Annotated in this window: 96 protein-coding genes and 3 tRNA genes (1 of these 99 running past the window's edge); 48 read left to right on the plus strand and 51 right to left on the minus strand. The window is 41.8% G+C overall.

Going from position 1 to position 115,343, the window contains the following annotated elements:
- Both MMU05_RS16760 and MMU05_RS23065 read left to right on the plus strand, forming a co-directional pair.
- Positions 1-2,667: DUF7507 domain-containing protein (locus MMU05_RS16760; protein WP_241142834.1), on the plus strand; the 2,667-nt coding region annotated here is incomplete at its 5' end.
- A 54-nt stretch (positions 2,668-2,721) separates the two neighbouring features.
- The gene (locus MMU05_RS23065) at positions 2,722-5,067 is read left to right on the plus strand and encodes an OmpA family protein (RefSeq protein WP_272493294.1); all 2,346 of its coding nucleotides are present in this window, start codon (positions 2,722-2,724) and stop codon (positions 5,065-5,067) included.
- A gap of 386 nt (positions 5,068-5,453) precedes the next feature.
- Here MMU05_RS23065 and MMU05_RS16775 read toward each other — a convergent pair whose 3' ends face one another.
- From MMU05_RS16775 to MMU05_RS16800, 6 genes are all read right to left on the minus strand, one after another.
- Positions 5,454-5,972 carry a pyridoxamine 5'-phosphate oxidase family protein gene (locus MMU05_RS16775; protein WP_241142835.1) on the minus strand — a complete coding sequence of 173 codons (519 nt, stop codon included), beginning with the start codon at positions 5,970-5,972 and terminating at the stop codon, positions 5,454-5,456.
- A 25-nt stretch (positions 5,973-5,997) separates the two neighbouring features.
- Entirely contained in the window at positions 5,998-6,609 is a 612-nt protein-coding gene (locus MMU05_RS16780) for a DUF4142 domain-containing protein (RefSeq protein WP_241142836.1), read from the minus strand.
- Between the two features lie 75 nt (positions 6,610-6,684).
- Positions 6,685-7,248 carry a hypothetical protein gene (locus MMU05_RS16785; RefSeq protein ID WP_241142837.1) on the minus strand — a complete coding sequence of 188 codons (564 nt, stop codon included), beginning with the start codon at positions 7,246-7,248 and terminating at the stop codon, positions 6,685-6,687.
- 186 nt (positions 7,249-7,434) lie between these two features.
- Positions 7,435-8,010, minus strand: a complete 576-nt coding sequence (locus MMU05_RS16790; protein WP_241142838.1) for a YciE/YciF ferroxidase family protein — start codon at positions 8,008-8,010, stop codon at positions 7,435-7,437.
- Between the two features lie 63 nt (positions 8,011-8,073).
- On the minus strand, positions 8,074-9,057 hold the full coding sequence (locus MMU05_RS16795) for a manganese catalase family protein (RefSeq protein ID WP_241142839.1): 984 nt from the start codon (positions 9,055-9,057) through the stop codon (positions 8,074-8,076).
- A 69-nt stretch (positions 9,058-9,126) separates the two neighbouring features.
- Positions 9,127-9,282 carry a hypothetical protein gene (locus tag MMU05_RS16800; RefSeq protein WP_241142840.1) on the minus strand — a complete coding sequence of 52 codons (156 nt, stop codon included), beginning with the start codon at positions 9,280-9,282 and terminating at the stop codon, positions 9,127-9,129.
- Between the two features lie 282 nt (positions 9,283-9,564).
- On the opposite strand from MMU05_RS16800, the gene MMU05_RS16805 reads away from it, so the two are divergent.
- Positions 9,565-12,051 (plus strand): S9 family peptidase, encoded by a 2,487-nt coding sequence (locus MMU05_RS16805; RefSeq protein ID WP_241142841.1) that lies wholly within the window; start codon positions 9,565-9,567, stop codon positions 12,049-12,051.
- Between the two features lie 179 nt (positions 12,052-12,230).
- Complete coding sequence (locus MMU05_RS16810; RefSeq protein ID WP_241142842.1) at positions 12,231-12,641, plus strand: OsmC family peroxiredoxin; 411 nt, start codon at positions 12,231-12,233, stop codon at positions 12,639-12,641.
- Between the two features lie 81 nt (positions 12,642-12,722).
- On the opposite strand, the gene MMU05_RS16815 is transcribed toward MMU05_RS16810, so the two are convergent.
- A complete protein-coding gene (locus tag MMU05_RS16815) occupies positions 12,723-13,403 on the minus strand; it encodes a potassium channel family protein (RefSeq protein WP_241142843.1) in 681 nt (226 codons plus the stop codon).
- Positions 13,404-13,791: 388 nt separating this feature from the next.
- On the opposite strand from MMU05_RS16815, the gene MMU05_RS16820 reads away from it, so the two are divergent.
- From MMU05_RS16820 to MMU05_RS16835, 4 genes are read left to right on the plus strand one after another with little or no spacing between them, the layout of a single operon-like run.
- Positions 13,792-14,559, plus strand: coding sequence for a DUF1538 family protein (locus MMU05_RS16820; protein ID WP_241142844.1), 768 nt, complete (start codon positions 13,792-13,794; stop codon positions 14,557-14,559).
- A 53-nt stretch (positions 14,560-14,612) separates the two neighbouring features.
- A complete protein-coding gene (locus MMU05_RS16825; protein ID WP_241142845.1) occupies positions 14,613-15,359 on the plus strand; it encodes a DUF1538 domain-containing protein in 747 nt (248 codons plus the stop codon).
- Positions 15,349-15,696 (plus strand): P-II family nitrogen regulator, encoded by a 348-nt coding sequence (locus MMU05_RS16830; RefSeq protein WP_241142846.1) that lies wholly within the window; start codon positions 15,349-15,351, stop codon positions 15,694-15,696. Before MMU05_RS16825 ends, MMU05_RS16830 begins: the two co-directional genes overlap by 11 nt.
- A gap of 18 nt (positions 15,697-15,714) precedes the next feature.
- Positions 15,715-16,107 carry a CBS domain-containing protein gene (locus MMU05_RS16835; RefSeq protein WP_241142847.1) on the plus strand — a complete coding sequence of 131 codons (393 nt, stop codon included), beginning with the start codon at positions 15,715-15,717 and terminating at the stop codon, positions 16,105-16,107.
- A 23-nt stretch (positions 16,108-16,130) separates the two neighbouring features.
- Here the strand turns inward: MMU05_RS16835 and MMU05_RS16840 are convergent, their stop codons facing one another.
- Positions 16,131-16,949 (minus strand): universal stress protein, encoded by an 819-nt coding sequence (locus MMU05_RS16840; RefSeq protein WP_241142848.1) that lies wholly within the window; start codon positions 16,947-16,949, stop codon positions 16,131-16,133.
- Positions 16,950-17,026: 77 nt separating this feature from the next.
- Positions 17,027-19,582, minus strand: coding sequence for a phosphoenolpyruvate carboxylase (locus MMU05_RS16845; protein WP_241142849.1), 2,556 nt, complete (start codon positions 19,580-19,582; stop codon positions 17,027-17,029).
- A gap of 246 nt (positions 19,583-19,828) precedes the next feature.
- Here MMU05_RS16845 and MMU05_RS16850 point away from each other — a divergent pair, with 246 nt between their 5' ends.
- The 9 genes from MMU05_RS16850 to MMU05_RS16890 all read left to right on the plus strand — a co-directional run bounded on the left by MMU05_RS16850 (position 19,829) and on the right by MMU05_RS16890 (position 27,053).
- Positions 19,829-22,138 carry a putative monovalent cation/H+ antiporter subunit A gene (locus tag MMU05_RS16850; RefSeq protein WP_241142850.1) on the plus strand — a complete coding sequence of 770 codons (2,310 nt, stop codon included), beginning with the start codon at positions 19,829-19,831 and terminating at the stop codon, positions 22,136-22,138.
- Positions 22,135-22,545, plus strand: coding sequence for a Na+/H+ antiporter subunit B (locus tag MMU05_RS16855; RefSeq protein ID WP_241142851.1), 411 nt, complete (start codon positions 22,135-22,137; stop codon positions 22,543-22,545). Before MMU05_RS16850 ends, MMU05_RS16855 begins: the two co-directional genes overlap by 4 nt.
- Position 22,546: 1 nt before the next feature.
- Positions 22,547-22,900: a Na+/H+ antiporter subunit C gene (locus MMU05_RS16860; RefSeq protein ID WP_241142852.1), complete on the plus strand. Its 354-nt coding sequence runs from the start codon at positions 22,547-22,549 to the stop codon at positions 22,898-22,900.
- Positions 22,897-24,420, plus strand: a complete 1,524-nt coding sequence (locus MMU05_RS16865; RefSeq protein ID WP_241142853.1) for a proton-conducting transporter transmembrane domain-containing protein — start codon at positions 22,897-22,899, stop codon at positions 24,418-24,420. The genes MMU05_RS16860 and MMU05_RS16865 overlap by 4 nt, the downstream gene beginning before the upstream one ends.
- Positions 24,417-24,896, plus strand: a complete 480-nt coding sequence (locus MMU05_RS16870; RefSeq protein ID WP_241142854.1) for a Na+/H+ antiporter subunit E — start codon at positions 24,417-24,419, stop codon at positions 24,894-24,896. The genes MMU05_RS16865 and MMU05_RS16870 overlap by 4 nt, the downstream gene beginning before the upstream one ends.
- Entirely contained in the window at positions 24,893-25,165 is a 273-nt protein-coding gene (locus MMU05_RS16875) for a monovalent cation/H+ antiporter complex subunit F (RefSeq protein WP_241142855.1), read from the plus strand. Before MMU05_RS16870 ends, MMU05_RS16875 begins: the two co-directional genes overlap by 4 nt.
- The gene (locus tag MMU05_RS16880; RefSeq protein WP_241142856.1) at positions 25,162-25,560 is read left to right on the plus strand and encodes a cation:proton antiporter; all 399 of its coding nucleotides are present in this window, start codon (positions 25,162-25,164) and stop codon (positions 25,558-25,560) included. The genes MMU05_RS16875 and MMU05_RS16880 overlap by 4 nt, the downstream gene beginning before the upstream one ends.
- Positions 25,561-25,562: 2 nt before the next feature.
- A complete protein-coding gene (locus MMU05_RS16885; RefSeq protein WP_241142857.1) occupies positions 25,563-26,705 on the plus strand; it encodes a lactonase family protein in 1,143 nt (380 codons plus the stop codon).
- Between the two features lie 156 nt (positions 26,706-26,861).
- Positions 26,862-27,053: a cold-shock protein gene (locus MMU05_RS16890; protein WP_009032438.1), complete on the plus strand. Its 192-nt coding sequence runs from the start codon at positions 26,862-26,864 to the stop codon at positions 27,051-27,053.
- 75 nt (positions 27,054-27,128) lie between these two features.
- Here the strand turns inward: MMU05_RS16890 and MMU05_RS16895 are convergent, their stop codons facing one another.
- Positions 27,129-28,214, minus strand: coding sequence for an o-succinylbenzoate synthase (locus tag MMU05_RS16895; protein ID WP_241142858.1), 1,086 nt, complete (start codon positions 28,212-28,214; stop codon positions 27,129-27,131).
- Between the two features lie 37 nt (positions 28,215-28,251).
- On the opposite strand from MMU05_RS16895, the gene MMU05_RS16900 reads away from it, so the two are divergent.
- Entirely contained in the window at positions 28,252-29,475 is a 1,224-nt protein-coding gene (locus MMU05_RS16900) for an S-adenosylmethionine:tRNA ribosyltransferase-isomerase (protein ID WP_241142859.1), read from the plus strand.
- A gap of 2 nt (positions 29,476-29,477) precedes the next feature.
- Here the strand turns inward: MMU05_RS16900 and MMU05_RS16905 are convergent, their stop codons facing one another.
- Positions 29,478-29,897, minus strand: a complete 420-nt coding sequence (locus tag MMU05_RS16905; protein WP_241142860.1) for a LytR/AlgR family response regulator transcription factor — start codon at positions 29,895-29,897, stop codon at positions 29,478-29,480.
- 69 nt (positions 29,898-29,966) lie between these two features.
- Positions 29,967-31,274, minus strand: a complete 1,308-nt coding sequence (locus MMU05_RS16910; protein WP_241142861.1) for a PAS domain-containing protein — start codon at positions 31,272-31,274, stop codon at positions 29,967-29,969.
- A 691-nt stretch (positions 31,275-31,965) separates the two neighbouring features.
- Between MMU05_RS16910 and MMU05_RS16915 the strand changes: the two genes are divergently transcribed.
- From MMU05_RS16915 to MMU05_RS16925, 3 genes are all read left to right on the plus strand, one after another.
- Positions 31,966-32,054: transfer RNA gene (locus MMU05_RS16915), tRNA-Ser, on the plus strand.
- A gap of 25 nt (positions 32,055-32,079) precedes the next feature.
- Positions 32,080-32,153: transfer RNA gene (locus tag MMU05_RS16920), tRNA-Pro, on the plus strand.
- 15 nt (positions 32,154-32,168) lie between these two features.
- Positions 32,169-32,250: transfer RNA gene (locus MMU05_RS16925), tRNA-Leu, on the plus strand.
- 20 nt (positions 32,251-32,270) lie between these two features.
- On the opposite strand, the gene MMU05_RS16930 is transcribed toward MMU05_RS16925, so the two are convergent.
- Positions 32,271-33,362 (minus strand): AI-2E family transporter, encoded by a 1,092-nt coding sequence (locus MMU05_RS16930; protein ID WP_241142862.1) that lies wholly within the window; start codon positions 33,360-33,362, stop codon positions 32,271-32,273.
- 56 nt (positions 33,363-33,418) lie between these two features.
- Positions 33,419-34,174 carry an NUDIX hydrolase gene (locus MMU05_RS16935; protein ID WP_241142863.1) on the minus strand — a complete coding sequence of 252 codons (756 nt, stop codon included), beginning with the start codon at positions 34,172-34,174 and terminating at the stop codon, positions 33,419-33,421.
- Between the two features lie 456 nt (positions 34,175-34,630).
- Between MMU05_RS16935 and MMU05_RS16940 the strand changes: the two genes are divergently transcribed.
- Positions 34,631-36,733, plus strand: a complete 2,103-nt coding sequence (locus tag MMU05_RS16940) for a M28 family peptidase (protein ID WP_241142864.1) — start codon at positions 34,631-34,633, stop codon at positions 36,731-36,733.
- Positions 36,734-36,867: 134 nt separating this feature from the next.
- Here the strand turns inward: MMU05_RS16940 and MMU05_RS16945 are convergent, their stop codons facing one another.
- From MMU05_RS16945 to MMU05_RS16955, 3 genes are read right to left on the minus strand one after another with little or no spacing between them, the layout of a single operon-like run.
- Positions 36,868-38,040 (minus strand): THUMP domain-containing class I SAM-dependent RNA methyltransferase, encoded by a 1,173-nt coding sequence (locus tag MMU05_RS16945; RefSeq protein ID WP_241142865.1) that lies wholly within the window; start codon positions 38,038-38,040, stop codon positions 36,868-36,870.
- A 48-nt stretch (positions 38,041-38,088) separates the two neighbouring features.
- Positions 38,089-38,922: a DUF4249 family protein gene (locus MMU05_RS16950; protein WP_241142866.1), complete on the minus strand. Its 834-nt coding sequence runs from the start codon at positions 38,920-38,922 to the stop codon at positions 38,089-38,091.
- Positions 38,922-41,312: a TonB-dependent receptor gene (locus MMU05_RS16955; RefSeq protein WP_241142867.1), complete on the minus strand. Its 2,391-nt coding sequence runs from the start codon at positions 41,310-41,312 to the stop codon at positions 38,922-38,924. Before MMU05_RS16955 ends, MMU05_RS16950 begins: the two co-directional genes overlap by 1 nt.
- Positions 41,313-41,421: 109 nt before the next feature.
- Between MMU05_RS16955 and MMU05_RS16960 the strand changes: the two genes are divergently transcribed.
- From MMU05_RS16960 to MMU05_RS17005, 10 genes are all read left to right on the plus strand, one after another.
- Positions 41,422-42,387, plus strand: a complete 966-nt coding sequence (locus MMU05_RS16960; protein WP_241142868.1) for a vWA domain-containing protein — start codon at positions 41,422-41,424, stop codon at positions 42,385-42,387.
- A 15-nt stretch (positions 42,388-42,402) separates the two neighbouring features.
- Entirely contained in the window at positions 42,403-43,251 is an 849-nt protein-coding gene (locus tag MMU05_RS16965) for a hypothetical protein (RefSeq protein WP_241142869.1), read from the plus strand.
- A gap of 211 nt (positions 43,252-43,462) precedes the next feature.
- Positions 43,463-44,641, plus strand: coding sequence for an acetyl-CoA C-acyltransferase (locus tag MMU05_RS16970; protein WP_241142870.1), 1,179 nt, complete (start codon positions 43,463-43,465; stop codon positions 44,639-44,641).
- Between the two features lie 133 nt (positions 44,642-44,774).
- The gene (locus MMU05_RS16975) at positions 44,775-45,872 is read left to right on the plus strand and encodes a toxin-antitoxin system YwqK family antitoxin (RefSeq protein WP_241142871.1); all 1,098 of its coding nucleotides are present in this window, start codon (positions 44,775-44,777) and stop codon (positions 45,870-45,872) included.
- An 82-nt stretch (positions 45,873-45,954) separates the two neighbouring features.
- Positions 45,955-46,890: a phosphoribosylaminoimidazolesuccinocarboxamide synthase gene (locus MMU05_RS16980; RefSeq protein WP_241142872.1), complete on the plus strand. Its 936-nt coding sequence runs from the start codon at positions 45,955-45,957 to the stop codon at positions 46,888-46,890.
- Between the two features lie 48 nt (positions 46,891-46,938).
- The gene (locus MMU05_RS16985; protein ID WP_241142873.1) at positions 46,939-47,316 is read left to right on the plus strand and encodes an STAS domain-containing protein; all 378 of its coding nucleotides are present in this window, start codon (positions 46,939-46,941) and stop codon (positions 47,314-47,316) included.
- 2 nt (positions 47,317-47,318) lie between these two features.
- The gene (locus tag MMU05_RS16990; RefSeq protein WP_241142874.1) at positions 47,319-48,233 is read left to right on the plus strand and encodes a ribonuclease Z; all 915 of its coding nucleotides are present in this window, start codon (positions 47,319-47,321) and stop codon (positions 48,231-48,233) included.
- Between the two features lie 35 nt (positions 48,234-48,268).
- Positions 48,269-49,075 carry a queuosine precursor transporter gene (locus tag MMU05_RS16995; RefSeq protein ID WP_241142875.1) on the plus strand — a complete coding sequence of 269 codons (807 nt, stop codon included), beginning with the start codon at positions 48,269-48,271 and terminating at the stop codon, positions 49,073-49,075.
- A 166-nt stretch (positions 49,076-49,241) separates the two neighbouring features.
- The gene (locus MMU05_RS17000) at positions 49,242-54,191 is read left to right on the plus strand and encodes a PKD domain-containing protein (protein WP_241142876.1); all 4,950 of its coding nucleotides are present in this window, start codon (positions 49,242-49,244) and stop codon (positions 54,189-54,191) included.
- The gene (locus tag MMU05_RS17005; protein WP_241142877.1) at positions 54,188-55,213 is read left to right on the plus strand and encodes a PorP/SprF family type IX secretion system membrane protein; all 1,026 of its coding nucleotides are present in this window, start codon (positions 54,188-54,190) and stop codon (positions 55,211-55,213) included. The genes MMU05_RS17000 and MMU05_RS17005 overlap by 4 nt, the downstream gene beginning before the upstream one ends.
- Positions 55,214-55,328: 115 nt before the next feature.
- Here MMU05_RS17005 and MMU05_RS17010 read toward each other — a convergent pair whose 3' ends face one another.
- The 6 genes from MMU05_RS17010 to MMU05_RS17035 form a co-directional block, all read right to left on the minus strand.
- Positions 55,329-55,934, minus strand: a complete 606-nt coding sequence (locus MMU05_RS17010) for a PDDEXK nuclease domain-containing protein (RefSeq protein ID WP_241142878.1) — start codon at positions 55,932-55,934, stop codon at positions 55,329-55,331.
- Complete coding sequence (locus MMU05_RS17015; RefSeq protein WP_241142879.1) at positions 55,924-56,367, minus strand: DUF1016 N-terminal domain-containing protein; 444 nt, start codon at positions 56,365-56,367, stop codon at positions 55,924-55,926. Before MMU05_RS17015 ends, MMU05_RS17010 begins: the two co-directional genes overlap by 11 nt.
- A gap of 612 nt (positions 56,368-56,979) precedes the next feature.
- On the minus strand, positions 56,980-59,052 hold the full coding sequence (locus MMU05_RS17020) for a prolyl oligopeptidase family serine peptidase (protein WP_241142880.1): 2,073 nt from the start codon (positions 59,050-59,052) through the stop codon (positions 56,980-56,982).
- A gap of 232 nt (positions 59,053-59,284) precedes the next feature.
- A complete protein-coding gene (locus MMU05_RS17025; protein ID WP_241142881.1) occupies positions 59,285-60,589 on the minus strand; it encodes a DUF2254 domain-containing protein in 1,305 nt (434 codons plus the stop codon).
- A gap of 319 nt (positions 60,590-60,908) precedes the next feature.
- On the minus strand, positions 60,909-61,448 hold the full coding sequence (locus MMU05_RS17030; RefSeq protein ID WP_241142882.1) for a hypothetical protein: 540 nt from the start codon (positions 61,446-61,448) through the stop codon (positions 60,909-60,911).
- 173 nt (positions 61,449-61,621) lie between these two features.
- Positions 61,622-62,635 (minus strand): PDDEXK nuclease domain-containing protein, encoded by a 1,014-nt coding sequence (locus MMU05_RS17035; protein ID WP_241142883.1) that lies wholly within the window; start codon positions 62,633-62,635, stop codon positions 61,622-61,624.
- A gap of 352 nt (positions 62,636-62,987) precedes the next feature.
- Between MMU05_RS17035 and MMU05_RS17040 the strand changes: the two genes are divergently transcribed.
- The gene (locus MMU05_RS17040; RefSeq protein WP_241142884.1) at positions 62,988-64,001 is read left to right on the plus strand and encodes an LLM class flavin-dependent oxidoreductase; all 1,014 of its coding nucleotides are present in this window, start codon (positions 62,988-62,990) and stop codon (positions 63,999-64,001) included.
- Positions 64,002-64,115: 114 nt separating this feature from the next.
- Here the strand turns inward: MMU05_RS17040 and MMU05_RS17045 are convergent, their stop codons facing one another.
- Positions 64,116-65,186 (minus strand): mechanosensitive ion channel family protein, encoded by a 1,071-nt coding sequence (locus MMU05_RS17045; protein ID WP_241142885.1) that lies wholly within the window; start codon positions 65,184-65,186, stop codon positions 64,116-64,118.
- A gap of 624 nt (positions 65,187-65,810) precedes the next feature.
- Here MMU05_RS17045 and MMU05_RS17050 point away from each other — a divergent pair.
- Positions 65,811-66,917: an AI-2E family transporter gene (locus tag MMU05_RS17050; RefSeq protein ID WP_241142886.1), complete on the plus strand. Its 1,107-nt coding sequence runs from the start codon at positions 65,811-65,813 to the stop codon at positions 66,915-66,917.
- Positions 66,918-67,095: 178 nt separating this feature from the next.
- Here MMU05_RS17050 and MMU05_RS17055 read toward each other — a convergent pair whose 3' ends face one another.
- The 13 genes from MMU05_RS17055 to MMU05_RS17115 form a co-directional block, all read right to left on the minus strand.
- Positions 67,096-67,461 carry a DUF2200 domain-containing protein gene (locus MMU05_RS17055; protein WP_241142887.1) on the minus strand — a complete coding sequence of 122 codons (366 nt, stop codon included), beginning with the start codon at positions 67,459-67,461 and terminating at the stop codon, positions 67,096-67,098.
- A gap of 134 nt (positions 67,462-67,595) precedes the next feature.
- Positions 67,596-70,301, minus strand: coding sequence for a phosphoenolpyruvate carboxylase (locus tag MMU05_RS17060; protein WP_241142888.1), 2,706 nt, complete (start codon positions 70,299-70,301; stop codon positions 67,596-67,598).
- A 269-nt stretch (positions 70,302-70,570) separates the two neighbouring features.
- Positions 70,571-71,641: a TolB family protein gene (locus MMU05_RS17065; protein ID WP_241142889.1), complete on the minus strand. Its 1,071-nt coding sequence runs from the start codon at positions 71,639-71,641 to the stop codon at positions 70,571-70,573.
- Between the two features lie 257 nt (positions 71,642-71,898).
- Complete coding sequence (locus tag MMU05_RS17070) at positions 71,899-73,605, minus strand: sodium:solute symporter family protein (RefSeq protein ID WP_241142890.1); 1,707 nt, start codon at positions 73,603-73,605, stop codon at positions 71,899-71,901.
- A 94-nt stretch (positions 73,606-73,699) separates the two neighbouring features.
- Positions 73,700-76,156 carry a PIG-L family deacetylase gene (locus tag MMU05_RS17075; protein WP_241142891.1) on the minus strand — a complete coding sequence of 819 codons (2,457 nt, stop codon included), beginning with the start codon at positions 76,154-76,156 and terminating at the stop codon, positions 73,700-73,702.
- A 373-nt stretch (positions 76,157-76,529) separates the two neighbouring features.
- Positions 76,530-77,684, minus strand: a complete 1,155-nt coding sequence (locus tag MMU05_RS17080) for an acyloxyacyl hydrolase (protein WP_241142892.1) — start codon at positions 77,682-77,684, stop codon at positions 76,530-76,532.
- Positions 77,685-77,809: 125 nt separating this feature from the next.
- Positions 77,810-79,018 (minus strand): tetratricopeptide repeat protein, encoded by a 1,209-nt coding sequence (locus tag MMU05_RS17085; protein ID WP_241142893.1) that lies wholly within the window; start codon positions 79,016-79,018, stop codon positions 77,810-77,812.
- A gap of 57 nt (positions 79,019-79,075) precedes the next feature.
- Positions 79,076-81,556 (minus strand): DNA gyrase subunit A, encoded by a 2,481-nt coding sequence (gyrA, locus tag MMU05_RS17090; RefSeq protein ID WP_241142894.1) that lies wholly within the window; start codon positions 81,554-81,556, stop codon positions 79,076-79,078.
- A gap of 92 nt (positions 81,557-81,648) precedes the next feature.
- Complete coding sequence (locus MMU05_RS17095; RefSeq protein ID WP_241142895.1) at positions 81,649-82,635, minus strand: hypothetical protein; 987 nt, start codon at positions 82,633-82,635, stop codon at positions 81,649-81,651.
- Positions 82,636-82,733: 98 nt separating this feature from the next.
- A complete protein-coding gene (locus tag MMU05_RS17100) occupies positions 82,734-83,228 on the minus strand; it encodes a hypothetical protein (protein ID WP_241142896.1) in 495 nt (164 codons plus the stop codon).
- A 151-nt stretch (positions 83,229-83,379) separates the two neighbouring features.
- Complete coding sequence (gene rpe, locus MMU05_RS17105; protein WP_241142897.1) at positions 83,380-84,030, minus strand: ribulose-phosphate 3-epimerase; 651 nt, start codon at positions 84,028-84,030, stop codon at positions 83,380-83,382.
- A 56-nt stretch (positions 84,031-84,086) separates the two neighbouring features.
- Complete coding sequence (locus tag MMU05_RS17110; protein ID WP_241142898.1) at positions 84,087-85,733, minus strand: S8 family serine peptidase; 1,647 nt, start codon at positions 85,731-85,733, stop codon at positions 84,087-84,089.
- Positions 85,720-86,406 (minus strand): hypothetical protein, encoded by a 687-nt coding sequence (locus tag MMU05_RS17115; protein WP_241142899.1) that lies wholly within the window; start codon positions 86,404-86,406, stop codon positions 85,720-85,722. The genes MMU05_RS17110 and MMU05_RS17115 overlap by 14 nt, the downstream gene beginning before the upstream one ends.
- An 82-nt stretch (positions 86,407-86,488) precedes the next feature.
- On the opposite strand from MMU05_RS17115, the gene trpF reads away from it, so the two are divergent.
- From trpF to MMU05_RS17130, 3 genes are all read left to right on the plus strand, one after another.
- The gene (gene trpF / locus MMU05_RS17120) at positions 86,489-87,115 is read left to right on the plus strand and encodes a phosphoribosylanthranilate isomerase (protein ID WP_241142900.1); all 627 of its coding nucleotides are present in this window, start codon (positions 86,489-86,491) and stop codon (positions 87,113-87,115) included.
- 19 nt (positions 87,116-87,134) lie between these two features.
- Positions 87,135-88,034, plus strand: a complete 900-nt coding sequence (gene hemF, locus MMU05_RS17125; RefSeq protein WP_241142901.1) for an oxygen-dependent coproporphyrinogen oxidase — start codon at positions 87,135-87,137, stop codon at positions 88,032-88,034.
- Positions 88,035-88,234: 200 nt separating this feature from the next.
- On the plus strand, positions 88,235-88,828 hold the full coding sequence (locus MMU05_RS17130) for a phosphatase PAP2 family protein (protein WP_241142902.1): 594 nt from the start codon (positions 88,235-88,237) through the stop codon (positions 88,826-88,828).
- A gap of 1 nt (position 88,829) precedes the next feature.
- Here MMU05_RS17130 and MMU05_RS17135 read toward each other — a convergent pair whose 3' ends face one another.
- Positions 88,830-89,423, minus strand: coding sequence for a riboflavin synthase (locus MMU05_RS17135; protein WP_241142903.1), 594 nt, complete (start codon positions 89,421-89,423; stop codon positions 88,830-88,832).
- A 124-nt stretch (positions 89,424-89,547) separates the two neighbouring features.
- On the opposite strand from MMU05_RS17135, the gene MMU05_RS17140 reads away from it, so the two are divergent.
- The 5 genes from MMU05_RS17140 to MMU05_RS17160 all read left to right on the plus strand — a co-directional run bounded on the left by MMU05_RS17140 (position 89,548) and on the right by MMU05_RS17160 (position 92,945).
- Positions 89,548-90,204: a protein-L-isoaspartate(D-aspartate) O-methyltransferase gene (locus tag MMU05_RS17140; RefSeq protein ID WP_241142904.1), complete on the plus strand. Its 657-nt coding sequence runs from the start codon at positions 89,548-89,550 to the stop codon at positions 90,202-90,204.
- Positions 90,205-90,285: 81 nt separating this feature from the next.
- The gene (locus tag MMU05_RS17145; RefSeq protein ID WP_241142905.1) at positions 90,286-90,819 is read left to right on the plus strand and encodes an acyl-CoA thioesterase; all 534 of its coding nucleotides are present in this window, start codon (positions 90,286-90,288) and stop codon (positions 90,817-90,819) included.
- Between the two features lie 227 nt (positions 90,820-91,046).
- Positions 91,047-91,586 carry a hypothetical protein gene (locus MMU05_RS17150; protein ID WP_241142906.1) on the plus strand — a complete coding sequence of 180 codons (540 nt, stop codon included), beginning with the start codon at positions 91,047-91,049 and terminating at the stop codon, positions 91,584-91,586.
- 2 nt (positions 91,587-91,588) lie between these two features.
- Complete coding sequence (locus MMU05_RS17155) at positions 91,589-91,912, plus strand: DUF3817 domain-containing protein (RefSeq protein ID WP_241142907.1); 324 nt, start codon at positions 91,589-91,591, stop codon at positions 91,910-91,912.
- Between the two features lie 10 nt (positions 91,913-91,922).
- Entirely contained in the window at positions 91,923-92,945 is a 1,023-nt protein-coding gene (locus MMU05_RS17160; RefSeq protein ID WP_241142908.1) for a hypothetical protein, read from the plus strand.
- 124 nt (positions 92,946-93,069) lie between these two features.
- On the opposite strand, the gene MMU05_RS17165 is transcribed toward MMU05_RS17160, so the two are convergent.
- From MMU05_RS17165 to alaS, 7 genes are all read right to left on the minus strand, one after another.
- Positions 93,070-95,523, minus strand: a complete 2,454-nt coding sequence (locus MMU05_RS17165) for a leucine-rich repeat domain-containing protein (protein WP_241142909.1) — start codon at positions 95,521-95,523, stop codon at positions 93,070-93,072.
- A complete protein-coding gene (locus tag MMU05_RS17170) occupies positions 95,510-96,349 on the minus strand; it encodes a hypothetical protein (protein WP_241142910.1) in 840 nt (279 codons plus the stop codon). Before MMU05_RS17170 ends, MMU05_RS17165 begins: the two co-directional genes overlap by 14 nt.
- A complete protein-coding gene (locus MMU05_RS17175; RefSeq protein ID WP_241142911.1) occupies positions 96,346-96,924 on the minus strand; it encodes a hypothetical protein in 579 nt (192 codons plus the stop codon). The genes MMU05_RS17170 and MMU05_RS17175 overlap by 4 nt, the downstream gene beginning before the upstream one ends.
- Before the next feature lie 24 nt (positions 96,925-96,948).
- Positions 96,949-97,422: a nucleoid-structuring protein H-NS gene (locus MMU05_RS17180; protein ID WP_241142912.1), complete on the minus strand. Its 474-nt coding sequence runs from the start codon at positions 97,420-97,422 to the stop codon at positions 96,949-96,951.
- 262 nt (positions 97,423-97,684) lie between these two features.
- Complete coding sequence (locus tag MMU05_RS17185; RefSeq protein ID WP_241142913.1) at positions 97,685-98,803, minus strand: peroxiredoxin family protein; 1,119 nt, start codon at positions 98,801-98,803, stop codon at positions 97,685-97,687.
- Position 98,804: 1 nt separating this feature from the next.
- A complete protein-coding gene (gatB, locus tag MMU05_RS17190) occupies positions 98,805-100,265 on the minus strand; it encodes an Asp-tRNA(Asn)/Glu-tRNA(Gln) amidotransferase subunit GatB (protein WP_241142914.1) in 1,461 nt (486 codons plus the stop codon).
- 83 nt (positions 100,266-100,348) lie between these two features.
- Positions 100,349-102,979: an alanine--tRNA ligase gene (gene alaS, locus MMU05_RS17195; protein ID WP_241142915.1), complete on the minus strand. Its 2,631-nt coding sequence runs from the start codon at positions 102,977-102,979 to the stop codon at positions 100,349-100,351.
- A gap of 118 nt (positions 102,980-103,097) precedes the next feature.
- On the opposite strand from alaS, the gene MMU05_RS17200 reads away from it, so the two are divergent.
- The gene (locus tag MMU05_RS17200) at positions 103,098-104,075 is read left to right on the plus strand and encodes a M23 family metallopeptidase (protein ID WP_241142916.1); all 978 of its coding nucleotides are present in this window, start codon (positions 103,098-103,100) and stop codon (positions 104,073-104,075) included.
- Between the two features lie 630 nt (positions 104,076-104,705).
- Here the strand turns inward: MMU05_RS17200 and MMU05_RS17205 are convergent.
- The 4 genes from MMU05_RS17205 to MMU05_RS17220 form a co-directional block, all read right to left on the minus strand.
- A complete protein-coding gene (locus MMU05_RS17205; protein ID WP_241142917.1) occupies positions 104,706-105,158 on the minus strand; it encodes a transposase in 453 nt (150 codons plus the stop codon).
- A 1,045-nt stretch (positions 105,159-106,203) separates the two neighbouring features.
- Positions 106,204-107,181: a hypothetical protein gene (locus MMU05_RS17210; protein ID WP_241142918.1), complete on the minus strand. Its 978-nt coding sequence runs from the start codon at positions 107,179-107,181 to the stop codon at positions 106,204-106,206.
- 19 nt (positions 107,182-107,200) lie between these two features.
- Positions 107,201-107,872 carry a hypothetical protein gene (locus tag MMU05_RS17215; protein ID WP_241142919.1) on the minus strand — a complete coding sequence of 224 codons (672 nt, stop codon included), beginning with the start codon at positions 107,870-107,872 and terminating at the stop codon, positions 107,201-107,203.
- Positions 107,859-108,401 carry an RNA polymerase sigma factor gene (locus MMU05_RS17220; protein WP_241142920.1) on the minus strand — a complete coding sequence of 181 codons (543 nt, stop codon included), beginning with the start codon at positions 108,399-108,401 and terminating at the stop codon, positions 107,859-107,861. The genes MMU05_RS17215 and MMU05_RS17220 overlap by 14 nt, the downstream gene beginning before the upstream one ends.
- A gap of 223 nt (positions 108,402-108,624) precedes the next feature.
- On the opposite strand from MMU05_RS17220, the gene MMU05_RS17225 reads away from it, so the two are divergent.
- From MMU05_RS17225 to MMU05_RS17240, 4 genes are all read left to right on the plus strand, one after another.
- The gene (locus MMU05_RS17225) at positions 108,625-109,758 is read left to right on the plus strand and encodes a helix-turn-helix domain-containing protein (RefSeq protein ID WP_241142921.1); all 1,134 of its coding nucleotides are present in this window, start codon (positions 108,625-108,627) and stop codon (positions 109,756-109,758) included.
- Positions 109,759-109,873: 115 nt separating this feature from the next.
- Positions 109,874-111,721 carry a carboxypeptidase-like regulatory domain-containing protein gene (locus tag MMU05_RS17230; RefSeq protein WP_241142922.1) on the plus strand — a complete coding sequence of 616 codons (1,848 nt, stop codon included), beginning with the start codon at positions 109,874-109,876 and terminating at the stop codon, positions 111,719-111,721.
- Positions 111,722-111,823: 102 nt separating this feature from the next.
- Entirely contained in the window at positions 111,824-112,735 is a 912-nt protein-coding gene (locus MMU05_RS17235; protein WP_241142923.1) for a M1 family aminopeptidase, read from the plus strand.
- A gap of 84 nt (positions 112,736-112,819) precedes the next feature.
- A complete protein-coding gene (locus MMU05_RS17240) occupies positions 112,820-113,005 on the plus strand; it encodes a hypothetical protein (protein ID WP_241142924.1) in 186 nt (61 codons plus the stop codon).
- 798 nt (positions 113,006-113,803) lie between these two features.
- On the opposite strand, the gene MMU05_RS17245 is transcribed toward MMU05_RS17240, so the two are convergent.
- Both MMU05_RS17245 and MMU05_RS17250 read right to left on the minus strand, forming a co-directional pair.
- Complete coding sequence (locus MMU05_RS17245; protein ID WP_241142925.1) at positions 113,804-114,052, minus strand: hypothetical protein; 249 nt, start codon at positions 114,050-114,052, stop codon at positions 113,804-113,806.
- Positions 114,053-114,354: 302 nt separating this feature from the next.
- On the minus strand, positions 114,355-114,867 hold the full coding sequence (locus tag MMU05_RS17250) for a DinB family protein (protein ID WP_241142926.1): 513 nt from the start codon (positions 114,865-114,867) through the stop codon (positions 114,355-114,357).
- A 132-nt stretch (positions 114,868-114,999) separates the two neighbouring features.
- On the opposite strand from MMU05_RS17250, the gene MMU05_RS17255 reads away from it, so the two are divergent.
- On the plus strand, positions 115,000-115,343 hold the beginning of the coding sequence (locus MMU05_RS17255) for a helix-turn-helix transcriptional regulator (protein ID WP_241142927.1). Its footprint extends 616 nt past the window's final position; 344 of the gene's 960 nt are visible here — the first part of the coding sequence; the start codon lies at positions 115,000-115,002; its stop codon lies beyond the right edge, outside the window.

Consider the following 115,343-nt stretch of genomic DNA (forward strand, 5'->3'; position numbering starts at 1 on the left):
TCTTTGGCACCTTTGGCCTCTGAGTCAATTGCTACTTCTTATACAGTAACTCAGTCTGATATCGATGCAGGAAAAGTCGACAACATTGCTTCCGCTGCTGTGGGTGCTGTGAATGTTTCTGCTTCCGAGTCGGTAACTGCAACACAAACTCCTGCCCTTTCCATCACCAAGACAGCAACCGAGTCAAGCTTCGCCGCTGTTGGGGATGTATTAAACTACAGCATTGTCGTGACCAATACAGGAAACGTGACTTTGAGCAATATTGCTGTGAGCGATCCATTGACAGGACTGAATACAACAATCGCTTCTTTGGCACCTTTGGCCTCTGAGTCAATAGCTACTTCTTATACAGTAACTCAGTCTGATATCGATGCAGGAAAAGTGGACAATACCGCTTCGGCTACTGTCGGTACAGTGAATGTTTCTGCTTCTGAGTCTGTAACTGCAACACAAGCTCCTGCCCTTTCCATCACCAAAACAGCAACCGAGTCAAGCTTTGCCGCTGTCGGGGATGTATTGAATTACAGCATTGTCGTGACCAATACAGGTAACGTGACTTTGGAAAACATTGCTGTAAGCGATCCTCTTACAGGTTTGAATACAACAATCGCTTCTTTGGCACCTTTGGCCTCTGAGTCAATCCCGACTTCTTATACCATAACACAGGCGGATATCGATGCAGGAAAAGTCGACAATATTGCTTCTGCTGCTGTAGGTGCTTTGAATGTTTCCGCTTCCGAGTCTGTAACTGCAACACAAACTCCTGCCCTTTCCATCACCAAGACAGCAACCGAGTCAAGCTTTGCCGCTGTTGGGGATGTATTGAACTATACAATTGTCGTGACCAATACCGGGAACGTGACTTTGAGCAATATCTCGGTTTCTGATCCGCTGACAGGTTTGAATACTTCTATTTCAAGTCTTGCACCTGGATCAAGCGAATCTATTCCGACTTCTTATACCGTCACACAGGCTGACATTGATGCAGGAAAAGTGGACAATACCGCTTCGGCTACTGTCGGTACAGTGAATGTTTCTGCTTCTGAGTCTGTAACTGCAACACAAACTCCTGCCCTTTCCATCACCAAGACAGCAACTGAGTCAAGCTTCGCCGCTGTCGGGGATGTATTGAACTATACCATTGTCGTGACCAACACAGGTAACGTCACCCTGAATAATATCTCGGTTTCGGATCCTTTAACCGGATTGAATACAACAATTGCTACTTTGTCGCCTTTGGCTTCCCAGTCAATCCCGACTTCTTACACTGTAACACAGGCTGATTTAGACAAAGGGTTTGTGACAAATAAAGCAACTGTTTCAGGTGTATCCACCAGCGATGAACCTATCGAAGAAAGTGATGAATTTACAGTCGAGGCTTCTGCAAACCCAAGTATTGAAGTAACCAAAACTGCAGATACAACCACTTTCTCAGAAATCGGTCAAGTCATTACTTATACCATCACGGTTAAAAACACAGGAAATATTACCCTGACCAACCTTGTGGTAAATGATCCATTGACCGGTCTGACTCAGGTAATCCCAAGTATTGCCCCAGGTCAAACTATCGCCATCAACACAGAATATGTCGTCCAACTTAAAGACCTTACTGCCGGCTCGATTACAAACAATGTGTCCGTAACAGGCAAATCTAAAGACGGTAACGACGTTGGAGGAGATGATTCTGTGACTATCGGTGCATCTTCCACACCAATAGATGCCATCGATGATGACATGGGAGAATATCCTGTAGATTATGGCGGTGTATTGGGCAACTTACTGACCAATGATCTTTTGGACAATAAGCCTGTTGTATATACTGACATCAACTTCGAATTCACCGAGTTGGCAGGCATAGTGGGTCTATTGATCGCCGAAAATGGAGAACTCAGCCTGATCCCGGGTCTGAATGAACCAGGAGAATACAGGCTGAAGTACACCCTCAGAGAGGCGTTGAATCCTACCAATAGTGATGAAGCGTTTGTGGTCTTCAAATTATTGGAAAATGAGGTTGACCTGAGTGTGACCAAGACTTCGAATGGGATCGAAATCTATGAAGGCGACGAATTTGAATACGAAATCCAAGTCAACAACCTAGGGGAAACAGATGCGGAAAATGTGGTCATTGTCGATGACCTTCCAAATGGACTGTCCTATATCAGAACTACCATTGAGGAAAGTAATCCGGGAACTGAAATTGACATCGCAGTCAATGGTTCCAAGATCACTTACACCATTGCCTTTTTCCCTGCGGGCCATTCAATTTTACTCAAAGTAAAAGTGAGGGCCAATGAAATCAACAGTGATAAAGCACTTCAGATCACCAATATCGTAAGTGTATCGTCCGATGAGGAAGATACCAACATGGATGACAACAATGATTCTGATGTCAACCAAATCCATCCGTTCTTTATCCCGACTGTCATCACACCAAACGGTGACGGTCTCAATGACAGGTTTGAAATCAAGGGTCTCGGAAAATTCGAAACCAATGACATCGTTATCTTCAATAGAAACGGAGACCATGTTTTTGAAAGGAAAGACTATAAAAACGATTGGTCTGCTGAAGGTCTTGTCGCCGGCACCTACTTCTTCGTGATGAAATCCACTGACCGCCAAGGTAAACTCCATGAGTTCCAAGGTTGGATTCAGGTAATAAAAAAATAAGCCCTAGTAATTCATTTATTGATAAAATATTCAACAATCGAAATGAACCTGATTATGAGAAAAATTTTGATAATAGCAGTTTTTGCATTGCTGACGGGCTTTTCCGCAATTCCCCTGCAGGCACAGAATAATTTGCTAAGGTATGCAGACAAACAGTTTGAACTGGAAAATTTCAGTCATGCGGCAGCGCTTTATGAGCAGGCCCACGACAGGAAGCCCAATTACGAAAATGCCCAAAAGGCTGCTTTGTCCTACCAAAAAATGCAGGAATATGATAAGAGCTTTGAATGGTGGAAAAAAACCATCAGCTACGAAGAGGCATCTAGGGAAGACTTTTTGAATTATCTGAGTTCGGCTATGAAAGCCGAAAACGGTATTTCTTCGGAAGAACTCCTGAAGGAAAGTCCCTTCAAAGAATCAGCATTCCCTGAAATTGATTTCGACAATATCAGAGAACTGAACAATAAAAAAGCAAATGTCAAACTGGTCCAACCAAAAGGAATTAACAGTGATGGCTCTGATTTTAGGTTAGCAGAAGATGCCACCGGTAATAAATATTTCACAAGTGACAGAGGCCCGGAAATCCCTACCGAGAAACCTGCAGTAAGGTTAGATGCCAAAAGCAATGTATTCAGTGAGGAAAAAAGTGACCTGAACGACAGGGAATTTTTTGGGATATACCGTTACTCCAACAGTGATGATCTGGAGAAAATGACCTTCGATGTACCGGGAGGACTTGTGTATTCAGATCCTACCTTGATGGAAAGTAAGAACCTTTTATTCTTTACCACCTTCAGAAATATCAGGAAAGTGAAGAAAACAAGGGAATTTGAAGTTCATCCCGAAATCTATTTCAGCAAAATAGCTGCAGATGGATCTCTTTCAGAAACGAAGGCTTTCCCAATCAATGATGCTACCAAACATGGTGTCATGCATCCTTTCATTGATGAGAAAGGGAAAAAAATCTTTTTCGCTTCTGACATGCCGGGCGGTTCGGGAGGGTTTGATCTCTATTATGTGACTTATGACGAGGCTATGAATTTTGGCAGTCCGGTCAACCTTGGCCCTGCTGTCAATACCAAAGAAGATGAAAGCCATCCTTTTATTTTGGGGGAAAAATTCCATTTTTCATCCAAAGGGCATCCTGGCTTGGGTGGCATGGATATTTTCCAGGCAACATACTCCGGCGGATCATTCAGCAACGTGGAAAATATGGGTGTTCCGTTCAATTCACCCAGAGATGATTTTGGCTATTATATCACACCAAAAGGAAAGCGCTATCTCTCTTCTGACAGAAAGGGAGGAATGGGATTGGATGACATCTATCTGATTGAAGACCTCAACAAATTCCTTTTGGCAAGGGTGATTGACTGTAATGGCAATGTTATTTCTGAAGAGTTTGAAACAACCTTGACAATCAAAAATCAAAACGAAAACCTGCCTACTAGAAGAGGCACTAAATCTGAGCTATTAGGAGACCTTCTTCCCGAAACAGATTATTCTTTGACGATCAGCAAGAAGGGTTATTTCAGAATCCATGACCATGACATCACCACAAAAGGATTGCAGGGAGATACTTTGAAAAGGGAATACAGACTTGCTCCAATTCCTTACAACATGCCTGTATTTGTCGATATCGTCTATTACGACCTGGACAAGTCCCAAATCAGAACCAATGCGCAACCAACGCTTGACAAAATCGCGGAGCTGATGAAAAAGTATAGCTTCATCGACCTCAAAGTCGGATCGCACACCGACGCAAGGGCAAGCAAAGAATATAATCAAGCTCTATCAGAAAGGAGGGCAGATGCCGTCAGAGATTATCTGGCAAAATTCAACATTCCTGAAAGCAGGGTTAAACTAAACTGGTATGGTGAAGAAAATCGTACCAATGACTGTGGTGATGGCGTGCCGTGTCCTGAACCGGAACACCAGCTCAACAGAAGAAGTGAATTGATATTGGAGGCTTTTCCTGATAAAAACGTCGATTATGACCTGCCTGCAGAGTTGATGGGCAAAGACATCTGTGATCCGGCAGCACTTTTTGAAGCGCTGAATCATGAGGTCCCTACCATATATTTTGACTTTGACAAAGCGAATCTCAGGCCGGTTCACAAAACGGAATTGGAACGGCTTGCCCTATTTCTCCAAAGAATGGGCGGCATGAACCTTCAGATTGAAGGACATACTGACCAGAGGGGTAATGAGGAATATAACATGAAACTTTCCGAACGCAGGGCAAAAGCTGTCATGGATTACCTCGTCAAAAGAGGTGTTGGATTAGACAGAATGAGCAGCGAATGGTTAGGCAAAACAAAACCTGTTCATGATTGTGGTGCAGTGCCTTGTACTGAGGACATGCATCAGATGAACAGAAGAACAGAACTCCATCTCAAATAATTTTAATAGGTTCTTATTTTTTAAGCTTTAATTGAAGAGTTATTCGAAAGAAAAAGAGTCTCCTTCTGGGGGACTTTTTTTATTTTCCCCTATCCTATCCAAAAACAAAAAAAGGGTGAATCCAGCAGTCCTTCGATTACTGGATTCACCCCTATTCCCTGATCAAACAGTGGATTTTTGCACCATTGTCTAACGCATGAGTAAAAAAGTATAAAAGAAATTTTGTATGGATGCAATTATGCCAGTAGATTGGATATCCATTAAAATTCTTGTCTGCGGACTGAAACGCCCGGTACATCCCTGCCCTACGACAGGCGGGGGTCTTCCGTCCCCACTGAAGCAGAAAATAGGGTTACTGGCAAAGAAGCCTACATCCACAAAAGGAATTACAAACTGTTCAGTATCAAAGTGCCTTCATTGCCTTCTACAAGGTTTTTTCCTGTCGCAGCTGAGGCCACCATTTTTAAGAAATTGATCATTTTATTTCCATCAGTATCCCAATAATAAGCGGTCGTTGGAATGACTTTTACGATTGAAATATTAGGATCTTCTTTCCCGCCGGGAAACCAGGCATTGAGAACAGGTGACCAAAGCTCTTCGATTTTTTCCCTGTCAAAGATCAACTCGGCCACACCGTTTACGATGAGAAAGCTGTCTTTTCCGGGATGTGAATAGAAAAGCTGAACATTTTTATCCTGTTCTATTTCCTTGTTTTTATCGCTATCCGCGTTGCTGAAAAACCAGATATTACCTTCATCACAAACTTTTTGAGTGCTCATAGGTCTGCAAGATGCGCCGTCATCTGTTTTCAGATTGGTACAAAACATACAGATATCTATGGCTTCGGCGAGTTCTCTCAATTTGAGTATTGCCTCCTCGTTTCCCATGTTTTTAATTCCACTCATTTTTTTCTGGTTTAAAAATTTAAGATTATAATTTATCACATTCCGCTTTACATGCTTTGGCGTGTTCAAGATGGGTTCTCATGGTTGGAAGCTTCTCGGCTGCCCAAGCTTTGATTTCTGCATCTTCTGAATCCGTGGCTGCTTTTTCAAATAATTCAATAGCATCCTCATGGTGCTCCACCATCATGTCACTGTAAGCTTTGCCAAAATCATTGCCTTCTTTTTCCATAAGGTCTTTTTGAGTTTCCATCGAATCTTCAGTAGCAGTAGCAGGGATGGCTACTGATTTTGATTGGGCCAAAGTATTCAATTCAGCAAGAGTTTTGGTATGATTTACTTCCATCATTTTACCCAGTTCTTTGACATGTGGATTAGTACCTTTTTCTTGGGCCAATTTTCCCAAGCTGATCTCTTCCAATTGAATTTCGGCTGCTGCCATCAAAAACTTCACGCCATTGTCATTGTCGATAACAACAATGGTTTCGTCGTCATTGGTAAGTCTAGATATGTTTTCTTCCTCAGCAACTTCCACTGAATCGGTGGTTTTGTTTTCTGAACAAGATGATGCAAAGAAAATGGTGCCTGCGACACAGATCGTATGCAGCAGGATGGATTTAATATTGATTTGAGTTTTCATAGTATAGTTTGGTTTAGTTTTTATAAAAGATGCAAGGGATCCGTTAAAACCCCTTGCAAAAAGTATTGTGATATTTTACCAGTGAATTTCTTCACCTCGGTTGGTTCTCCAGTTTTCTTCCAGGTACTTGGCATCTTCAGCATTTCTTGGAGTCACAGAAATGACCACATTGCCTTCTTCGATTCCTGATTCGTACAATTTTGCCCTGGCTTCAGGTATACCTGAACCTACCAAAGCACCGATTACACCACCTGCAAGTCCACCTGCACCGGCTCCTGCCAGTCCGGCAGCTATCGGTCCTGCTATCAAAATCCCAAGTCCTGGAATAGCAACACTGGTACCAATGGCAGCAATGACACCCACGATGGCTCCGATTGTTCCTCCAATGGCGGAACCTTTACCGGCATGCTCTGCTGCTTTGGTTCCGATTTCAGTTTCTTCGGCTACGTCATCTGCATAATGTGTTTTTCGGGTTTCGTCAGACATGATCAAATTGATGTCGTCTTTGGAATAGCCTCTTTCGTGAAGGGCATTGTAGGCATTTTCTGTACTTTCACGGTCTCTGAACATTCCTGTCAGGACTCTTTTCTCAGAAGTCGTATCATGTAGGACTTCATTTTCATAGCGTTGATTTTCCATTTTTAATTGGTTTAGTTTTATATGATTAGGATTGTAATTCTATTTTTTATTTGATCAGCTGCATTGACCCAAAAGAAAGTAGATGATGACAAAAACAACGATTGTCCCAAGGCATCCCCCACCCATTTTTTTTGCCCCTTAGCCGGCAATCAGGCCTTTGAAAATATTGTTCATGCTATTTTCAGGTTAAGCTACTTCCTCAGCTGCTTCGATGTTGACTGCGTCCATTGCGACATCGGATAATTTGAGGTCGGCTTCTTTTTCTTCCTGAAGGGTCGTTTCCAATAGTTCGGCGACTTTATCCAATCCCAAAGTTTCGGCAAACTGTCTCAGCGTGCCATAGGTCGCTATTTCATAATGCTCCACTTTCTGCGCTGCGGAAATGATCCCTGCATCACGCATTGAACCTTCCTCACATTCTTCCATGATACCGGAAGCCTCTTCAATCAGCCCTTCCATGGCGTCACATTTTTTTCCTTCCGCTTTGACTTTGATCAAAGAGAAAACCTCCACTAACCTGCTCAAATGGCCTTTGGTCTCTTCAAGGTGAGATGTCAATGCCTTTGTCAAATCCTCTGAAGTGGCATTTTTGATCATCTTTGGCATTGCTTTTACCAAAGCGTTTTCCGCCCAATAGATATCTTTCAATTGATCTTCAAACAACTTCATCAATTGGGATGATTGCATGGCTGACTTTTTTCCTGTTCCGGAACTTTCTGATCCTGATTCAGACTTTGGTGATGTGTTTTTCTTGTTTTCCATTTTTCTGTGGTTTTTTGGTTTTTGATTAAAATTTATTTTTAAATGCCGTTGGATATGCTTTTTCTATTTTGAAGAAATGCTGCTTTCCTGATGCTTTGATTTTTCTGTATCCTGGTATACAGACCAACTCATGATTCCATTCTTTGGGACAGTGGCTTTGTCAACTGTTTGCTTCCTTTCTGCACTCAATTCTTTATTTGCAGATTGGACAGATTTTTCTGTACGCTCAGTTCCTTTGGCTTTTTCATCTAATAGCCCATTGGTATCTCTGACATGTTGGAGCGGGTCCTCAATGGATTGCCATTCTTCGCCCATCAAAGGGCTTTTCCCTTCGTTCCAGGGACCTTTGAAGTCCTCTCCTTTGGACATGTTGAAGTATTTATTGCTGAATTTTGGATCGCTTTCCAAAATCCCGGGAGGAAAGTTTGGTTGGATGCTGTCCAAGGCTGCTTGGAACATTTGGAAATGGGCCACTTCCCTCGTCATCAGATACCTGAGCGACTCTTTGACGTAAACATCGTCAGTGAACTTCATCAGGTTTTCATACACCATTTTGGCGCTTGTCTCAGCACCGATATTTAGCCGCAAATCTGCGGTCAGATCACCCATTCCCATGATATAAGTAGCACTCCAAGGATTGCCGACACTGTCAGTCAGGGTAGGCGTCCCACCACTCACAATGAAAAAATGTGGATTGACCATGGCTTGATGGATGTAATCTTCCTTGGCCGCTGAGCCGTCAAGTACTTTGGTCAAATCAGATTCATCTGCAGCATTTTTCAATTCTCCATTGACTCCGGTAAGCAACATTTGGATCGTTGCACCGACAATCTCCAAGTGACTGAATTCCTCAGTGGCGATATCCATCAGCATATCATACTTGTCGGGCGCCGCTTTCCTGCAACCAAATGCCTGCACAAAATATTGCATGGCTGCTTTCAATTCCCCGTTTGGACCTCCAAACTGCTCGAGCAATAATTTTGCGAACCGAACATCGGGCTTGGAAACCCTCGCATTGAATTGTAATTCTTTTACATGATGAAACATATCTTTGTGGTTTAGTTAGTATGGGAGTGTTTGGTATAAATTCTAAAATTCCGGAATAAGTCATTCGCATTATTTCTTTTTAATCGCCGGCTCATCATTCATCTCGCCTATTATTCCCTTTTTCTTGCCGGAGTTATCTTCTTTCTTTTTTTGGTCGGGATTGTCATTCATTTTTGACAACACACCCTTATTGTTGCTTTCTATGTTTTTTTGGGTCTTTTTCATAGTCTTGTTTTTTATATTTTTGAAATTTAAACAGTACAAAAATGAGGTTTTAAACCTTAGAATATTTACACAGTATTATGATTATATTATAGAATTCACTTTTCAAAAACCTGTTAACCAATTTTTTAGCATGGTAAGTCATTGCCATGAATCAGGTAAAAAATTGTGCTTAGACGCCTCCATGCCTATTATTTTCAAAAAATAAGCTCCCAATTTTCCACCGACGGTTACCTATAAAATCGCACTTTCAATTAGTTTCGAATTCATAAACCAAATGGACTAATGAGAAAAATTTACCTGATTTGTTCCCTTATCATTATGGTGGGTTCCGCCATTGGACAGGAACTTCCCACAAAAGGCAACTATGAGCTTGCAGCGAGATTTTCGCCTGAAAAACTCAAAAGAATGATCTTCACCACTGAAGTGGATGCACATTGGCTGAAGAAGTCCGACAGGTTTTGGTATGAATATGAAACCACCTCCGGCAAAAACTGGTACCTCGTCAATCCTGCTACCAAAAGCAAAACCCAGCTTTTTGACAAAGACAAACTCGCTGCCGAGATATCCAAAATCGTCAGAGATCCTTTTGACGGTCAGCATCTCGATATCAGCAACCTCAAATTTTTGGAGGATGAAAACACCATCCAATTCAAGATCAAAAGCAGTCAGGATGTGCTAAAAAAAGATTGGGCAGAAATAAAGGCAAAAAACAAAAGCGCCAAGGATTCTCTTGAAAAGAAAACATTTGTATTCCGCTTTGGCCTGAATAGCCAACAACTGACTGAAATCAAAGATCCTGAAGAAGAAGCCAAAAGATTGGCTTGGGCCAATATCGCTCCTGATTCCTCCAAAATCGTTTTCGTAAAAAATGAAAACCTTTATTGGATGGACAAAGCCAACTTCAAAAAAGCCATCAAAGATGAAAAGGACAGTACCATCGTCGAAACCCAGATTACGACTGACGGAGAAAAAGACTTTGGCTACGGAAGCGGATTTGGAAGGGGCGATGACAATGTCGAGGAAGAAAAAAAGAAGAATGACAGAAAACGTGCAGGTATTCTCTGGTCTAGAAATTCTGCTGAATTTATCCTGACCAAAACAGACCAAAGAAAAGTCAAAGACCTTTGGGTCATCCACAATACAAGAGATCCAAGACCGACATTGGAAACTTACAAATATTCCATGCCGGGGGAAAAAGAACAGCCTATCTCCTACCTATTGCATTATTCATTTGGCACACAAAAAATGTCCAATCTTGAAACGGCCACCTATAAAGACCAGACTTTGGGGATATGGTCAGAAAGCTTCCCCGCCTCCGCAAGGGATGATGAGTTCAAGCCTGTCAAATGGCTGGGCGATGAGAACTTTTTCTATTTTTCCATCACCTCACGGGATTTGAAAAAAATAGATATCTGCAGGTGGAACATCAAAGAAGGGAAGAAAGAGGTCCTCATCGAGGAGCGAAGCAATACCTATATCGACATCGCCAAACCGGAAATTATTGCCAACGGTACTGAAATCATCCATTGGTCAGAGCGTGACGGTTGGGGACATTTTTATCTCTATGACATGAAAGGAAACCTAAAGAGACAACTGACTTCAGGTCCTTTCCATTCAGAAAATATAGTCCGTATCGATGAAAAAGGCCGATTCCTCTACTTCATGGCCAATGGCAAAGAAAAAGGAGAAGACCCTTACTATGAGCATATGTACAAAGTCAGTCTCAACGGTGGTGCGATTACACTGTTGAATCCGGGTGATTTCAACCACAGTACCTCGATGAATGACAAGGCTACCTTTTTTGTCAACAATTATTCGAGGGTAAATACGACTCCCGCTTCGGGGCTATATGATGCCCTTGGCAAAAAAGTAATGGACCTGGAAACAGCAGATTTGAGTTCACTTTTTGCTGCAGGTTATCAATTCCCCGAACCTTTCAAAGTCAAGGCTGATGACGGTATCACAGATTTATATGGCGTGATGTACAAGCCTTTTGACTTTGACAGTACAAAAACCTATCCCATCATCGAATATGTGTATCCTGGTCCGCAGACTGAAGCTGTCAACAAAGCTTTTGGAAGAGGATTGGACAGAACAGACCGATTGGCGCAGTTTGGTTTTGTGGTGGTCACGGTCGGCAACCGCGGAGGACATCCAGGCAGGTCCAAGTGGTACCACAACTATGGCTACGGCAACCTGAGAGATTATGGATTGGCTGACAAAAAGGCAACTATCGAGCAGTTGGCCGACAGACATGCTTTCATTGACAAATCCAAAGTCGGGATCCACGGACATTCCGGAGGCGGATTTATGTCTACAGCTGCAATGTTGGTATATCCTGATTTCTTCAAAGTGGCAGTTTCGAGTGCCGGAAACCATGAAAACAACATCTACAACCGTTGGTGGTCTGAAAAGCACCATGGTGTCAAAGAACAGATTTCACCAAAGGGAGACACCACTTTTGTCTACCAGATCGAAAAAAATCCCGACCTGGCCAAAAACCTAAAAGGAAGACTGCTACTCGTGACCGGTGATGTAGACAACAACGTCCATCCTGCCAACACCATCCGGATGGCCAATGCATTGATCAAAGCAAATAAGAGGTTTGACTTTATCATCCTTCCCGGTCAGCGCCATGGTTTTGGAGATATGACCGAATATTTCTTCTGGAGAATGGGCGACTATTTTGTACAGCATCTTCTTGGAGACAACACCCCTCCACCGGTAGATATGCTTGAAGTGCAAAGAGAAAAAGCATTGACCAAATAGGGAAAAACTCTTCTTTAACAATCCGGAAAATTAAGCCAAGGGAATCAGATGAGAATCTGGTTTCCTTGGCTTTTTTTTGAAATTTTATCCAAAAACATAAACCTTAAGTGCGCTCTTTGGTGTTAAGACTTAAATAATTTTCTACTTTTAAAATTTAAAATACTTTAAACCGAACTAACATGAAAAGAAAATCAACCGCCGTATGGCAAGGAACAGGCAAGGAAGGCAAAGGCCATCTTACCTCCCAATCAGGTGTTTTGGACAAAACCCAATATTCATTTTCATCCAGATTTGAGGAAGGTATCGGAACCAACCCTGAGGAATTGGTAGCCGCGGCCCATGCAGGATGCTTTGCGATGAAACTGAGTTTTAACCTTACCGGAGCGGAATTTCCACCAAAAGAACTCCATGTGGACGGCATCATTACCTTAGAAGAAGGTACAATCAAACAATCCAAATTGATACTCAAAGCTACTGTTGAAGGAATTTCCGAAGAAAAATTTGCAGAGCTGGTCAAAGACGCTGAGAAAAACTGTCCTATCTCAAAATTATTGAATACAGAAATTGTAGTGGAATACACCCTGAATTAATTAAGGGAAAGAAATCCAATCCCGCATTTTCCTCTATTCCGGATTTATCTATTCCTGAAATCTGAGAGAAATGCGGGATTTTTATTTTCTTGCCCTTGTTGGGGCGGAGGATACCAGCTTTGCAATTACCACTGCAGGGTACAAAATCCCAAAAGCCGATAAAAAAACAGATAACATTTTTGAGGAGATATTGCCCGGAAGCATGTCACCAAAACCAACAGTAGTCACGGTAACCAAGCTGAAATAAATATAATTACCAAAATCACGGTCTTTCCCCTCAAACTCCAAATTTCCTGAAATAGCATCTCCACTTGACAGTTGCATCAATTCAAATCCAAACGAACCCATCAGTGCTACAAGAAGGTAAATATTGATGGCGCCGATGACCCTGTAACGGTTGATCTCACTGTCACGGAACAGTAACCTGAAGTTGATAACCGTAAAAACCATCAGATTGAGGAGAATGACGACCCTTTCTTCGAAATAAAATTCAAAAGGATTGTCACTGAATCTTATAATTCGGAGTACAACATGGATGATAACCAAGGTGGCTGCAATGATAAAATACACCCTTTCCCTAGCCGAAATCATCCCGATTAAAAAAAGCATGATAAACATGGCATTTAGAAAATAGGTTGAATTCTCTTGCTTTTCTATCAAAATCGGTAAAAAAAAGACCGTAAACAAAAGCATCAACAGCAACGTGATGAATGAGGCATCTGACTTCCAGTATTTTTTGGATTTTTGAATTATTCCAGTCATCACTTTTAGTTTCAATTTGGATTACAGGCAAAATGTAGCTGATATTTATTTAATTCAAAAATCAGAAACCTCAATTCTTTCCTGTCGCTAACCTCCAAAAATCCCCTTCACCAACTTTGGACATAAATGGCATAAAACCAATTGCTTACTCTCCATTTCAACCATTATTACTATAATTTGACTTCAAGACTTAAAGGACAAGCGAATCCTAAAAACCCAAATCGTTCACCTTTACCGAGTTTGCTAAAATATCAGACTGAATCTAATCCATAGTGGGGGATTATCGCAGATTCAAAAAAATCTTTTAAACGGATCAAATTTTTCGTTTTTGAATCTTGATTTTTATTTTATCTTGGAAAGGCATAGTAGATAAAAATTAAGTTTCCTGATGAGAGATGCTTCAAAATATTTTAAGAAGTCTTACCATATTTTGAAATACTTATTTCTTAAACTTCGCTCTGCATTCATGGATTTGCTGCCTATCCTTTCTGTGGTCACCTTTTTCCAGTTGGTAATTTTACGTCAGCCTTTTCCCCATTTTGAAGAGATTGTTTTTGGCAGTATCCTGGTATTATTGGGACTCATGCTTTTTATTGAGGGACTCGAAATGGGTCTTTTTCCGATAGGTGGAAATATGGCTTTTGCCCTAACCAAAAAAGGGAGTGTCTTTTGGATATTGATTTTTTCATTTGCTTTAGGATTTTCTACAACCATTGCCGAACCTGCATTGATTGCTATTTCAAAGGAAGCGGCAAGGGTTTCTGCTGAAGCAGGCTTAATCGAAAATGCAGAAGGGTCTAGGGATTCCTATGCTTTAGGCCTGAGACTATGCGTTGCTTTTTCTGTTGGAATAGCTATTCTTATCGGTGTCTTAAGGATTCTTAAAGGTTGGCCCTTGTACTATATTCTTATCGGAGGCTATATTTTGGTAATGTTAATGACAATGATTGCTCCTAAAGAAATCATTGGAATTGCATACGATACAGGTGGCGTGGCTACTTCCACCATAACAGTTCCATTGGTCACTGCACTCGGAGTAGGATTGGCTTCAAGTATCAAAGGAAGAAATCCCCTTACAGATGGCTTTGGACTAATAGCGATTGCGGTAATGGTGCCCATGATATTTGTAATGGCTTATGGTTTATTTATTTATTAAAAGATAAAGCAAGCAAAATGGCAAATTGGCCTTTAGATTTTTTTAAGATTTTTATGGTTACCATTAGGGACGTTGCCCCTGTCGTCTTGCTTTTTGCATTCTTTCAGTTTTTCGTTTTAAAGCAGGTTGTCCCGAATTTAAAAAAGGTAATTTTTGGAGTGGTTTTGGTGATCATTGGTCTGGCTTTATTTCTGATGGGACTGGAAAAAGCACTTTTTCCTCTTGGAAATATTATGGCGATTCAACTTTCGGAGGCAAGTTTTATTTCAAAAAATTACCACGACCCATCTAGTTGGCTTGCCTATTATTGGGTTTATATATTTGCGGGAATGATCGGTTTTTCCACGACTATTGCCGAACCTTCTTTGATTGCTGTCGCTATCAAAGCCAACCAAGCTTCCGGCGGAACAATTAGTATCTGGGGTTTAAGAATTGTGGTTGCTATTGGGGTAGCTATTGCCTTGGTTTTGGGTACAATCAGGATTGTAACCGGTACTCCACTTTATTTGTATATTATCTTTGGATATATAATTGTAATGGTTCAGACACTTTTCTCCCCAAAAAAAATCATTGCTTTAGCCTATGATTCAGGAGGAGTGACTACCTCTACGGTCACGGTACCTTTGGTTGCAGCCTTAGGTATTGGACTTTCCAGTACTGTGCCGGGACGTAACCCCGCGATAGATGGATTTGGACTCATCGCATTTGCGAGTTTGTTTCCAATAATGACAGTACTTGCCTATGCCCAGATTTTGGAATTGAAAAACACTCTAAAAAAACCATCAAAAAATGAAATTTAAAATCATCATGGCCATGATACGGCCGGCTATCACAGAGAAAGTAGTGAATGCAGCAAGAGGTGCAGGTGCCACAGGAGATGTAGTCATCTCAGGCCGGGGGAGTGGTTCGCATGAATCAAAATCTTTTTTTGGACTGACTATTCAGGATCAGACTGAAATATTGATGTTTTTGGTAGAAGAACATGCGGTTGATACCATTTTGGAGGCCATTAAAATATCCGGAGAGCTCGATGAACCTGGACGGGGAATTGCCTTTGTCCTTAATGTGGAAAAGGTGGCAGGTTTAGAAAGTCAAATGGAAAAATTTAAAGAACAGGCGAAAAGTAAATATCTTTAAAAACAAAACTATCGTATTATGAATTCAAGTTCCAATAGTGCCAAAGATATCATGTCACATAAATTGGTATTTATAGATGGCCTAGATACAGCCGCAAATGCCATAGAAAAAATGAAGTCTCAGGGAGTAGATGCCTTGATTATCAATAAAAGAAACCAAAATGATGCTTATGGAATTGTCACAATCAAGGACATCATAAAAAAGGTTTACATCAAAGATCTGAAGCCCGAAGAAGTCAATATCTACGAAATAATGTCCAAGCCTGTCATTCCAGTCCCTGCCTTGATGAACATTCGGTACATATCCAGACTCATGTTGAGGGCTAAGATTAGTGTGGCACCTGTAGAACAAGATGGCGAACTTATAGGAGTAATCTCGTTTTCAAGCCTTTTCCATAATGGACTTTATTGATGCTTTTGGAGGATCAAATCTGCCTAGACGGGTAAAACTATCATCGGAATAGATCCATCAAATACCAATTCATTCACCATAAATTTCCTGAATAACTTATCGGTAAATGTTCTGCCACCCTTCTGAACAACCAAAAAATATTCTTTCTTTTCAGTAATAGAGGTTTTTATCTGGGAGAAAACATCCTCCCCTTTAAAAAGAACAAAGCGATTAACCAGATTCCCATATTCCTTACTGGTTAATTTTTTAAGGAAATTTTCAATTTCAACAATATTATCGTTTTCGCGCGCCACCGTCATAAATTCGATTGTATGAATGGATTTGGGAATAAATTTCAACAAAACCTCAAAGCCACGTAGGTTAAACTCAAAATTGGGATGTACACTGACCAATAATTTTGTTGGCTCAAAATTATCCAAAGACTTGGGTACGGCTATCACCATCCTGTTTAGGTATTCGATAACTCTATTGACTGTACTGCCTATAAAAATCTGTTTCAATGTACCTGAACCCTTCAAACCCATCATAACAATATCTAATCCGGCAGCATCCAGATTATTTTCCAAAAATTCAAGCAAGGGATTTTCGATTATTTCAAATTTGATGACGTTGAACTTATCAAAAACAGTATCCCTCAGTGTAAACCATTGCCTGGAAATTTCTCTTTGATGGTCATAGACAAGCTTTAGTCTCATATCATGATTGGCTAAAGTGGGAATCGGAATGGCCATTTGATGAATCACTATAATTTCCAAGCCATGCCATTCATTCAGTTTTTTTGCCAATAACAATTCAGACCTTGAGTATTCAGAAAAATCCAGAAGCACAAATAATTTCGGCATGGGGTCATCCTTTGATTTATATTTCAAATTAACAATAATAACCGAAAAATCCCGGCCTTTCAACCGGGATTCTTGACTTATGCTGCGTTTCTTGCCGCGTTGATGATGCCAAACATCGTCCGCAAAATCAGTTTTTGTAAGACCGGATCATCTTCTCCTTTGTCAAGCATGGTCTGTATCGCATATTGCTGAATGGTGATAACAGGAAGCACGATCTTTTCTCGGATAGCGATTGATTCCTTGGAAGTTGGATTATCCTGAAGCAAAGTATCCATCCCGGATACTTCACAAAGAAGCTTGATGGATCTTTGGTATTCTTCAAACATCAGGTTCCATAAATCGCTGTATTTGGGATTATCCTTGAGATAAGCTGTGGACTTATAAAACGACTTGGCCAGAGACTGCATGGAATTCCCAAGTAATGACCTGAAGAAAAGGGAGTCATTGTATAATTGTATGGCCTCAGGAAATTTGCCTGCATTTTTAAGTTCCTCAAGTGAAGCGCCTACTCCAAAGAATCCCGGTATATTCTGCTTCATCTGTGCCCAGGAACCTACAAAAGGAATAGCCCTTAAATCTTCAAATTTTAATCCGGTGTCTTTTCCTCTTTTCAACGGGCGGGAACCGATATTGACCTGTCCAAAATATTTCAATGGGGTCACATGCTCGAGATAAGGCAAGAATTGGGGGTGGTTTTTGAAGTCTCTGTAAAACTGGTATGAGAAATCGGCCATCTGATCAATCAAAGCCCGCTGACCTGCATTTAGGGTTTTCTCTGAGGAAGGATACAATTCATTTTCGATACCTGCACAGAGCAACTGCTCCAAATTGTAAGTACAAGAAACGGGCTTGCCATAATTGGCTGAAATGGTCTGTCCTTGAATCGTCACCTGGATTTCTTCATTTTCGACTTGCTGACCGAGAGAAGCATAGAAATTATGCATGTTTCCCCCTCCTCTTGCCGGAGGTCCTCCCCGACCGTCAAAAAACACCACACTGACATCATTCAATCTTGATACTTTGGTCAGTTCTTCTTTGGCAAGAAGGATAGACCAATTTGCCCGGATATACCCCCCGTCTTTGGTGCCATCAGAAAAGCCCAACATGATCGTCTGCTTTGATTTTCTGCTTTCCAAATGCTTGCGGTAGGCCTCGTTTTGGTACAACTGCTCCATAATGATGGGTGCCTTCGCAAGGTCATCAATTGTCTCAAATAACGGGACGATGTCCAAAGGAAGCGTTCCTGATTCTTTTCCAAGTGTTAATTGCGCCAATCTGAATACTTCCAAAACATGTAAGGCCGACTGGCAATTGGATATGATATACCGGTGAAGCCCATCTTCCCCATTGTTTTTTTGGACAGTTTTGATTGCATCAAAACTCCTCAACATATCCTGATGAAACTCGTCCTTTAGGGTGCCGATTTCCGGAAGGGAATCTACCTCTTGAATAAATGTGATTTTCTCGCCTTCGCTCAGTTTCTGATATGCCTGAAGTGCCTCGGTCCCGATTTGGTTTTCGATGATTTCATCCCAAAGCCCATCATGCTTACGGCTGTCCTGACGCACATCCATATTGGCAAAATGGAAGCCGAATATTTTTACTTTCAATATAAACTCATCCAACTGCTCCAAAAACAAGCCGTCATGGAATTCAATCAGGCCTTTTCGGGCTTCCATCAGATCAGCTATCAATTCCTCTTTGGTTTGGTAGAAGTTTTGGTTGTCGAAAAGGGAATCAAAAAGACCGTTTTCAATTTTGAGCATGATCGGCTCGACATTCTTGAAGGTCAACCTTCTTTTGAGTTTTCTGACATCACGGTAATAACACCTAACTATCCATTTTTGGAGTTTCTCGGCCACTTTGACGGTTGTGTCATGGGTAACAAAAGGGTTTCCGTCTCTGTCCCCTCCCGGCCAAAATCCCACTTTCAACAATCCCGGATTGTCCCACTCATTGACCGGAATATCCAGACTATTCAATAACCTGGTCAAAATATCCGGCATACTGTGGTAAAAAACATTTACCAGAAACCATACCAAACTGACTGCTTCATCAAGCGGCGTGGGTTTGTCCTTATTGATAAAACCGGTTTTGCCTAACTGCTGCAAAAGCAGGTTGATATTCCCAAGGTCATTTTCACGGATGGCAGTCTCAAGATCAGTGATGATCCCAAGGACATTGCCCGGATAAAACTGCGTAGGATGGGCAGTCAGTGTCAGTCTTACGGAGAAATTTTTCAATTTATCTATCAATGCCTCCCGCTTCCTGTCATTGTCGACACGGGTAATCAATGCTGCAACACTACCCTTACCTTTTATATCATGGATTTTTTCGAAGGCCGCGTCTTCAATGGAATCAAACAAAACCACTTGCCTTTCCACATATTGAACCATTCTAAAAAGTAAATCATGACGTTCCTGGTCAGAATTATTTGCCATCATTTCGTTAAAAAATCCTCCGATGATTTCTTTTGGGGTTTTATCTTTCTCAAATCCTTCCTGACATTTGCTGGATAATATCGGCAGCAATGTCCCGGTTCTATGGATATCACTGAAGGGCAAATCCAAAAAAAGACTGTTGTAAATCGTAAATCTTTTGGATACTTCGGTTTGATAGTTGTTTTTTGACATATTCGGATCAATAGGTTTAATAGGTGTGAATTTAACAAAAAATAATAATTATGGACAATTTTCGATTCAATCGATAAAAAAAAGGAATTTTTATTGACTATTTTTCAAAAAATAGGCACATTTTTTTCAAAGAATATCAATAAATCATATAACTTGATCGATTGGAATATAAAGAACGAAAATTCTATTCAGGAAATATTTCGTATTTTGGAACCACACAATTTATAAATTGATAATCAAGCTTATATGCTCATAGCTGTCATTTTAGGGTTTATTTTCGCAATCTTGGTTTCATTTTTCAGTAGGTTTTTCAAAAAAGCAATTCCATTTGTCTATTCGCTCCTTCCTCTTTCCCTGTTTATATTTTTCCTCCAGTTTTTGGGAGAAATAAAATCCAAAGGGCATATCTTATTCCATTATCAATGGATACCGAGTTTAGGAATTGACCTTTCTTTCAGGTTGGACGGATTGTCCCTTCTTTTTGCCCTGATGATCACCGGCATCGGTGCTTTGGTGTTCATCTATACTACTTACTACCTCAAAGGACACAAATATCTGGACAGGTTTTATGGATACCTGTCGATGTTTATGGCTTCAATGCTTGGAGTCGTCCTTTCAGACAACCTGATGAGTATGTTTATTTTTTGGGAATTGACAAGTATCAGTTCCTATTTCTTGATCGGATTCAACAATGAAGATCCGGCTTCAAGGAAATCTGCACTGACCGCACTGAGTATCACCGGATTTGGCGGTTTGGTAATGCTCTCCGGAATTATCCTTTTGCAAGCAGTAGGAGGAAGTTATTCTTTCACTGAATTACTCAATTCCTCGGAAATAATAAAAAACAGCACTTCCTATGGTTGGATAATTGCCCTGTTTTTTGTCGGGGCCTTTACCAAGTCTGCACAGTTTCCATTTCATTTTTGGCTTCCGGGAGCAATGAAAGCCCCGACTCCGGTAAGTACCTACCTCCACTCCGCCACGATGGTAAAAGCCGGTATTTATCTTTTGGCAAGATTTACCCCGCTATTGGGGGATACCTTTTGGTGGAACAGCACCCTAATCACCGTTGGCGCGGTTACTATGGTCTATGCGGCAATCCATTCTGTTTTGAGAGTGGATTTGAAAAGCATTTTGGCATATTCCACCATTTCAGCCTTGGGGATTTTGGTTTTCTTGATAGGCATAGGGACAGAAAAAGCACTTTTGGCTGCGGGGATTTTCATCCTTGCCCATGCCTTATACAAGGCTGCACTCTTCCTCATTACAGGAATAATCGACCATGAAACAGGCTCTAGAGATGTCACCAAACTTGCGGGATTGCAGCAAGTGATGATGCCTGTCGCAGTTGCAGGGTTTATAGCAGCACTTTCGAGCGCCGGAGTTCCGCTTTTACTTGGATTCATCAGCAAAGAAGTGATGTATGAGGCAACTTTACAGTTTGGCAATTGGGCTATTATTCTGACCGCACTGGCTGTTTTGACTAAAATTCTCCTTTTGGTTGCAGGATTCTGGGCTGGGATCAAACCATTTACAGGAGCGCTTCCTGAGGAATTTAAAAAGGCTAAATTGCCTTCGCCCTTGCTTTGGGTTCCTCCTCTCCTACTCGGAATCATGAGTTTGGGTTTTGGGGCATTCCCTTCCTTGATCGGGCAAACATTGATTCAGCCTGTTTTCAGCAGCATTTCAGGAACCGACACGGTCATCCAACTCAAACTTTGGCATGGTTTCAACTTGGTTTTGATATTGAGTATTTTCACCTTGGTATCCGGCGGCGCATTGTATTGGTTCTTGAAACCTTCCAAGGAGATATTCCAAAAAACCCTCAGGTTTGAATCCATTTCGCCCCAAAATATCATCGAGAGCGGCAGCAAAATATTCGCTTCATTCGCAGGCATCTGGACAAGATTTTTTCAAAATGGCTATCTGCGAAATTATGTGATTACCATATTGGCATTTTTGACCTTGCTGATGGCTTACCGTTTATTTGGGGGAGTCAACATATATGTAGATTGGGAGCAGATTTCACCTGTATCCCATTATGAGATTATCGTGGTGGTGCTGATGATCATCTCCATTCTTTTTGCCATTTCTACCAATTCGCGGTCAGTTTCCATTGTCGCTCTTGGCGTGGTTGGCTTCGCAAATTGTCTTTTCTTCTTATTTTATTCGGCCCCTGATCTGGCCATGACGCAGTTTTCGATCGATACGTTGACCGTATTGTTGTTTATGCTGGTTCTTGTCAAACTGCCAAAAAACAAACAATATTCTTCTAAAGGTATCAAAGTGCGGGATGCGGTGCTTTCCCTGATGTTCGGAACTTTGATAGCCATTTTGACTTTGGAGGTATTCGAGGAACCATCTTCCTACGAGGTCTCCAAATACTTTGCTGATAATGCTTATCTTCTTGCCAAAGGCCGAAATGTTGTGAACGTCATTTTGGTGGATTACCGGGGTTTTGACACCATGATAGAGACGGTAGTCCTTGTGATTGCTGCAGTAGGTGTCTACAGTTTGATCAAACTTGACCTTAATCCTTCTAAAAAAGACTTATGAAATCATTGATATTCAAAACCGCATCGACCTATCTGCTTCCGCTACTGTTGCTGTTTTCCATTTTCATTCTGTTGCGGGGCCATTATCTTCCGGGAGGAGGATTTGTAGGAGGATTGATGGCAGCCATCGCATTTTTGATCCACTCATTTGCTTTTGGGCTGAAGGAAACCCAAAAAATCATCAAGATAAATCCGGGATACCTGATGCCGATAGGACTTTTTTTCGCTGTTGGGGCTGCTATGGCTCCCTATTTTATCGGTGCTCCGATACTCAAAGGCCTTTGGTTTGAAGAACCTTTCAGATTTATCGGCATGGTTGGATCTGCTCTTTTCTTTGACATTGGCGTGTATCTGGTGGTTATCGGGGCGACACTCACCATCATGTTTTCACTTACTGATACGGTTTGATATGGAGATATTGCTTATCATCATCATCGGTTTACTTCATGCAGGCGGCCTGTACATGCTGTTGCGCAGGAGTATGTTCAAAATGATCATCGGACTGATTTTATTGGGTAACGGCGCCAACCTGCTGATTTTTCTTTTGGGCAGATTGGTCAAAGGTCATCCTCCTGTGATTGAGGACGGCATGAAAGTATTTGCCGATATCTATGCCGATCCCGTCCCACAGGCTTTGGTATTGACAGCGATTGTAATCGGTTTTGGACTTCAGTCCTTTGCAATCATTTTGATAAAAAGGGTGTACAATGTGCTCCATACAGATGATCTGGATGAGCTTAACTCAACAGATGAAGAAATATGAGTAATTCGATGATAGTATTGCCCATCATATTTCAATTTGTCGCTGGGACGATTTTGTTGTTTTTCTGGCGAAAAACCACTGTTCAAAAGTTTCTCAGCATTTTATTTTCTATTATTGGTCTGGGGATAAGTATCTGGCTCTTCTTACTTGTCTGGGAAAACGGAATCATGATCACCCAATCAGGAGATTGGAAGGCACCGTTTGGAATCAGCTTTGTCGCTGACACTTTTGGGGTGACCATGGTATTGGTATCTTCCATTTCAGGCTTGGCAGTATCTATTTTCTCTGCAGGAAGTATGCGGAAAGAAAGATTGGAGTTTGGGTTTTTCCCCATTCTACACTTTCTCATCATGGGACTTCAGGGCGCTTTTCTTACAGGAGATATTTTCAATCTTTATGTATGGTTTGAGGTAGTGATCATCTCCTCTTTCGTCCTATTGACCTTGGGTGGAAAAAAACAACAGCTTGAAGGGGCGCTCAAATATGTTTCGCTAAATCTCCTTGCCTCTTCCCTGTTTTTGATCGGAATCGGTTTTATCTATGGCCTTACAGGTTCGCTCAATATGGCCGATGTCGCCATCAAACTGGATAACCTTCAAAACCGTGGATTGGTAAGCGTCACCTCCGGGATTTTTTTGGTAGCCTTCGGAATCAAGTCTGCTATCTTCCCGATGTACTTTTGGTTGCCGGCCTCTTACCATACACCACCTCCTGCTGTTTCTGCGATTTTCGCAGGGTTACTTACCAAATTGGGAATCTATGCCATGCTGAGGACATTCACGCTGATGTTTGGCGGAGATGAATTCATGGGAGATATCATGGTCATTCTTGCCGCACTTACCATCCTTTCAGGTGGATTGGGAGCATTGCTGCAGCAAAACATGGGGAAAATTTTTGGATACCTGATAGTTTGCCATATCGGTTTCCTGATCGCCGGTTTGGGAATGTACACGGAGTTGGCCATCATGGGTACAGTTTTTTACCTGATCCATGACATCATCGTCAAAACAAACCTGTTTATGGTATCAGGTCTGATCCTCAAAATCAACGGAACCCAAGACATCAGGGAGCTTGGCGGGATGTATAAAAACTTTCCCATTATTTCCCTGTTGATGGCAATTCCCCTATTTTCTCTGGTAGGTATTCCGCCGCTTTCAGGTTTTTGGGCAAAAATTTTCTTGATTCAGGCAGGTTTACAGACACAAGATTATATTTTGATTGGATTCATTGTCTTGGGAAGTTTTCTTACCTTATGGGTAATTGCGAGGTTGTGGTCAGAGGTTTTTTGGAAAAACGGTATAGACCTGCCCAAAAAAGCAAGTGGGCTTTATTTCAGTCAAATGTCTAAAACGGATCAGTGGCTGATGGTATTTCCCATTGTTCTGTTATCAGCAATTTCGCTTTATATTGGATTTGGAGCTGAAAACATCATCATACTTTCCCAAAGAATCTCCACCGAATTAATGGATCCTTCGGGATATATTGAAGCTGTATTGGGACTTAAAACCATGACGCCATGACAAAATCCCTATTTCTGAGTAACCTGATTTTGGCCATCATTTGGGTGTTGGCGACAGGAACCTTAACTGAAGAGAATTTTCTTTTTGGGTTTATTATCGGTTTTGTGATTCTAGGAGTCATCACTTATAAAAAAGAAGAAAGGAAGTATTTCACAATAATTCCTAAGCTCTTCGGTTTTATGATTTTTCTGCTTTGGGAAATCACCAAAGCCAATTTTCAATCTGCGAGAGAATCATTCTACCCCAAATCCAGATTGGTACCCGCCATTGTTAAAGTCCCGCTTGACGCCAAGACCGATCTTGAAATAAGTTTCTTGGCCAATATTATCTCCCTAACCCCCGGAACTCTTATCATGGATGTGTCTAACGACAAAAAGGTAATCTACGTCCACGTCATGCACCTTTTGGACAAAGAGGAATTTATTAAAGAAACCAAACGGAAGTTTGAAAAACCCTTACTAGAATTAATGCGATGAGCCTAAACGACTATCTCAATTGGGTAATTATCCCCATCCTCGGTTTATCAGTGATTTTGGTCTTTATCAGGTTTCTGAAAGGTCCCAGTCTTCCTGACCGGGTTATTGCCTTGGACATGCTGATCTTGATTTCTATCGGCATCATTGGGATCTACAGCATCCAAACCAACCAGAGTACGTTTCTGGATATTTCGATGCTTTTTGCTGTGATTGCCTTTCTGAGTACTGCTGCGTATTCCTTTTATTTAGAACAAAGAGAAAGAAAATGAAAGATATCCTAATCATAGTTTTGTCCACCTTCGGCGCCTTGTTTATCCTTTCTTCATCGGTAGGCTTGTTGAGAAAGCCGGATGTATTCTTGAGAATATCCGTGACCGGAAAGGCCTCCACTTTAGGAATAGGTCTGGTATTAGTTTCTTCAGCGCTTTTTTTCAACAATTATTCTGTCACTACAAGGGTGATTGCGACCATTATATTTTTGTTTCTAACCATTTCCATCGGAGGGCATTTATTGGCAAGGGCAGCCTATATCATCAAAACCCCTGTTTGGAAAGGGACCAAGATTGATGACCTTTCCGGTCAGTATGATGAAGTAACTCATGAATTATACAGTGAAAACCACGATTCCTCCATCAAACCTGAAAAATCAGAAAACAATATCTGACAATGAGAAAATCAACATTTATCCTCCTCCTGCTAATTTCTATGTTCATGGTATTCTCTTGTGACGAATCTCCCGATGAAGAAAAAATTGAGCCTGTGTACTCCTTTTTATTAGGCGCTTACACAGATTCTGAAGAACAAGGAATCGGTTTACTCACCTTCAATCCCGACAAAAACATCCTTCAAACCCAAATTTTGGCAGCGGGAGTTTCCAATCCCTCCTTTGTAGTCAGTAACAGGGCGCAGACTTTGGTCTTTGCGGTAGAAGAAACCGGCGGTGAAAAGGGCGGTAAAGTCAAGTCATTCAAGTTTGACAGGCAAACCAACACCTTGGAATTATTGGATACCAAGGATACCTTCGGAGACCATCCCTGTTATTTGAGCCTTGATGCCAATGAAGAGATATTGGTTGTAGGGAATTATTCAGGAGGAAGTTTTTCAGCCTACAAAGTAAAGGACGGATACCTGACCCATGTCCAGACCTACCAACACGAAGGACAAAGCATTGATCCCAACAGACAAGAAAAAGCGCATGTGCACAGTACTGTCTTCCATCCGAACGGTAAACAATTGCTGGTCGGTGACTTGGGAACGGATAAAATCCATCTCTATGATTTCAACCCGACATTTGCTGTACCTTTCAATAATGCCGAAAACGGAGATTTGGAAATTGCGGCAGGTTCTGGTCCCAGGCATCTTGCTGTCCACCCAAGTGGCAGTCCTGTGTACCTGATACATGAAATGACCGCCGAACTGGGGGTATACCAATATGTTGAGGGAAAAATGTCTAAAATTCAGGTTTTACCGTTGACAGGCGAAGATTTTAAAGGCAATGTCGGTGCAGCCGAAGTACGGATATCTCCGGATACTAAATTTGTATACGCCTCCAACAGAGGGGATGCGAATGAGATTACAGTATTTGAAATCGGAAAAACGGGTGAATTGACTTTTGTAGAAAGGGTCAAAACCGGCGGGGAAAACCCTCGAAATTTTGTAATCACAAGTGACGGAAAATACCTTTTGGCCGGCAATCAAAGTTCAGGAACAATCGTTGTTTTTGAAAGAAACCTCAAGACAGGAAAGCTTAAACAAACAGGCGCCGAAACCAAATTTCATAAACCTGTATACTTTTATGGACTGGATTAAAACCGACTGAGGACTCAAAAGCGGAACTTTTCTCACTAAATTTTTAAATTTTCACACAATTATTTTTAAAAAACTTTTAAAATAATTTAACTCATTCGTTTTATATGTAAAAAGTATCCTTAAATTTGACGAAATATTAATTCAATACAATTTATCATGAACACAGGAAAAGTTAAGTTTTTTAATGAGTCCAAAGGATTCGGTTTTATCGTTGACAATGAGTCTTCTAAAGAGTATTTCGTTCACATCACTGGTTTGATCGACGAAATCAGAGAAGATGACGAAGTTACTTTCGACCTTAAAGAAGGTAGAAAAGGCCTAAATGCAGTGAATGTAAAGGTAGTTTAATCTATATACAACACATTGACATCTAGTGAAATTAACCCCGAGCAATCGGGGTTTTTTTTTGTGATTATTCCAAATTCAAATCCCCCAAATTCCAGTACCATAGCTGAGCACTCCTCTCTCTATCCTCAAAGGAGAATCAAAATTATTATGATACAACTGACCTGTTCCCAATCCTTGGGGAAGGACAATATCAAAAGTAGAGGTAAACTGGGCGATCGCATTCAACCCGACATTGCTCTCCAAAGCTGAAGTCATCCACCAACCGATTCCCATGGAAGAAGCCAAGGCGATCCATTCCCTACAAGATGCAATTCCGCCGACCAAAGTGGGCTTGAGGATGATGTATTGAGGCCGTATGGTTTCAAGCAATTCCTTTTTATCTCTATAATCATTGATACCTATCAATTCCTCATCCAATGCAATCGGCAATGGGGTCAGGTTACAAAGGCTCTGCATTTCCTTCACCTGACCTTGCCTGATAGGCTGCTCGATGCTGTGCAGATCAAATTCATTCAGAACTTTCAGTTTGTCCAAAGCCTCTTCAGGGGAAAATGCACCATTCGCATCTACTCTCAGAATTACCTGTTGAGCGCTGTATTGTTTTCTGATATAGGCAAGCAACTCACACTCCTGTCCAAAATCAATGGCCCCGATTTTCATTTTGATGCAAGAATATCCTTCAGACAATTTCTTATCAATCTGATCCAGCATAAATCCCTTCTCACCCATCCATATCAAGCCATTGATAGGAAGTGGTTGACCCGCATGGTAAAAAGGCGTATCAAAAATCATTTTCCTGCCTCCATGAAAGAGGTCTAGCAAAGCTGTTTCAAAAGCAAAGCGGATGCTTGGATAAATTTCAGAAATATGGCTCTTTGCCCATTCCAGTATTGCCTGTTCACTTCCAATAATGGAAGATCCGGAAAGTTGCTTGCAGATATTGGACAACACTTCCTCAAAATCCGGGACATCATCGATGCTTAATTTTGGCAAAGGTGCAGCTTCTCCCCATCCTATAATCCCGTTATTTTGAACAGAAACAGCACTGATGAGGTAAGTCGTTTTGTCTTTCAATACGCCCCGGGAAGTACCTGCATCAAACCTGAACTTGAGTAAATGCGGCCGATATGAAAAATGAATATCTTTTATAACTCCCTCCATTAGGTATATATTTGCGCTTTGGTTCTTCAAATCCCCCATGACAAAGCACAAAGCTCTTGAGGATATTAAATTATCTGATTACGAATATACCCTTCCGGAGGAAAAAATCGCAAAATTCCCACTTGAAAACCGGGCAGATTCCAAATTGATCCAATATCAGGCAGGCATTATTTCCCATCACCGCTTTTTTGAAATTTCCGATTTCATACCCTCGGGAAGCATGATGGTTTTCAACAACACCAAAGTCATCCCTGCCAGGTTGATTTTTCAGCGGGAGTCAGGTGCAAAAATCGAAATCTTTCTTTTGAAACCCCTGCATCCAAGCACGGTCATCAGCGAGGTTATGGTCAATACCACTTCTGTAATTTGGGAAACTTTTATTGGAAACCTGAAAAAATGGAGGGAAAACGAAATCCTGCAAGGGCAAATCACCATTCAAGGGAAAACAGAAATCATCAATGCCCGGATGGTGGACAAAATGGAGAAACAGGTGGAATTCACATGGACAGGAAATAATATCCCTTTTGTGGCTATTGTCGAAGCAGCAGGAGAAGTTCCAATACCTCCCTACCTCAACAGGAAAGCCACAATCGAAGACCGAACCCGATACCAAACTGTATATTCCAAAAAAGAAGGCGCTGTCGCAGCACCTACTGCGGGATTACATTTTACAGATGCAGTCCTGCAAAACCTGGAAGAAAAAGGAGTAAAAAAAGAATTTTTGACCCTTCATGTCAGTGCAGGAACATTTCAGCCCATCAAAGAAGAACAAGTCTCCGCGCATCCCATGCACAGCGAACAAATGGTCTTTGATTTGGAAACGATCCAAAATCTTGCAAACCAAAAGGAGAAAATCATTGCCGTAGGAACCACCTCGATGAGGTCCCTGGAAAGCTTGTATTGGTATGGGGTGATGTTGATGCAGGATGGAAAAGACCTGTTTGATATCCAAAAACTCTACCCCTACTCAGCATTTGAAACTTTGCCCGACAGAAGGGAGAGTTTTGGAGCGATTTTGGAATTTATGAAGGAAAAAGGCCTGAATGAAATAACCGGTTCTACCGAAATAATGATCATGCCCGGATATGATTTCAAAGTCTGTGATGCATTGGTGACCAATTTCCATCAGCCTTCCTCTACTTTGATTCTACTGGTAGCGGCATTTACCAAGGGTAACTGGAGAAAAATATACAATGAGGCTTTGGAAAACGGGTACAGGTTTTTGAGTTATGGGGACAGCAGTTTGATCTGGAATGGATAAACTTAATCTGTCCCTCCCGAACCAAGTTTTTTGATCCCGTTGATGAGGTCTTGAAAGTAGGTTCTTCCAACAGGAACGGAATCATTTCCGATGACCACTTCTCTTGGGTTGATACTTTTGATCTCATCCAAACGGACAATATAGCTTTTGTGAATCCTGAAAAATTCTTCATTTGGAAGTACAGATTCAAATTCCTTTAGGATATTCCGGAGTGAAAAAACCTGTGTTCTGGTGACCAAAGTGGTGTAATTGCCATCTCCCTTGAGCCAAAGAATATCAGTCCATTTGACCTTGACTAGATTCCCTTTGTTTCGGATGAAAACGCCGTCTTTGATCAGGAAACTTTCAACATTTCCATTTTGATTTACACTATCGACCTGCCAATCTTTGTCACTTTTGATTTCTTTCAGTACTTCCTTCATTACCTGTGTTATTTGGTCTTCTAGTCGAATAACATCTTGTTTCAGGAATTGTTTTGAATGCCACAGAAATCAAAAGGAATCTGATTCGTTGACGGTTTTGGTGTTTTTGCGGATGATCTGATCGAGGTCTTCTGCCAAAACTTTAAGGTAAGAGAGGTATTTTTGGTTTTCTCTGTCCAGTTGCTTTTTGTCCACCAACTCAAGCAATCCCAATATCGAGGAAAGGGGCGAACGTAGAACAGTAGATTGGGAATACAGGATTTCCTTGAGCATGTCGTTTTGCTCGGTCATTTTGGTAAATTCAGAATGACTGTCGTGGATGTCTTTGTTGCTGTAAACAAAACCGATAACCTTTTTATTGAGGTTTGTAATCGGATAAAAATCGTGTCGGAACAGCCTTTCTTCTCCAGAATCTACCAAATAAATGGATTGCTCAAATGAAAGCTTCTTCCCGCCGATGATTTCTTCAAGGTTAGACAATACCTTTTCTTCCAGTCCAGGAAGCAAAAATTGAAGGAATTTTTGGCCTTCTTTTAAGTCTTTTCCCGCATACTTTCTCAACTGTTCGGATGCAAGGTCATTGAACCTCATTATCCTCAGGTCCTGACTCATCAGGATATAAGACTGATCTGAATTATTCAAAATCGAATCCAAAGTCAGGTCAAGACGGCCAAGTTCATTTCCCAGCAATTGAACTTCAGACACATCCTTAAAATAAATATCCATCCAGCATATCCTAGGGTGAATGATGATCTTATACCACCTGCCACTTTCGGATAAAAACCCATCAATAACGGTGATGGCATCAGTTTCTTTTGCCTTTTTGAAATGCAAGGCATATTCATAGATCTTGGGATCAGGAAAAACCTGCCAGATCTTTTTATTGATAAAACCGGTTGCTGAAGTCCCAAAAAACAATTCCGCATGGGTATTGGCAAATTGGATCTCCCAATCACTGTTCATTTGAAAATAGATATCAGAATCCACACTCACCTTATATCCCAATTCATTGGAAAGGTATTCTGATTCATCTTTGACCGAACCTACACCCAAGATCCCCAAAAAATCACCTTCCGTGTTTTTCAGAACCGAGAATTCCCAAGACAAAAGACTGTTGAAATGACTTTGGGAATAACGGACCATATCATTTGGCCTACCGATCAATTCCGAAATCAATGGCTCAATTTCTTCCCTTTGGTACTCATTGAACAACTCAAAAAAGAAAGGACGGGCAAGGCTTCCCAAACTGAAAAATTCCCTGAATTTGGAATTGGAATGGATGACCTCTCCTTCCAAATCCAATACACTGACCAAAAGGTTCTTTGAATCCTTGAGGAACGAAGGCAATAATTCCTTGATTTCTTTGATTTGGACCATCTGTAATGGGGATTAAGAGGCGATTAGGCTATGAAACTGCGAGATATGATTCCTTAGGATAGATAAGGGCCTGCAATATAATCATTCCCATAAAAACTTTTTATATCATCCATATAAATCTGAATATCAATACTTTACTTCTCAGGATAAAAATTTGAGAAATGTATAACAAAAAGCATATTTCTGAATAGAAAGGACAAAAATTCACCTAGAAATTTTTTTTTGAATTTTTGACCATGATGAAATGAATCAACACTTTACCTTGGGAAGATTTCATCGACAAAAAATGAAAATAGAGGACAATTCCTTCCAAATCCACCATTTCCATAAAAAATAAGTCCCCGATTTTTTGTGATCGGAAAAATAAAGTCCCGGATTTCCATTTTCTACCGGTGAATAGAGAAGGATATATTTTACCCAATGAATTTTTCTGATTGAATGTCAGTGGCTTAAACATGATAACTCCAATTCATAAGCCGGTGAGAACATATAATGCAATTCCAGTTTTGTTTATCTAATGAATTATCATTTATATTTGCATCTCTTAAGTCGAAAATAAAGCCTAGGTTTAAGAATAAACAATCATAGAGTTTAAATCAAACTCTTTAAAAAAGCAAAACAGAGAGTTGGGTGAGTGGCTTATCCCGATGGCTATCGGGACAGCAGTTTGCTAAACATCTTTAAAACAAACAGAGAGTTGGGTGAGTGGCTTAAACCAGCAGTTTGCTAAACTGTCGTACGGGTAATTCCGTACCGGGGGTTCGAATCCCCCACTCTCTGCAAAGGATCAAAGGATTCTTTATTTCGGGGTGTAGCGTAGCCCGGTATCGCGCCACATTTGGGATGTGGAGGTCGTAGGTTCGAATCCTGCCACCCCGACTTATTAGTATTGATGCGCACGTGGCGAAATTGGTAGACGCACTGCTTTCAGGTGGCAGCGCCCTTGGGTGTGGAAGTTCGAGTCTTCTCGTGCGCACAAAAACAAAAAAGAGGCCCTCAAGCCTCTTTTTTGCTTTTTACCTTTCTTAAGAAAATCTTCCAAAAATTTTCATTTTTTTCATTCACCGGAAATTTATCCCCCAACAGATAGCCATATGGCGCCAAAGAAGGAATCCTGTCGAAAGTGATTTTTAAAACTCCCATCAAAGGGATAAACAAAATCATCCCGGAGACCCCCCATAAACTCCCCCCGATCAAAATGGCCAAAATCACCACCATGGTATTGACATTGACTTTGGACCCCACTATCAAGGGCGTGATCAGATTGTTTTCAGTCAGCTGGATGATCCAAAGTATAAACATGGTGAAAAACGGGTAAAACAGACTGTCTGTCGTCAACAACACATAAAACACCACCAAGAAAGAGCTGATGATCACCCCAACATAAGGGATCAGGTTCATCACTGCGATCAATACAGCAAATAGTACATAGTATTTGATCCCCATAAAGTAAAAAAACACCCCTGACATCACCGATACGATTCCGGTCACAATCGTCATCCCTACCAGATAGGACTGAATGACTTTTCCTGAATCATCGATCCAGACCAGGATGGAACTGTTGTCTTCTCCTGAGATTTTTTTGAGAAACTCCCTAAAAAAATCAGTGTAATACAGCATTAAAAAAATGAATAAAGGAACGATTCCTGCCAAAGTCAGGGATTTTCCGGCTCCCAAAAGCGTGGCATTCAGGTTTTCGGGAGTAATAAAACTACTGATTTCCGGCATTGTGGTACCATCCAAACCAACCATTCCACCCAAGTCTATAAAATAGGCGGAGATTTTTTTATTGAAAGATTCGCTTATTTGAGGAATATCCAAAATCAGACTCAGCACCTGATTGATCAATGTATAAAATACAAAGAGCGCAATGGCTGATATCAGAATGATGGTCAGGGCAATAGCAAGTCCACGGGGCAGTCTTTTCTTTTCAAACCAATTTGAGATAGGATAAAGGGAAAAAGCAAAGAAAATACCCCATACGATGGGGACGATGATAAATGATCCTACTTTCATTATCCAAAAAACAATCACAATGATGATCAGGATATAAGCTGTTTTCTGGACGCGGGCTAAAGAAACTGCCATTTTTGGGGATTTTGATTCAAGTTAAAAATTTTACAACTCAATAATATCAACGGCCATCAAATAATAAACAGACCACCGTCTTCCAGGACTTCCTGGTATTTATCTTGATCAAACTTATATAAATAAGGTGATTTATGGGCTGTTCCTTTCTTCACCTCATTGAGTTTGATGACAATCCCCGAATGGAGGATTTTCTTCTGAAAATTTCGGGGATCAATTTTTCTTCCCAAAATGGCCTCATACATCCTCATCATTGCCGGCATGGTGAATTTTTCGGGGAGCAGGTTGTAGCCCACAGGCTGGTAGCTGAGCTCCAACCTCAAAGAATGCAATGCCTTTTTCAAAATCTCATTGTGGTCAAACAACAATTCGGGAACAACTTCCAAATCCCACCATTTGCATTCTTCTGTAAACTCATCCGGATTGGGAAAAACCGCGGCATAATCTACCAAAGCATAATACCCAATGGAAATGGCCCTTTCATACCATGATTTTGGATCAATGATATAGGAAAGCCTGTCAGAAACCTTTTGTCTATCGTACCGTTCCGTTTTCCCAAAGGTGTAAAACTGCCTCAAAAAAATGTGATCCAAACCTGTCCTTTCCTGCAAAATCCGAATGGCAGCATCATCGATATCCTCACTTTGCCGAATCAATCCCCCCGGAAGACTCCAATATTCGGTCCCTTTCCACTTCAACAAAAGCACTTTCAAAGTTCCATCATGAAATCCAAAAATGACACAATCCAAAGACAGTTGGGGAAAAACTTCCAGGTTTTCAAAGTCCCGGTTGCTTGCTCTTAATTTTGCCATACCATTATTTTATTCATCATGTACAATTTACACATTGATTTGATTTATTTTTCTATATTTGAAAACCAAGTATTACATTTGAGATCAAATGAATTTTCGATCTGAATTTTAACCAAGACAATATCGGAAATTCCCCTCCTAAGAATGAGATAAACGCCCTTACGACTATAGATTTTAAGATAATTAAGCCAAATTGAACTTAAACCTAGTAAAATCCTCCCGATGATTCGTTGGGAGGATTTTTGTTTGTTACCTTTTCCTGTTTCCTAGGTACTTGCATATTCCAACTTCCCTACCTCCCTACCTCCCTACTTCCCAACTTCCCCACTTCCCGACCTCCCTACTTCCCAACTTCCCAGCAATAAAACCAATTTTCAACCTTTCAACATTTATAAGCAATTACAATTTGGGGTTTGGATATATTTGCGGACAGGTGATTTCCAAAAAATTAATTCTATGAAAAAACATTATTTACTGACATTTATTTTTGTTGGGCTGATGGCTTTGCAGCTTCAGTCCCAAACAATAGATGGGTTCTCAAAAAATTCAGGCTCGAAACAAATGGACTTTGAAAAACAATTCAAAGAAACCGTTGATTTCAGCAGATTCAGGATCCATTTGGAAGCCATTACTTCCGAACCTCACGTGGCAGGTACCGCCGCCAATGAAAAAGTAAAAGATTACATGGTGGAATCCATGAAAAAATCAGGATGGGAAGTAAACGTCTATCCCTACGATCTGTACCTTTCCAAAGGCCCCGGAGAATCCCTTATAGAAATCGTCACCCCCATCAGACAACCACTCAACCAACAGGAAAACATCCTGACCGAAGATCCTTATTCTTCCAATCCCAATCTTTGGAAAGGTTGGAATGCATTTTCAGGTAGTGGCGATGTCACCGCCGAAGTCGTCTATGCCAACTACGGCACCAAAGCAGATTTTGAAAAATTAAAGGAATTGGGTATTGATGTCAAAGGCAAAATTGTCTTGGCAAGATATGGAGGTAATTTCCGTGGCTACAAAGCGAAATTTGCAGAACAATACGGTGCAGCCGGCTTGATTATTTTCACCGATCCTGCAGATGCAGGGTATATGAAAGGTCCCGTCTATCCTGAAGGTACTTATTATGATGAAAGCTCTATCCAAAGAGGTTCTTTGCTCACCGTCGATTGGACAGGAGACGCCTTGACTCCTTTTGAACCTGCACTTCCCCTAGATGGGAAAACCAAAATCAAAAGATTGGATCCTGCTGAGGTAGAAGGATTACTCACCATACCGGTTACTCCTATTGGTTATGGAGCTGCCAAAGAGATCATCGGTAAAATGAAAGGAAAAGCCGTTCCTGCAGGTTGGCAGGGAGGCTTGCCCTTTACCTACAGATTGGAAGGCGGCAAAGAGTTGACTGTAAGGCTCAAAGTGCAGCAGGAAAAAGGCATGGTCCGGGCAAATAACGTGGTCGGAACATTGAAAGGAGAATTATATCCTGACGAATGGATCATTCTTGGCTGTCACTATGATGCATGGGGATTTGGCTCCACCGATCCAAATTCAGGAACTGCAATGTTGCTAAGCATGGCCGAGACCATGGGCAAAATGGCGAAAGACGGCAAAAGACCCGCACGTTCTATTTTGATCGCACATTGGGATGCGGAAGAACACGCTGTCATCGGTTCTACGGAATGGGTTGAGCAGTTCCGCGATGAATTGGGTGCCAAAGCAGTAGCCTATATCAACCTTGACGCTGCCGTATCTGGAAGGAACTTTGGGACAGCATCTTCCCCTACCCTTAAAAAAGTAATCATGGAGTCAGCCAAACAAGTGGCTTATCCCGATTCTGCCAAAACGGTTTACGACGTTTGGGCAGCGGGAAAACCGGAACCAAGTATAGGAAACCTAGGTGGCGGTTCGGATCATATCGCATTTTACATGCACGTGGGCATTCCTTCCATAAGCGGAGGCGCCAGCGGTCCATCCCTGTACCACACCAATTATGACAACCTGCATTTCTACGAAAAATTTGCCGATCCCACTTTTAAAATGGGCGGAACTGTAGAGCAGGTAATCGGAATTATGGCTTTGAGATTGGCCAATGCCGAGATCATTCCTTACGAGGCATCGAGGTATTCCAAAGACCTGGCTACCCATTTTGAAAATTCAGAGAAAAGCGTCAAAGCCTATGACAAAAATTTCAATGGGTTTGAAAAATCAAAAGAGGCTGTCACAGCTTTGAAATCAAGTGCTGAAGCTTTGGATAGCAAAATCGCCTCCGTTTTGGCAGGCAGTCAACTTGATTCCAAAAAGATCAAGGCCATCAACAAAGACCTTATCGCCTTGGAAAAAAGCTTTATAGATCCTAAAGGAATGTATTATGGAAACTGGTACAGGTCACTATATGCTTCCACAGATCCATTTAGCGGTTACGCTTCATGGATGCTTCCGGGAATTCAATATGAGGCCGAAATGAAATCCTCTGCAAGATTGACAGAGTGGGATGACCGATACAGCAAAGCGATCCTTGACCTCAAATCAAAAATGGATGTTCTACTTAAAACACTTTAACCTATCAAAAAAAAAAAAACCGGTCTAGACCGGTTTTTTTTGTTCGTATTTTTTTTTCAAAAATGGTGTATCTATTTCAAATATGGTTTGATGCTTAAAATCACCTGCTGTGGACCATGGTCTATGGACTTTTGTCAATTCTCAACCTTCTCCCTCGTACCCCTATACAATTCAAATTTCAATAACCGGCAATCTATTGTCCCGTTATAGAATTCGATTTTGCGGGCAGCTCGAAGTCCTACTTTTTTACCCAAGGAAACATTGCCTGTAAAAATAAATCCTGTATACCCCGGGCATTTTTGCTTCATAAAGTCACCCATTCTTTTGTAAGTAATAGCCAAATCCTCCTCTTCACCCAATCTTTCTCCATATTCGGGATTGAAAAACACCACTCCCGAATCAGATTCAGGCACTGTCGTTTCTTCAAAATCCCCGACTTCAAATGAAATTAAATCCTCCACTCCTGCCATGCTTGCGTTTTCTCTGCTAAATAAAATCGCCTGCTCACTGATATCGCTTGCGATGATTCGCAGACCAGGCCGTTCAATTATTTCTGCCTTGAGTTTTTCTTTTTCTTCCTGGTAAAAATCCTCGTCATAGCCTTTGATATGCATAAATGCATAATGGTCTCTCAAAAGCCCGGGAAATCGGTTGGTAGCCATCATCGCGGCTTCGATGGCCAAAGTCCCCGATCCGCACATGGGGTTGACAAAGGGACTTTGCCTATCCCAATCGGTGGCAATGATTGTCGCCGAAGCCAAGGCCTCCAACATGGGTGCCTTTCCTGGAATCTTTCGATATCCGTGTTTGGCCAAAGTATCTCCCGTGGTATTGATATAAAGATTGGCCTGTGTTTCCTTCCAGAAAAGTTGGAATACCGCTCCTTCTAACGCCGATCCTGAATCAGGCCTGATGCCCGATTTTTCTCTGAATCTGTCTACGATGGCATCCTTGATCCTGACATTGACAAAAAGCGGATTGTCTACACTTTGATTGTCCACATGTGAGATCACAGAAAAATAAGAAGATTCGGAAATATAATCTTCCCAAGGCAATGCTTTGATCCTTCTATAAATATCATCCGCATGGTGGAGATAAAAAGACCTAATCTCAAACAAGACATGGCTGGCAGTCCGCAGATGAAGGTTCAAAAAAATACAATCTGAAAGAGAAGCCTCCAATTCAATGGAAGTCCTTTCGGTTTTTACAGGCCTATAACCCAATTCTATAAGTTCTTTTTCGAGGTAAGATGAAAACCTGTCCTTGCAGGTGACGACTACCTTTCCTTTCAATCCAAAATCTACCATAGCCACAAAGGTAAAAATATTATCCTTAAAGAACCGAAAAGCAAAAAATCAGGGATTATCTTCAGGTACCTGTATGGTCTCGCTGAGTAATGGACTCGTCATAAAATAGCCCAAAACCATTCCCTCCCCTTTTCGCAACTTGATATTGGATTGTGGATTTTGTGGAGGTGGCGAAAAAAGCCCTCCGTCATTGAACAGCAGACTGACAAGCTGATTCAAATAATTAAAAGCGCCTTGGTTGAGTCGGAAGAGTTCCAGCCGGATTTTGTCATTTGCCTTGAAAGGAAAACCCGAAAGTTCAAATCCATTGTCCAAAATGGAAGTCCCAAAGGAATCATCAAACAACAAATAATCAAACCTGCTGTTCTTTAACGTGTCATTTTCAATGATTCTGATCCTATAGTTGTTGTCTTCGGTAAATGGGATTTTACCATAAACAGTCAGGTAATACCCTTCTTCCCTAAAAAGCCTCTCCTCTTTAAATTCTACCACGACACTATCCAATACCGGCGGTTCCAGAATGGTCCCCTGCGAAACAAATTCCTTTTCTCCCATTTTTACATTTAACTCATATTGTTGCCCGATTTTGCCGGCGATGGCATTTTGGGCAAGGTATTTTTTGGTTGCGGGTGAATAAAAGAAATTTACCTTGGCACCTGTACCCAAATTAGTGATGCTCACTATGGCATCATCGACCACTTCATTATCACCTACTTGGTAATAATCTTTTGAAAGCGTGACTTTCACTTGATTCATCGCATTATTGTCAGTCCAAATGGCCTCAATGACCGGTATGGGTTCGAGTGTCCCCAAATCCAAAACCACTTCCTCCTGACAGGAAGCAAATAATATCAGGAATAAAATATAGGTCAGGTTTTTCATCAGAATTTGAAATTATAGGTCAAAGCAGGCAAAAACGTGAACAAATAAGTCATGACCACCCCAGGTCTTTGGGATACCACTTCTCCCCCATCCTCAGGATCAAAAGTGATGTCATCATTATAAATGTCCGTAAACTGGAATGTAAATGGATTCTTTCTACCATAAAGGTTATATACACTGAAGTTCCAGCTTCCCCTCCATTTTCTACCTTTATCCTGGTTTTTCCAGGTAATGGATGCATCTACCCTGTGGTAATCAGGAAACCGATCGGCATTTCTTTGGTCACCATATACAGGGACACGCTGTGTATCGACTACATAAGTCCCGACAGGAAAGGTAACTGCCTGACCGGAAGTATATACAAATGTAAGCCCTGCACTCCACCTGTCCGAAAACTCGTGATTCAATACAAGATTCACATCATGCGGTCTGTCAAACCTCGGATTATACCAATTGTCACTGCTGATGCCTTCAATTTTTCTCCATGTTCTGGAATAGGTATAGCCCAACCATCCTGTTGTTTTTCCTACATTTTTTCGGATCAAAAACTCCGTTCCGTAAGCATATCCCACTCCGGAAAGCAATTCGGTTTCGACATTGTCGGTAAACAGCACGCTCGCACCCTGACGGAGGTCGATGACATTTCTAAAATCCTTGTAATAGGTTTCCACTGAAACTTCCCAAGTTCCTCCTGCAAAATTTTTAAACAATCCCACAGAAACCTGATCTCCTCTCAAAGGTTCGATGTAAGTTCCGGAAGGCACCCAACGGTCTATGGGAAGACCGGCTGAACTGTTTGTGGCCACTTGGACATATTGGTGGTTGCGGTTGAAGGCGGCCTTGAATGAAAGGTCCTCGGCTATCAGGTACCTGAGTGAAATCCTAGGTTCCAATCTTTGAAAAGCTTTCATTCTTTCCAATCTTCCAAAAGTCAATGTATCCGTCACCTCAGCTTCTGGACTTGGAATCCCATTTTCATATTGATAAAGAACTCCTTTTCCTACTTCCTGATAGTGGCTCAACCTCAATCCAGCCTCTATGAGCAATTTATTCCCCAACTCGGTGGTACCCGAAACGTAGAGGTTGTTGAGCAATCCGTTTTTTTGGTTGGTATTGATGTCAGCCAGGTTGGACTCGGGGGCCAACTCCAGGTTGATCGGAGCAAAATGGTACAATTGTCCATGGTAACCGGCTTTGATCACCGAGTTACTTCCCAGCAGCCAAGTCCATCCAAGGTTAACGCCTGTTTCTGAAAGGGAATTGGTCCAATTAAATCCATCCTGTGGATCGTCGAAAAGTACCTGATATTGGTACCTGCTATGGTAGGCACTCAAGTCAAAGAATTTGGTAGAACTGATATTTCTGTTCCAGTTGAGGGAGGAAATGAAATTGTTCCAACCTAACCCAAACTGTCCGGAGAGTCCCAAGAAGTCAGTACCGTAATAAGAAGAGAATGAAATTTTATCTTTTTCACCGAGCTTGAAGGTGAATTTTGCACTGAGGTCATAGAAATACAGCTGGTTATTTTTGATGTTTTCATTGTTGGAAAGCCTCAAAAACAAATCTGCATAGGTCCTCCTGCCTGAAACCACAAAAGAAGATTTATCTGAAAACAGGGGGCCATCGACTGTCAGCCTTGAACTGATGGTCCCAATACCACCTTCACCCCGGATTTTCTGAAAATTCCCTTCCTTCATCGAAACATCTATGACAGAAGATACCCTACCTCCCAATTCTGCGGGAATATTTCCTTTGTAAAACTCAATGTCTGACAAGGCATCGGGATTGAATACCGAGAAAAACCCAAAAAAGTGGGAAGGATTGTAGACCGGTGCTCCATCCAGATTGATCAGGTTTTGGTCAGCGGAACCACCCCGCACAAACAGTCCTGTCGTACCTTCTCCGGCAGTCTGCACTCCCGGCAAAAGCTGTAAACTTCTTAAAATGTCCACCTCTCCAAACAATGCCGGAATATTTTTGATGGTCTCGATCGGCACCACCGATTTTCCCATTTCAATTCCTTTGACATTTTGTTCAGGGTTGGTTTCCCTGATGATAATTTCCTCCAGGGAAAGCTCTTCAGGTTTGAGGTAAAACTTCAGCGGTTTATCAATATCCTTGACAGTGAGGACCCTGACAGACGCAGAAAAACCTATGAATGAAATAACCAATTTGGCAGGGAATGGCACTGTGGCCAATGTAAATTCCCCATTGATATCCGAAACGACACCTTTCTGTGGTTCAGATTCCCAATAAATGTTGGCTCCCGGTAGGGGTGTATTTCCTTCTATTTCAAAAACAGTCCCTGAGATATAGGAAGGCTGTTGGGAATAAAGTACGGTAGTTCCCAAAAATAAAAATGCAATGAGTGTAAAGGGCAAAAACTTCATGAAGAAAATTTGGTTTGCAAGGATAACGGATTTAGGCCTTTGGGTGTTGAAATTTATGTCATTAATTTCTTTTCCTTTTGTTTTCATCAATATTTTATAATTTCAGGGCATGATTTGGGCATACCCTGACGCGAGATTGATTTATATATTGGCCATTGTTTTTGGCTTTCTGTATTTGGTATACCTATACCGTTTTTATATCATCAACAAAAAACTTGTGGTGCAAAAACACAGGTTGTTTCTAAAACTTTTGCTCCGTTTCTCTTATTTCCTTCTGTTTTTGATTGCCTTGGCAGGACCTTCCATCGGTACTTCGATGAAAGAAATCAAAGAAGAAGGCAAAGACATCTTCATTGCCATTGACCTTTCCCAATCCATGAATGCCACCGATATCGGGCCTAGCAGAATTCAGAGGATCAAATACGAACTCAAAAACCTTGTCAAAAATTTTACCGGAGACAGGATCGGCCTGATCATATTCAGTTCAGAGGCCTTTATTCAATGCCCTTTGACCTTTGACCAAAATGTCCTGCAGCTGCACCTTGATGGCTTGAATACCGCCTTGGTACCCAATCAGGGGACAGATATCAGTGCCCCATTGAATATGGCGCTGAATAAATTTGACCTTGAAGAATCAGCCGAGGCCAATTCCAAATCCATCGTCCTGATTTCAGATGGGGAGGATTTTGGAGAAGATTTTCAGGACATCACTTCCCAATTGAGCGACAAAGGAATCAAGGTGTTTTCACTCGGAGTGGGAACAAGTCAGGGAAGCAATATCCCCAAAGGGAGCGGAAAAATCATCGATCCGGATACCAACTTGCCGGTAATCAGCAGACTCGAATCAGGCAATCTCAAGCTGATCGCCTCCCAGACTAATGGGTCTTATTTTGAGTTGAGCGATGAATTGCAGGAAATCCCCGACCTCATTGCTGCCTTGGAAAGACAGGAAGCCACTGTCACCGGATCAAGAATGGTCGAGGCTTCTGCCAACAAGTACTTTTATTTTCTGTTAATTGCATTGGGTTTGGCATTGTTGGACTTGATGCTTCCATTCAAAACCATCAAATTGTAATAACGTGTAACCACCATGGTGACTTCAGTAAGGGTTTTCTTTCTAACGATTTTGATGATTACTTCCTCATGGAACGAGGTGGGTAAAAGAAATGCTGCCATCAAGGCTGCTACCAAAAGTTATGAAGAAGCTGACTATGAAGCTTCCATCACCAACCACATGAGATTGGTCAGTGAGTTTAATCTAAGTTCGCCCAATGTCAGCTATAACCTTGCCCTGAGCCAACATTACGGCGGTCAATTAGAACAGGCCGGTCTCACTTATCAAAGTCTCTACCAATCTCCTGACAAAAACATTGCTTCATTTGCCTACAACCAAAACGGAATCCTCCTCGGGGAGCAAAAAAAATATGAGGAAGCGCTTGAAGGATTCAAAATGGCTTTGATCAATAATCCCCTCAATGAATCCGCAAGATACAATTATGAACTGCTGAGCAGGTGGATGAAACAAAATCCTGAAAAGCAGGAACAGGAAAAACAGGAACAGCAGGACAAGGAAGAACAGGAAAAGCAAGAGGAGCAGGAAAAGCAGGAACAGGAAAAAAAATCTGAGGAAAAAAAGGACGGCGAAGGGGAAGAAGAAACTGAAGAAGATGAAGCCACCGAATCCCAGAAAAAGGACGACAAAGAAGGCGAAAAATCCCAGGAAGAAAAAGATTCCGAAGAAGCCAGTGACATAGAAAGCGATCTAAGCGACAGAGAAAAAGCGCTGGAAAAAGTGAAGGAGAAACTCCAGGAAATGAACCTCTCTCCCGAACAAGCTGCCCAAATCCTCGAGGCCATGAATGCTGCCGAGCTCCGCTATATTCAACAGAACAAGAAAAAACCAACCAAAAAACCACAGAGGGGATTGCCGGAATGGTAGTTGGAGGTTGGGAAGGTGGGAAGTTTGGAAGTGGGAAGTTTTGGTAAAGTTGTAAAAGGTAAGAGGTGAAAGGTAAGAGGTAGATCTTCTATCCGATTCTTGGTTCCTGGTTCTTGACTCTGGTCCCTAAGCGAAGTTGAAGGTCTTTAATCTTTTGTCTCACGTCTCCAGTCTCACATCTCACATCTCATATCTAAAAATATAAACCCAAATGAAAGAAGTCTATATCGTATCCGCAGTGAGAACTCCTTTGGGGAGTTTTGGAGGAAAGCTATCCAGTTTGACCGCTGTTGAACTCGGAAGCATCGCCATCAAAGGTGCGCTTCAAAAAGCAGGCGTTGACCCAAGTGAAGTTCAGGAAGTAATGATGGGCAATGTGATCTCTGCCAATCTCGGTCAGGCACCAGCCCGTCAGGCAGCCATCGGCGCAGGATTGGGGTACAATGTGCCTTGCACCACCATCAATAAAGTCTGTGCTTCCGGTATGAAAGCGGTGATGTTGGCGGCCCAATCCATCATGACAGGACAAAATGACCTGGTAGTAGCAGGCGGTATGGAAAGCATGTCCAATGTCCCTTACTATATTCCAAAAGGAAGGTTTGGCTACAAATATGGCAATGCTGAACTCGTAGACGGATTGGTGAAAGATGGGTTGTTTGAAGCTTATTATAAATTCCCGATGGGCAACTGCGCAGACAATACGGCCAGAGAAATGAAAATCACCCGGGAAGAACAAGACACTTATGCCATCCAATCATACACACGCTCCGCTGAAGCATGGAAATCCGGTGCATTCAAAGACGAAATCATCCCGGTAGAAATCGCCGGTAGAAAAGGGGAAACCATCATCATAGATGAAGATGAGGAATTCAAAAATGTCATGTTCGACAAAATCCCTTCACTCAGACCTGTTTTTGAAAAAGACGGTACAGTGACCGCAGCCAATGCCTCCACCATGAATGACGGTGCTTCCGCATTGGTATTGGCAAGCAAAGAAAAAGTCGAAGAATTGGGACTCAAACCCATCGCCAAGATCCGGGGCTTTGCAGATGCAGCCCAAGATCCGCTTTGGTTTACCACTGCGCCAGCCATTGCCATTCCAAAAGCAATCAAAAACGCAGGATTGACAGCAGATGATATTGATTTCTATGAAATCAATGAAGCCTTTGCCGCAGTAGCCATCGCAAACCAACGTGAACTTCACCTAGACAACGACAAACTGAATGTCTTTGGCGGAGCGGTTTCCTTGGGACATCCACTGGGCGCATCCGGTGCCAGGATCATTACGACGCTATGTTCAGTGTTGGACCAAAAGAAAGGCAAAGTCGGTGTGGCAGGAATCTGTAATGGTGGCGGCGGAGCTTCGGCAATCGTCATCGAAAAACTATAAATCATAATTGGGGATGAAGGATCAAAAACTTTATCCCCAATTTCTATTTCAATTTTTTCATAAATCACCTAGCCTTAAATTTCTGATGAATTCACCCTTCCCTTTCTCAAAAAACATTCAAAACCCCTCAACCTTGGTAAAATTTGCCCTTATCCTAACATTCTTTATGGGGATTTTTGGGTATGGGTTTTCACAGGAACAGGTAAAAGTCTACTATGATGAAGAAAAAAAGCTCCTGAAAGAGGAGTTCTTTAACGTCAATGGGGTACCACAAGGGGAATTCAAACTCTATCTAGCCAGCGGTGAACTGGCACAGACGGGCCAACTCAAAGATGGGAAGAAAGAGGGATTGTTTGTCGATTGGTATCCGGAGTCCGGAGATACGCTGCGCAAAGTGAATTATGTCAACAATCAAAAACAGGGGAAATCCATCAATTACTTTCCTTCAGGAAAAGTTTCACAGGAATTGACCTATGTTGACAATAAAATTGAGGGCGAAATCATTTCCTATTTTGAATCAGGTGGATTAAAACAAAAATCTTTTTTCAAAAATGACAAGCCCAACGATTGGACTTTGGTCTACAGTGAAGAAATGGCCAATTCCATTATAGAAAAGATCTTTTTCAATGATGGGGTGATAGAGGTCCGGGAGAATTTTTTCGAAGATCAAATCACCAATAGGTCAGCCTATAAAGACGGGAAATTAAACGGTTACCAATACACCTACTATCCGGGAGAGAAAATTTCCTCCCAGATAAATTATAAAGACGGCATTCAGGAGGGTGAGGCAACTTTTTACTATGAAAACGGTCAAGTTGCCAAACAAGGAAGTTACAAAAAAGGGATTCCTGTCGGTACATTCAAAAGTTTTTATGAAAGCGGAAAAACAGAAAAAGTAGTCAGCTACAAAAACGGAAACATCACCGGTAAAGCCATCAGTTACTTTGGAAATGGGGAAACTTCCGAAATCACAAACTTCAACGCCTATGGACAAATTGTCCAGATTCTAGGATTCCATGAAAACGGCCAAAAGGAACGGATCATCAATTTCAGAAATGGACTGGAGGAAGGGGAAGTACTCATTTACCATTCAAACGGAAAGCTAAAAGAATCAATTTTCTATAGATTAGGCAAACCACACGGAATACAAAAGGTATTTGATGAAAATGGAAATCTGATTTCAGAGCGGGTTTTCAAAGAAGGCAAGCCTGTGGAACCTACCGAAAAATAAAAAGGGGAAAAGATGATAATTAATCAGGGGCAAATCCCCATTAAACCCATCTTTTTCTAATTTTGCAGAATAGACAAAAAAAATGGAAGCAGGTATTAAAGAAACCCATTTCAATTTCCCCGAACAAGTGGGATTCTACAAGGGAAAAGTTAGAGATGTATATATTTTTGAAGACCAATTGGCGGTGGTGGCCACTGACAGGATTTCTGCTTTTGATGTCGTTTTGCCAAAACCCATCCCTTTCAAAGGGCAGGTTTTGAATCAGATTGCAGCCCGTTTTCTGAAAGCCACAGCAGATTTGGTTCCCAATTGGGTGACTACCACGCCACATCCTTATGTGACGATCGGAAAAAAATGCGAGCCTTTCAAAGTGGAAATGGTCATCAGAGGATATCTCGCCGGACATGCCGCCAGGGAATATAAAGCGGGTAAAAGAAGTATCTGCGGCGTCTCCCTTCCTGAAGGTTTGAAAGAAAACGACAAACTTCCCTCCCCTATCATCACCCCTACCACCAAAGCATCAGAAGGCCATGATGAGGATATCTCCAAAGAAGCAATCCTCGCACAGGGGATTGTAAGCCGTGAAGATTACGAAGTGTTGGAAAAATATACCCATGCCCTCTATGCAAAAGGAAGTGAAATGGCCAATGAAATGGGATTGATCTTGGTTGATACCAAATATGAGTTTGGAAAATACGGAGATCAGATCCTTCTGATAGATGAAATCCATACTCCTGATTCTTCAAGGTATTTCTATGCGGACAAGTATGACGAATACCAAAAAGCAGGCTTGGCCCAAAAGCAACTTTCCAAGGAATTTGTAAGGCAGTGGCTGATAGCCAATGGTTTTCAGGGCAAAGAAGGTCAGTCTGTTCCAGAAATGAAGGATGAATTCATCGCGGAAATTTCAAATAGGTACATCGAACTCTATGAAAATATTATCGGCGAACCATTTGTTAAATCTGCTTATACAGATTTGGAAGGAAGTATAGAAAAAGCCATATTGGAAAATATTTAATTTAAAAGACCGCCCTTTTTTGAGGGGCAATATTCAAAAACAATTGTTATGAAGTATTCAGTAGATAAAAAAGAACAGTATGTAATTTTCACGCCTTTGGAAGAGAAGCTGGATTCAGCCCTTTCTCCAAAACTCAAGTCCGAACTCCTGACTGTACAGGCGGAGGGTTATAATAATCTGGTCATTGACATGAGTAATGTGAAATATGCTGATTCCAGCGGATTAAGTGCGCTTTTGGTAGGCAACAGGGAATTTGGCCGTAACGGCGGGATTTTCATCATCGCCTCGCCTCAGGACCATGTGATGAAATTAATTAAACTTTCCATGTTGGATAAGGTTTTTATCATTGTGGATACCATTGAAGAAGCTGCCGAGGCCATCTTTATCCATGAAATCGAAAATAAAGAACAAGAAGAGGAAGATTAATTTTGGAATTTGAAGTCACCATCCTAGGATCCAATTCCGCCATTCCTGCCCACGGAAGAAACCAGACATCCCAACTGGTATCCGTGGGCAATTCTTTTTTATTGATCGATTGTGGGGAAGGAACTCAGATTCAGCTCCGTAAATTCAAGCTCAAATTTGGAAGGATAGACTTTATCCTTATTTCCCACCTCCACGGAGACCATTTCTATGGCCTGATGGGATTGATCTCAAGCTTCCATTTGGTAAAGAGAGAACGTTTGCTGACCATCTTTGGACCAAGTGGACTCGATGAAATCATCACCACGCAACTCAAATACACCAATACCAAACTGAGCTTCCCCTTACGTTTTGTGCCTACACAAGCAGAAGGAAAAAACCTGATTTTGGAAGAACCCATGTTCAGGGTATTTACTTTTCCATTGCAACATAGAATTCCGTGTACCGGTTTTTTGATTGAAGAAAAGCCAGGCTTGCGAAACATGATCAAAGAAAAATTGGTGAAAACAAAAATGCCTGTTGAGGCCATTGTCTCGCTGCGTGAAGGAAAAGACGTGGTCGACCCCGACGGCAAAGTCCTTTACAGGGTAGAAGAATATACCTATCCTCCAAAACAATCAAAAAAATATTGCTATTGCTCTGATACGGTTTTTGACCCTACCTTGGTGGAATACATCAAGGAAGTTGATCTACTTTACCATGAGGCGACCTTCGGAGACGATGAAACCGAAAGGGCTGGCACTACATTCCATAGTACTTCCAGGCAGGCCGGAATCATCGCCATGAAAGCAAATGTCGGAAAATTACTCCTTGGACATTACTCCTCCCGGTACAAAGACCTCACCCCGATCTTAGACCAAGCCAAGGAAGTCTTCGAAAACACTTACCTGAGCGAAGAAGGCGTGACTTACTCGATTTAACCATTTCAGCTCCCCAAATTCACCACCACACCTATATGGCAACTGCAATCGAACAGAAGACTTTTCAATCCAAAAAAACCAACCTGTTCATCATCCTGAGCGGTTTATTTCTGACCAATGCTATTTTAGCCGAAATCATCGGCGTCAAAATATTCTCCGGAGAAATGACCTTGGGAATCGAGCCGGTGGGATGGAAAATCTTCGGAGACTATATCCTTGACTTCAACCTGACAGCCGGGGCGGTCATCTGGCCTGTGGTTTTTATCACGACCGATATCATCAATGAATATTTTGGAAAAAAAGGAGTCAGGAAAATCAGCTTTATTACTGCATTTTTTATAGCCTATATTTTCTTGGTGATATCAGTAGTCACCGTACTTCCTCCTGCTGCATTTTGGTTGGAAGTCAATACTCCCGATGCGGAAGGCAATCCTTTCAATATCAACAATGCCTTCAATATGATCTTCAGGCAAGGTTTGGGGATTATCATTGGATCCTTGACAGCATTTCTATTGGGTCAGTTGATAGACGTGTATGTTTTCCAAAAGCTGAGAAAAATAACCGGACCCAAAATGATTTGGCTAAGAGCGACAGGTTCTACCTTGGTATCGCAACTGATTGATTCTTTTGTGGTTTTGGGAATCGCATTTTATGTTTTTGGCAACTGGAGTTGGGCACAGGTAGCCTCCGTGGCCATCATCAATTATGTTTATAAATTCAGCGTGGCCATCCTGCTTACTCCCTTACTCTATTTGGGACATTATTTGATTGATCGGTATTTGGGTAAAGATGTTGCTGAAAAAATGACCCAAGAAGCTTCTTCTGACACCTCGTTTTTATAGTTTCTATCAAATTTATCACTACCATTCGCCTATTTCTTCCCGGAAAATAAAATTCTCTGGATAATTTTTCAGGTGATATCGACGGCGTTGATTTATTTTTTGGGATACATTGATTATATTCCGCAAAAGTATGTATACGTAGTACATTTTTATTATTGCCGGATAAATGATTTCCTTTAAAAAGCTCTTCGCCCTCTTTTATCTAGCATTGTTTTTTCTGGTCAGTGGCGTAAGTGCGATGCTGATACTTTCAAATGGAATGGGACCATTTTTCCCAAAGGATTTGAACAGCAAAACAGTTTTTGATAATCCTGTTGCAAACTTTACTTTTGAACAAACTGACCCATGCGTCTCCACGCCGGTCAAATTTACCAATACTTCTACAGGTACTGATTTGACATATAATTGGTCATTTGGAGACGGCCAAAATTCCACCTTGGAATCTCCTGAACACCTTTTTGAAGAAGCAGAAGGTAACGGAACCCAATCCTACATAGTCACATTGACCGTAACGGACTCATTAAAAGTATCTACTAGCAAAACTGAAACGATTACCTTCAACCAAGTCCCCTCGACCAATGTCACCAGTGACCGTTTCGATTCTGATTTTGACAACCTTCCCTTTTTTATTGTTTGCGACAATGAACAGTCTGCCTTTACATTTTTCAACAATTCAGCAACCAAAGAAACAAATGTGTCCTATACCATCGAATGGGGGGATGGTTCAGCACCTTTTGTCGCCACAGAATGGACGGAAGTAAATCACGTCTATCCGATTGGGGTGTTTTACCTGGATTATACCGTGGTCGGCGGAAATGGCTGTTCAGTCACCAAAAGAATCGGCGTATTCATAGGATCCAATCCCGGTGTGGGGTTTGGGAATCCCGGTAATACCAACATCTGTTCCGGAGAAGCCCTTACTTTCCCGATTACAGGAACTGAAAACAATCCAATTGGGACAGTCTATACCGTCACTTTCTCCGATGGATCAGCGCCTCAGGTTTTCAACCATCCGCCGCCACCTTCGGTCAGCCATGTCTTTACGGAAACATCTTGTGGAAAATCGGGGGGTCAGGGATTCCCAAATTCCTTTTCAGCCACCATTCTGGCAGAAAATCCATGTTCAAAATCCTCTGCACAGGTAGTCCCAATCTATGTGACCGAAAAACCGGAACCCATCATTGGAATCGCAGATTCTGTGTTTTGTGAAAACACATTCTTCAATATTGAAAATTTGACACTGTATGGGAATGAGGCCAACAACAGCGGTCAATGTACCAACATCGGAAAATTTGTATGGGAAATAAGCCCATCCACAGGTTGGGAATTAAGTCCCGGCAATACTTTGGGCACTTTGACCAATCCCAATGTTCCAAATTCTTGGATAAATGGATCGATGGTGTTGACGCCAAAGTTTACCGAACCGGGAATCTATACCATCAAGTTGATTTCCGGCAACCGCTGCGGAATAGAAGAAACCACAAGGACGATTTGTATCATTCCGGAACCCGTTCCTTCTTTTGAGTTGGATAAATTGGAAGGATGTGGTCCGATTCAGGTACAAACCACCAATACATCCAATATTCTTGGGTCATGTGTGGCACCTGAAAATTACTTGAATTGGTCTGTCGCTTTTCAGGGAGGTGAATGCAATAACGTCGGAGCGTGGGGATTTGCGGAGGGAAGTACAGCAAATTCCATCAACCCAGTATTCAATTTTTCAGGCCCCGGCAATTACCTGATCACACAGACACTGACGACCAATTGCGGGGTATTTACCGCTTCAGAAGTGATTTCAGTCGCTGCCCCTCCTGTCGTATCTATCGCCAATGTCCCTGATGCCTGCGGTGAACTGATCCTTAACCCTATTGCAGATGTCAAATTTTGTGGCTCAGAAGCTACAGTTTTCAACTGGACATTTGAAGGAGGTATTCCTGCCACTGCCAATACTTTGGATCCGGGAACAATAACTTATGATACACCGGGAGTTAAAATCATCACCTTAGAAGTCACCAATTCCTGCGGAACGGTCCAGCAATCGATCCAATTTGACCTCAATCCTTTACCGACTGTGGATGCCGGAGAGGATCGGGAAATCTGTAAAGGGGAAAGTATACCATTGAATGTGGAGGCCGGTCCGGAAGGAAGTTATTCGTATACATGGACGTCAGATCCTGTAGGACCTATCCAAAATGCAAACACAAAAACCCCGATCATCAAACCTGACCAAACTACAACTTATTTGGTTACGGTCAGAAATACAGAAACAGGTTGTGTAGAATCGGATGAAATTCTCGTTACCGTCATTCCGGCACCGGTGATTGGATTTTCCATTCCTGACCAAGAAATCTGTTCAGGTGAAACCATCCTACCGGTAGCGCTTCTTTCTGATCCTTTGGGTTTTGCGGTGGAATGGACTGCACAATCCAACGGGGTCGACGGGGTCATACCAAGTGGCTTAAATGAGATTCCTTCCCAGACATTGACCAATACCACCAATGCCCCGATTGAAGTAATCTTCCTCGCCAAAATTGTCGCTGAGGACCTAGGTGCCTGTGAGGAAAACATCTTTTCCTACAAAATCAAAGTCAACCCGGAGCCTGTTTATCAAAACTCAAGCCGCGAGATATGCAGTGGTGCTTCCCTTAACTTTACTCCCATTGGGTTAATTCCGGGCTCTTTGTTTACCTGGACAGTTGATGCCAATCCAAATGTAACTGGATCGGCTGATTCGGGTGCACCAAGTCCAGCAATCCAAAACACCTTGATCAATAATTCCAATACAATACAGACACTTACCTACCAAATCAATCCATTTTTAGGAACCTGTCCCGGAAGTCCATTTACGCTCACAGTGACTGTCCAACCTTCCCCTGCTGTAATTTTCTCGATAGAAGATCAGGTACTCTGCACCGGAACTTCCAGTGAAGAAGTCCTGCTTTCCAGTGATGTGGCAAATGCAACCTTCTCTTGGACTGCTGTTGCAAACGGGGTGCAAGGAGTTGCATTAACCGGAACAGGTAATGTGATCCCTGTCCAAGCACTGGTCAACCCGACTCCAAATCCCATCACTGTTACTTACCAGGTAAGAGCGGCAACAAATTCCCAACCTGCTTGTCCGGGAGTTCCGAAGGGGTACAGCATCACAGTCAATCCTTCAATTACATTGCAAAATGATGTATCGGATTTCTCAGGATTTGGAATCAGTTGCTTCGGTGCCAATGACGGAAAAATCAATGCCAACCCTAGCGGTGGAAACGGGAATTTCACTTTCACTTGGACCGGCCCAAATGGATTTTCAGCCAATACCCCAACGATTGAAAACCTTGCTCCCGGTGAGTATTCCGTATTGATTGAAGATGAATTTGGCTGTAGTATTTCAAGAGATTATTCTATCACCGAACCCGAAGTGCTCCAGGTTTCACTTATTTCAACAAGAGATGTTTTTTGCAAAGGAGATGCCACAGGAAGGATTGAATTGGCTGTTTCGGGTGGAATCACTTCTGTGCCCTACCGATACAACTGGACAAGAAATGGTCAGCCTTTTACTGCCAATGGGCCAATACTTCAAAATATTCTCGCCGGCACCTATCAGCTTACTTTAGTAGACAATAACAATTGCACCATTTCGACTGATCCTATTACAATCAATGAACCGGATACCAGACTTGAAATACAAATAAACAAGGGGGATATTTCATGTTTCGAAGCATTTGACGGATCTATGGAACTTACGATTACCGGTGGAGTCGCTCCTTATGACGTAAATTGGGATTTTGGTTCCAAACTTACTTCTTTCGAAAACGTCGGACCTGGTACGTATGTAGTCACCGTATCGGACCAAGCGGGTTGTTTCTTGACAGAGTCCGTCACGATAGAGGATGCCCCTGTTTTCAAAATCAATGCAGAAGTGAAGCAAATCACCTGCTTTGGCAAAAATGACGGTGCCATTGACCTCAACTTAGAAGGAGGAAATGAAGGTGTCAATATCAAGTGGGATAACGGTCAGGAGTTGCCCGGTTTGTTTAACCTTAGTCCGGGTACCTATAGGGTGACATTGACCAAATTTGGTATATGCCCCATCAGAAGGGAATTTACCATCATCCAACCTGATGCATTGGTTTTGGAGCCTACCGTGACCGATGCTCTCAATTGCGATAATGCCCAAAGTGGAAGTATCATCCTCAATGTCGCCGGAGGAACCCCTCCTTTTACCTTCAAATGGAGCAATGGAAGTACCCAACAGAATTTGACAAACCTTTCTTCGGGACCTTATACCCTGGAAGTCCGAGATGCAAATGGCTGTGTGACCCAAGGCAGTTATATCATCAAAAGGCCTGAGCCGATAGAGGTAGTGACTGTAAGAAATACCAGTTCAGTCTGTGAACCAAGGGCAATCAAAGATGAATTCAATATATCTGTCACCGGTGGTGTGCCTCCATATACCATCCAATGGTCCGGTGGTGAAGTATCCAACAATGGATTAAAAATGATTACCCAACAACCGGGACTATACATCCTCACCATCACTGACGGTGCCGGTTGCGAATACAGAGAATCCTATGAAGTAGACAATACCAATGTGGTGATAGATGCCACTATCCAATCTTCAGGAATTGACCAAAACGGCTCATTCCTCGTCGGTATCCCCATTACTTTCCAAAACAGATCCGTAGGCAATATCATCTCCTATTTCTGGGATTTTGGTGACGGTAACAGCTCTTCAGAAATCAGCCCGACCCACACTTATCTTAAACCTGGGAAATATACCATCAAGCTACAAGCCATTGATGAATATGGCTGTATTCAGGAAATAGAAAAGACTGTCGAGGTCACGGATTACTTCTTGGTGGTACCAAATGTATTTTCACCCAATGGAGACGGCATCAACGATTATTTCTTTCCAAAATTTGTCAATGTCACCAAACTTGAATTCTGGATAATCAACAAATGGGGCGAAACCATCTTCTTCACAGAAGACATCAACTCCCAAGGTTGGGACGGAAAAGTATCCGGGGATTTTGCGATGCCCGGCAATTATGTATACAGGCTGAAATATGAAACAGTCGATGGGCGTATTGAAACCAAAACGGAGGTCTTCCTCTTGCTGAAATGATGGGAAAAAGATTCATTACCGGACTTTGCTTGTTCTTTGCCTTCCTCCAGGGGTCGGCACAGGATTTCCATTTTTCACAGTTTTATGCTTCCCCGCTCAACCTCAACCCTGCTCTGACAGGTTCTACCGAACTGAGCCGTGTCGGGGTCAATTACAGGAAACAATGGCCAGGGCTGAATTATGATTTCAACGCCTATTCGGCCTATTTTGACCATTACAGCTACGACCTGAACAGTGGCTTTGGCATCATGGTCAACAGCTTTCAGGAATCCAACATGCAGATCAATACCTCTGATATCTCCCTGCTGTACAGCTATAACCTGCAGGTCGCAGATACATGGAACTTCCGTTTTGGAGGTCAGGGCGCTTGGGTCAGACGGAGTGCACGACTCGACAACCTGGTTTTTGGAGATCAGGTAGACCTCTTCAACCGAACGGTAAACCAAAATACGATCGATCAGATTCCTGAGTTTGAACCAAACGGGTACTTGGATCTTTCCTTCGGAGCATTGGTCAACAATGAATACTTCTGGCTCGGTGGCTCCGCACACCATGTCAACAGGCCTTCCCTGAGCTTCTTCCCTGACAATGAAGCAGGATTACTCCCCATCAAATGGAGCTTTCACGGAGGGGTCAACTTCCCTTTGGGTACGAGCAACTATTTCGGATCCAAGTTTGACAATCAGGTGTCTATCCTCGCCAACTACAAAAACCAAAAACCTTTCCAGCAATTAGACCTTGGCGTTCAGATGCTCTATGGAAATGTGATTGGCGGATTGGGATTCAGAGGTATTCCTGGTGTAAGGGACATGCCAAATCAGGATTCCATCATTTTCCTGTTAGGCATTAACTTAGACAATGGCATGGTCATCGGCTATAGCTATGATTTTATGATCTCCAACATCGGCTTCCAAACCCAGGGTGCCCATGAAGTATCCTTCCGCTACCAATTCCTGATGGGCGACCCAAAATCCCGCAACCAAAAAAGCAGGGTTTTAAAATGCTTCAATTTTATGATGTAAAGATTGGGTTGGCTTTTAGTAGAGTATGCGGATATGTCAAAAATATCGATATTGTAAATCTTCCTTAAAGAGCTTTACCGGTCGATTTTGGGTCGCACGTTCTATCTGTCCTACTTTACTCATCATTCTTGGCGGTTAATTTTTGATGGGCTATCTCTACCGCTCCATGCAACTTTTCCCGCAATACTTTTTGTGAGGGCAAGATAGTCATATAGTCTGCCACCCGAATATTGCTTTTATCCAATTGCATCAACTCCACATGTTCTTCATTTTTTCCTGGGCATAGGATCAAACCAATCGGAGTATTTTCCCCTTCCACTTGCTCGTATTTTTCTAGATATCTCAGATACAACTCCATTTGACCTTTGTAGCTTGCTTCAAATTCACCGATTTTAAGGTCTATGGCTACCAGGCATTTTAATCTGCGGTGGTAAAAAAGCAAATCAATGTAGTAATCCCGGTTGTCTATGCTATTCCGTTTTTGTCTGGACAAAAAAGCAAAATCGCTCCCCAATTCTATGATAAAGCGTTGGAGTTCGGCTATGATACTAGATTCCAGATCTTTTTCAGAATACATATCACTGAGACCAAGAAATTCTAAAAAGTAAAAATCTCTGAATACCAAGTCAGGGTTTAGCTTTTGTTCATTTTTGAGCAAATCCAGATCGTGCTGAATGGTAAGTTCGGGCTTTTTACTGATAGCGGTACGTTCATAAAGCAATGACTGAATGCGTTCTTGTAATTAGTGGGACCGACCGTTTTTCGAGTTTACGCATTTCAATATAAAATTCTCTTTTTAAGGGGGCTTCTATAAAAATTAGAGCCTTCAAATGTGTCCAGCTCAATTGTCTCCGCAGTGCAGAGACAATTTGTTCATCTTCAAAAACAGTAGCGAATTGCACACAATGCCTCAATTGTTTCTCGCTCCAGCCTTTTTCGTAATCCTTTTCCAATTGTGTAGACAGTGTGTGCACAATAAGCTGTCCATATTCAGCTCTGCTATTTTTTAGGACTTCATTTTTTATGGTGCTGCCTATTTGCCAATACAAAGCCGTCATAGTAGCATTTACCGAAACAGCTATCTGTTGCTTACTTTGCTCTATTAATTCTTTGATCGAAGCAAAAAGTGGATGATGTTGAATTTCATTGCTCATCGTCAGAATCAGGATTTAATGATTTTAGAATTTTCAGGATTACTGTTTTCTTGGTATTTTTTATTGAATACTTTTTTGAATTGCAATCTTGTACCTCCAATTTTTGATTGGCTAATCTAGTTCAAAAATCCTTTTGTTCCCTATCCCGTGATCAGGGTATTTTTCAAAAAATGGGCAAAGGTTTGATAATCAAGAAAAGGTGATGTCATGGGTTAACGTGCATGTTCCCCTATCCCTCAGGTATAGTCCCGCCCACCTTGTCCTATATTCCCCTTAACCATACTCCGCCTCTCAGTTAGGGATACTCCGTGTCCTAGCTAGGGAAACTCCGCCTCTGGGTTACCCTTGAGCTACCTCCCATCTATACCATTCCTTGTAGTGCCTTACTTGATTTTCCCTACCATTTCGGTAATGATGATCCTCCTTTTTACAAAATCCATGACCGAAATTAAAATAACGGCATTCCTTTTTAATCATGGGCTGCGGTGCAGTGAAATTTGTGATAGTATAAGGTTAAATCTAGCACCTTACCCAGGCTACCAAGATTTCGCCACTATGTGGCTTTTGTCCCAAACCACCCATCGGTTACCCATCCTTCTACTTCCATATCTCTCACCGTAACTTCATCAACAAATAAGAAAACATCAAAGCTGTGGATTTTGCTCGCTGTTCATTGGTGGAAGAGCCGGCATGACCGCCTTCCATATTTTCATAGTACAAAACCGGATAGCCCATGTCCATCATTTTTGCAGCCATCTTTCGGGCATGACCCGGATGGACACGGTCATCCTTGGTGGAAGTGAAAAAGTAAACTTCAGGATAGGCGACACCTTCCTTCAGGTTATGATAAGGAGAGTATTTTTTGATAAATGCCCATTCTTCGGGCTTGTCAGGGTCTCCATATTCTCCCATCCAACTTGCACCTGCCAGCAATTGGTTGTACCGTTGCATGTCCAATAAAGGAACAGCACAGACGACAGCTTGATACAGGTCAGGCCGCTGCGTAAAGGCAACCCCGACAAGCAAGCCGCCATTGCTCCCACCATATATTGCCAGGTTTTTATTGGAGGTGATTTTCCTTGAAATCAGGTCTTCCGCCACTGCGTGAAAATCGTCATAGACATTTTGCCTCTTTTCTTTTAATCCGGCCTGATGCCATTTTGGACCAAATTCCCCTCCTCCACGGATGTTGGCAAGGACATACACGCCCCCATTTTCCAACCACGCTGTTCCAGTGGTAGCTGAATAATTGGGAACTTGGGATACCTCAAATCCCCCGTAAGCATAAAGCAAAGTCGGGTTTTTGCCATCAAGCTTGGTTGATTTTGATGATACCACAAAATAAGGGACCATCGTTCCATCTTTTGACTTTGCCTGGAATTGTTGCACTTGGTATTTACTTCCGTCAAAATACGCAGGCAAAGATTTAAAGGCCTCAAAGGTATTGTCTCCGGCATTGGCAATAAATAAAGTTGTTGGTGTCAGAAAGTTAGTGAATGTAAAATAGTACTCATCCGAAAGTTCGTCAGAGGCGGCCAGGCCAATCGTCCCAAAATCAGGAGCATCGACTTTCTCACTTGCCCATTTTCCATTGTCAAAGGAATAAATATACAATTCGCTCTTGACGTTGGTCAGAAGATTCACCAACAGTTTGGATTTCGTTGAACTCACACCCTGCACACTTGTCTGTTCATCCGGTTCGAATATCACTTGGATCTTTTTTTGGCCATTGATCAGTTCCTTCAAATCCAGACTTACCAAAGTTCCTTGTGCGTAGGTCTTGCCATTGACATTCCAGTCTGATTTCAGATTCAATACCGCTTGATTGTTTAACAATCCTGAAATGGAAGCATCTTCAGGAATATCCAATTTGACAAGTTTATTATTCAACCATAGGTAGGTATGGTATGAAAAAATAGTTATGGCTTTGGTAATGAGCGTGTAGCTTTCAGAACCATCTCTGATTTGTCCCCCAAATGAGCCCAAATCGGTTTCTTCTGCCTCATAAATTAGCTTGGCATCTTGAAGAGGGGTTCCTCTTTTCCACATTCTGACCTGTCTTGGATACCCTGAAGTGGTCATGGAGTTTTCACCAAACTCTGTTGCAACAATCAAAGTATTTCTATCAATAAAATCAGCTCCCCCTTTTGACTCTTCAATTAAAAAACCATCATCGACAAAGGCCTTTTTGGTAACATCAAATTCTCTGATAACAACAGCATCGCCACCACCCTTCGAGAGATTGACTAGGAATAAATCATACGTTGGATGAAGGCCCGATGCGCCTTTGTATACCCATTGGATCTTGTCCTCTTCGGACATTTTATCCAAATCCAGAAGGACTTCCCAATCAGGATTGCCTGAAATATAGCTTTGCTTGGAGGCCCTTCTCCAAATCCCCCTTACATGATCTTTGTCCTGCCAAAAGTTATAAATGAAATCCCCATTGATGGTTGGATAAATTATTCTATCCGGTGAATTATAGATCTCGAGACTTTTGTTAAAAATATCATGGTACTCTTTTTGGCCGCTAAGTCTTTCCTCGGTGATCTTGTTTTGCTTTTTTACAAATTCAAGGGCCCGATCACCCTCTACCTCCTCCAACCACTTATAGGGATCTTCTTGGGATATCGCACTAAAACAAACTGAGAAAAATAGCATCGAGAATATTAAGTGGTTTTTCATAAGGAATGTTTTTTGGTTGGAAAAATTAATAGGAAATTTTAAGGAATGGGTTGAAAAAATGAGGCGGTGGGTTTTGGCTAATTATCTTATCCACGCTCATTCTTACACATATTCATTTTGGCAAAGGACTCAAAATCTAAGTCGTTCTACCGTAACTATTTACAAGTACCAAAATACTCAATTTTCACGGATTGGTCTACAGGAAAAAAATACTGATACCCGGTTCAACCGACTAATTTAAAATCTTCTTTGACCTTTTGATCAAATCTTCTAGGTCATGTTCTTCCTGTATCGTTTGCTTACCGATAGTCAACACCATCTCGGCATGCTTGATTACAGCTTTTTTGTGTTTTTCATTTGTAAATTCACTCAGGGTAATCAATGACTCCATCAGCCTGATTATTACAGCAGGACTACCGGCCGAAAACTGCCTGATTTGGTTGAAAGCAGCATCCAAAACTCCATCGAAAGCCACTGTATCCGCAATAATCCTAAGATTTCCTTCCCCATCAAATCGATATCTTGAGGGGAATTTAGCTTGTGCCAAATAGGACATGGTTGCCGTCAAATTGTCAATACAGGCAATGGCTGTGAAGGGGTCATTGACTCCTGGAGAAAGGGCGCGAACAGCAATTTCGACCATCTGATAGATAGAATATTCAATATCCTGCTGTGAGGTTTTGGTTTTTCCGATGACAAATTGCTCGTGGATTTTTTCAAACTCCTCTTTTTCCCAATTGCCTTTGGAATAAAGCATCCCAATCTCCACCCCTTCCACCAGGTGCCCACCCGGTCGGTAATACAAATCAAGAAGTGAATCATTCCGGCTAATAATTTCCATCAATGTTTCCCCGTAGATATATTGGAGATAGCCGCTTTTAGAGGACTTTATGGAACAACGATTTGGATATCCAGAAATGGACGCAGAAATATCCACGTTTTCTCCGGTTTGGTTTTCCTCACCCATTTTTTCAGGAAAAAGGGTCAGAACCTGTTTGGAAATAAAGTCCGAGATATCAGAGATCACATGGTCCGCCTGAATGCTGGTAGCGATACGGTGGATAAAAATTATCAATAAAATGATATTGGCAATGGCAGCTATTATCGCCACAAGAATGGAAATTGAAGGAATGAACGTGAAATCATCGCCTGCTTTGAGGGAATTCAGAATCAGCAGGCAATAGAGGTAAGTTGAAATATAAGCCCCAAGTACAACCTGATTGAGCCTGACATACATAAAATTCTTGATGAGCCGTGGGCCAAACTGCGAGGAGGCAAGGGTCAAGGCCACTAGGGTAATTGAAAATACAGTTCCCGCGACACCCATCATCGCACCGGAAATGGTCGACAGGATACTTCTGGCAGAATCAGAACTGTTTACAAAAAAGAAGCGGCCTAAGCCATCTTGTGACACATCGACAAGTCCATCAAGATAGACAAATCCAATTGACAACAGGATGGAAATGATGATGATAATGACCGGAACAAACCAAAAAGTCGCTTTCAATTCACTCCACTGAAACAATATTTTTTTCATGGGACAGGTTCTTAGGTCAGAGGTTTATAAATGATAAGTTAAAAATTTTAAACTTGAAAGAAGCATTGAATGTGGTTAGCCTGAAAAATATTCCATGAAAACAGGAATCTAACCTGAAAACTGGGTACCACGGAAGAGGATGAGGTGAAGGAGGAGCGTCTTTTTGTGACCTAAGAAAAAATTTAATTTTGTTGAGCTTGGAGACGGCGGGATTTCGAGGCTCTAAACTGTCAAACAATACTGTACTTGATACGAACCAAAAAGATTCATTTAATCACTGAAACCATTTTTTTGACAAACTCCTGTTGTGGGCGTTTTTCTATATTGTTTTAAATCTGTCAAATGTGTCTTCAAACATAAGTTTTACTTTGGGGTCATCTGAGATAGCGAGTCCCACACTTTCAAAAATGGTCAATTTCAGTTTTTCACAATTAAAGGTTATAAAATCAAAAACATCTTTTTGCCCTTTTATTTTTGTTCCGTTGATTTTGAATTCGTCTTTGTCTATACCATACTCAATAAACGCAATTTTCTGTCCCAAAAGTTTTCCGAGAGTTTCGTGTTTTTCAGTTTCATAAACACGCAATAAGTCTGGTTGATCAGGTAAGTTTTTTTCTTTTAACCTTTTGTCAAGTTGTGAATTGTCATAGAGATTTATTTCTATGTGGTCACCATCAAAGTCACCTTCGATTTCTAAATACTTGTCAAAGTCAGTAAATGTTATAAAGAATAGCCAAGGTAAATAGCTGTCTTCGATTCTTTCAACTCCATTATAGTCAACTTGAAATATTTTGTCAACTGTCTTGCCATTCAGTTGTGCTAACCAATTTCCTAAGTTTTTATTTAGATGAAAGTTCATGTTGCCGTTATTCAAAATGTCCTATAACATGATTCAGCTTGAAGCCAGCAGGTATTCGGAGATGTTCTCTTCTGCCTATTCCTAACTTTTCAAAGATACCGATTTTCATAATTACTCGGAACTGCACAATGGATTCAAAGTGATCTTAGGGCTTTGTACATTCTTTTTTTGTATCAAAGAAGTTTGCGTTTCTCTAAAACTTCCTTTGCTTCTATGTATGCTTTATGTAATTTTTTTTCTAATTCATTTTTAGAGGGCAATTCAGTTAAATATTCGGCAACCATAATTCCATCTTTATGCATTTCCAGAAGTTCCACCTGTTCTTTACTTGTCTCTGCACAAAGAATTAATCCGACTGGAGAATTTTCACCTTCCTGTCTTTCATTTTTATTTAACCATTTCAGGTACAATTCCATCTGTCCTTTATGCTTAGCTTGAAATTTCCCGATTTTTAACTCAATAGCTACCAATCTTTTCAACTTTCGATGATAAAACAGAAGATCCAAATAATAATCTTCCCCATCAACTATCATTCTTTTTTGTCGCTCTATAAATGCAAATCCTTTCCCAATCTCTAGAATGAATTTTTCAAGTTCTTTCAATATGGCAGTTTCTAGGTCATTTTCTAGATAACCATAAGGTAGATTTAAAAAGTCAAGTAGATAAGGATCTTTAAACTTATCAGAAAGATGGTGCCCCTTATCTGGCAGTTGTATATTAGCTATTTCTTTTCTTTCGTATGTTTTTTGTTCAATTTGTTTTCTAAGACCTCTAACCCCCAATTGTTCTTCTATTGCCCGATGGGAATAAAAGTTTATTTTTTCATTTGATTTTAATGGTATTAAAACTAAAAAATGCGACCAGCTTAAATGTCGTGACAGCGTAACGACTATTTCAGGGTCTGGAAAAACATCTGAAAATTGAAGCATTCTCCGTAAATTCTTTTCTTCAAAATTCCGACCGAAACGCTCTTCTAATTGTCGTGACAGTGTAACGACAATTATCCTTCCATATTCGGCACGTTTATGCTCCAAAATGAAATCATTAATCCGCTTTCCTACTTGCCAATAAAGTAAGGTCATTGCACTGTTTACTTGAGATATTGCCCTGGAATGGCTTTGCTCAATAAGATTACTTATTTCATTAAACAAAGCTGCTTCCGGCTTTGAATTACTTTTTTCAATCATTTGCTTGTTTGCCTTTTTCTGAATTTAGCTACCTCTAGAAAAGTCTCCTTGTTTTTTTGCGTATTCCCTAACGGTTTGCTTTACGCTACTGGGGCGTCTATTTTCTCATTATCTAAACATAAAACTAATTATCTAAATATCCAATTTGAGCAAATTACTTTTCGGTTCTTCCCCACTTTCTTTTCCCATAAGGCCACACCATTCGAACCTATTTGAGGAGCTTATCTGTTGATGTCAGCAGAAGTCAAAACCATATATAAGGTTTGATCCTTAACCAATATCCATGAATATCCAATATCCATGAATATCGATGTAATATTTAAAATACATCCAAAACAAGGATAACTTAATCATGAGTCATAAAAACATAGCTTACTCCATCTTAGAACTTGCCATTGTGCCGCAGGGTGGTACCATAAAACAAACCCTCCACAACTCCCTAGCTTTAGCCCAAGCCGCTGAATCTTTGGGTTACAAGCGGTATTGGTTTGCCGAGCACCATAATTCCGAGCATATCGGCAGCAGCGCTACTTCTCTCCTGATCGGTTACGTGGCCGAAAACACCAAGACCATCAGGGTAGGTTCGGGTGGTATCATGCTGCCCAATCACTCTCCATTGATTATCGCAGAGCAGTTTGGAACCCTCGCGCATCTCTATCCCAACCGTATCGACTTGGGTCTTGGCAGGGCTCCCGGTACGGATTCGCTGACGGCACAAGCCATCCGGTCGGATTTTATGCAGGCAGCACAGTCCTTTCCAAATGAAGTAGAAAAGATTCAGTATTACTTTTCGGTCAAAAACAAAAGCGCCAAAGTAAGGGCGACCATAGCGGAAGGAACTGATGTGCCGCTCTATATCTTGGGATCGAGTACAGACAGTGCCCATTTGTCGGCAAAAAAAGGATTGCCCTATGCCTTTGCCAGCCACTTTGCATCCACCTATCTGTTGCAGGCTTTGGGTATCTACCATCAGGAATTTCAACCTTCGGAGTTTTTATCCCAACCATACACCTTGGCGGGTGTCAATGTATTTGTGGCTGATACAGACGAAGAAGCTGAAAGATTATATACGACCTTGATCAGGATGTTTTTCAGTGTATTGACAGGATCCAGACAAGGTCTACAGGCACCGACAGCAATGACGAGGGATTTGAAAGAAATGGTGCAGCATCCTTCACTGCAACAGATGCTGAAATATTCCTTTGTAGGCAGTAAGGAAACCGTAAAGAAACAGGCAAAGGAATTTTTGGCGCAAACCCAAGTGGATGAAATCATCGCCACCTCGACCATGTATGCCATTGAAGACAGGATTAAGTCTGCGACGCTATTTGCGGAAGTGATGGAGGAGATAAACGAGAAGAGGTAAAGCAGCTCGGCGTTTCACAGAAAGAGTTTTTTCATTATAACCAAAATGTGGGCTTCCCTCATTGCCCCTTCAATTACTCCCATTTGAATTCAATTGCAATGAAACACTTCAATGTCAGGCCAATTTGGTATTGGGGAAAATCACCTTGTCAGGATTTTTCTTTAATTCTTCTATTACAACCTCAAAAAGTTCCCTTTTCACACGGCCGGAATTTTTTGGTTCGACCAGGTAGCGCACTGTCACCTCTATCCAGGTATTGACATGTGCCTTCAAAATCACCGTAGGGTATTCATTGACATCCAATTCATCTACGGGAGTTTCAGACAAAATCTTTTTGAAGCGCTTCACCCTTCTGACCATTGCTTCCCCAATCTTAACTTCAACCACACGCTTGATGGTTTCGCTGGTAAATTTAAAATCGCTGTCATAAGATATGAAGAAGCTCATTTCATTCCAGATAAAAGGAAACAAAGGCCATGAATAGTTGTAGACATATTCAACGAATACTTTGGAGTTGGCAAATCTGATAATACGTCCACTTGGATGGTCAGACGTCAAATAATCCCCATGAAATTCCCAAAGGGTGGTATCCAGATAGCCGACATTGATGACATCGCCAAAGACATTTCCTATCTTAATTCGATCACCGACTTCAAACGGTTTTCGGATCAGAATGTAAAGCCATCCAAAAAAACTCGTGATCAAGTTTTGTAAGGCAAAACCCAGAATCAAGGATATAATTCCAAATGAAACCGCCGCCGCATACCAATTCGCAAAAAGAAGGGAAAGGATGATGACAAGAATGATCAGGGCTGCAAATAAGTCTGCGATCCGGTTGAAATTAAATTCTTTGGTTTTATCTTCAATCTTGCTGTTAACGATATTTTTTAAAAGCCTAATCGCAAACAATACCAAAGAAACCAACATTATGGCTAATAAAATTTTTTGGGCAAGTGGAATATAGGTAATCGGAATAGGCAATCTCTTCCAGCCTAAGAGAAAATAAAGGGCTCCACATGACAAAAAAACAATGGCTGTGATTCCTAAAAAGGGCATTTGTTTTTGTACAAATTCAGGGCTTTCTTTTTGTGCAACAACGGAGGTTTCGCTCAGGGCCCTTTGCACTTTCTCATCTTTTTTGATGGCTTCAAGTTCTTTGTCTTCTTTTTGTCCTGTCGTTCCCATGCATGAAGTTAACTCAAGTAGGCGAAATCTTTACCAAGTTTCTGTTTTTCCTTGCTTGGCTTCCCCCCAATAAATTTCTGATAGGACAGTTCTATAGAAAATGTCAAAAATGAATTTGAGTATCCGCATTGTTGCACGTTCCCGACCAATTCCGAAATTTTCTATCTAAAAACTGAACTCCATTTGTTCGAAGTGGGAAGGAAGGATCCCGAAACTTCGGGAGGCCGGCACAGGCCTTGTGTGTGGATAAGGGATTAAAACGGGAGTTTTAATAGCCAGAATGTGCGGCTGCCCGTCTTGGCTTTTTTGGCTACTTTTTTGGCTAAGAAAAAAAGTAGCTGTAAAAATGAGCGATCGATTTTCTATGTCCTTAAGAACATCTTTATAGTTAATTTAGGTTTGTTCATTCATCCGGACACACATAAAAATGAATGGTCCAATTGAAGTATTCTGCGAATTATGTAAAACACACCTGATATTGTATTGCTTTTTCGCCTAAAATGATCCCGACCTTTGTCTCCGTATCTTCTTTTTCGATTTGGCCTCCCAAAATAGCCCAAGCTTAAAGGGGCGGTCAAAATTCCATGCCATATTTTACGCTAAAGACATGAAATTGACAAACCTATGAATCTATCCTTCTCCAAATTATTCTTTGTGTTGGCCTTCGTATTTGGTCTTTTTGCGGTGATGGTGATTGCCAGGTCTGTCCTGATTCCGCTCAGTATGGCCTTGCTTGTCTCCTTTATTTTATTTCCGGTAGTTCAAAAATTAGAAGCTTGGGGAGTCAATCGGCTGCTTGCCGCCTTCCTTTCCTTACTGATGTTGTTTCTGATTTTGGGAGGATCTCTGACTCTAATCTCTTCCCAGATTATGAATTTCTCAGATCAGATAGCGGGATTCACAGAAAAAATAATGGACATCTTGTCGGAGGTAATCGTCTATATAAATGGAAATATCAGTTTTATCGAGGATCTGAACAGGGAAGATTTGATTGAGGAGGGAAAAAGCTGGCTTCAATCATCATCCGGAACATTATTACAAAGTACTTTTAGCACCACGACCACATTATTTACAGGCATATTTACCACTATCATCTTTACCTTTTTGATCCTGATTTATAGGGACGGCTTGACCAAGGCATTTGTCTCTTTTGGGGAGGAAGAAAATCAGGATAGAATCTTTAGGATGCTCCAAAAAATACAGCGCGTGGGAAAACAATACATTTCGGGAATGTTTATCTTGATTTTGATTTTGGGTTTTGCCAACAGTATCGGGTTGCTCCTTATAGGGATTGACAACCCCTTTCTATTTGGATTTTTAGCAGCATTGTTATCCATTGTACCTTTTGTCGGCACCACCATTGGCGCAGTTATTCCGGTACTTTACGCTTTTATGTCTTCGGATTCTCTATGGGTTCCCGTGGCGGTGGTCATTTGGTTTTGGGCAATCCAGGTGATTGAAAGCAACTTTCTCAATCCAAAGATTGTAGGCAGTAGCCTCAATGTCAATGCCTTGGTTGCCATTATGAGTTTGTTGGTTGGAGCTGCGGTATGGGGAGTGGCAGGCATGATTCTATTTTTGCCATTTGCTTCCATCCTCAAAGTAATCTGCGAGGAGTTTGAACAGCTGAAACCCATAGCCATGCTGATCAGCAACGACATTTCGGGTGATGAGAAAAAAGAAGAAAAAGCTTCAAAGTGGATGGAAAAAGTAAAGGGATGGTTTAAATAAATATGGATATCCGCTTCTTTGCCAGTAACCCTTTGTTTTTATTCAAGCTGGACTGAAGACCGAAGTCGGAAGACCGAAGTACCGGGCATTTCGGTCTGCAGACGAGATTTAATATATTTATCCAATCTTGTGGCATCTTTGCGTACAAACATATAAATAAATGTGGAATCGGAGCTCCTCACCCAACCCGTAAAATCTTTTCCATTTTTTTGCCATTGGCCAATTCATCGACCAACTTGTCCATATACCTGACCTGTCGGGTGATAGGATTTTCAATTTCTTCAATCCTGTAACCGCAGATTACGCCTGTGATAAGTACTGCATTGGGGTTCAAAGTTGCTTCGTTAAAGAAGGTTTCAAAGCTGGCTTTTTCATCAATCAGGTCCTGCAACTTCTTTTCATCAAAACCCGTCAGCCACTCGATAACCTGAAACAGTTCTTCCTTTGTCCTGCCTTTGCGCTCCACTTTGGTGATATAGTGGGGAAATACCGAAGCAAAGGTCATCTTTGCCACTCGCTCATTGTGTTCGGGAGTTGTTTTCATTGGATTTCAGTTTTAGTGAAACTTCTTGATAGGTAAAATAGCAACCTTGACTTCAAATATTTGACCAAAGAAAATAAGGATTGTTGGTGCAATGCAATTCCGTCTTCCGTCTTCATTCCTGGATTCGCCTTTGATTATCCAGTATTTTTCAAGCCACTTGAAAGAGAATTGATCATACTGAGCAATTTTACAAGCATCTTGTCTTTTTCCGCACTGTTGTCATCCATTTCCCTCCACTGCTTCAGGTAGTGGATATGCAGCTTGTGGAGGATTTTCAGTTTGCCTTCTCTCCATTTCAGGTTGTCATATTGTCCCTCCCTCCTGACAGCAACAGGTTCTTCAAAAAGCTCCCCGATCAGCTTAAAGCCATTATCATAATCCTTCAGGATCTTACCCATAAACAAGTCTCTCTCTGCGGTATCTCCATCAAGTTCCGCATATAACTTCATCATCTCCACATGGGAAAGGATCAAGTTAGTCTCTGTCTGAATGATCAGAAACTTGAAAAAAGTCCAATCGTTGACCATCTTTTTCAAACCTTCGAAAGCTCCAGGTTTTTCTTCTTTCAGCTTCATCAAAGCCTCCCCGAGTCCATACCAACCGGTGATGGTAATCCTGGAAAGGTTCCAGCTAAATACCCATGGAATTGCCCGCAGATCACCGAGCGTCCGGGTGCCTGTTCTTCTGACAGGTCTAGAACCGATTTTACTTTTTTCTAATACATCTATACAAGTTACTCTGCTATAAAAATCGATAAAGCCCGGTGTTTGAATAAAATCCTGGTAGTGCTCAAATGATTTTTTGGACAAAAACTCCATGGTTTCAAAAGGAATCGCTGCTTCCTTGGTTTTGCTTTTGCCTTGGATAGTTTGCTTGGCTACACCTGAGGTCAGGGCATTCAGGTTGTAGGTGGCAGTCAGGGGATTGCCAAATTGCTGCGCAACAGTTTCTCCCTGCACCGTGATTTTGATGGTTCCGTTGACAGTGTAGGTAGGCATGCTTTCCAAAAAGCGGTGATACTTTCCTCCACCCCTACTGATAGTTCCTCCTGTTCCATGGAAAAAATAAATGCCTGTATTGTTTTTTCTACCCACCTCGGCAAGTTTTACCTCTGCTTTGAACAGGTTCCACTTACTGGCAATCGTTCCTCCGTCTTTGTTGCTGTCGCTGTAGCCCAACATGACTTCCTGTTGGTTGGAAATCCCGGCAGCCCGCTGTTGGGTGAGAGGATGTTGGAGAAATTTATCCAAGATCTCAGGACCGTTGTGAAGGTCTTCGATGGTTTCCAAAAGGGGAACCACCTTGATATGGGTATTGAGCAATTGAGTCTCACGCATCAACAGGTATACGACAAGCAAATCGCTGAGATTCCTTGTCATACTGATGATAAAAGAACCAATTCCTTCCGAGCCATATTGATTGATATGATGCCTGACTACCCTATAGCAGTCCAAAACATTGTCTGCTTCAGCCCCATAGGACACCGTAATGTCTGTGATCAGGGAATGGCTTTCCAGGATTTTATTCAGATAAGCCACACGTTTTTCTTCGCCCCAATTGGCAAAATCGTAATCCTTTTCCCCATTTGATTGCAAAATTTGGGCAATGGCCTTGTCATGAAAAGCGCTGTTTTGTCGGATGTCCAATTTGGCAAGGTGAAATCCAAAGCAATGAACAGCCCGCTCAATCGGAAAAAACAAATCTTCAGCTATGCCCTGCAAACCGTTTTCAGAGAGAATTTCCCTTAAGAATTTGAGGTCATCTGACAGCGCTTTTCTTGACCTGTAGTGGGCTTCAGCATCTGCGTTTTTTTCAGAAATGGTATTCTCCAACTGCAACAGCATCAGACTCGCATATTGTCTCCAAGGCTCATAGGGATTTCTCCGGACAGCTTTTTCCCCTGCTTCACCCAAGGCTTTTGATTTTTTTTCTACCGCTTCCGACAAAAGAAATGGCACAGGATTGCTGATGGCAGAAACAGAAAGCTTGCTAGCCAAAACCACCAATTGCGATCTGATCAGCGAAAGGGCAGCATTTCTGTGCAGCAACAGCGTTTCCTGCGTGATACCCGGCGTGACAAAAGGATGCCCGTCTCTGTCCCCTCCTACCCAACTTCCGAATTGGATTTTGGGAAAAGAATCCGGGTTTTTGATTTTATGCGGGTCAAATCCCATGGCAATCCAAGAGCCCTTAAGCTGTTGGTCGCTTTTCTCCAATACAGTCGGAAAAATATTTCTCAGGTAATAAACGGTATTTGCCCTTTCGTCCCGGATATCCGGTTTTTCGAGGTAAATCTCCCCTGTCCGCCACCATCTCTCCAAGAGGTGGATGATCTTTGCTTCAATCAAATTTTGTTCAAGCTTGCTGAGAGACACGTTTTCCCGCTGTACCAAAAGCAAATACAATTCCCGGTGGATTTCTATCACGGTGACCCTTTTGGCTTCGGTGGGATGTGCAGTCAGTACCGGTATCACGCTAACTTGAGAGATGGCTTGGAGCATATCCTCCTCTGCGATTCCTTGGTCTTTCCAGATTTTAAATGCCTCCGCCCATGATCCCCTGATGGACGTGATGTCATCTTGGTTTTCCATTTTCCTCCGGTATTGTGTCGCTGCATTTTCTTCCACCATGGTCATCAACTGAAAGTAAATACTGAGCGATTGGATCACCTTGTCGATGGGAAGTGTGTTGTCATCGATCCCTGCAAAATCCTCCGGATGGCTATTGATCAAAGGAATGACGTCGTGTTCATGGATCCGGGACAGCATCTCGACATAACAACCAATCAAAAAACTTCTGCTTTCAGTGACATTCTGAAAGGGACTCTTTTTCGTATTCATAACCCAAGCTCTTTAAATTGCGCACACAAAAATCAATAGTAGAAAAGTAGTTGTCGGGTCATTATAAAACAAGGATTTCTTTTTATTCCTATGTTAATTATCATCCTTCAACTTCAATGACAATTGGCCCCTGCCAATTCGAATAACGAACTCCGAAAAATCAAATAAACAAATCCAATCTGTGCAACAAGAAAACAAAAAGGTAAACCCAACTTTGAAAATCATTTAATGCCCGGTCATATTTGCTCATGGCCACAAATAGCCATTCCTTATTTCTCAGGACTTTTCTTGAATTTTTCATACCCCTCCAGATCTAACAAAAATATACCTCTTCCATCTCCGGCACCTTTTTGGTAACCAAACTGATGGGCTATAATATTTCCATGTTTGTTCACCACAGGATTGTCTGATTTGATTTTATTGAAATACCGGGTGGAGAAATCGGCCAGTCTTTCGACCTCACCGCTGCCATCCAGCTTCAGTTTATAAATATCCAGTTTGTACTTGTTCCTTTCTTCCATAGGCTGGTGACGGTCACTTTCGATGACCATGTATTTTCCGTCAGGAAAGATGCCTTCCGCTTCATTATAGCTTTTGGGCAAATCGGTGTACTTGGTTGTTTCTTTTGTCTTTAAATTGAAGCCAAACACCTGCGAATTGTAATACTGATCTCTCGCATCTCCCCAATAATGCGTGTAAATCAGTTCCTCATTGAGAGGTGGTCTAAAATCCTGTGTTTCCAGCCGGACATATGCTGAGGAGTCTTTGTAAGAAATGACTGTTTGCACATCTTTCAAATGGGGAATTCCGCCTTCATAGATTATCTCTCCTGTTTTTATTTCCCTTTGTCCCTGAAGAGTCCAGGCTATCTTCATGCTATTTTTGGAAACCGCAGGACCCTCATCACAGAAAGCATTTAAGGGAAATGGAGTATTTGGCTTATCCTTGGTAAGCACATACAATCCAAGTCCGGCATGTCGGTCTTTCTCCGGATCGTTGGCATCAAAAATATTAGAGCCCATGGCAAGAAGCAAATCCCCGTTTGATAAACACAAAACCCGATGGATACCGCCATGATAAAAACCGGAGGTCACCTGAGAAACTTCCTTTGTAGCAATGTTTATTTTGAACACATCGCCCACCAGCTTATTTAAAAAGTAGATATTCTCTGATTTTTCATCCCACTCGGGCCTTACTCCCCATGTGGTAAGAATGGAAAAGTAAGGGGGCAATTCCTCTATCAATGACTCGATTGTCTGGGCATTTGCCTGATTTACAAACTGGAGTAAAAAAAGGGTACCAATAAGAATTCCTTTTTTGAGGGTTATCAGGTTACTCATAATCCAAAATTTGATTTGTTCATTTAAAAATAAAACCGACTGACCTGCCACCATTCTCACGGAAAGTTAGGCCAAACACATCTGTATAAAAATATAAAAAAAATAGAAATCTACAAGGCAGAAATGGAATCGGTTAGGGGATGTCCCACCCGATATTCTTAAAGGAATCTTTTGGCCGTACCTTCTTACCAATAACGGGGTTGAAATGAAGAATGATGAATTCAAAATTATGAATTCATCATTCTGAATCGGTTCTTCTATTTTTTGGCAAAAAACAACTGAATCACCGTCGAAAATCCCATCACAAAAAAGCAGCCTATCGCATTGTACCAAAGAAATCCGATATCGATCGGAATCCCCAACAGCGAGTCACCGTTTTTCCAGTGGATCAAGAGAATCAAAGCCTGGGAAATAAAGGCAGCAATAAATACCGCGTGGCCCTTCACCCATTTCATATAAAAACCGACAAGGAATATCCCCAAAATCGTCCCGTAAAAGAGCGAACCGAGCAGGTTGACGGCTTGGATCAGGTTTTCAAACAGGGAAGCATAGATGGCAAACAGGATAGCAAACCCACCCCAAATCGCCGTAAACCACTTGGAAGATACCATATAGTGGTATTGGGTTGCATTTTTAACAATTGAGCGCTTGTACATGTCGATCGTCGTGGTCGTGCCTAGGGAGTTGAACTCCGAAGCGGACGAGGACATGGCCGCACTGAAGATCACCGCAAAAAGCAACCCGATAATACCCTTGGGCAGGTAATCCATCACAAATCGCATAAAGATATAATCGGTGTCCCGCGTTACAGCCTCCGAGTCGTTTCTGACAATCAGATCTTTTACCTCATTTCGGATGGTTTCCTGGTATTGGCTTTTCTTTTGGATGCCGTCCTTCGCCATGGCGATGCCGGCTTCGTCTTCTACCTCCACGGCTTTCAGAAGGTCTTGGATGTCTTTGTTCTTTTCCTGAAAAACCTGAGTGAACTTATCCTGCAAAAACCTGTAATCTTCCTTCAGGGCACTGTTTTCCAATTGCTCGGTCTGTTGCTTGTTGAAGACGACAGGAGGTTGGAAGAATTGGTAAAACACAAATACCATCACTCCGATAAAAAGGATAATAAACTGCATCGGTACTTTCAGAAGGCCATTCATCATCAGCCCCATCCTGCTTTGCGTCAGCGAACTGCCGGAAAGGTAGCGCTGCACCTGAGATTGGTCTGTCCCAAAGTAGGAAAGAAAAAGAAACAGCGCCGCAGTCATCCCTGACCAAAAATTATAGCGGTCGGCCCAATTGAACTCAAAATTGACCACGTTGAGTTTTTCCATTTTACCTGCCACATGCAGGGCGTCGGTAAACTTCACCGGAAGCATGTATATGACCAGGATTCCTGCAAGGAGCATTCCTCCCATCATCACACCCATTTGTTGTTTTTGGGTAATGGAAACAGCCTTGGTCCCGCCGGAAACAGTATAGACAATCACCATCAATCCGATAAAGATATTGGTGAAGGTGAGGTTCCAATTCAATAATGTCGAAAGGATAATCGCCGGGGCATAGATCGTAATCCCTGCTGCAAGACCCCTTTGAACGAGGAAAAGAAAAGCTGCCAAAGTCCTTGTCTTCAGGTCAAACCTTGTCTCCAAAAACTCATAGGCGGTATAAACTTTCAGTTTGTAATAAATCGGAAGGAAAGTGACCGAAAGGATAATCATCGCCAAAGGCAATCCGAAGTAAAACTGGATAAAACGCATCCCGTCCTCATAGGCCTGACCGGGTGTGCTGAGAAAAGTAATGGCTGAAGCCTGCGTCGCCATGATGGAAAGACCGATGGTCCACCAGTTCATGTCACCGCTTCCACGGATATAGCCATCCATGTCATTGACCTTATAGGTTTTGTACACGCCATAAGCGGCGATGGTGATGAGGGTACCGAAGAGGACGATCCAGTCTAATGCACTCATGCGAAGTGGTGTGTTAGCCAATAAAAAAACAAAACCAAACCACCCAAGGTCAGCATCAAGCCTATGTACCAGTTGTTCCAGTTGATTTTATCTTTCATTTCCCCTGCTCAATAAGGTTGACAAATAACTTGACCGCACCGGGCACTCCTGCCGGCAACTGACGGAACCAGGATATACTGGAATAGGTATATGTTCCCGCGCCATATTTGGTATGGATCAAAGAGCCTCCAAAAAATTTTTCTCCCGGATCCTGAAAAGCAATTGGCGCACTATAGTTTGGATCCCAATCTGCTGTAAAGTAGAGTCCCCTTTCCTGCACCCATCCTTCAAAATCCTTAGCGGTGATTTTATTGGGCCCTGCCAAAACCGGATGGGAATAATCTACCTGAATCGGTGAATTTTCTACAGTCACCCTTTCTCTCGATATCACAAATGGATACGGTCCAAGGTCTTTGGTCAGCAAAGGTGAACCGGTATTGTATTGGACGATTACATTTCCTCCTTCTTTCACATATTCCATCAACTGATCGACATTGGAAGCGAGTGCCTGATTGACATTGAATGCCCTGATGCCAACGATAACCGTGGAAAAGGCCTTGAGCCTGTCTTTTTGAATATCAGAATCCTCCAAAATGCTCACCTGATAGCCAAGGTTTTTCAGTACTTCAGCCACATCATCACCGGCACCGTTGATGTAACCGATCTTTTGGCCGGAAACTTTCATATCTGTCTTGACAAGCCCAAAAGAAGTACTGGTAAAATACGTGAGGTTAGGAATATGCTTGTAAGATATCCGCTTTGTGTCCAAGTTGAATTCCCTGCCATCTTTGCTTCTGAAAGTGACCATAACCTGCTTTTTCTCTTGGTCAGAATCCAGGATATCAATCGTGTAAAGTGTCCTCTTTCTCCTATCATCCCTGTCTGCGCTTACGATACGGTATTGACTGGGCGATAAGCCTTTAAGCATAAGTTCCCCCTCCAAAATCTTATCCCTGAAACTCACTTCCACATGCAGTTTATGCTCGGCACCTTCCACCAAAAACAGATTGGCCTTATCCAGGTGCACATTGACCTCGGGTACCAAAGTAAATGGCTGCTTGATCTCGCCGTCTACCTGATCATTGTATTTGTATTGGAGAGGAAGCTCCATCCTGATTTTTTGTGATCCGATTTCCATTGTTACTACCCCATAGATACCGGGGCTGTTGTTGGGTTTTCCGATTTTCTCAGGTTCAGTGATGTTGAACAAGGCTCCATCTAATGGTTTTTCTAACCAAAATGGCTGTGAAACAGGGTAGTCTTGTGGAATCAGAATTTCAATCGGTACGGTCACCGGAATATTGGCATTGATTTCTTTTGCGATTTCCGCTTTGAAAAGTGCCCCGTCAAAAGAAATGACCTTCACCACCGATTGTGCCGGGTTATTGATGACAAATTCCGTGTTGATTTTTTCGCCGGGATAACCGATTTCTTTCTTGATATTGAATTCTCCTTTGATGCCCAAAGTTTCCAAGATCAATCCATCGAGAAGCACCTTCTTTTCTGTCAGCCAAACCGCAGTTGATTTTTGGGTATCAAGCAAAGTCTTGATTTTAAGCAAGCCTTCGAGGTTATTTTCAGGCTGGATAAAGTCAAAGGAAGAAAGTACGGCCTCAATAGACTTTGTGATTTCTGCCCCGTTTGGAAGTTCATTCCAGCGGCTTTCTATCCCTTCAAAAGGATGGGATTTAAAAGGGGAACCTTTGATCAGTTCTATAAAGTCATTGCCTTGACCAATCTGGGAGGTCGATCCGAAGCCTTGGGATTTGTGCATCGTCCTGCTGTCAGCGGCAATCTTGGAATAGGTCGTCCCCAACAAAGGATTGTATTCTCCCACCAAAAACTTATGGTAGGTCTTTCCTTCTTCGGGTTCGTATTGCCCTCCCCAATTGTAAGCATTCCAAAATACACTTTTGGGCTGCCATACGGAAACATATTTGAGTTGCTCGGGAAAGGCATTCTTGTCAGCGGCCAGTTCAAATGCCTCTACAGAAAGCATGGCTGAACTGGTATGGTGACCGTGCGTGGTACCGGGAATGGTGTTGAACCTGTTGAGAATCACATCAGGCTGGTACTTCCGGATAATCCAAACCACATCGGAAAGGAGTTTCTTTTTGTCCCAATTGTTGAAAGTTTCGTCAGGGTTTTTGCTGAATCCAAAGTCCAAAGCTCTGGTAAAAAATTGCCTCCCACCGTCAGTTTCCCTAGCTCTCAGAAGTTCCTGAGTCCGGATCATGCCCAATTCTATACCCAATTCACTACCGATCAGGTTTTGTCCGCCGTCTCCCCTCGTCAGCGAAAGGTAAGCCACTTCCGCATGTTCGGCATTGGCCAGGTAAGCAATCAGTCTGGTATTCTCATCATCAGGATGCGCCGCAACAAACAATATCCGTTTGGTCTCCTGAAATCTGAGCAGTTTATGATATAGCTGGGAAGAAGGATTGGCCTGTGCAAAAATCGGAACTATAAAAAGGTAACATAAGCAAAATAGCCACCACTTTTGATTCTTCATGTTTTTCAAAATTTGGGTAAAATGTAAGGTAAGCAATTAGCAAAAAAAACTGTTTTTTATATCAGTGGGTTTTGGTGATTGTTAAAGTATCTTAATAATTATTTTGGTTACCTGCTTCTTTGCTAGTAACCTAATTTTCTACACCAATCGAGACGGAAGACGGAAGTCAGAAGTCGGAAGTCTCTCGGAGGGATGGGATGGACCGTATAATTCGGTTTCTTGATATGATTTGAAGTGAGAAATCACTTACTGGGAATGAAGGCGGACATACATAATATTTATTAACTATTTTACTTGTTGTCTAAGAATTTTGATTAAGATTCATTTTCTGCTGATGGTGTTGACAATGGACTATCGACCGAGCGCTATAAACTCAATACGAATTTTTATCCTTGAAAATTGAATACCCTACTGTCCATTCAAAGAAGTCTGCCTTGAAGCCGTGAGCTTTGAGGGTGATTCCGGTAAACATTTGCTTGGAAAATCTATACCTAATCCCTACCCTTTCATAATAGGCACTGGGTTCATCATTGAAATAATTTCGGTGCATATAAACTCCTATTCCTAAAGGAATCGAGAAATTCTTTTTCAACACCCATTCCCCGGAAGCTACCAAAGCAAAGGATGCTTTGTCCATAAATCCAGACTTTCCCCATTCCCCCGGCAAAGAACCATTGCCTGCATAAAACATATCCAAGCCAAGTCCATACCTGAGTTTATAACCCCTCTGCTTGAGGTAATTGACACTAAAACCCCACTTCATGTAGACATCACCACCTATTTCATAATTTTTAGCTCCTGCCGAAACCCATAGATTCACATGGCTGTTTGGGATGAATTTTGGAATATCAGACAGACTGGATTGATCAAAATAAGCACGGTTGAGTGTTGACCTCAGTCCGATGGAAAATGGAATGAAATTCAGACCGGAGTTGGGCTTTTTGATTGACCCGTTGGAAAAATGCTTCAGCCCAAAAGCTGTTTCCAAATCCAGCCAGGGAGAAAGGGCATAGCGCATGGAAAAACCCACGTGGACGTACCCGTTTCTATAAGACCCGATAAATTGGTTTATCGGATTATAATCAGGGTCATAGGGTTTGAAGTTAAACGCCAACCCGAAAGCTGCAAAATAACTATAGCTCAACCTACCTTTCAAAAAGGTTTTGGTAAACGGAAGATCGGCGTAGGCATAAACAGCATTGGGTTTGCCGATATAGTCATTTTTGAAAGTAGCGGTATAAAGTCCAAAACCATAGGTCGGATAACTGTAAATCCGATTATAAAGATTCTTTCTGGTATTCTTAAAGCCAAATCGTAGATCAAGTGCAGTGTAATTCAACCCGTTGTCGATGAATTCCCCCCAATCGGTGTTCTTGGGAATCATCGGACCTGTCTCAAACAACAGACTAAGATTCTTCTGGAATTTTGGATTATGGGAAGTAGTATCCGGGGAGGAAAAACCATTGGCCATAAAAACAGGAAAAACCATTAGGAAAAACAAACCGCTGACCAAAGGATTTGATGGCATTTACAAGAATTTTTGTTTGGGTTTCCAAAAATGACTATTTAATTGGAGTAAACAAAATGGATCGGCACCAACAAAAAAAACCGCCATTTCTGGCGGTTTCCTTTTCTCTTTTTTGGTTTGAAAAATTACTTTTCCATCCAGTCGGCACCTAATTTGGCAACCAACATTTTATTGTATTTTTCAACCTCAGCGGTATTTTTCAGTCTCACATGGACATTGTAAAGAATCTCCATGATTTCAACGTTTTCAGGCCTAAGAGACAATCCTTTTTCGAAATAAGGAACTGCTTCTGCATACAGACCTTCAGCTTGCTTGGTCATCGTCGGCGCATTTTTCTCCCATTCATCATCAGACAAATCATTGATTTTACCCAATATTGTTTTTGCCTGCTCAAGGAAGATAGCTCCTGTATAGTAGTTGCCTTCAAAGAAGTTAGGATCAGCGACGACAGATTTTTTGTATTCTACCAAAGCACCATCCATATCCCCAGACTGCTCCAACAGGTAACCGTATCTCAACAACAAACCTGCATTGTTTGGATCAGAAGCCAAAGCCGCTTTTACGGAAGCCATTGCCTCGTCCATTTTGTTCATTTGAAGCAATAACTGCACTTCAAACTCAGAAAGGGTTTTGTCTTCCGGATAATCTGCCCTTGCTCGGGTTACGTATTTGTAAGCCTCTTCCGGATCTTTATCTTCCGCACTGATGATCTGAATCAAAAGGTAATACGAGCTTAGCTTGTTGTACTCTTTTACCTCAATCAGTTTTTTGAATTGTTTCTTAGCCTCTTCAAATTTACCAAGGTCATTGGCTATAAAGGCCGTATTAAACGCTGATGAAGTGTCGGTCGGATCGATTTCGGTCATGAGGTTAAAAAACTCATAGGCCATTTCCATGTCCTCATTTTCATAACTCACGGCTGCCTTATTGAACGTTTCGTTCTTTAAAGTTGACATCGAATAAGGTTTGAAATTTTCGGGCAAATCCGGGATTTCTTCTTTGTAAACTTCTTTTCCTATTTTGCCTTCTTTATCATTTCCTGACATTTCCATGGCCTTGGTAAACTGAGCAAGTGCACTTCTACCTGTCTCAACCGTAGACATTACGTTGGTTGAATCCAAGCCGAATTTTTTTGTTAAAATTCTAGCTTTCAGAAGTGGGGTTTCAGGGTTATCCTTGGTTTCCGGATTTTCTAGCGCTGCATCAATCTCCGTTAAGGCGATTTCAAGATCTCCTTTTTTGAAGTTCTTTTCGGCGGAGCTGACGACTTTCTTTTGGGCAAAAGCACCTGTCGCAATTGCAACCAATGCTAATGATAAGATTACCTTTTTCATTTTTTTTCTTTTTTGCTAATTATTTGGTTCTGTATTGGTTCAATTATAAGTATTGGATTATGATTCTGCCGGAGTTTCTACCTCATCTTCCTCTTCCCTAGTGATTTTTTCGACTGACGAAATTTCATCACTTTCGCTTAATTTGATCAACCTCACACCCTGCGTCGCTCTTCCCATTACCCTCAATTCCGACACCGGAGTTCTGATGGTAATCCCTGATTTGTTGATAATCATCAGGTCATCACCGTCTACCACTTCCTTGATAGCAACTAGGTATCCGGTTTTTTCCGTGGTGTTCATAGCTTTGACACCCTTTCCACCTCGGTTGGTAATCCTGTATTCTTCTATCAGGGACCGCTTTCCATAGCCTTTTTGTGAAACTACCAAAAGCGTGGCATCTTCCCTCGCTGCACATACCATGCCAACCACTTCGTCGTTAACATCCGTTAACGTTATTGCCTTTACGCCCGTAGCAGTCCTGCCCATTGGCCTTACCTTTGATTCATGAAAATGCACCGCCCTGCCGGATTTGGCAGCAATGATGATATGGGAATCTCCGGTGGTCATTTCTACCCTGAGCAACTGGTCTTCATCCCTGATATTCAGTGCAATAATTCCATTTGTCCTTGGACGGGAATACTGCTCTAAAGTGGTTTTTTTGATAATCCCGTTCTTGGTGACCATCACGAGGTAGTTGTTGGTGATATAATCTATATCGTTCAAATCGCCTACCTGAATAATTGATCTTATTTTATCCTCAGATGTAATATTGATGAGATTCTGTATTGGCCGTCCTTTTGTGGCTTTGGCACCTTCAGGAATCGCATAAGTTTTTAGCCAGAATAATTTTCCAAGATCTGTAAAAATCAGCAGGTAATTATGAGTAGATGCCGTAAACAAATACTCTGTCCAATCATCTTGCTTGGTGATAGCGCCTTTTGACCCCACTCCTCCTCTGCCCTGCGACCTGTATTCTGTCAAAGCGGTCCTTTTTATATACCCCTGATGCGAGACGGTAATGATAACCTCCTCATTTGGAATCATGTCCTCATAGCTGAAATCTTCCGCATTGTGCTCGATGGCGGTTCTCCTGGCATCGTTGTACCTGTCTTTGATCTCGGTGAGTTCGTCTTTGATAATCTGCATTCTGCGCTCTTCACTACCCAAGATGTCCTTGAGGTCTATGATCAAAGTCATGATCTCATTGTACTCATCCTGGATTTTCTCCCTTTCCATGCCTGTAAGACGCTGCAAACGCATATCCAAAATGGCACGGGCCTGAATCTCACTCAGACTGAATCTTTCCATCAAACCATTTCTGGCGGTTTCAGGATCTCTGCTACTTCTGATCAAGGAAATCACCTCATCCAAGTGATCCAATGCGATCAGGTAACCTTCCAGGATGTGGGCTCTCTTCTCAGCCTCCCTCAATTCATACTCTGTCCTTCTGACGACCACTTCATGTCTGTGATTGACATAGTGGAAAATCATATCCTTCAGATTGAGTGTCTGCGGTCTACCTTTGACAAGGGCAACGTTATTGACTGAAAAAGAAGTCATCAACTGCGTCTGCTTGTAGAGGTTGTTCAATACCACACTGGATATCGCATCTCTCTTCAACTCATAGACAATCCTCATTCCCTGACGGTCAGATTCGTCCCTGATGGCGGAGATACCTTCTATTTTCTTTTCGTTGATCAAGGCTGCGGTCTTCTCGATCATATTGGCCTTGTTGACCAAATAGGGGATTTCGGAGATGATGATGGCTTCTCTGCCGTTTTCCTTGGTTTCGATTTCGGCTTTGCCTCTGACGACTACACGGCCGCGGCCTGTTTCAAAAGCTGCCTTTACACCGTTGTAGCCATAAATTATGCCTCCTGTAGGAAAATCAGGGGCAATTATAAATTCCATCAGTTCAGCGATGGTGATGTCCCTGTTGTCGATAAAAGCGATGATACCGCTGACAACTTCACCAAGATTATGAGGGGCCATATTGGTCGCCATACCTACTGCAATCCCGGAAGTACCGTTCAATAGCAGCGCAGGAATTTTGGCAGGCAATACAACCGGTTCTTTGAGAGAATCATCAAAATTGAACTGGAAATCGACCGTTTCTTTGTTGATATCAATCAGCAACTCCTCGGCTATTCTTTTGAGCCTGGCTTCAGTATATCGCATCGCTGCAGGATTATCCCCATCGACGGAACCGAAGTTACCCTGTCCATCCACCAAAGGGTATCTGAGGGACCAAGGCTGTGCCATTCTGACCATAGTCTCGTAAACCGCCGAGTCACCATGCGGGTGGTACTTACCCAATACTTCTCCAACTATTCTTGCAGATTTTTTGTAGGGTTTGTTGTGCATGACACCCAATTCCTGCATGCCAAAAAGTATCCTTCTGTGAACAGGCTTTAGGCCATCTCTTACATCAGGTAAAGCTCTTGAAACAATGACTGACATCGAATAATCGATGTACGCCCCTCTCATTTCATCCTCAATATTAATGGGGATTATATTCTCGTTTTGTCCTTGCGCCATATTTTAAAAGGTGATCAATAAGCCTGCAAGTTAATAAAAAGAATACGGTTTTAAAAAGGTAAACCGATCTTGGGCGAGGTTTTGATTTATCCTCAATACCACTGTCCCACCCGACGGTTTTGTTGCTGGAAAATCGAGCTTCCCCGATACTCTACCCCGCCGTGTAAGTGCTTCATTACTACCCCGCAACCCGGTACTTTGCAGCGCTTGGTGCTGGGAAGACTTATCGAAAGTCCAAACTGTGCAAAAAAAAGATTTTGACTGATGGTTTGAAATTCTTCAGGAATTTCTGTCTGATAATTGTAGTTGCGAAACTCTGCTCCTGCTTTTACAAAAAACTTGGTGTATTCCGAAAATTCTTTTTCCACCCTCAGCGCAACATTGAAAAATGACTGGTTATCTGTCTTGATCAAGGGGTCAAAGTTGTTTCTCATATACACATTTCCAAACTCACTTTCGGCGATAAATCTCCAAGGGTAAATCTGTCTGATTCTCTGGTTTTTTTCCGACTGCATCATGAGATTGTTAGAATCAAAGGCTTTGTATTTCCATTGCAAAAATTTTGCCCGCTTGTTGGCATCATACAGCACCAATCCTATCGACCCAAAGGCCCTGTCCAAAGTATAGCTTTGCTGCTGAAACTGAAACTCCAGATCGCCCGAGCGGAGGTTGTCCATCTTCCCAAATTCTCTCCCGTACCCGGCACCAAGAGTCAGGGTATTGAATAGGTTGACCTTAACTGCAGCATTGATCGGAACGGCAAAACCATTCCTCGAAAAAGTCAGGGTATCTTCAGCAGTGACTTGCTGAGGGACTTCCATATTTTGAAATTGGGAAATAGGGTATTGGGATGGGGAAAGGGAAGTAAAAACCATTTCATTCATATGGAAAGCCCCTCCGGTAAAAACTTCAAAACTGAAGTTACCCATGGCGTTTCGGACGACATTTCCAATATTGCTTTGACTCTTTCTTGTCTTGGATTTTGCCTTGGAATCAATACCAAAGATATCTTCATCCTGTGCTTGGGCGAATTGCATTCCCAACAACAATATTCCAAACAGCGAAATTAATTTCTTCATACGGATAATAACGAAAGCGAAATTAAAAACAATACCTTGATTAAAGCAAAAAAGGCCTCCAATATTGGAAGCCTTTTGATTTTTGCTGATTCAAATATTTATACTTTCCCTTCGCCTGATGCCCGTTTTTCCTTAAGTTGGGTAATCAAAGCATTGATTTTTTCATTCAGGCTAGGGTCTGCTGCTTTGGCCTTCATGATTTTGTTGTAGGTCGCGGCCCCCAATTTCTCGGAATCTTTGATGAATTCAACTTTGTAGTTTCTTACAGCTTCGCCCAAAGAATCCATAAAATCCTGTATTTTTTGATAAGAGGCTTTCTCCTCCTCAGTGATTTTTATTTCTGCCAATTTAGCTTCATTGCCCCAAGCACCTTTGATTTCGTTGTATCTTCCCGCTCCGCCAAGGGTAGAATCACCTTTGATCATCTCCACCAATTCTTCCTGTTTTACAGCCAAAAAGTTGGCGACCGATTCTTCCATCGTCGCAAACTTCAAAATTTCTTCTTCGGTAACCTCCTCTGTCGCTTCTTGTGCGAAGGAATTAAAACTTATCAATCCGGTAATCAGGAATGCCAATACGAATAATCTTTTCATCTTAAAATGGTTTTGGTTAGTAATCATGGTGAATCATCTTCCAATAAACGTGCTAGCCACCTTGATTACAAGAATAACCATTCGAAAAATACAATAAAAAATGTTGAATGGATTAAATCTTTTATAAAAGGAAATTGGGATTTTGCCTCATTCAAAGACTTTTGAGTTCACGGATGGTCTGAATGGGGTCTGCTGCCGAAAACACAAAATTGCCTGCAACCAAGACATCCGCTCCTTCCGCGATCAGCAATGGGGCGTTTTTCAGGTTCACTCCTCCGTCGATTTCTATCAGGGTGGAAGTCCCTTTTTTATAGATCAATGATTTGAGCTGTGACACCTTTTGGTAAGTATGTTCGATAAATTTTTGCGCCCCAAATCCCGGATTGACTGACATCACACAGACAAGGTCTATATCCTGAATGATTTCTTCCAACAGACTGACAGGGGTATGTGGGTTGATCGCGACACCTGCCTTGCAGCCAAGGGCTTTGATGGCCTGTAAGGTTCGATGAAGGTGGTTACAGGCCTCCAAATGCACCGAAATGATGTGTGCGCCGGCTTTTTGGAAAGCTTCCAGGTACCTATCAGGATCCACTATCATCAGATGCACATCCAAAGGTTTTGTAGCATGCTTATGAATCGCTTCGGTAACGGGTATTCCAAACGAAATATTGGGTACAAAAACACCGTCCATGATGTCCACATGGATATAATCTGCTTCAGAGGCATTGAGCATTTCTACTTCTTTCTGGAGATTGGCAAAATCAGCCGCAAGTACGGAAGGTGCAATTTGGACAGGCATGGATAGATTTGGTTTTGGAATCGCCTGCAAAGGAAATAAAAAAATACCTTCGTCCCTTACCTTTTCAACAATTTTGTCCTTTTGACTTCTCTGCCGGATTGCATTTGAACCAAAAACATTCCTTTTGGAATCATCGGCAGGCTGATCTCAAAGGGTTGATCGAAGGAAGCTCTCTGGATATCCATTCTCTGGATTTCTTTGCCATTGATGTCGTAGAGAGAAAATTCACCCGAGAGGCTTTTGCCAAACTGAACAAAAAGATCCCCTCCGTTCAATGGATTGGGATAAACCTGAAAATCACTCTCTTTTTCCAAAGTCAAAATACTCAAAATCTCTTCAAAATAGGCTTTGGAAAAATCAGGAATTCCATATCCCAATAGGTTATCCGGTTTATCATATTGGCTGGAACTTCTCAGGATATAATCGATCAGTTCATCTTTGGTCCACTCGGGTCGCGCTTCCCATAATCCTGCCGCCAAAGCCGCAACCTGCGGTGCAGAAAAGGAAGTACCATTGGACGGTCCCAATGTCCCGTTGGAACGGATGACTTGGGCACTGTTGCCAAAAGCAGAAACTTCAGGCTTGATCCTTCCATCTGCGGTTGGACCCTGAGAGCTGAATCCCGCGCGGGCAAGGTTGGCATTGACTGCTCCGACTGCCAAAATTCCTTCGGCATCGGCCGGAGCAATTATGGAGGTTACTCCCCTTGAACCGTAATTGCCGGCGCTAGTAACGACCAAAATTCCCTTCTCGGCGGCGATAACTGCACCTTGGGTAATGGTGGCAGTTTTGCCATCCAGATCAGCTTTGGTGTAATCCATGTTCCGGTCATCAAAATCCCAATACCCCAAAGAACTGCTGATGATATCCGCGCCAAGACTGTCCGCCCAAGCAGCAGCCCTGACCCAATTGTATTCTTCAATCCGGTATTCCGTGGGAACGTCCTCTGTAATTCCAAGGATGTATTTGGCATCAGGTGCACCCGAAACCAACAAATTTTCCTGCTTCGCAGCGATCAGGGAAAGGGCATTTGTCCCGTGCTGGTTAAAAGTATACACATTTCCATTTTCAAGATGGACAAAATCCCGCGTGCCGACTATTTGGTTGTTTGTAAACAAATGAGCGAAAGCAGAAATGGTATTGACCCCGGGAAAACCTGCATCAAAAACCGCAATGGTAATCCCTTTGCCCTTGTATCCTTCCTCATGCATGGCAGGGATGCCGATCAGGTCATTCTGAAAATCATAGGGTGTCGCCGCTGTTTTTGCATTTGTCTTATTAGGAGAACTAGCACCGACTTTTGCATCAAATCCAAAACCGGATCTTCCATTGGAACTTTGTCCTGGAGCTGCCAAGACGACTTTTTCTACATAACTTAATGCAGCGATGGCATTGATATTTTCGACAGTGGCCTCCACCATGGCCGCATTCAGCCAATTGATCGGGTATAGGATTTTAGCTGATTTGGAAGATATTCCGGCTACATATTTGGAAGAAACAGGCAAATCAAGGCTGTCAACAGGAATCTGGAACTTTGCCCTTCTCGCTAGAGATGCCGCAGACAAAAACTCGGACGGACGGTTGAGGGAAAATGTATCTTGAGGCTTAAACTTAAAATGAACGGCGTACCTATTTTGACCATGGGAAATGGAAACCAAAAAAAAGCAGAAAACAGAAAAAATGATCCGTTTAAAGTTTGCCATATGATTTGATTTTTAAATGGGTAAACCTTCCCGAGTCTACGATCTTTTGTCCAAGACAATCATTCCTGGAGCAATAGGTGTACACTTCATAATATTGCTCAACTAGGCCAACACCCTTGGCGAATACCTCATAGCGGTTATCCCTGAAGGTGATTTCATCGTCATCTTCTTCCTGAAGTACTTTCAATGATTGGGAAAATGACTGTTGACCCACTTCAATTTTTCCCAAAAAGGAAATTTCATACTCATCGGGATTTCCGGAATTGAAGATTTGGGCATCCCATGTTTTCTCCAACTCAGGAGGAAAAACCAGGTTGACGGTCTTTTTGTTCTCGAAAGTCCTCAATAAGGTCATGTTGCGATATTGCATCAGGTAATTTACGATGACCGCCCAATCCGTCCCATCAGCAGATTTCTCTCTTGCAAGGACATAGACAAGGTCATTTTCGACATTGAGATAGGTGTAGATGATCCTGTCTCTCAAGAAAAAGGAGCTGCTTTCTTCATCACTTTCCCCGAATACGATGGTTTCATTGACCTCGTATTCCCAGAAAAGACCAACTTCCAAAGGCTGATAATCCAATCCAAAATCTGAATCAGGCTTCTCAGTCTCTGTGCAGGAAAATAAAAAAGCAATTAGGCTAAGAAAGTAAAGTGGGTGAATCTTAAGCATAAGCGAGTTCTAGACGTCTACAAAAATACAATTTTAACCTGAAATTTCTACCTTAGCATCCAAAAATCATCAAAACAGCATCATGGCTCTCCGTTCTTTTGTAAAAATAAGTGCAGTTACCAACCTTTCAGACGCCAGGTATTGTGCAGGAATGTATGTCAACCTGATCGGATTTGATCTGGAAGAAAACAGCAAAAACTTTACTTCTTCCCAAAAATTCAATGAAATCACCGATTGGCTATCAGGGGTTGATTTTGTCGCTGAATTTGAAAGCACCCATCCCGAGAAAATCCTGACACTTGTCCAGGAATACAACGGGATCAATTTTATAGAAACAAAAGAGGAAATCTATTTGAGGATGTTGGTCAATTCTTCTTTTGGAATCATACTCAAAAAGGAATTGTCTACAGAAGAGGACTTGGATGACCTGATTGCCAAAGCACAATTTTTCAAGGATTTCGGAGTGGTCTTACACCTCGTATCGGATAGTATGGAAGTGGATAGCTCAGTTATCGAAAAACTGAAAACTTTAGCTTCTTCGGTGGATGTATTGCTTGGTTTTGGGATTGAACCTGACACAATTGGGAAAATAATAGAAGAAACAGGCATCAAAGGAATTGCCCTTGAAGGAGGGGAAGAAATCAAACCGGGCCTAAAGGATTTTGACCAGTTGGCTGAGATATTGGAAGTTCTTGAGATCGAAGAATAAATAGAATTGGAATAGAAAAATGCTAGAGAAAGAGAGAATCACCAGTGACTATATGGACATACAGGACCATATCTGTCAGCAACTGGAAATAGAAGACGGCAAGGGGAAATTCCAGGAAGACAAGTGGACAAGGGCGGAAGGCGGCGGCGGAAGGACACGTATCATCCAAAATGGCAATGTCATAGAAAAAGGCGGGGTGGCATTCTCCGCTGTGGAAGGTCCCACACCGGACAAAATCCTTCAAAAACTCAATCTTGAAAAGGCAGATTTTTATGCCACAGGCGTATCCATAGTCATCCATCCCGAAAGCCCCATGGTGCCGATCATCCACATGAATATCCGGTATTTTGAAATGAGCAATGGCGTGAGATGGTTTGGAGGAGGGATTGACCTTACTCCTCATTATGTGGACATCAAGGATGCGCAGTACTTTCACCAAGAGGTAAAGGCCACCTGCGATCAATCTAACCTAGACTACTACCCAAAATTCAAAAAGTGGGCAGATGATTATTTTTTTATCAAACACAGGAATGAAACAAGAGGAATCGGCGGCATTTTCTTCGACAGACTGACCAGCCATGATGCTAAAGAGATGGATTCAGTCTTCGGGTTTGTAAAATCTGTCGGATACCTTTTTCCTAAAGTCTACCGCCACTTGATGGCCAAGAATAAATCTTTGCCCTACGGAGAAAATGAGAAAAAATGGCAGGCACTCCGTCGCGGCAGGTATGTGGAATTTAACCTGGTGTGGGATGCAGGCACCAAATTTGGATTGGACACCAATGGGAGAACGGAAAGCATCCTAATGAGTATGCCTCCCATGGCCAATTGGGAATACATGCATCAGCCCTCTGCGGGCTCAAAAGAAGCGTTCACCCTGGACCATTTGAAAAAAGAGATTGATTGGGTGAATATTTAGGAATTGGTTATTGGGTTAATGGTTATTGGGTAAATGGTTATTGGTTATTGGGTTATTTGATTAATTGGTTAATTGGTTATTTGGTTAGAGGTTATTTGGTTAATAAAGTCGGGTCAAAGGTTAGGTAACAGGTTACATCGGTCATCGGACAGGTCCTTTAAAACTTACTCAGTGAAAAAGATCTCGAATCTTAGAAAAACATGCTAGAAAAAATCAGTGAATGGGATCAGGCTCTTTTTTTGTGGTTAAACCAATACCACTCGGATTTTCTTGATCCTGTCATGTTCTTTTTGACCCAAACTTATCCTTGGATTCCGCTTTATATTTTCTTGATTTTTTTGGTTGCGAAAGCCCACGGCAAACAGGGTTGGTGGGTAATATTGGGCGTATTGCTTGCGGTCATGCTTGCAGACCAAATCACATCAGCGTTGATGAAACCGTTTTTCGAAAGGCTAAGGCCATGCCATGAAGTTTTATTGAATGGCATGATCCACAATTATGGCAAATGCGGGGGCATGTACGGCTTTGCTTCCTCCCATGCGGCCAATAGTTTTGCCATTGCGACTGCCATGTATTTTGGGCTCTCCTTTAAATTTCCTGCCATAAAATGGCTATTCCTTTGGGCGGTGTTTTTTTCGTACACAAGGATTTACCTTGGTGTACACTATCCGGGAGATGTAGCCGTCGGAGGCTTGGTGGGCATTGTCAGCGGCATTACAGGATATCACCTTTTTCAATACATCTACCATTTTGTGAAGACAAAATGGAAAATAGAAAAAATCAAAACTGACTGAATCAGTCTGCATATCCTCTGATGATTCTTTGGATGTATTTACCAATGATATCAAACTCAAGGTTTACCTCATCTCCAACTTTCAGTTCATGGAAGTTGGTATGCTCATAGGTATAGGGGATAATGGCCACAGAAAATTTCCCGTTTTTGGAATTGAAGCAGGTAAGGCTAGTGCCATTGACCGTGATGGAACCCTTCTCAACTGTTACATTTCCGGTGTGGGTATCAAAAGAGAAATCAAAAACCCAAGAACCATCCTGTTCGGCGATCCCATCTACTTTTCCGACCTGATCGACATGACCCTGGACGATATGTCCATCAAACCTGCCGTTGGCAGGCATGCAGCGCTCAAGGTTTATTTTTTTGCCAATGGCCCAGGATTTAAGGTTGGTTTTTTTCAGGGTCTCATCTATCGCAGTCACACTGTAGGTATTCCCTTCTACTGCAACCACAGTCAGACAGACGCCATTATGGGAAACAGACTGATCTACTTTGAGTTGAGCGGTAATCGGTGATGAAATATCGAACCTGACATTGGTTCCTTCTTTGGTGAGTCCTGTGACTGTTCCCAATGTCTCAATAATTCCTGTAAACATATTTTAAATTCAAGTGGTCAATATTTCAGACAATAAGCTTCAAAGCAATGAAATCGGTTCAAATTAAGCCAATTTATCCCTTAACTTCGCATCGTTTACAAAAGTTTCCCATTACCATCCACCCATGTTAAAATTAGAGGATAGCTACCGCCATAAAGGTCAGCGAAAAGAATTGGTAAAAATCATCCGGCAAAAAGGAATCAAAGACGAGGCTGTTTTGAACGCCATCAACACCCTTCCAAGGCATTTTTTCTTTGATTCAGCATTAGACTCCCACGCCTACGAGGACAAGGCATTCCCGATCGGGGAAGGTCAGACGATATCCCAACCATACACCGTCGCCTTCCAAACCGAACTTCTCAAAATTAAACCGGGTGACAAAGTGTTGGAAATCGGCACAGGGTCAGGATATCAGGGTGCTATCCTGCATTTGTTAGGAGCGGAGGTGCATACCATTGAATACCAGAAGAAGCTTTTTGACCGGACCAAAAAGTTTATGGCCAAATTGGGGATCCACTTGCATTTTTACTTTGGGGATGGCTCCAAAGGTATTCCTGAACATGCCCCTTACGATAAGATCCTAGTGACGGCAGGCGCACCTGTGGTCCCAAATTCATTATTGAAGCAATTGAAAGTGGGTGGAATTTTGGTGATCCCGGTAGGTGATCGAAAGACGCAGAAAATGATGAAACTCACAAAAATCACAGAAACAAAAATCGAGCAGGAGGCATTTGACAACTTTGCCTTTGTGCCTTTGTTGGGAATGGAAGGATGGAAATAACCAAATTTTATACTGAATTCAACCCCCTAATTTTTCATTGAAAGAAAAACCTTTTGTATTTTTACAAAAAAATTAACTTTTATGCCAAAACAGAAACCCGTAAAGCTGTCTGAAGTGATCATGACGGAAATGGTGTTGCCAAACGACACCAACACGCTGCACAACCTCATGGGCGGAAAACTGATGCACTGGATGGACGTGGTCGCGGCCATCGCCGCCCAAAAGCACTCCAACAGAATCGTGGTAACGGCCTCAGCAGATAGCATTTCTTTTAAGCATCCCATTCCGCTTGGCAATGTAGTGACCCTAAAGTCACGCGTAACAAGAGCTTTCAATTCTTCCATAGAAGTATTCATCGAGGTTTGGGCAGAAGATATTCCCGCCAACAAAAAGATCCTGACGCACAGGGCATTTTTCACCTTTGTGGCAGTAGACCAAAACGGCCGACCAATAGAAGTACCTGAAGCCATCCCCGAGACTCCCGAGGAAAAAGAATTGTATGATGGGGCATTGAGAAGACGGCAGCTGAGGTTGGTACTCGCCAAAAGAATGGACCCAAAAGATGCGGTTGAACTGAAGTCCATTTTCGGCTTTGAGGAGAATAATGGAAATTAGAGGTTCTCTTTTATTTAGGAGTTGGGTGAAATTGTTCTAAATGTTAAAGTTGTTGAAGTTGTTAAAAATCGGGGTTGGACTTAATACAAGTCAAATTTCAATCAATACTTTGTTCTAAAAACCTAACACTTTCATCTCGCTCTAAATCCTTTAATGTAAAAACATTTCCATTTCATCTCTTTCAAATTCCGTTTTGCAATCCCCCATTTTTTAATCAATTTAGGCACATGGAAAATATGACGATCCACGAATTGGGATATATTTTGGATAAGGAGATTTACATCCTTCCGGAAGAGAAAAACCAACTTTTAACCGCGGTGATCACTAAGAATTCGGAAGAAAATACAATTTCCGATGAAGAAGAATATGTGGAAGAGCCCGTGCAGTTGACTTACGAAGGTGGATTCGAAAAAGGGATCTTGGTCATCTATGAAGGAAGATCACTGGAAAGCAGTCTTTCAGAATATTTGTTCAAGATTTTGGGTGCGGTATCCTGTTCTCTGAAAGACATTGCTTTGGCAAATTCTGAAAACACAGAATTGACCACCATGTCCTCCATCACCGCCCTGAATCCCAATAAGATCATCGTATTTGGAAAAGTGAGACATGAAATCATGATGTCCGTCAAAAAAACCTATGAAGTACACCAAGAGGATGAAATCGAATACCTCTTTGCAGATGACCTAAAGCAGATCTCTGGAAGCCTCGACCTCCGGAAAGCACTTTGGAAAGAGCTACAGGTCCTGTTCAACATTACAAAAAAATAGAAATGAAAACTATAGAAGAAAAAACCAAGTGGTTGAAGCGGTTTAGGTTGATCAGTATCTTAGAAGGCTTATCTTTTCTGATTTTGCTGTTTATCGCCATGCCTTTAAAGTATATGATGGACTTGCCTTTGGCCGTCACCTATGTAGGTTGGGCACACGGCTTGCTATTTGTCGTGTACATCTATGCTGTATTTCCGACGGCACATAAACTGGAGTGGCAATTTGGCAAAACATTTTTTGCTTTGGTTGTATCCATTCTGCCTTTTGGACCATTCATATTTGACAAAAACCTGACCAAGGAAGAAAAAGAAATGGCCAAATCTTGACATCCGAATTATGGCCCTGATCAGCAAAAAGAAAATCATCTATCTCATTTCCCCCAAATTGAGGGTTTTCCTTCATACCTACGGTCGTGAAATAGATTTTCCAATCCAATACAATGACCTTTTGAGGTATAGCACTTCCATAGCGCTTTATGATTCCAAAGGAAAAGACACATTGTGGGAAACAGTATTTTTTGCAGAATCAGACAGGGCCGAGATCCATCACAATGTCAAGAAAATATATTCCATCCTCAAGGCCCAAGGTGACATGTCGGTTATGGAGCACCTGTATGTGGATAGGATAGACCTTTGCGTGTATGGCAATACAAAGCCTTTTAGGGTAAGGATCGTCAACAGGATCAATGATAACTTCGATTATTTTTATGTAAAAAATGCAGATGCATCACGGGTCTATGGATTGGAGTTAGAACACCTCCTCTCCCCTAACCGCATCAATTATCTGGTACATAAAAATACGCTGATAGAAGAACACATTGCCGGCATTCCCGGCGAGCAATTCATGAAACAGTATATCACTGAGGATGTACAGAATCCTATCCGTTTGGCAAAGGAATTTGTGAAATTCAATGAAAGGTGTTTTGTAAGGTTGTTGGGGGACATGCATTCCTCCAACTTTGTGGTAGATATCACCCCTGATTTTGAGGAAACACATTACAGGATCCGGGCAATTGACTTTGACCAACAATCCTTTGAAGGCAAAAAATCCATCTATTTGCCCCAATATTTCAAACAAAACAATAGCCTCATCCAAATGGGGATTAAACATATCACGCCGGAATCAATGGCCCAATACCAACGGGAGGAGCGATCCTTAATCGCTAACAGGCTAAAAAGCTCTCAAAAAGAAATGGAGGATTTGTTGGAAACCATGGAGTCAGACACCATTTCGACTCCTGAAAATACTGAATCCCTGAAACAGGAACTGGCAAAACACTACAAAAATCCAAGATTTTTGGAATGTAAAAACATGGGAAACATCCTCCGCCTTAGCTTGGATCAGGTGATGAAAAAATAATTCGAGCTCCGGATACTTCGTACTTGGTACTTAATACTTGATACTTATGACTTGATACTTTTCACCTCTTACCTACCACCTTTTACCTACCACCTCTCACCCATCTGCTCTCACCCATCTCCTCTCAATAAAACCTAACCGCACACTCCGGGTTCAGCTTTTTGAAAGCATCCACCGCCCTTTGGTTGAGTCGGGTATTGAAGCAATTCAATTCCTTAAGATTAATCCCTTGAACAGGCTTTAAAGATTTGACATTGGTACCACCGATATCCAATTTATCCAGGTTGGTAAGTGTCTCTAATCCCCTCAACACCGTGATGTTTGTGCCCGTAAGCACTAAGGTTTTCAAACCTGTCAATTGGCCCAATGGCCTCAGGTCCTCAATAGCGGTATAAGATAAATCAAGCGATGTCAGGTTTGTCAAAACAGGAAGAACCAATAAATCGGCAACAGGAGCATGAGAGATTTTCAAATCTTCCAATAATTTGAGTTCACTCAGACCTGAGATATCCGTCATCGGTGCGTGGGAGATGGATAAAGTTCTCAGATTGACAAACACCGAAAGTGCCTGCAAACTCGAAATATCAAAATTCTCTACGACCAATTCAGGCTTTGCTGTCCAGTTATGCAAAGTTTCGGGAGCAGGATCTGAACTATCTTTTCCGTAAGCTTTTTTGAAGGCCGATTTCCACGCATCATCTATGGAATCCCACCATTCCTCCAATAAGGCGGACCTGTAGATAATATTGATTTCAGGGTTGGCAGCGAGAAAATCAGGGATTTCACCGGCATTAATTTCTGAATTGTCAAGGTTCAGATAGGTAAGTTTTGGCAGATCTTTCAACATCCCAAAACCTGTCACAGGGCTATCTCTGAAATCTATTTTGGTAAGATTTTCCAAGCCTACCAAAGGCTGAAGGTCTTTTACTTTGGTGTTTTTACCTGAAACCACTTCTAAGGTTTTCACTTCCGCCAATGGAATCAGGTCAGTAACCTCATTGTCATCAAAAGCCAAATAATTGATATTCTTAAATTTCAAAACAGGATTCAGCGTAGTGATGCCGGTTCCTGACACATTCAAAGAATCATTTCCCAATGTAGTGATCAGGTCTTCTATCGTTGGGGAAGGAATACCAAGGCTAGGATTGATAGCAATCAAAGCCCCTTTCCATTCCATCGACAACCCGGACCACCACGACTGTAGGGTTTCCACATGGTGTATCAGAAGTACATTCCTGTTGCTTCTTGCAAACTCTTCTGCACTTTCTACTGAGATTTCAGTAAGATCTGCATAAAGCAATTTCAGATTGGGACGATTATCCAAAGGAGCAATGTTCGAAACGGCCGTGCTGTTGATGTTGACCATCCTGAGTGCAGGAATACCTGCCAAAGGAGTCAAATCCATAATATTGGTTTGACTTAAATTGACCTCCTCCAAGCCTGAAAGTCCAGCCATAAGGTCAAGATTGGAGAGATTGTTCCCACTTACATTGAGGTACTTCAGGTTTTTAAGTTCCTGAATATCCTCCATACTGGAGAAACTGCTGTTGTTCAATTCCAGTCTGGAAAGAGCCTGCATCGAATTTAAAACACTGTAGGAAATCACAGGCGTATTGATAGCCTTCAAGGTATGAAGGTTCTTCAGGTTACCGAGTTCACTGATATCTTCGATAAGCGTATTGGAAATGTCAAGAAATTCCAGTTTGTCAGAGTATTTGATAAACTGAATGTCCTTGGTAGGTGTATTGGAAATATTAAGGTGACTGAGGAAAGTGACATTGCTGATCGGATTCAGCTCTTCCACCTTGGTATTGCTGATATCTATATACTTTAGGTCCCTGAGTGCCTCTATGGGAGAAAGCTCTGTGAGGTATTCATTGCCTGAAAAATCAATAGAGTCAATCGCACTAATTTTATAAAGCTGGTCAACTGTGATGGAATCCTCCTCCGTGATGCCGATTTTACTTCGGAAATAGGACTCCCAAGTGTAGGATAAAGTACCCCACCATTCTTTCAGTTCCTCATCCCGGCTCAATTTGGTGGTGTAGACGCTCGCGATCTTCAATTCATTGGACTTCTTGTCTACATTGACTTCTATAAATCTCGGTTTGGTATTGGTGATTTTTTCTTTGTTGAGTCCTGTAGCAGCCAAGGTCCTGTCCATGGAAACCAAAAATGACAACTCCCCATTTTCTCTCAAAAACGGTTTGGTCTCACGAATCTTAAATTTGAAACTGGCTTCCTTGAAAAAAAACTCAATGTCTTTAAGGTAGGCGGTGACGTCTTTATTGGTAATCACCTTTCTGTCGAGCAAGAGGTCATCCTCTACCTGGACTTTGCCGTCCCTGAATATCTTTTTGTAACTCTCCCGGATGATCACATCCTTGTCTCGGGCAGGAGTATCCTTGCTTCCAAGTGTATTTAAAAAAAACTCTAAAAACTGTACCTGATCTTCTACCTTTTGGGTAAGTTCTTTCAAATCTGCTTTAGAATAACCTCCCAAATCCTGCGAAAATCCCGAATATTGGATTCCCAAAAAAAGGAGAAGAAAAAGAATAAGTTGTCTATTTCTGGTCATATATAAAGTCTAATATATTTTCTTTGTCTCCTGGTTTTAGTTTTACCAAATCTCCGATCAGCCATCCTGTATTGAATCCGGGCCTGTTGAACTGGTCCAATTCGAAATACCAATTGTCTATCTGGAAGAAATGAAACTTAACATCAGAAATTGTTTCAAATTTGATGCTACCTTTTTTTAATTCATATAAAAACAAGGTAAGGTAATCGGGAACGTACTCCTTTGGTGTGTATGATTCGGGAGTATTGGAGTTTTCAAATGCTTTGCGAAGGTTCATAAACCCAAGTTCATGGCTTAGCGGATGGATAAAACTTTTGTCTGTGCCGCTTGGCTTCTTGAAAATATCTTTGAATGGCTGGAAGACTACTTTGTCTATGACCCACTCATAGCCCAAACCTTCGGGCTGGATTTTTAAAAACAGGGTCACATTTTCACTTCTGCCCTTGTACTGGAAAACTGCCAATACTTCCGCAAACCACTCTCCTTCATGAAAACTCAAAAATTGTGGCTGTGATTCTGAAAGTACCTCTCTCATAAACTCGGTTTTCATCTGGCTTGAAATCCCCGAGGTTTCATTATCAAAAAGGATACTAATAAATTTTCCTCTTAGTTCTCTGTCTCTAAAGAGCGCATCGCCTGAATAGTATCTTTGGCTGCCATCCTGGCTTTCTTCGGCATTGAATCTTCTAAAAAATTGATTGACCTGCTTGGTCGAAGCGGCAAATCTGCCATCGTCCTTGGGGGAACCGGGGCTGAACAAGCCCTGCCCCGGTGCCATTCCAAAGGAAGTAATCAATAATGTTATTACAATAATTATTTTTCTCATGCAGCGGTTTCAGTCACGCGGATATCTCCAAGCATCACATCCCAAAATTCGATGGTCCTACCTGCGATCTGTGTTTGCTTTTTCTCCACATAGATCGTGATATCTTTTTTGGTCGTGTCTCTATAGTTCAGGCCTGATTCGATAGAAGTACCTTCAAATCTCTGGTAAACAGTGATAACACCTACATAACGTCCATCAGGCTGTCTTTCAAGATCACTGATATAGTGAATATCATACCAGGTGATATTGACACGGTCGTAGTTCAATGCCATCAATCTTTCGAAATAATTTCTGACTTTGTAATAAGCGATCTCTTTGCGGTTCAAAGAAGATACACCCATCTCGGCATCAGGAGCGAATAGCTCTTCTGCCCTGTCCATAACGCGGTTGGCCTCTGAGAATTGTGTTTCCTTGCTGCCGATGATGCTGATATATTTACTAAGGTCCTTTACTTTTTCCAAAGCCAGGGAATCTATTGCCTGCTTTCTTGCAGGGCTGATGTTGTCTGTTTGAGCCAACGTAACGGTCGCTGAAGCAAAAAAGAGCATCAGGAAAAGAGGGATATATTTTTTCATTATTGAATGATTTTTCGGTGAATATTATTTTTTACGACGCAATTCCAATTCAGAAACTTTCCCGTTACCATCAAGTCTGATATCAGAAATGAAGTTCAGGTTTTTCTTGGTGTCCTTCAGATAGTTAAGGTATTTTTCTATCGTGGTAGGCTCGTCATAATCTTTGATACCGTTTGCCTCATGGATCACAATCAATACCGGAGTGGAAGGATTGGAAAACATTCCTTTTGCATCTTGGATAGTTCTGTTGGCTGCATCTAGGTTGGAAGAACCTGCAATACTGTTGAAATAATTTTCAAGCTTGCCGACGGCAACTTCTTCTGCTGAAGGACCTGCAGGTGGCGGTGGCGGAGGCGTTGGCTTCACTTCTTCAACCGCAGCCGGTTCAGGCGCAGCTACTACTTTCTTTTTTCCTTTGCAAGCTCCAAGGGCAAGCAAACCAAACAAGGCAATGGTAAGTACCCTGCTTAGCGTTGATTTGGCGGTTCTTTTTTTCATGTTTAGTTAATTGATTAGTTTAATAAATTTAAATGATTTGGGAAATTAGCATTGATTTTTCAAACAATCTTGAAAGCAGATTTTTTGATTTTATACGATCAATTTTGTAGTCTTCTTGCAAAAAACGACATTTTTTAACCGCGTACAAATCTAATTGAAAATTCCTTTTTTTATCAAGATAGATAGTATAGTCGGCAAAAAATCTTAAATAATCCGACAGACCCTCATTTACTGTTACTATCCTACGGGTTAAATACCTGTTTTACTCAAATATTTCTTTCAGTTTGTTTTCCAAGCTAGCCCCACGGAGGTCTTTTCCGATGATCTTGCCTTCAGGATCGAGAAGGTATGTTGCGGGGATGGCATTGATCTGATAAGTCGCAGCCGCTTCTGAATTGAAATATTTCAAATCTGAGACATGGGTCCATGTCAGGTTATCATCGGCGATGGCTTTGACCCAAGCTTCCTTGGTCCTGTCCAACGACACCCCGAAAACTTCAAATCCCTTTTCTTTGTATTGGTTGTAAAGGCGGACCACATTTGGGTTTTCCTCCCTGCATGGCCTGCACCAAGCTGCCCAAAAATCTATCAAGACATACTTTCCTTTCAGATCTGAAAGTTTGATCAGCTCTCCATTGGGATTGGGAAGTGAGATCTCCGGAGCAACTTGTCCTATAGACAGCGCCCGCATATCATCAAGCTGATGCAAAAGAGAGGTTATCATCTTGGTGTTGGGGTATTTTTCATCCAAACCTTTAACCAATTCATCGATAAACTGAAAATCATTTTTGATGTTCAGCATGGCTATTCCGGCCATAGAAGCAAAGCTATCTTTCATTCCTTCCAGGACAAGCTTCACTTTTTGGCTTTGGGTATCCTCGAGATTCATGGCTGTCGTCTGAATTGACTTGATGGCTTCCTGATCTCTTTTGCTCATGGCTTCAAAGTAAGCCGTATTCAAATCATTGACGGTTTTTTGATAATCAGTGAGAAGCGCTTCTATTTTTTGGAGGTTTTGAGAATCTTCCGCTCCTTCTACCTTCAGGCTTGCTTCATCATTGAAATCATAAGATACCTGGACATCCTCAGCGTAAAGCGCGAGCTTGACAATCTTTTGATTCATCAGGTGCAATTCAAAAAATCCCGGACCTTCAAGACTGAGGTCATACTCAAATTCTCCCCCCGAACCCATTGGGATTTCACTAATGATCTCGGTGCTTTGGTCTACAAATTTATATATCTCTATTTTTCCTTCAGGAGCGTTTTTTACTTCCCCTGATACTTTTACCGTTCCATCAAATTCCTGCTTCCCGATTTTCTCACAGGATACCATGACAAGCACTGCCATAAGAAAAAAGAAATTTATAAATAGCTTCTTCATATTAATTTTCAAGTATTTCTGTCAATAATTTTGTGGCAACTTTTGGATCCGCTTTGCCTTGGGATTTTTTCATCACCTGACCCATAAACATAGCCATCAAGCCTTTTTTCCCGGATCTGTATTCCTCCACCTTGGCTGCATTCTCTGACAAAACTGTCTCTATGATCGGCATCAAGGAGCCTTCATCACTTTCTTGGATGAGGTTTAGATCCTGCGCGATTTCAATAGGACGTTTGGTTTTGTTGAGCAACATCTCGGGATATACTTTCTGGGAGGCAACTGAGAAATTAATCTTTCCTTCGTCAATGATACCAATGAGTTCAGCAAGACTTTTGGCTGAAATCGGGAAATCGGAAATATGAAGGGTAAGCTCATTCAGGTAGGATTTTACAGGACCCATCACCCAATTGGCGGCTCCTTTATAATTTTTGGTATAAAGGCAAACCTCCTCGTAATAGAGTGCTATTTCTTTGCTGTCAGTCAATACTCCCGCATCGTATTCCGAAAGACCGTATTGGTTGATAAACTTATGGTGCAATTCACGGGGGAGTGCCGGCATGGAAGCCTTGACACTTTCAAGCCATTCTTCTGATACGATGACAGGACTAAGGTCAGGCTCCGGGAAATACCTGTAATCATTCAGGTCCTCCTTGGTCCGCATACTGGCAGTCAGGCCTGTTGCCGCATCGAAAGTCCTTGTCTCTGAAATGATTTCAATATTGGCCTCAGCCATTTCCACCTGACGCTCAAACTCGTGCTCAATCGCCCGCACGACATTTCGGAAAGAGTTCATGTTTTTGACCTCCACCTTTTTGCCATATTCAGTGGAGCCTTTTAGCATTACAGATACGTTGGCATCGCATCGCAGGGATCCTTCTTCCATATTGCCATCGCATATATCGAGGTACCTGACGAGCTTTTTGATCTCTACCAGATAGGCATAAGCCTCATCCGAGGAGCGCATATCCGGCTCTGATACGATTTCAATCAACGGAACTCCGGCCCTGTTGAAATCCACCAAAGTGTCGACTTCACCTGCAAGGTGCATGGACTTTCCGGCATCTTCCTCCATGTGGATTCTCGTAAGAGCAACTGTTTTTTTGCTGCCATCAGGCATAGTGATGGGAACAATTCCTCCAACACAGATGGGGTTTTTATCTTGTGTGATCTGATATCCTTTTGGAAGGTCAGGGTAGAAATAATTTTTCCTTGCAAAAATATTATGCCTCGTGATTTCGCAATCACAGGCCAAACCCATCTTGATGGCAAATTCCACAGCCTTTCTGTTCACCTTGGGAAGGGTTCCCGGATGACCAAGGGTAATGACTGAAATATGTGTATTGGGTAGATTTCCATATTCTGTGGAATCAGAAGTGTACATCTTACTCTGTGTCAGCAACTGGGCATGTACTTCCAGTCCAATGACCAATTCATATTTGTTTTTTACTTCTGCAGAAAGCATCTTTTCTTTTTTATTCTGTATTACAATCGCCCTAAAATTGGATTCAAAATAGCCTAAAACCAAATTTGGAGCCTCATATTCTATTATATCTTACCCAGAAGCAACTTGGCTTTGACCAAAACCGACGGCAATCCTGCAAGATTTTTACCTCCTGCAGTAGCAAAGAAAGGTTGTCCCCCTCCTCCTCCATCGATTTCTTTTGCCAGTTCCCTCACCAATAATCCTGCATTGAGTGACTTTTCAGTGATGAGATTGTCAGAGATCAAAACAGCTACCTGTGGTTTGCCGTCGATATCAGCTGCTAAAATTGCGATGACATTGTCAACCTCATTTTTAAGCTCAAAAGCCAGTTTCTTCAATGCATCTGCCGAAGGCATGGATATCTGTGCAATGATCTGATTCGTTCCTCCTACCTGCTCAATTGCTCTGATCAAATCTCCCTTGAGTGCTCCCGCCTGTTGGGTATGAAGTGCTTCCAGTTCTTTTCTCAAGTCATTGCGTTCTTGAATAAGTGCTTCAATTGACTTTTTGACATCCCGGGGATTCTTCAGCAATTCCTGAATTTCCTTCACCAATTGGAACTGATCGTTGACATAAGCCTCAGCAGCCTCAGCAGTAATCGCTTCTATCCTTCTGACACCGGCTGAAATGGACCCTTCTGAAATGATTTTGAACAAACCGATAACACCTGTGGATGATACGTGTGTACCGCCGCAGAGTTCCACAGAAAAATTCCTGTCAAAGGTAATTACCCTTACAAATTCTCCGTATTTCTCACCAAACAAAGCTGTTGCCCCTTGGTTTTTTGCTTCTGCAATAGGCACATTTCTCTGCTCGTTGAGCGCAATATTTTCCCTGATTTTTGTATTCACAATGCTTTCCACTTGGGAGATTTCTTCCTCGGTGAGCTTCGCAAAATGGGAAAAGTCGAAACGGAGGATTTCCTCATTGACCAATGATCCTTTTTGCTGCACATGGTCTCCCAAGACCTGCTTGAGAGCTGCATGGAGCAAGTGGGTCGCCGTATGGTTGTTCATGCTCAGCTTCCGCTTTTCTCCATTTACTCTGGAAGAGAAAACCGACTCAGGTTTGGCAGGAAGCCTGTCCACAAAATGGACGATCAGGTCATTTTCTTTTTTGGTATCAAGGACTTGAATGCTTTCGATGTCAGAATGCAAGACACCCTGATCTCCTACCTGTCCACCGCTTTCGGCATAGAACGGCGTCCTGTCCAACACCAATTGGAACCTGTCGCCTTTTTTATCTGTGATCTGCCTGTATTTGACAATCCTGCTTTGGGATTCCAGATAATCATAACCTATAAACTCCACCCCTTCATCTTCTCCAACCATAACCCAATCGCCGGTTTCCTGCTCTGCAGCAGCCCTAGACCTGGTTTTTTGCTTTTCCATCTCGACAGCAAAACCTTTCTCATCTACCGAGAGACCATTTTCCCGAGCAATCAAAGAAGTCAGGTCAAGCGGAAATCCAAAAGTATCATACAATTCAAAAGCGACTTTTCCGTCAATGGTTTTTTGACCTGAGGCCGCCATTTCTTCTTTGATCTGATCCAGTTTCTTCAATCCATTGTCCAAAGTCCTGAGGAAAGAGTTTTCCTCTTCCATGATCACCTTGGCTATAAAATCCTGCTGTGCGGCTACTTCAGGGAAAATATCCCCAAAAGTCTCTGCTAGCAAAGGAAGCAATTCATATAAAAACGGTTTCTGAAAACCAAGGAAAGTATACCCATACCTTACCGCCCTTCTCAAAATCCTCCGGATGACATATCCTGCCTTGTTATTCGATGGCAACTGACCATCTGCAATGGTAAACGATATGGCCCGGATATGGTCCACAATCACCCGCATGGCGATGTCTATCTTTTCATCCTTCCCATATTCCTTTCCGGATTTGGCAGCTACCGCCTGAATAAAAGGAGTAAAGACGTCCGTATCGTAATTGGAAGATTTATTCTGAATCGCTCTGACAAGTCTTTCAAAACCCATTCCTGTATCCACATGCTTGGCAGGGAGTTCTTTCAGACTTCCGTCCGAAACCCTGTTGAACTGCATGAAAACCAAGTTCCAGATTTCAATCACCTGAGGATGGTCATTGTTGACAAGGTCGTAACCGTTTACTATTTGTCTTTCTTCTTCGGACCTGAGGTCAACATGGATTTCAGAACATGGACCACAGGGACCTGTATCCCCCATTTCCCAAAAATTATCTTTCTTGCTGCCAAAAATGATCCTACTCTCAGGAAGGATTCCGCTCCAGATTTGGAAGGCCTCCATGTCCCTTTCGAGTTTGTCTCCGGCATCTCCTCCAAAAACAGAAACATACAGCCTGTCTTTTGGCAATTGATACACTTCCGTCAACAATTCCCAGGCCCATTCGATCGCTTCTTTTTTGAAATAGTCACCAAATGACCAGTTGCCCAGCATCTCAAACATGGTATGGTGGTAGGTGTCCACTCCCACTTCTTCGAGGTCATTGTGCTTACCCGAAACCCGCAGACATTTTTGGCTGTTGGCCACCCTCAAAAATTTGGGATCTTCATTTCCCAAAAAATAATCCTTGAACTGATTCATACCGGCATTGGTAAACATCAGCGTGGGATCGTTTTTGACCACTATCGGCGAGGAAGGGACATACTGGTGTTTTTTGGACTCAAAAAATTCAATAAATAAATTTCTGATTTCTTTGGCTTTCATCTAACCTATTGACTATTTTCGGATTATCTATTTTATTTCATACCTTTGTGGTCCCCCTACCGCAATCACCCATCATCCACAGGGGCACAAAATTAGAATATTTACCTCGCAATCCGTAATGAGTAGAATAAAATATTACTACGACCCCAAAACCTGTAAGTACGAGCGCTACAAGCGAAGCAATTGGGATTTTGCCCTCAATTCCCTAGGTTTCTTCTCTCTCGCCTCGGTTATTGCAGTCATCATGCTGCTTTCATTCAACTATTTTTTTGAAAGCCCAAAAGAACTGATGCTTAAGAAAGAAAATCAGGAACTTACCCTTTATTACCAGCTTTTGGAAGGGGAAGTCACCAAGCTCAACCACATGATGGGAGACCTGCAGCAGCGGGATGACAACCTTTACCGGATCATCTTTGAGACTGAACCTATCCCGGGGGAAATGCGGAATGCCGGGGTCGGAGGCTCTGACAGGTACAAAGAAATCAAAGAAAAGGGCCTGAAACAGGAAGACCTCGTCGTCTCACTTTCCCAGAAAGTGGATGCCCTAAAACGTCAAATGTACGTGCAGTCTGTCAGTTACGATGAAGTGACTGACATGGCACACAAAAAAGAAGAATATTGGGCCTCTGTCCCTGCCATCCAACCTATCTTGAATGAAAGCCTGAATATGCTCGCATCAGGGTATGGCATGCGCATCCATCCTATCCTGAAAGTGCGGAAAATGCACAAAGGCGTTGATTTTGCCGCACCAAAAGGAACGCCTATTTATGCAACAGGTGATGGTGTAGTGTTATCTGTCAAAACTGTTTTTGGGGGATATGGAAAACACATTGAAATAGATCATGGGTTCGGCTTTGTCACACGGTATGCCCATATGAACGAATTTAAAGTCAGAAGAGGTCAGAAAATCAAAAGAGGTGACCTGATCGGGACAGTCGGCAACACAGGTTCCTCCACCGCTCCACATGTTCATTATGAAATATTGAAAGACGGCAAATTCGTCAATCCTGTGAACTATTTCTTCAAAGACCTTACTCCGGAAGAATTTGATAAAATCCTAGAGTTGTCAGGTAGAGAAAACCAGTCCTTGAGTTAAGCTTAGGTGGTTAATAGATTCTTTGCCGGTAGACAAATTTACTTCTCCCAACGGGACAGAAGACGGATGTAAAGTGTAAATTGAGAATCCTGCCAAGATACATTGAATTACTATTTTACCTTCATCAAAGCGTGCATACCTACATCGAAAACAAAATCCCGGTCAGCATAACTGATCGGGATTTCTTTTTTGTTCCAACGGAAACATTATCAGCCCTGAAAGGACGCGATATCTCAGGGATGGGTTAAAGCCCATCCTATATAATTCAGGTTTTTCATAAAACCATGAAAAATTAAAATATTTGTGATCATCATAATTTAGAATTTACAGCCCTGAAAGGGCGTGACAACTTAGGGATGGGTGAAGCCCATCCATAGAAAAACGTACAATCCTGGGAAGCCCTGAAAGGGCGAAATAATAGCAATTTAAAAACTAAAACAAAACATGAGAACCAAGGGATGGGTGCAGCTGGTCTATAACAAAAGCTGCTCAAAACCAATTTAGGTTAATAATGCCTCAGCCCTGAAAGGGCGAAATAGCACAGCGATGGGTGCAGCCCATCGGTTTAAAAGTGAATAAATCGCCTCAAGCCCTGAAAGGGCGAAATAATAAAGAACCTAGAAAAATCCATCAATCCCAAACATACCTCTCATCGTATTCAACCTTGTATTTTTTCAAAAATGACCGGTATTCCCCTTGAAATGTTTTTTTTCGATGGTGGTCTTGTTGGTTGCTAATGTATTCCACCGCGACATTTACCTGACTTGGATTTACAGAAAATGCACCATATCCATCTTGCCAATAAAATTCCTTCAAGGTATCATCTTGTGACTTCATCCACTTCGAAGAACTAGATTTTAAATCTTCCAATAAGTGGACAATTGTTACTTTTTTGGAAAGCAAACAAAGGACATGTACATGGTCAATATAACCTCCGATGATTATGGGAGTACAATCGTGTTTTTTGCAAATTCCTCCCAAATAGCTGTACAATTGGGTTTCAAAAGGAGGTAGAATTAAAGGTTTTCGACCCTTTGTGCTAAAAATGATGTGGATGTAATTTTTCACAAGTGACTGTCCCATATCTCTATTTCGCCCTTTCGGGGCTATCGATTCTTTTGGTCAAATATGTTTAAATGGGCACACCCATCACTAGGATATTTTGCCCTTTCATGGCTATGACTTCAGATTTTGGCTTTTTTATGTCAAGTCTAAATTTAACCTAGTTGACATTGATTAGAAAGAAAAATGAAAAACTTAAACGTTTATTTTCATCATGGTATGTATAGGATGCATAGAGCCTACAGATTGATCGATTTTTTTCTATAACTCCAAAATTAATTAACGATAGTTTCATACTTCTATCCCGCCCTTTCAGGGCTTCTGATTCAATTGACAACCATGGTTTCGATGGGCTCCACCCATCGCTAAGTAATTTTGCCCTTTCAGGGCTGTTAACCCACACCTTTGGTTGTCTTTTCTATGAACCAGAAATATTTTTTAAAATATCAATCAAACCGAATTTGACTTAGGCAATACCATTTAAATCAGCCCTGAAAGGGCGAAATACCTCAGGAATGGGTGTAATAAAGAAAAAAATACTCTAAGCCATGAAAGGGCAAGATCACAGGGATTGGTGAAGCCCATCCATAGAAAAAGGTGGTTTTGGGTAAGCCCTGAAAGGGCGTGATAACTTAGGGATGGGTTAAAGCCCATCCTATATAATTCAGGTTTTTCCTAAAACCATGAAAAATTAAAATAATTGTGATCATCATAATTTAGGATTAACAGCCCTGAAGGGGCGTGATAACTTAGGGATGGGTGAAGCCCATCCATAGAAAAACGTACAATCCTGGGAAGCCCTGAAAGGGCGAAACAACATCTTTCCTCAATAAATAAAAGACAAAAAAATTACCTCTCAGCCCTGAAAGGGCGTGATATCTCAGGGATGGGTGAAGCCCATCCTAAGAAATACGAATAATTCAGGTAAGCCCTGAAAGGGCGAAATCACTTGAATCCAATTTCAATAGCGTGAACTATGTTCAATCTCCTTCAAAAAAACAACAATTATCAACATAACTGCTGTGCAAATTGAGCCAGGTAAACCCTCCATTTTCTCCAGGTATTTTTACAATCCAATTCCAATTCTAAATCCGGGGCTGACCTGCTTGAAAAATCCATTGAAATAAAGCTGAGGTGCAACAGAGATTCCCTTTCCAACTGCCCAATTGAGCCCCAATCTCATCGTGTTGGGTTTGAATACATCTCCGTTTCTATTGACAATGGTACCAAACTCCATACCCAACCAATTTGGATCATCCTTTTGGCTCGAAAAGTTCACTTTATATCCCAAATTGACAAAGGTGTTGATAACGGGGGAGTTATCCTCATTAAATGAAAACATCAGGTTTGTAGAAGCATAAAACTGGTTTTTCAAAATCCCTTTTTTATTAAATTGGAAAGCGAGCTCACCTGAAATATCTGTCAGAAAATTGCTTCTGTAGACATTTGCTCCAATACCAGCACTCAATCTTAACATATCCATATCCCCTGAAATCTTGTTTTGGATCAATTTGGATTTACCGATCTCGCCTTCATACTGATATTCCAAAAACCTCAAGTGCCTGTCTTTCTCCGGAAGTTCTGCTTTAATCTCTCCTATGACTTTATTAAAGTCCATCATCAACACCTTGTCCAATTCATTGAAACCAATGTTTACTTGATACCTGCTATTAGGATCTGTAATGATTGCCTGATTGCGAAAATTTTCCGCTATTCCATTCCCTTCTGAGATAGAAAAACTGGCAATTCTATTGCTCTCAAGAACCTCGATTTTGGTTTGGTAACCGTATTCAATAATGTAAGATGAGCTTGTAGGAACTTTGTCCTTGATCTCCTTTAACATGTTTTGGAAATCAACCAACATGATCTCGACTTGGTCTTCTCCGGTCAGCTTGTGGTAGTCTGATGACAGGATATACATGGCAAAGTGGTCTGATCCGTGGAAATGGATTGTATCTCGGGGCGCACCTTCATTTTGGCCAAACGCATTTCCAAAACAAAAAACGCCCAGCAATAAGAAGAATGATGTAATCGTAGGTTTCATATTTAAGTTGGTTTAGTTTTTAGAGTTTGATTTTTAAGGCAAGGGAATTGCCGGAATTGAAATTCTGGTTTTTGTTTCCAAACCTTAACCTGAGTTTCTTTTGGGATTTGGGATTTGACTCAACCGGATTTTCGGCTTCTATTTCTTGGGGAGAAATCAATTTTGCTGCTGATTCAGTGGTTTCCATTTCTGGAAATACACTCTCAGGTTCAGGGTTTTCTACCACCATTTGAGAATGGAGTGAAATTTCAGGTAGAGGTTCCACTGCTTTTTCCACCATCACTTGATTCAAATTTTTGCGATTTTCATCGGCAATGAGTTGTCCTTTTTTGACTTCATTGAATTGTTTACCCATGAATTCAGGAATCTTTTCTTCTTGAAGGTTTTCATCCTGAATGATACTTTCTATTGGCAAACTGGCCATTGCAGGCTGTTGATTTCCAATTTGCTGTAAGGCAAAAAGCTCTTCCTGTTTTGATTGTAATTTAAAAAACAGGAAAGTAGAGATAAGAAAAAAGGACACCGCTGCCGCCATTGCAAGTAAAAGTCCCCAATACAAACCGGATTTTTTCTTGGGCTTTTCGATGGCTTCCCAGATCCTGAGTTTGGCTTCCATTGCAAAATCGTCAGACTTCCTTTCAGAATCCTGCAAACTTCTTTTGATGATTTCATCAATTTCATTTAAGTGCATGGCTTGATTTTTTTAACTTGAGAATGATATAATTTCTTGCTTTGCTGAGTTGGGATTTGGACGTGTTTTCATTGATTTGCAGCATTTCAGCAATTTCTTTGTGGGAATATCCTTCGATGGCAAATAGATTGAAAACAGTCCTGTAACCTTTGGGCATCGATTCCACTACTAGCGATACCTCCTCTGCATCGAGCAAATCGCTGCTATCCGGAAAGCTGACATTCATAGTCAGCAGGTCTTCATCTTCTTGGAAAAGAAGTGCTTTTTTGCTTTTCAAAAACCTGATCGCTTCATTGATGACGATGGTGTTGATCCATTTTTGAAAACTCCCTTCTCCCCGATTTTCAAAATGACTTATATTTTTGAAAATCCTCGTGTAAGAAACCGACAGGACATCTTCAGTATCATGGTAGTTGGCTAGATACCTCATGGCTACACGGAAGCTCCGCTTATAATGCCTGTCAAATAGGCACCTCTGCGCTTGAGGGTCATTTCTGATGCATCCTGCAATGATTTCCGGTTCTTCCAAAGGATATGTGTGGTTTTCAAAAATGGGAACCTGAAAATTTACCCAGACGTTGCCTAGAGAAAAATTATTAAGTGTGAAAGAATGTTAATACTTAATTGGGATTGGCAAATTGAAAGTCAAAGCCAAGATCCAATTCCAATTTTCTCCAGATTATTGGAGTCCGATCCTCACTGAAATCAAAAGGAACTTTGTAATTTCCCTTTGAAATACTAGTTTTCCATTTATGCAATTGGATCTTCATTGGGTCAATATTTTAATACTTTTTGGAGCCATCCAAGGAATGGTTTTCGCCTGCATTTTGATCTTTCACAGGAAGCATCCAGGGCGGATATTTCTGGCTTTGGTCATGGTGGCTTTGGTTTACAATGCACTTGAGACTTTCAACTGGAGTGCTGGACTGGACAAGTACACCAGCTTCTTTGACTTCTTTCCTTTTGTGACTATTTTCCTCATCGGACCCGGGTTCTATTTCTATTTCAAATCTTTACTGCAACCTGGATTTGTCGCAAATAGAAAAGTAATCCTGCTTTTTTTCTCTCCATTTCTTTTCCAATTGACTTTTGCCGGTATCAATGCCCTGGGGTATTTTGCCTATTTCAGACTTGGTTGGAAGCAATTGGAGATTCCATTGACAGGAATGTTTAAGATTTTTGATGCCTACAGCGAAGTTTGGAGCCTACTGGTTTTTCTCTTTTTTACAGTCATTTCAGTGATTATGGTAAAGAGGAACAGCGTTGGTCAAAATTCAAACCCACGCCAAAATGAGAGTTTACTTTGGGTCAAAAGTATCTTGGTGTTCCAGATTATTTTGGCAATAGGATGGACGCTGACTTTGCTGTCGCCGATGTGGTACGATGAACAATATGGATCCCGCTACTATCCTATTGAACTTTTCTTGGTGCTTTTTTTATATTGGTCGGCCATGGCAGGCTATTGGAAAGTCAAATCCATCCAAACAGAAGTTTTACCCCAATTGAAAGAAACCAATCCTGAAGCTTTTGGATCATTAGAAATGCTCCACAATGCAATGGATAAGGAACAACTTTTTCTAAATCCCAACCTGAACCTCCAGATCGTGGCAGACCATTTGGGTATTCCTTCAAAAGATATTTCATATGCCCTCAACCAAGCCGGCAAGACCAATTTCAATGATTTTGTCAACAACAAAAGGGTGGAAGCTTTTTGCCATAGAATGTCCACTGAAACCAAACCAAACTTGACCATGTTTGGGATTGCCCAGGAATGCGGTTTCAATTCTCAGGCTACTTTTCAAAGGGCATTTAAAAAAGCCAAAAATAGGAGTCCAAAAGCTTATTTGGCAGGAATGACAGACCCCACGACTCAAGTAAAAGCTTGAAATTATTGCTCAAATCAGGATTTGAGAAGAAATGGGCTATTTTTTACAGACCTTAAAAAGACTGCTTTCCGTATTTTTGTAAATGTCTTTCGATACTATACCAATGACCCAACTAATGAATTTTCTCCTTCGGTGCAGCCTGATTGCTTTATTTTTTTCTCCCGTTTTCTCCTATTCTCAAAACCTGTCCGTCAGGGGCAAAATCATTGACAAGACCAGCAAAGAAGCCATTCCTTTTGTCAATGTGGGAAATAGCCAATCCAATACCAGTACCGTAGCAGACCTGAACGGAAATTTTTCTCTTTCCATTCCAAAAGGAACCCATGACATCCGTTTTTCATGCATGGGTTATAAGCCTGTATTGATCAATGTGACTCAGGGAAATTCAGCTTTGACCATAGAAATGGAACAAGACCTGATCACATTGCAGACTGTAGATGTCAAGCCATTGGATCCTCATTCATTGATGAGGGAAGCACTGCAACGCATTCCCGAAAATTATGGCATTGACACCACCTCCCTCAGTGGGTATTATAAAAATTACACTTTGTTGGGGGACAAAAACTTACGCTATACAGAAGCATTTATCGATATCTACAAACCTCCCTTTGTTTTCCACGACAACAAAAAAAACATAACAGGAGATTCCATCATCGTCAGAGAAGTCAGGACCAAGCCTTCAGAGATTGATGACTGGAAAATCATGATGCTGACGCCATGGGAAGTGGGTATCCACCTGCTGCAAGGCAGGGATGTGGCAAGAGATTTTACCTCTACGGTCATGTCTGAAGATTGGCTGAAGAGTTACCGTTTTGAATTGGAAGATCTGGTAAACTTTGAAGGAAGACCAACCTACAAAATCAAGCTCCACCCCAAAAATTTTAAGAAATACGGGATCTGGCAAGGATACATTTACCTTGACGAAGAGACAAAAGCTTTTGCAAAATGGGATATCTGGTCTGACGAAAAAGTATTCAGAAGGCTCACTTCCAATGCGGGCTATATCATGGTGACCAACTTGTACAAATTCCATTACAAGGAAGGTGAGTGGCGGGAAATGATCCAACACAAAATGCAAGATGGCAGATGGTATCTGGATGAAGTCAATTCGGAAAAAAACTTTATCGTCAATAGCAAAAAACGGGACATGGATATGCTTCCATTGGTACAAAAACTCCATTATAAAACCTCTGCTTTTACCAAAAATCCTGTCATGCCGGATTCAGGATTTCTTTCCCATGACCAAGGCAGAGCCTGGAAACTGTTTGAAGCCAATTACCGCCCTGAATTTTGGAGGGAGTTTGACAAGTCCAAAGGGATAGAAACAGATGACAGAAATTATGGGATGAAGAATAATTTTCCCGAATACAAGCCTTATCAATTTTCGAGATTGGATACCCTGAAAGGAACCCTGACTCCCTTGAGAACTTCTTTTGATGTGGGTTATTACCATTTGGATGTGGAAGTTTTTCCAGAATTGGAAGAGATCAAAGGAAGTAGCCTGATCAGATTCCAAGTATTGGAACCGACCGATAAAATCCAGATCGACCTATACTCAGGGATGAAGATTGACAGCATTTTGCACCGGTCCAAGCCATTGGATTTTGAAAGGGAATTCGATGCAGTATATGTTTCCTTTGGAGAGAAATTACAAAAAGGTGACATCGAAGAGATCAAGGCTTATTTTGGGGGAAGACCCTTGGATTTTGATCCTTTGACTCCCATGTTTGCCTCCTTCCTATGGTTTACAGATGACAATGGAAATCCTTGGATGCAGGCCATTTGCCAGGGGTATGGCGCCAGCGGTTGGTGGCCCAACAAAGATCACCTTTCTGATGAACCTGATTCGGTCTCCATCAGCATCACCAATCCTTCGGATTTGATAGCGGTATCCAATGGGAGAAGGGTAGAAAAATTGGAACTGGAAAATGGAAAAACAAGAACAACATGGCAGGTCTCCTAGCCGATCAACAACTACAACATCACCCTGAACATCGGGAAATATGGGCAGATCGCCAAGATTTTCCCCTCACAGGAAGGTGAATTGGATGTCGAATACCATGTGATGGATTATCATTTGGAAAATGTGCCTTCGAAGTTTGTAACTACTGAAAAAGCCCTGAATACCTTTGAGAAGTACTTTGGACCCTATCCTTTTCCCGGGGACGGGATCAAATTCTTAGAAACACCACATGCCATGGAACATCAGAGTGCGGTGGCTTTGGGTTTTGAATATTTCCAAAATGGCGAAAATGAAGATACAGGAACCAAACCCGACTTTGCGGCAGGCGAACTTCCTGACCAGATTCTTTTGCATGAGTTTGCCCACGAGTGGTGGGGCAACAGTGTGAGTTGCACAGACAACGCTGAACTTTGGATCCACGAGGCATTTGCCACTTATGCAGAGGCGTTATTTATCGAAGAGCAATATAGCTACGAAGAGGCCTTGGTTTACCTCAATGCCATGAAGCCAAGTGTTTCTAACAAGCAACCTGTCATCGGCCATTTCGGTGTCAATCACGTCCATTATAATATTTGGGATATGTATGTGAAGGGAGCCCTTTTCCTCAATACGCTAAGACATGTCATAGACAATGACAGCCTGTGGTTTGGAATAATTAAAGGAATCCCCCAAGATTTCAAATACCAAAGCATCAACACCCATCAGATTTTGGAATACTTCAACCAAAGAACAGGAACGAATTTTACACCTCTTTTTGACCAATACCTCAGGTTGACCGAGATACCCATCCTGGAAATCCAGATGAAAGAAAAACCATCCGGCAATATCCTTCAATACAGATGGAAAGCCAATACCGAGGATTTCGCTATGCCGATTACCTATCAGATTGCTTCAGGGGAAAAGAAATGGATAAGTCCAAACTCAGATTGGCAAAAACTGGAGTTGGGAAGTACCCAAGTCGAGGATTTAGATTTTCATACGGATAGGTTTTATTTCAAGATTGAAAAGGACTGATTTTCAGCCGTTTTGGCAGGAAAAAATGGTGGTATCTTTTTTGAAATGATGGTTAGCCTTGGAAAATATCTAAATTCGAATCAGATGAAACTAGTGACCAAATTCTTCAAACACGTTTGGAAATCCATCCGCAACCTTGCTTGGGCGTTGATTGTGGCTTTTATGTTGGGCGTCCATAATTTTTACACGGGTGAAATCAAATCCAAAGACGACATTGTATTTACTGTCGAGCAGGATGTGATTGAAGAAGATGCTGCTCCGAAGGATTAAAAAAAATTGCCTCACGCAGAGAAAAGTAGAAACAAATTAAAAATGATGAATTTAGAATGCTGAATAAACTCTGCGCCCTCTGGGGTAAATTAAGTAATCTACTCTTTGCGACCATTGCGATACCTTGTTTTCCATTGCGGTAAAAAAAATTGCCTCACGCAAAGCCACAGAGGAAAAGGAGAAAATTATGAATTTCGGCTACAACCGACCACGTAGTGGTCAAATATGGGTAGCCCCGAGTAAGGAACGCAACTCGGGGAAATAAGGGAATAAAACGATTCCGGTTTTTGGCCGAAACCATGCAAATTGAGAATTAAGGTTTTCGCCAAAAGCAGGGAAGCTCAAAATCCTTTGCGACCATGGCGACACCTTCATTTCCTTTACGGTAAAAGAAAAAATACCTCACGCAGACCAGCAGAGAAAAAAGAAAGAAAGAAATAAAAAATTATGAGTTTAGAATGCTGAATTAACTCTGCCCCCGTGAGCTCTAAGGTAAAACCAGGATACCCCCCTATGCGACCATGGCGATACCTTCTTCTCCTTGCGGAAAAAAAAATTAACTCAAGAAAAGCCACAGAGAAAAAGGAAGATGCTTTTGAAAAAACAACCATATAGGCCAGGTAACTAAGTTTCAATTATACCACGGTTTGTAACTTTCCAATTCCAATAAAGGTCACCAAAATTTTGGTTTTGATCTCCAATATTCAGATTTACTATCCTACTTTTTTTCTTTAAATGGAATCCCTCTCTTGTACTTCCTAAATTGGAACCCGCTTGACACTATCAGCATAATTGGGTTTATCCTGACCTGTGAAGGAACCCTAGCATCAAGATAATCTCCCTTAAATCACTCTCCAAAAAGTAAATAAAAGCCATATCTCCGGGATCTGATTCACCCTTAAACCTATATACCTTGGTGATTTTGAGCTTTTCAGAATTGTATAAATTTTCGGAACCATCAAAATAGGCTCGGGCAAAATTGATTTTCAATTCATTACCATATCCTTTACCGGGAAGCAGGTTTAATACCTGTGAAAAAGTCTTCATTGATTTTGAGATGCTTATTATTTCAGGATTTTGTGTAAAAACTCAAACAGCCATAGTACAAGTATTTGTCCAAAATTGATTTCATTACCAAGATCAACAAAGTGAAAGGTGGAAAAGCAAAAAAGAAAACCCGTGTCAATCGTTGACATGAGTTTTCTGTTTTCGTTTGATGAGCAAAAAAGCCATTCCCTGAGCGAGGTCGATGTGTGATCCCTCAAGGAGTCGAAGGGCGGTCCCTGAGCGAAGTCGAAGGGTGGTCCCTGAGTAAAGTCGAAGGCCGGCCCCTGAGCGAAGTCGAAGGGCTACCTTTCCCAAAAATTCGGAGGTGTAATTCCTAAAGCCCGCAAATAAACATAACCTTGTGCACGGTGATGGATTTCGTTGTCTATAAAATAAAGGATACTGCAATACACCTTGTCTTCATATTGGCCAAAAGCCACGACGGTATCCTGAAAGTGGTCCAAGGGGATTTTTGACCACCATTCATCCAATTCCCCGGTTGCTTTGTCCCATTCCTCAAGCAGTTTGGATTTGCTTCCATTCAATTCCATGTTTTCATCTAATGGTTCCCAAACATCTGTTGCCATGCCTTTGATACCCGGAACGGCGATACCCAAGAGTTCTTTGGCCAAATCAGAAAATGGCCTCATTCCACCTACACTGAATGAAAATAATTGATCCTCAGGAAATGCTTCGATAACTCTTCTGGTGAGTTGTCTGTGTCCCTGCCAATGAGCCAGAAGTTGATCCGAGGAAATGATAGGCAATTCTTTTTCTTTGATTTCCATAATGCTTTTTGTTATGATGTTTAACATTGTTTTAATACTTCAAAAAAACAGTAGCCCAGTGACAGCCCTATGTCAGTAGGGTCTGAAAAAAATTGGAATATTTTCGGGAAACATTTTTTCAGAAATAAAGTACCTTTAGGAACCATCTTTTTTTAAATAATGAACCGTCTTGACAGACTTACTGCTATCCTTACACAACTTCAATCCAAGCGTACCATCAAGGCACAGGAGATTGCAGACCGCTTTGGTATCAGTCTCAGGACTGTCTACCGGGATATAAGGGCATTGGAGGAAGCGGGCATTCCGGTTATTGGCGAGGCAGGAATGGGCTATTCTTTGTTGGAAGGTTACCGTCTTCCGCCGGTTATGTTTACAAAAGAAGAGGCCATGTCTTTTTTGGTGGCTGAAAAAATCTATGAAAAGGTAGCTGATACAAGCAGTGCCCAACATTTCAATTCCGCCATCACCAAAATCAAGTCGGTTCTCAGGAATTCTGAAAAAGA

This window comes from Cognataquiflexum rubidum (assembly GCF_022538115.1).
Lineage (GTDB): Bacteria > Bacteroidota > Bacteroidia > Cytophagales > Cyclobacteriaceae > Cognataquiflexum > Cognataquiflexum rubidum.

Bases quoted from the DNA above. Each gene is read 5' to 3' on its own strand.
- MMU05_RS16865 (WP_241142853.1), top strand. From the start codon at position 22,897: ATGAGTAATTCGATGATAGTATTGCCCATCATATTTCAATTTGTCGCT.
- MMU05_RS17055 (WP_241142887.1), bottom strand. From the start codon at position 67,461: ATGAAAACAACTCCCGAACACAATGAGCGAGTGGCAAAGATGACCTTT.
- MMU05_RS17165 (WP_241142909.1), bottom strand. From the start codon at position 95,523: ATGACCAGAAATAGACAACTTATTCTTTTTCTTCTCCTTTTTTTGGGA.
- MMU05_RS16980 (WP_241142872.1), top strand. From the start codon at position 45,955: ATGGAAGCAGGTATTAAAGAAACCCATTTCAATTTCCCCGAACAAGTG.
- MMU05_RS17170 (WP_241142910.1), bottom strand. From the start codon at position 96,349: ATGAGAAAAATAATTATTGTAATAACATTATTGATTACTTCCTTTGGA.
- MMU05_RS16775 (WP_241142835.1), bottom strand. From the start codon at position 5,972: ATGAGTGGAATTAAAAACATGGGAAACGAGGAGGCAATACTCAAATTG.
- hemF (WP_241142901.1), top strand. From the start codon at position 87,135: ATGCTAGAGAAAGAGAGAATCACCAGTGACTATATGGACATACAGGAC.
- MMU05_RS16950 (WP_241142866.1), bottom strand. From the start codon at position 38,922: ATGAAAAACCTGACCTATATTTTATTCCTGATATTATTTGCTTCCTGT.
- MMU05_RS17205 (WP_241142917.1), bottom strand. From the start codon at position 105,158: ATGGGACAGTCACTTGTGAAAAATTACATCCACATCATTTTTAGCACA.
- MMU05_RS17100 (WP_241142896.1), bottom strand. From the start codon at position 83,228: ATGAAAAGATTATTCGTATTGGCATTCCTGATTACCGGATTGATAAGT.
- MMU05_RS16965 (WP_241142869.1), top strand. From the start codon at position 42,403: ATGGTGACTTCAGTAAGGGTTTTCTTTCTAACGATTTTGATGATTACT.
- MMU05_RS16815 (WP_241142843.1), bottom strand. From the start codon at position 13,403: ATGACTGGAATAATTCAAAAATCCAAAAAATACTGGAAGTCAGATGCC.
- MMU05_RS16905 (WP_241142860.1), bottom strand. From the start codon at position 29,897: ATGAAGGAAGTACTGAAAGAAATCAAAAGTGACAAAGATTGGCAGGTC.
- MMU05_RS17000 (WP_241142876.1), top strand. From the start codon at position 49,242: ATGATTTCCTTTAAAAAGCTCTTCGCCCTCTTTTATCTAGCATTGTTT.
- MMU05_RS17145 (WP_241142905.1), top strand. From the start codon at position 90,286: ATGCCAAAACAGAAACCCGTAAAGCTGTCTGAAGTGATCATGACGGAA.
- MMU05_RS16840 (WP_241142848.1), bottom strand. From the start codon at position 16,949: ATGCCGAAATTATTTGTGCTTCTGGATTTTTCTGAATACTCAAGGTCT.
- MMU05_RS17245 (WP_241142925.1), bottom strand. From the start codon at position 114,052: ATGAAGACTTTTTCACAGGTATTAAACCTGCTTCCCGGTAAAGGATAT.
- MMU05_RS16935 (WP_241142863.1), bottom strand. From the start codon at position 34,174: ATGGCAAAATTAAGAGCAAGCAACCGGGACTTTGAAAACCTGGAAGTT.
- MMU05_RS17200 (WP_241142916.1), top strand. From the start codon at position 103,098: ATGAGTAGAATAAAATATTACTACGACCCCAAAACCTGTAAGTACGAG.
- MMU05_RS16910 (WP_241142861.1), bottom strand. From the start codon at position 31,274: ATGGTCCAAATCAAAGAAATCAAGGAATTATTGCCTTCGTTCCTCAAG.
- MMU05_RS16885 (WP_241142857.1), top strand. From the start codon at position 25,563: ATGAGAAAATCAACATTTATCCTCCTCCTGCTAATTTCTATGTTCATG.
- MMU05_RS17045 (WP_241142885.1), bottom strand. From the start codon at position 65,186: ATGGGAACGACAGGACAAAAAGAAGACAAAGAACTTGAAGCCATCAAA.
- MMU05_RS17155 (WP_241142907.1), top strand. From the start codon at position 91,589: ATGAAAACTATAGAAGAAAAAACCAAGTGGTTGAAGCGGTTTAGGTTG.
- MMU05_RS17140 (WP_241142904.1), top strand. From the start codon at position 89,548: ATGTTAAAATTAGAGGATAGCTACCGCCATAAAGGTCAGCGAAAAGAA.
- MMU05_RS17225 (WP_241142921.1), top strand. From the start codon at position 108,625: ATGCAATTGGATCTTCATTGGGTCAATATTTTAATACTTTTTGGAGCC.
- MMU05_RS17095 (WP_241142895.1), bottom strand. From the start codon at position 82,635: ATGAAGAAATTAATTTCGCTGTTTGGAATATTGTTGTTGGGAATGCAA.
- MMU05_RS17115 (WP_241142899.1), bottom strand. From the start codon at position 86,406: ATGCTTAAGATTCACCCACTTTACTTTCTTAGCCTAATTGCTTTTTTA.
- MMU05_RS16800 (WP_241142840.1), bottom strand. From the start codon at position 9,282: ATGAAAAAGACCCAAAAAAACATAGAAAGCAACAATAAGGGTGTGTTG.
- MMU05_RS17020 (WP_241142880.1), bottom strand. From the start codon at position 59,052: ATGAAAAACCACTTAATATTCTCGATGCTATTTTTCTCAGTTTGTTTT.
- MMU05_RS17130 (WP_241142902.1), top strand. From the start codon at position 88,235: ATGCTAGAAAAAATCAGTGAATGGGATCAGGCTCTTTTTTTGTGGTTA.
- MMU05_RS17230 (WP_241142922.1), top strand. From the start codon at position 109,874: ATGAATTTTCTCCTTCGGTGCAGCCTGATTGCTTTATTTTTTTCTCCC.
- MMU05_RS16850 (WP_241142850.1), top strand. From the start codon at position 19,829: ATGCTCATAGCTGTCATTTTAGGGTTTATTTTCGCAATCTTGGTTTCA.
- MMU05_RS16940 (WP_241142864.1), top strand. From the start codon at position 34,631: ATGAAAAAACATTATTTACTGACATTTATTTTTGTTGGGCTGATGGCT.
- MMU05_RS17180 (WP_241142912.1), bottom strand. From the start codon at position 97,422: ATGAAAAAAAGAACCGCCAAATCAACGCTAAGCAGGGTACTTACCATT.
- MMU05_RS17235 (WP_241142923.1), top strand. From the start codon at position 111,824: ATGGATTATCATTTGGAAAATGTGCCTTCGAAGTTTGTAACTACTGAA.
- MMU05_RS17015 (WP_241142879.1), bottom strand. From the start codon at position 56,367: ATGAGCAATGAAATTCAACATCATCCACTTTTTGCTTCGATCAAAGAA.
- MMU05_RS17175 (WP_241142911.1), bottom strand. From the start codon at position 96,924: ATGAAAAAATATATCCCTCTTTTCCTGATGCTCTTTTTTGCTTCAGCG.
- MMU05_RS16825 (WP_241142845.1), top strand. From the start codon at position 14,613: ATGGTTACCATTAGGGACGTTGCCCCTGTCGTCTTGCTTTTTGCATTC.
- MMU05_RS16830 (WP_241142846.1), top strand. From the start codon at position 15,349: ATGAAATTTAAAATCATCATGGCCATGATACGGCCGGCTATCACAGAG.
- MMU05_RS17060 (WP_241142888.1), bottom strand. From the start codon at position 70,301: ATGAATACGAAAAAGAGTCCCTTTCAGAATGTCACTGAAAGCAGAAGT.
- MMU05_RS16895 (WP_241142858.1), bottom strand. From the start codon at position 28,214: ATGGAGGGAGTTATAAAAGATATTCATTTTTCATATCGGCCGCATTTA.
- MMU05_RS16860 (WP_241142852.1), top strand. From the start codon at position 22,547: ATGGAGATATTGCTTATCATCATCATCGGTTTACTTCATGCAGGCGGC.
- MMU05_RS16985 (WP_241142873.1), top strand. From the start codon at position 46,939: ATGAAGTATTCAGTAGATAAAAAAGAACAGTATGTAATTTTCACGCCT.
- MMU05_RS17185 (WP_241142913.1), bottom strand. From the start codon at position 98,803: ATGAAGAAGCTATTTATAAATTTCTTTTTTCTTATGGCAGTGCTTGTC.
- MMU05_RS16875 (WP_241142855.1), top strand. From the start codon at position 24,893: ATGAGCCTAAACGACTATCTCAATTGGGTAATTATCCCCATCCTCGGT.
- MMU05_RS17080 (WP_241142892.1), bottom strand. From the start codon at position 77,684: ATGCCATCAAATCCTTTGGTCAGCGGTTTGTTTTTCCTAATGGTTTTT.
- MMU05_RS16820 (WP_241142844.1), top strand. From the start codon at position 13,792: ATGAGAGATGCTTCAAAATATTTTAAGAAGTCTTACCATATTTTGAAA.
- MMU05_RS17240 (WP_241142924.1), top strand. From the start codon at position 112,820: ATGAAACTAGTGACCAAATTCTTCAAACACGTTTGGAAATCCATCCGC.
- MMU05_RS16955 (WP_241142867.1), bottom strand. From the start codon at position 41,312: ATGAAGTTTTTGCCCTTTACACTCATTGCATTTTTATTTTTGGGAACT.
- MMU05_RS16805 (WP_241142841.1), top strand. From the start codon at position 9,565: ATGAGAAAAATTTACCTGATTTGTTCCCTTATCATTATGGTGGGTTCC.
- MMU05_RS17085 (WP_241142893.1), bottom strand. From the start codon at position 79,018: ATGAAAAAGGTAATCTTATCATTAGCATTGGTTGCAATTGCGACAGGT.
- gatB (WP_241142914.1), bottom strand. From the start codon at position 100,265: ATGCTTTCTGCAGAAGTAAAAAACAAATATGAATTGGTCATTGGACTG.
- MMU05_RS16930 (WP_241142862.1), bottom strand. From the start codon at position 33,362: ATGGCAGTTTCTTTAGCCCGCGTCCAGAAAACAGCTTATATCCTGATC.
- MMU05_RS17050 (WP_241142886.1), top strand. From the start codon at position 65,811: ATGAATCTATCCTTCTCCAAATTATTCTTTGTGTTGGCCTTCGTATTT.
- MMU05_RS16900 (WP_241142859.1), top strand. From the start codon at position 28,252: ATGACAAAGCACAAAGCTCTTGAGGATATTAAATTATCTGATTACGAA.
- MMU05_RS17005 (WP_241142877.1), top strand. From the start codon at position 54,188: ATGATGGGAAAAAGATTCATTACCGGACTTTGCTTGTTCTTTGCCTTC.
- MMU05_RS17110 (WP_241142898.1), bottom strand. From the start codon at position 85,733: ATGGCAAACTTTAAACGGATCATTTTTTCTGTTTTCTGCTTTTTTTTG.
- MMU05_RS16795 (WP_241142839.1), bottom strand. From the start codon at position 9,057: ATGTTTCATCATGTAAAAGAATTACAATTCAATGCGAGGGTTTCCAAG.
- MMU05_RS17025 (WP_241142881.1), bottom strand. From the start codon at position 60,589: ATGAAAAAAATATTGTTTCAGTGGAGTGAATTGAAAGCGACTTTTTGG.
- MMU05_RS16785 (WP_241142837.1), bottom strand. From the start codon at position 7,248: ATGGAAAATCAACGCTATGAAAATGAAGTCCTACATGATACGACTTCT.
- MMU05_RS17250 (WP_241142926.1), bottom strand. From the start codon at position 114,867: ATGTTAAACATCATAACAAAAAGCATTATGGAAATCAAAGAAAAAGAA.
- MMU05_RS17210 (WP_241142918.1), bottom strand. From the start codon at position 107,181: ATGAAACCTACGATTACATCATTCTTCTTATTGCTGGGCGTTTTTTGT.
- MMU05_RS16970 (WP_241142870.1), top strand. From the start codon at position 43,463: ATGAAAGAAGTCTATATCGTATCCGCAGTGAGAACTCCTTTGGGGAGT.
- MMU05_RS16845 (WP_241142849.1), bottom strand. From the start codon at position 19,582: ATGTCAAAAAACAACTATCAAACCGAAGTATCCAAAAGATTTACGATT.
- MMU05_RS16960 (WP_241142868.1), top strand. From the start codon at position 41,422: ATGATTTGGGCATACCCTGACGCGAGATTGATTTATATATTGGCCATT.
- MMU05_RS17075 (WP_241142891.1), bottom strand. From the start codon at position 76,156: ATGAAGAATCAAAAGTGGTGGCTATTTTGCTTATGTTACCTTTTTATA.
- MMU05_RS16855 (WP_241142851.1), top strand. From the start codon at position 22,135: ATGAAATCATTGATATTCAAAACCGCATCGACCTATCTGCTTCCGCTA.
- MMU05_RS17135 (WP_241142903.1), bottom strand. From the start codon at position 89,423: ATGTTTACAGGAATTATTGAGACATTGGGAACAGTCACAGGACTCACC.
- MMU05_RS16880 (WP_241142856.1), top strand. From the start codon at position 25,162: ATGAAAGATATCCTAATCATAGTTTTGTCCACCTTCGGCGCCTTGTTT.
- MMU05_RS17215 (WP_241142919.1), bottom strand. From the start codon at position 107,872: ATGCACTTAAATGAAATTGATGAAATCATCAAAAGAAGTTTGCAGGAT.
- MMU05_RS17030 (WP_241142882.1), bottom strand. From the start codon at position 61,448: ATGAACTTTCATCTAAATAAAAACTTAGGAAATTGGTTAGCACAACTG.
- MMU05_RS17065 (WP_241142889.1), bottom strand. From the start codon at position 71,641: ATGAGTAACCTGATAACCCTCAAAAAAGGAATTCTTATTGGTACCCTT.
- MMU05_RS17035 (WP_241142883.1), bottom strand. From the start codon at position 62,635: ATGATTGAAAAAAGTAATTCAAAGCCGGAAGCAGCTTTGTTTAATGAA.
- MMU05_RS16835 (WP_241142847.1), top strand. From the start codon at position 15,715: ATGAATTCAAGTTCCAATAGTGCCAAAGATATCATGTCACATAAATTG.
- MMU05_RS16790 (WP_241142838.1), bottom strand. From the start codon at position 8,010: ATGGAAAACAAGAAAAACACATCACCAAAGTCTGAATCAGGATCAGAA.
- alaS (WP_241142915.1), bottom strand. From the start codon at position 102,979: ATGAAAGCCAAAGAAATCAGAAATTTATTTATTGAATTTTTTGAGTCC.
- rpe (WP_241142897.1), bottom strand. From the start codon at position 84,030: ATGCCTGTCCAAATTGCACCTTCCGTACTTGCGGCTGATTTTGCCAAT.
- MMU05_RS17160 (WP_241142908.1), top strand. From the start codon at position 91,923: ATGGCCCTGATCAGCAAAAAGAAAATCATCTATCTCATTTCCCCCAAA.
- MMU05_RS17150 (WP_241142906.1), top strand. From the start codon at position 91,047: ATGGAAAATATGACGATCCACGAATTGGGATATATTTTGGATAAGGAG.
- MMU05_RS17040 (WP_241142884.1), top strand. From the start codon at position 62,988: ATGAGTCATAAAAACATAGCTTACTCCATCTTAGAACTTGCCATTGTG.
- MMU05_RS16890 (WP_009032438.1), top strand. From the start codon at position 26,862: ATGAACACAGGAAAAGTTAAGTTTTTTAATGAGTCCAAAGGATTCGGT.
- trpF (WP_241142900.1), top strand. From the start codon at position 86,489: ATGGCTCTCCGTTCTTTTGTAAAAATAAGTGCAGTTACCAACCTTTCA.
- MMU05_RS16995 (WP_241142875.1), top strand. From the start codon at position 48,269: ATGGCAACTGCAATCGAACAGAAGACTTTTCAATCCAAAAAAACCAAC.
- MMU05_RS16780 (WP_241142836.1), bottom strand. From the start codon at position 6,609: ATGAAAACTCAAATCAATATTAAATCCATCCTGCTGCATACGATCTGT.
- MMU05_RS23065 (WP_272493294.1), top strand. From the start codon at position 2,722: ATGAGAAAAATTTTGATAATAGCAGTTTTTGCATTGCTGACGGGCTTT.
- MMU05_RS16870 (WP_241142854.1), top strand. From the start codon at position 24,417: ATGACAAAATCCCTATTTCTGAGTAACCTGATTTTGGCCATCATTTGG.
- MMU05_RS16810 (WP_241142842.1), top strand. From the start codon at position 12,231: ATGAAAAGAAAATCAACCGCCGTATGGCAAGGAACAGGCAAGGAAGGC.
- MMU05_RS17070 (WP_241142890.1), bottom strand. From the start codon at position 73,605: ATGAGTGCATTAGACTGGATCGTCCTCTTCGGTACCCTCATCACCATC.
- MMU05_RS16945 (WP_241142865.1), bottom strand. From the start codon at position 38,040: ATGGTAGATTTTGGATTGAAAGGAAAGGTAGTCGTCACCTGCAAGGAC.
- gyrA (WP_241142894.1), bottom strand. From the start codon at position 81,556: ATGGCGCAAGGACAAAACGAGAATATAATCCCCATTAATATTGAGGAT.